Annotated in this window: 70 protein-coding genes, 2 rRNA genes, 1 pseudogene and 1 riboswitch (2 of these 74 only partly in view); of the genes and pseudogenes, 30 read left to right on the forward strand and 43 right to left on the reverse strand. The window is 61.9% G+C overall.

Going from position 1 to position 81,321, the window contains the following annotated elements; genetic code table 11:
- The 6 genes in view from lptD to EL255_RS17035 are tightly spaced (at most 50 nt apart) and all read left to right on the forward strand, a layout consistent with a single transcriptional unit that may run on beyond the window.
- Positions 1-254, forward strand: partial view of an LPS assembly protein LptD gene (gene lptD / locus EL255_RS17010; RefSeq protein WP_042654234.1) — the 3' end only. It extends 2,158 nt beyond the left edge of the window; only the last 254 of its 2,412 coding nucleotides appear in the window; its start codon lies beyond the left edge, outside the window; it ends in the stop codon at positions 252-254.
- 30 nt (positions 255-284) lie between these two features.
- Positions 285-1,577 (forward strand): peptidylprolyl isomerase SurA, encoded by a 1,293-nt coding sequence (gene surA, locus EL255_RS17015; RefSeq protein ID WP_042654235.1) that lies wholly within the window; start codon positions 285-287, stop codon positions 1,575-1,577.
- 50 nt (positions 1,578-1,627) lie between these two features.
- The gene (gene pdxA, locus EL255_RS17020) at positions 1,628-2,623 is read left to right on the forward strand and encodes a 4-hydroxythreonine-4-phosphate dehydrogenase PdxA (protein WP_042654326.1); all 996 of its coding nucleotides are present in this window, start codon (positions 1,628-1,630) and stop codon (positions 2,621-2,623) included.
- Positions 2,613-3,440, forward strand: coding sequence for a 16S rRNA (adenine(1518)-N(6)/adenine(1519)-N(6))-dimethyltransferase RsmA (gene rsmA / locus EL255_RS17025; protein WP_042654236.1), 828 nt, complete (start codon positions 2,613-2,615; stop codon positions 3,438-3,440). Before pdxA ends, rsmA begins: the two co-directional genes overlap by 11 nt.
- A gap of 4 nt (positions 3,441-3,444) precedes the next feature.
- Positions 3,445-3,807, forward strand: a complete 363-nt coding sequence (gene apaG, locus EL255_RS17030) for a Co2+/Mg2+ efflux protein ApaG (RefSeq protein ID WP_042654237.1) — start codon at positions 3,445-3,447, stop codon at positions 3,805-3,807.
- 6 nt (positions 3,808-3,813) lie between these two features.
- Positions 3,814-4,635, forward strand: coding sequence for a symmetrical bis(5'-nucleosyl)-tetraphosphatase (locus EL255_RS17035; protein WP_042654238.1), 822 nt, complete (start codon positions 3,814-3,816; stop codon positions 4,633-4,635).
- A 69-nt stretch (positions 4,636-4,704) separates the two neighbouring features.
- On the opposite strand, the gene EL255_RS17040 is transcribed toward EL255_RS17035, so the two are convergent.
- Together EL255_RS17040 and EL255_RS17045 are read right to left on the reverse strand one after the other, a co-directional pair.
- The gene (locus tag EL255_RS17040; RefSeq protein WP_042654239.1) at positions 4,705-5,190 is read right to left on the reverse strand and encodes a 2TM domain-containing protein; all 486 of its coding nucleotides are present in this window, start codon (positions 5,188-5,190) and stop codon (positions 4,705-4,707) included.
- A gap of 222 nt (positions 5,191-5,412) precedes the next feature.
- Positions 5,413-6,402, reverse strand: a complete 990-nt coding sequence (locus tag EL255_RS17045; protein ID WP_042654240.1) for a luciferase-like monooxygenase — start codon at positions 6,400-6,402, stop codon at positions 5,413-5,415.
- Positions 6,403-6,649: 247 nt separating this feature from the next.
- Between EL255_RS17045 and EL255_RS17050 the strand changes: the two genes are divergently transcribed.
- On the forward strand, positions 6,650-9,538 hold the full coding sequence (locus EL255_RS17050; RefSeq protein WP_042654241.1) for an HD domain-containing phosphohydrolase: 2,889 nt from the start codon (positions 6,650-6,652) through the stop codon (positions 9,536-9,538).
- 58 nt (positions 9,539-9,596) lie between these two features.
- Here the strand turns inward: EL255_RS17050 and EL255_RS17055 are convergent, their stop codons facing one another.
- From EL255_RS17055 to rplU, 4 genes are all read right to left on the reverse strand, one after another.
- On the reverse strand, positions 9,597-10,967 hold the full coding sequence (locus EL255_RS17055) for a YjiH family protein (RefSeq protein ID WP_042654242.1): 1,371 nt from the start codon (positions 10,965-10,967) through the stop codon (positions 9,597-9,599).
- A gap of 372 nt (positions 10,968-11,339) precedes the next feature.
- The gene (gene cgtA, locus EL255_RS17060; protein ID WP_042654243.1) at positions 11,340-12,545 is read right to left on the reverse strand and encodes an Obg family GTPase CgtA; all 1,206 of its coding nucleotides are present in this window, start codon (positions 12,543-12,545) and stop codon (positions 11,340-11,342) included.
- A gap of 189 nt (positions 12,546-12,734) precedes the next feature.
- Positions 12,735-12,992, reverse strand: coding sequence for a 50S ribosomal protein L27 (gene rpmA / locus EL255_RS17065; protein WP_042654244.1), 258 nt, complete (start codon positions 12,990-12,992; stop codon positions 12,735-12,737).
- A 19-nt stretch (positions 12,993-13,011) separates the two neighbouring features.
- A complete protein-coding gene (gene rplU / locus EL255_RS17070) occupies positions 13,012-13,323 on the reverse strand; it encodes a 50S ribosomal protein L21 (protein ID WP_033130528.1) in 312 nt (103 codons plus the stop codon).
- A gap of 242 nt (positions 13,324-13,565) precedes the next feature.
- On the opposite strand from rplU, the gene ispB reads away from it, so the two are divergent.
- Positions 13,566-14,537 (forward strand): octaprenyl diphosphate synthase, encoded by a 972-nt coding sequence (gene ispB / locus EL255_RS17075; protein WP_042654245.1) that lies wholly within the window; start codon positions 13,566-13,568, stop codon positions 14,535-14,537.
- 85 nt (positions 14,538-14,622) lie between these two features.
- Here the strand turns inward: ispB and EL255_RS17080 are convergent, their stop codons facing one another.
- From EL255_RS17080 to EL255_RS17125, 10 genes are all read right to left on the reverse strand, one after another.
- Positions 14,623-14,811: a DUF2065 domain-containing protein gene (locus EL255_RS17080; RefSeq protein ID WP_042654246.1), complete on the reverse strand. Its 189-nt coding sequence runs from the start codon at positions 14,809-14,811 to the stop codon at positions 14,623-14,625.
- A gap of 87 nt (positions 14,812-14,898) precedes the next feature.
- Positions 14,899-15,783, reverse strand: coding sequence for a protease modulator HflC (hflC, locus tag EL255_RS17085; RefSeq protein WP_042654247.1), 885 nt, complete (start codon positions 15,781-15,783; stop codon positions 14,899-14,901).
- A 3-nt stretch (positions 15,784-15,786) separates the two neighbouring features.
- Positions 15,787-16,938 carry an FtsH protease activity modulator HflK gene (gene hflK, locus EL255_RS17090; RefSeq protein WP_042654328.1) on the reverse strand — a complete coding sequence of 384 codons (1,152 nt, stop codon included), beginning with the start codon at positions 16,936-16,938 and terminating at the stop codon, positions 15,787-15,789.
- 91 nt (positions 16,939-17,029) lie between these two features.
- Positions 17,030-18,316: a ribosome rescue GTPase HflX gene (gene hflX, locus EL255_RS17095; RefSeq protein ID WP_042654248.1), complete on the reverse strand. Its 1,287-nt coding sequence runs from the start codon at positions 18,314-18,316 to the stop codon at positions 17,030-17,032.
- A 63-nt stretch (positions 18,317-18,379) separates the two neighbouring features.
- Positions 18,380-18,643 (reverse strand): RNA chaperone Hfq, encoded by a 264-nt coding sequence (gene hfq, locus EL255_RS17100; protein ID WP_033128769.1) that lies wholly within the window; start codon positions 18,641-18,643, stop codon positions 18,380-18,382.
- Between the two features lie 72 nt (positions 18,644-18,715).
- A complete protein-coding gene (gene miaA / locus EL255_RS17105) occupies positions 18,716-19,612 on the reverse strand; it encodes a tRNA (adenosine(37)-N6)-dimethylallyltransferase MiaA (protein ID WP_042654249.1) in 897 nt (298 codons plus the stop codon).
- Positions 19,613-19,730: 118 nt separating this feature from the next.
- The gene (gene mutL / locus EL255_RS17110; RefSeq protein WP_042654250.1) at positions 19,731-21,590 is read right to left on the reverse strand and encodes a DNA mismatch repair endonuclease MutL; all 1,860 of its coding nucleotides are present in this window, start codon (positions 21,588-21,590) and stop codon (positions 19,731-19,733) included.
- A gap of 139 nt (positions 21,591-21,729) precedes the next feature.
- A complete protein-coding gene (locus EL255_RS17115) occupies positions 21,730-23,232 on the reverse strand; it encodes an N-acetylmuramoyl-L-alanine amidase (RefSeq protein ID WP_232018955.1) in 1,503 nt (500 codons plus the stop codon).
- A 23-nt stretch (positions 23,233-23,255) separates the two neighbouring features.
- A complete protein-coding gene (tsaE, locus tag EL255_RS17120) occupies positions 23,256-23,729 on the reverse strand; it encodes a tRNA (adenosine(37)-N6)-threonylcarbamoyltransferase complex ATPase subunit type 1 TsaE (RefSeq protein ID WP_042654252.1) in 474 nt (157 codons plus the stop codon).
- A gap of 17 nt (positions 23,730-23,746) precedes the next feature.
- On the reverse strand, positions 23,747-25,249 hold the full coding sequence (locus tag EL255_RS17125) for a bifunctional ADP-dependent NAD(P)H-hydrate dehydratase/NAD(P)H-hydrate epimerase (protein ID WP_042654253.1): 1,503 nt from the start codon (positions 25,247-25,249) through the stop codon (positions 23,747-23,749).
- A gap of 132 nt (positions 25,250-25,381) precedes the next feature.
- Between EL255_RS17125 and queG the strand changes: the two genes are divergently transcribed.
- The 7 genes and pseudogenes from queG to EL255_RS21845 form a co-directional block, all read left to right on the forward strand.
- Positions 25,382-26,509, forward strand: coding sequence for a tRNA epoxyqueuosine(34) reductase QueG (gene queG / locus EL255_RS17130; RefSeq protein WP_042654254.1), 1,128 nt, complete (start codon positions 25,382-25,384; stop codon positions 26,507-26,509).
- Between the two features lie 84 nt (positions 26,510-26,593).
- Positions 26,594-27,334: a polyphosphate--glucose phosphotransferase gene (ppgK, locus tag EL255_RS17135; RefSeq protein WP_042654255.1), complete on the forward strand. Its 741-nt coding sequence runs from the start codon at positions 26,594-26,596 to the stop codon at positions 27,332-27,334.
- A 601-nt stretch (positions 27,335-27,935) separates the two neighbouring features.
- Positions 27,936-28,979 carry a methionine ABC transporter ATP-binding protein MetN gene (gene metN, locus EL255_RS17140; RefSeq protein ID WP_042654256.1) on the forward strand — a complete coding sequence of 348 codons (1,044 nt, stop codon included), beginning with the start codon at positions 27,936-27,938 and terminating at the stop codon, positions 28,977-28,979.
- Positions 28,960-29,613 (forward strand): methionine ABC transporter permease, encoded by a 654-nt coding sequence (locus EL255_RS17145; RefSeq protein ID WP_042654257.1) that lies wholly within the window; start codon positions 28,960-28,962, stop codon positions 29,611-29,613. Before metN ends, EL255_RS17145 begins: the two co-directional genes overlap by 20 nt.
- Before the next feature lie 26 nt (positions 29,614-29,639).
- Complete coding sequence (gene metQ, locus EL255_RS17150; protein ID WP_033128759.1) at positions 29,640-30,440, forward strand: methionine ABC transporter substrate-binding lipoprotein MetQ; 801 nt, start codon at positions 29,640-29,642, stop codon at positions 30,438-30,440.
- Positions 30,441-30,536: 96 nt separating this feature from the next.
- Positions 30,537-31,037 carry a transcription/translation regulatory transformer protein RfaH gene (gene rfaH, locus EL255_RS17155; RefSeq protein WP_042654258.1) on the forward strand — a complete coding sequence of 167 codons (501 nt, stop codon included), beginning with the start codon at positions 30,537-30,539 and terminating at the stop codon, positions 31,035-31,037.
- Positions 31,038-31,075: 38 nt separating this feature from the next.
- Positions 31,076-31,147: pseudogene (locus EL255_RS21845) on the forward strand (transcription/translation regulatory transformer protein RfaH); the annotation flags it as partial.
- 135 nt (positions 31,148-31,282) lie between these two features.
- Here EL255_RS21845 and EL255_RS17160 read toward each other — a convergent pair.
- The 6 genes from EL255_RS17160 to arcB form a co-directional block, all read right to left on the reverse strand.
- Positions 31,283-33,256 (reverse strand): HAMP domain-containing methyl-accepting chemotaxis protein, encoded by a 1,974-nt coding sequence (locus EL255_RS17160; RefSeq protein WP_042654260.1) that lies wholly within the window; start codon positions 33,254-33,256, stop codon positions 31,283-31,285.
- Between the two features lie 38 nt (positions 33,257-33,294).
- Positions 33,295-34,506 (reverse strand): EAL domain-containing response regulator, encoded by a 1,212-nt coding sequence (locus EL255_RS17165; RefSeq protein WP_042654261.1) that lies wholly within the window; start codon positions 34,504-34,506, stop codon positions 33,295-33,297.
- A complete protein-coding gene (locus EL255_RS17170; protein WP_042654262.1) occupies positions 34,499-38,764 on the reverse strand; it encodes an ATP-binding protein in 4,266 nt (1,421 codons plus the stop codon). Before EL255_RS17170 ends, EL255_RS17165 begins: the two co-directional genes overlap by 8 nt.
- 144 nt (positions 38,765-38,908) lie before the next feature.
- Positions 38,909-39,112 carry a hypothetical protein gene (locus EL255_RS17175; protein ID WP_084228378.1) on the reverse strand — a complete coding sequence of 68 codons (204 nt, stop codon included), beginning with the start codon at positions 39,110-39,112 and terminating at the stop codon, positions 38,909-38,911.
- A gap of 285 nt (positions 39,113-39,397) precedes the next feature.
- Positions 39,398-40,762: a dGTPase gene (gene dgt, locus EL255_RS17180; protein WP_042654264.1), complete on the reverse strand. Its 1,365-nt coding sequence runs from the start codon at positions 40,760-40,762 to the stop codon at positions 39,398-39,400.
- Positions 40,763-40,799: 37 nt separating this feature from the next.
- The gene (gene arcB / locus EL255_RS17185; RefSeq protein ID WP_042654265.1) at positions 40,800-43,112 is read right to left on the reverse strand and encodes an aerobic respiration two-component sensor histidine kinase ArcB; all 2,313 of its coding nucleotides are present in this window, start codon (positions 43,110-43,112) and stop codon (positions 40,800-40,802) included.
- Positions 43,113-43,313: 201 nt separating this feature from the next.
- On the opposite strand from arcB, the gene EL255_RS17190 reads away from it, so the two are divergent.
- On the forward strand, positions 43,314-44,312 hold the full coding sequence (locus EL255_RS17190) for a DUF2860 family protein (protein ID WP_042654266.1): 999 nt from the start codon (positions 43,314-43,316) through the stop codon (positions 44,310-44,312).
- 63 nt (positions 44,313-44,375) lie between these two features.
- Here EL255_RS17190 and EL255_RS17195 read toward each other — a convergent pair whose 3' ends face one another.
- The 4 genes from EL255_RS17195 to EL255_RS17210 form a co-directional block, all read right to left on the reverse strand.
- Positions 44,376-45,074 carry a DUF3334 family protein gene (locus EL255_RS17195; RefSeq protein WP_042654267.1) on the reverse strand — a complete coding sequence of 233 codons (699 nt, stop codon included), beginning with the start codon at positions 45,072-45,074 and terminating at the stop codon, positions 44,376-44,378.
- Between the two features lie 108 nt (positions 45,075-45,182).
- A complete protein-coding gene (locus EL255_RS17200; RefSeq protein WP_042654268.1) occupies positions 45,183-45,611 on the reverse strand; it encodes an HIT domain-containing protein in 429 nt (142 codons plus the stop codon).
- 71 nt (positions 45,612-45,682) lie between these two features.
- A complete protein-coding gene (locus EL255_RS17205) occupies positions 45,683-46,306 on the reverse strand; it encodes a DUF2057 domain-containing protein (protein WP_042654269.1) in 624 nt (207 codons plus the stop codon).
- A gap of 84 nt (positions 46,307-46,390) precedes the next feature.
- Complete coding sequence (locus EL255_RS17210) at positions 46,391-47,290, reverse strand: LysR family transcriptional regulator (protein ID WP_042654270.1); 900 nt, start codon at positions 47,288-47,290, stop codon at positions 46,391-46,393.
- A gap of 99 nt (positions 47,291-47,389) precedes the next feature.
- Here EL255_RS17210 and EL255_RS17215 point away from each other — a divergent pair, with 99 nt between their 5' ends.
- Complete coding sequence (locus tag EL255_RS17215; RefSeq protein ID WP_042654271.1) at positions 47,390-47,992, forward strand: short chain dehydrogenase; 603 nt, start codon at positions 47,390-47,392, stop codon at positions 47,990-47,992.
- Positions 47,993-48,131: 139 nt separating this feature from the next.
- Here the strand turns inward: EL255_RS17215 and EL255_RS17220 are convergent, their stop codons facing one another.
- The 3 genes from EL255_RS17220 to dapA form a co-directional block, all read right to left on the reverse strand.
- A complete protein-coding gene (locus EL255_RS17220; protein WP_042654272.1) occupies positions 48,132-49,235 on the reverse strand; it encodes a phosphoribosylaminoimidazolesuccinocarboxamide synthase in 1,104 nt (367 codons plus the stop codon).
- A 191-nt stretch (positions 49,236-49,426) separates the two neighbouring features.
- Complete coding sequence (gene bamC, locus EL255_RS17225; protein WP_126623398.1) at positions 49,427-50,554, reverse strand: NlpB/DapX family lipoprotein; 1,128 nt, start codon at positions 50,552-50,554, stop codon at positions 49,427-49,429.
- Complete coding sequence (dapA, locus tag EL255_RS17230) at positions 50,547-51,434, reverse strand: 4-hydroxy-tetrahydrodipicolinate synthase (RefSeq protein WP_042654274.1); 888 nt, start codon at positions 51,432-51,434, stop codon at positions 50,547-50,549. Before dapA ends, bamC begins: the two co-directional genes overlap by 8 nt.
- 201 nt (positions 51,435-51,635) lie before the next feature.
- On the opposite strand from dapA, the gene EL255_RS17235 reads away from it, so the two are divergent.
- From EL255_RS17235 to EL255_RS17245, 3 genes are all read left to right on the forward strand, one after another.
- The gene (locus EL255_RS17235; RefSeq protein WP_042654275.1) at positions 51,636-52,169 is read left to right on the forward strand and encodes a glycine cleavage system transcriptional repressor; all 534 of its coding nucleotides are present in this window, start codon (positions 51,636-51,638) and stop codon (positions 52,167-52,169) included.
- Between the two features lie 16 nt (positions 52,170-52,185).
- On the forward strand, positions 52,186-52,665 hold the full coding sequence (gene bcp, locus EL255_RS17240) for a thioredoxin-dependent thiol peroxidase (RefSeq protein ID WP_042654276.1): 480 nt from the start codon (positions 52,186-52,188) through the stop codon (positions 52,663-52,665).
- A gap of 379 nt (positions 52,666-53,044) precedes the next feature.
- Positions 53,045-53,545 (forward strand): YfbU family protein, encoded by a 501-nt coding sequence (locus EL255_RS17245; protein WP_033128739.1) that lies wholly within the window; start codon positions 53,045-53,047, stop codon positions 53,543-53,545.
- 52 nt (positions 53,546-53,597) lie between these two features.
- Here the strand turns inward: EL255_RS17245 and yfbV are convergent, their stop codons facing one another.
- Positions 53,598-54,038, reverse strand: a complete 441-nt coding sequence (gene yfbV / locus EL255_RS17250) for a terminus macrodomain insulation protein YfbV (protein ID WP_042654277.1) — start codon at positions 54,036-54,038, stop codon at positions 53,598-53,600.
- A gap of 302 nt (positions 54,039-54,340) precedes the next feature.
- Here yfbV and EL255_RS17255 point away from each other — a divergent pair, with 302 nt between their 5' ends.
- Positions 54,341-55,543, forward strand: a complete 1,203-nt coding sequence (locus EL255_RS17255; RefSeq protein WP_042654278.1) for an acetate kinase — start codon at positions 54,341-54,343, stop codon at positions 55,541-55,543.
- Between the two features lie 85 nt (positions 55,544-55,628).
- Entirely contained in the window at positions 55,629-57,779 is a 2,151-nt protein-coding gene (pta, locus tag EL255_RS17260; protein ID WP_197720959.1) for a phosphate acetyltransferase, read from the forward strand.
- A gap of 406 nt (positions 57,780-58,185) precedes the next feature.
- On the opposite strand, the gene ilvN is transcribed toward pta, so the two are convergent.
- The 6 genes from ilvN to EL255_RS17295 form a co-directional block, all read right to left on the reverse strand.
- Complete coding sequence (gene ilvN / locus EL255_RS17265; RefSeq protein ID WP_005311605.1) at positions 58,186-58,680, reverse strand: acetolactate synthase small subunit; 495 nt, start codon at positions 58,678-58,680, stop codon at positions 58,186-58,188.
- 79 nt (positions 58,681-58,759) lie between these two features.
- Positions 58,760-60,478 (reverse strand): acetolactate synthase 3 large subunit, encoded by a 1,719-nt coding sequence (locus EL255_RS17275; protein WP_042654280.1) that lies wholly within the window; start codon positions 60,476-60,478, stop codon positions 58,760-58,762.
- 389 nt (positions 60,479-60,867) lie between these two features.
- Positions 60,868-61,020: a hypothetical protein gene (locus EL255_RS17280; RefSeq protein ID WP_126623399.1), complete on the reverse strand. Its 153-nt coding sequence runs from the start codon at positions 61,018-61,020 to the stop codon at positions 60,868-60,870.
- A 35-nt stretch (positions 61,021-61,055) separates the two neighbouring features.
- Positions 61,056-62,165 carry an MJ1255/VC2487 family glycosyltransferase gene (locus EL255_RS17285; RefSeq protein WP_042654281.1) on the reverse strand — a complete coding sequence of 370 codons (1,110 nt, stop codon included), beginning with the start codon at positions 62,163-62,165 and terminating at the stop codon, positions 61,056-61,058.
- Positions 62,162-62,665 carry a phosphatase PAP2 family protein gene (locus tag EL255_RS17290; RefSeq protein ID WP_042654282.1) on the reverse strand — a complete coding sequence of 168 codons (504 nt, stop codon included), beginning with the start codon at positions 62,663-62,665 and terminating at the stop codon, positions 62,162-62,164. Before EL255_RS17290 ends, EL255_RS17285 begins: the two co-directional genes overlap by 4 nt.
- A 138-nt stretch (positions 62,666-62,803) precedes the next feature.
- On the reverse strand, positions 62,804-63,427 hold the full coding sequence (locus tag EL255_RS17295; protein WP_042654283.1) for a TetR/AcrR family transcriptional regulator: 624 nt from the start codon (positions 63,425-63,427) through the stop codon (positions 62,804-62,806).
- A gap of 406 nt (positions 63,428-63,833) precedes the next feature.
- Between EL255_RS17295 and leuA the strand changes: the two genes are divergently transcribed.
- The 5 genes from leuA to EL255_RS17320 all read left to right on the forward strand — a co-directional run bounded on the left by leuA (position 63,834) and on the right by EL255_RS17320 (position 69,675).
- Complete coding sequence (gene leuA / locus EL255_RS17300; protein ID WP_042654284.1) at positions 63,834-65,396, forward strand: 2-isopropylmalate synthase; 1,563 nt, start codon at positions 63,834-63,836, stop codon at positions 65,394-65,396.
- 114 nt (positions 65,397-65,510) lie between these two features.
- Positions 65,511-66,596 (forward strand): 3-isopropylmalate dehydrogenase, encoded by a 1,086-nt coding sequence (gene leuB, locus EL255_RS17305; RefSeq protein ID WP_042654285.1) that lies wholly within the window; start codon positions 65,511-65,513, stop codon positions 66,594-66,596.
- 31 nt (positions 66,597-66,627) lie between these two features.
- The gene (leuC, locus tag EL255_RS17310) at positions 66,628-68,025 is read left to right on the forward strand and encodes a 3-isopropylmalate dehydratase large subunit (protein WP_042654286.1); all 1,398 of its coding nucleotides are present in this window, start codon (positions 66,628-66,630) and stop codon (positions 68,023-68,025) included.
- A 13-nt stretch (positions 68,026-68,038) separates the two neighbouring features.
- Entirely contained in the window at positions 68,039-68,638 is a 600-nt protein-coding gene (gene leuD, locus EL255_RS17315) for a 3-isopropylmalate dehydratase small subunit (protein ID WP_042654287.1), read from the forward strand.
- A gap of 110 nt (positions 68,639-68,748) precedes the next feature.
- Positions 68,749-69,675, forward strand: a complete 927-nt coding sequence (locus EL255_RS17320) for a hypothetical protein (RefSeq protein WP_042654288.1) — start codon at positions 68,749-68,751, stop codon at positions 69,673-69,675.
- Here the strand turns inward: EL255_RS17320 and EL255_RS17325 are convergent.
- Positions 69,660-69,950 carry a PilZ domain-containing protein gene (locus EL255_RS17325; RefSeq protein ID WP_042654289.1) on the reverse strand — a complete coding sequence of 97 codons (291 nt, stop codon included), beginning with the start codon at positions 69,948-69,950 and terminating at the stop codon, positions 69,660-69,662. The two genes, EL255_RS17320 and EL255_RS17325, sit on opposite strands and share 16 nt — an antisense overlap.
- A gap of 88 nt (positions 69,951-70,038) precedes the next feature.
- Positions 70,039-70,129: riboswitch (TPP riboswitch) on the forward strand.
- A gap of 148 nt (positions 70,130-70,277) precedes the next feature.
- Between EL255_RS17325 and thiB the strand changes: the two genes are divergently transcribed.
- Genes thiB through thiQ form a run of 3 tightly spaced genes read left to right on the forward strand, consistent with a single transcriptional unit; the run spans position 70,278 to position 73,538 of the window.
- Positions 70,278-71,258: a thiamine ABC transporter substrate binding subunit gene (thiB, locus tag EL255_RS17330; RefSeq protein ID WP_042654290.1), complete on the forward strand. Its 981-nt coding sequence runs from the start codon at positions 70,278-70,280 to the stop codon at positions 71,256-71,258.
- Positions 71,234-72,856, forward strand: a complete 1,623-nt coding sequence (thiP, locus tag EL255_RS17335; protein WP_408608782.1) for a thiamine/thiamine pyrophosphate ABC transporter permease — start codon at positions 71,234-71,236, stop codon at positions 72,854-72,856. Before thiB ends, thiP begins: the two co-directional genes overlap by 25 nt.
- Positions 72,843-73,538 carry a thiamine ABC transporter ATP-binding protein gene (gene thiQ, locus EL255_RS17340; protein ID WP_042654329.1) on the forward strand — a complete coding sequence of 232 codons (696 nt, stop codon included), beginning with the start codon at positions 72,843-72,845 and terminating at the stop codon, positions 73,536-73,538. Before thiP ends, thiQ begins: the two co-directional genes overlap by 14 nt.
- A 66-nt stretch (positions 73,539-73,604) precedes the next feature.
- Here the strand turns inward: thiQ and EL255_RS17345 are convergent, their stop codons facing one another.
- From EL255_RS17345 to EL255_RS17370, 6 genes are all read right to left on the reverse strand, one after another.
- Positions 73,605-74,975 (reverse strand): PhoH family protein, encoded by a 1,371-nt coding sequence (locus EL255_RS17345; protein ID WP_042654292.1) that lies wholly within the window; start codon positions 74,973-74,975, stop codon positions 73,605-73,607.
- 221 nt (positions 74,976-75,196) lie between these two features.
- Positions 75,197-75,880: a TSCPD domain-containing protein gene (locus EL255_RS17350; protein ID WP_042654293.1), complete on the reverse strand. Its 684-nt coding sequence runs from the start codon at positions 75,878-75,880 to the stop codon at positions 75,197-75,199.
- Between the two features lie 9 nt (positions 75,881-75,889).
- Positions 75,890-78,037, reverse strand: coding sequence for an adenosylcobalamin-dependent ribonucleoside-diphosphate reductase (locus EL255_RS17355; RefSeq protein WP_042654294.1), 2,148 nt, complete (start codon positions 78,035-78,037; stop codon positions 75,890-75,892).
- A 212-nt stretch (positions 78,038-78,249) separates the two neighbouring features.
- A complete protein-coding gene (locus EL255_RS17360) occupies positions 78,250-78,699 on the reverse strand; it encodes an early set domain-containing protein (RefSeq protein WP_042654295.1) in 450 nt (149 codons plus the stop codon).
- A gap of 286 nt (positions 78,700-78,985) precedes the next feature.
- A 5S ribosomal RNA gene (gene rrf / locus EL255_RS17365) occupies positions 78,986-79,100 on the reverse strand.
- Between the two features lie 126 nt (positions 79,101-79,226).
- Positions 79,227-81,321 (reverse strand): 23S ribosomal RNA (locus EL255_RS17370); it runs 795 nt beyond the window's last position.

The raw sequence follows: 81,321 nt of genomic DNA on the forward strand, positions 1-81,321 counted from the left end.
ACGAACTCGATCAAGGGGTCAAAGTGGATCGCAAGGTGGGACTGAAATATGACTCCTGCTGCTGGAGCATCAACTTCAACATGGAGTGGGTCAACGATCCGGATAACGTCAGTTACAAGCCCAGCTCCGAGCGCAGCCTGGGTATTCAGTTTGAAATGAAAGGATTGGGTAGCGTGGGTACCGGCTCCAAGGGCACCTCCCTTGACACCGAAGCACTGCCTTACATTCGTCCGTTTAACCTGCGAGACCAATAACCGGTCTGGCAAACGCCTTGAGAGATGGATATGAAGAAGACGTTGATTTCCCTGCTGACGGCAGGCCTGTTTGGAGTCATGAGCCAGGGTGCCCTCGCCGCCCCCGAGCTGGTGGACAAGGTGCTTGCCGTGGTCAACAAGGACGTGGTGCTGGCCAGCCAGCAGGAAGCCCTAGTGCAGAAGGTGAAGGCCTCCGCTCAGGAGAGCGGCCAGTCCCTGCCCGATGACGCCACCCTGCGCAAGCAGGCGCTGGACCGCCTGATCCAGGAGAGCCTGCAGCTGCAACTGGCGGATCGCCAGGGCCTCAAGATCAGCGATACCCAGCTGGAGCAGGCGATCCAGAGCATCGCCGCCGACAACAAGATGAACCTGGATCAGCTGCGTGCCCAGCTGGCCCGGGAGGGGATCTCCTATGCCCAGTACCGGGAAGAGGTACGCCGCGAGATCCTGATGAACGAGGTGCGTCGCAGCCAGGTTCGCCGTCGCATCAACATCTCCGAGCAGGAGGTGAAGCAGGTGGTCGAGGCGCTGCACAAGCAGGGCCAGCAGCAGACCGAGTTCCATGTCGGCCATATTCAGGTCTCCCTGCCGGACAACCCGAACGCCGAGCAGCTCAATGCCGCCAAGAGCAAGATTGAGCGCATCCTGGCCGCCCTGAAAGAGGGGGCCGACTTCCGCAAGCTGGCCATCGCCGAGAGCAACGGTCCCAAGGCGCTGGAAGGGGGTGACTGGGGCTGGATGAGCCCGCAGGAGATGCCGACGCTCATGGCCGAGGCGGTACAGGGTGCCAGCAAGGGGGACATCGTCGGCCCGCTGCGCTCCGGTGCCGGCCTGCACATCATCAAGATCTTCGACACCAAGGGTCAGCAGCAGGTCATGATCTCCGAGGTGCGCGCCCGCCACATCCTGATCAAACCCTCCATCATCCTGAGTGAGGAGAAGGCCAAGAGCACCCTGGACGGCATACTGCACGACATCAAGAGCGGCAAGGCCAGCTTCGCCAGCATGGCAGAGAAATACTCCGAAGATCCGGGCTCTGCGGTGCAAGGCGGGGAACTCGGCTGGTCCGACCCCAACGTCTATGTGCCGGAGTTCCGCGACATGGTCAACCGTCTCCAGCCGGGTGAGCTGAGCGAGCCGTTCCGTACCAGCCACGGCTGGCACATAGTGCAGCTGGAAGAGCGTCGCAGCCAGGACGCCACCGGCAAGGCCCAGGAGCAGCGCGCCTATCAGCTCATCTTCAACCGCCGTTTCACCGAAGAGTCACAGGCCTGGCTGGATGAACTGCGCGACGAAGCCTACATCCAGATCGAACCCAATTAATGGGCGATGAGCAGATGAACAGCCAGCATCCAGATCGAGTCCAAAAGCAGATGAGCTGTCGTCGTCTCGCCATCACGCCGGGTGAACCGGCGGGCATAGGTCCGGATCTGGTGCTGCAGATAGCCCAGCGGGATTGGCCCCATCAGCTGGTGGTGATCGCCGATCCCGCCCTGCTGCTGGCGCGGGCCGCCCTGCTGGGGCTGCCCATAGTGCTGGAACCCTATGATGCCAGCGCCCCTGCCCACCCGCAGCGGGCCGGCACCCTGACCCTCTGCCCAGTCGAACTCGGCGCCCCCGTGGTGCCGGGTGAGCTGGATGAGGACAACGGCGCCTATGTGCTGGCCACCCTGCAACGGGCCTGTGACGGCAACCTGAGCGGCGAGTTTGCCGCCGTGGTGACCGGCCCGGTGCACAAGGGGATCATCAACCAGGCCGGCGTCTCGTTCAGCGGCCACACCGAATTCTTCGCCCAGCAGTCAGGCACCGCCGACGTGGTGATGCTGCTGGCGACAGAGGGGCTGCGGGTGGCGCTGGCGACCACCCATATCCCGCTCGCCTATGTGGCCGGGGCCATCACCGAGGACCGCCTCGGCAAGGTGATCCGCATCCTGGATGCGGATCTCAGGACCAAGTTTGGCATCCAGCAGCCCCGTATTTACGTCTGCGGCCTCAATCCCCATGCCGGGGAAGGGGGCCATCTCGGTCGGGAAGAGATCGAGGTGATCGAACCCGCCCTGGCCGGCTTGCGCCAGGAGGGGATCGATCTGGTCGGCCCGCTGCCGGCCGATACTCTGTTCCAGGACAAATACCTCAAGGATGCGGATGCGGTACTCGCCATGTACCACGACCAGGGGCTGCCCGTGCTCAAATACAAGGGCTTCGGCAGTTCGGTCAATATCACCCTTGGACTCCCATTCATCCGCACTTCGGTGGATCACGGCACCGCTCTGGATCTGGCAGGCAAAGGCCTGGCGGACTCGGGGAGCCTGATCACCGCGATTAACCACGCCATTCAGATGGTAGAGAAAAAAAGCTATGAGCAGTAAGGTGCAGAGCAACAAGGTGCACATGGGCCACACGGCCCGTAAGCGTTTCGGTCAGAACTTCTTGCACGACCGTTATGTGATCGATCAGATAGTGGCCGCCATCAACCCGCAACCGGGTCAGAACCTGGTGGAGATCGGGCCGGGTCTGGCCGCGCTGACCGAGCCGGTCGCGTCCCAGATGGACAAGATGACGGTGGTCGAGCTGGACCGGGATCTCGCCGCGCGCCTGCGCGAGCACCCCACCCTCAAAGACAAACTGACGGTGATCGAGGCCGATGCCATGCGCTTCGACTTCGGCACCCTGATGGGGGAAGGCAAGGGACCGCTGCGCATCTTCGGCAACCTGCCCTACAACATCTCCACCCCGCTGATCTTCCACCTGTGCGAGTTTGCCGACCGGGTCGCAGACATGCACTTCATGCTGCAAAAAGAAGTGGTATTGCGGATGTGTGCTGGCCCTGGCAGCAAGGCCTATGGCCGCCTGAGCGTCATGGTCCAGTACTACTGCCAGGTGATCCCGGTGCTGGAAGTGGGCCCTGGCGCCTTCAAGCCGGCCCCCAAGGTGGATTCGGCCGTGGTGCGACTGGTGCCCCACCAGAACCCGACCATAGTCGCGAAGGATCTGCGCTGCCTGAGCCGCGTCTGTACCGAGGGCTTCGGTCAGCGCCGCAAGACCATTCGCAACAGCTTCTCCAACTTCATCACCGACGCTCAGCTGACCGAGCTTGGCATCGATGGCAGCCTGCGCCCGGAGAATCTCTCCCTCGCGCAGTTTGTCATGATCGCCAACTGGCTGGCCGACCAGCAGCAGGCCTGATCCCATGCCATCGTCCCGGATAGTGATCCGTCCGCACCCCAGCTATGTGGCCGGTACCCAGGATCCCTACCATTTTCTCTATCTCATCGAGATAGAGAATCTGGGGCCGGGTACGGTGCAGCTGCTGCATCGGCGCTGGCTCATCACCGACGCCAATGGCAAGATGCTGGAAGTGGAAGGTCCCGGGGTCGTGGGCGAGCAGCCCTTCATCGCCCCCGGTGAGACCTTCAGCTATCAGAGTGGCGTTCCCCTCGCCACTCCGCTCGGCGTGATGGAGGGTAGCTATACCCTGCAAGACGAGTCGGGGCAGCAGTTCGAGGCCCCCATCTCCCCCTTCACGCTGGCCGTTCCCCACATAATTAACTGAGGTTTCATGGCGAACTGTTTCGTCGGTGATGTCCAGGGCTGTTACGACGATCTGCGCCGTCTGCTGGATCTTGCCGAATTCGACTCCGACAAGGACATGCTCTGGCTGTGCGGCGATCTGGTCGCCCGTGGCCCGGACTCTCTCAACACCCTGCGTTTCGTCAAGTCGCTGGGGCAGCGTGCCGTCACCGTGCTAGGCAACCATGACCTGCACCTGCTGGCGGTCGCCAACGGGGTCGCACCGCTCAAGAAGAAAGACAAGCTGCAGGCCCTGATGGAGGCCCCGGATCGGGACGATCTGCTGGAGTGGCTGCGCCAGCGCCCCCTGCTGGCGGAACACCCGGAGCTGCCCATCATGATGGTGCACGCCGGCCTCTCCCCCGCCTGGGACGCCCGCACCGCCCGCAACTGTGCCCGCGAGGTGGAGAGCCTGCTGCGCGGCGATCAATACCAGTGGCTGCTGCACAACATGTATGGCGATCAACCGGACAGCTGGCAGGATGATCTGGTGGGGGTAGAGCGTTACCGCTACATCATCAACAGCTTCACCCGCATGCGCTTCTGCTATTTCGACGGCCGGCTCGAGTTCAAGTGCAAGAAGGGCCCCACGGAGTCCACTCCGGGCCTGCGCCCCTGGTTCGAGCAGCGCGAGCACCATGTGGATGACCCCATACTGGTGTTCGGCCACTGGGCGGCACTGATGGGCGCGACCGGCAAGGCCGACATCAAGGCGCTGGATACCGGCTGCGTGTGGGGCAATAGCCTCACCCTGTGGCGCTACGAGGACGATGCCCTGATAGCGACCCCCTGCCCGACCCATGCCAGCTGAGCGGCGGTATCGATAATGCGACGGGCCCGGCATATTGCCGGGCCCGTTTTTTATGTGGTGCCTGTCAGATCACAGCTTGCGGCCCAGCCGTTTCTCGACCTGACGCCGCTCCCACTCCGGTCCGAACAGCTTGAACGGCTGGAACAGGTTGATGGCATGGGACATCAGACCCAGCCCCCAGCCCAGCATGGGCCACCAGGCCCAGATGTAATCCGGGTTGCTCAGGTAGTTGATGACGAAGAGCCCGCCGATCACCAGCACATAGCTGATGAGGTGGCCGTAGAAGCCTTTGAGCCCCTCGACGAACTTCATCGCCTCCCGCTCATCCCTGGCGACATGTACGCTCCCCTGACTGTCGATCTCATTTCCTTTCATCTCGCTCTCCTGCAGTTGAGTCACATCGAGCTCAAAGACGGAGGCCAGGGCCTTGAGGGATTCCAGTCCGGGTGGTTGCCCCTGTTCGATCCGCTGTATGGTGCGCACACTCAGACCAGACAGGGTAGCCAACTGCTCCTGGGACCAACCTCGCTGCAATCTCAATTTCCTGACTATCATCATCGGCTCCTCGTGGTTATGGACAGGGCCAGCATAGGGCCGAGCGGATGAAGGCAACACGACAAAGGCCTGACACCAACCTGACTTTCCTTAAGTATCAATGCATTAACAGCCAAACATCATCAGGGGCCTGATCGGTAGAGCGTCGCCCTGCCCTGTTGTAGCCGCCCCGGCAGGGCTAAGGGGTAGCTCGCTGCCGATGGTGCACCGAGCAACCAGGACTCACAGGCTTTGCATCAGCTCGGCCGCAATCTCGAACGAGCGCAGCCGCGCCTCATGATCGACGATGGGGCCGTTGAACATCAGCTCGTCAGCCCCGGTCTCGGCCAGCAGCGCCTGCAAGCCATGGCGTACTCTGTCTCGATCCCCCACCAGGGAGCGGGCCAGGGTTTGCTCCATCGCCATCAGTTCCCGGGGCGACCACTCCTCCCCCAGCTCCTGCACCGGCAGCGGCAACTTGCCCGCATCCCCCCGATAGAGCCGCAGGAACTGCTGCTGCACAGTAGTGAACAGGAAGCGGGCCTCCCGCTCGGTGTCGGCCGCCACCATGTTGATGCACACCACGGCATAGGGCCTGGGCCAGCGGGCGGAAGGCTGATACTGACTGCGGTAGAGCGCCAGCGCCTGCAGCAACAAGCCGGGCGCGAAGTGGGAGGCGAAACCGAACGGCAACCCCATGGCAGCCGCCAGCTGGGCGCTGTAGAGGCTGGAGCCCAGCAGCCAGATGGGCACCTCCAGCCCCTGACCAGGCACGGCCTGCACCGCGCCCGGCTGATCGCCGAAATAACGCATCAGCTCGCGCACATCGGCGGGAAAGTCATCCACCTCGCCGCTGCGTTGGCGACGCAGTGCCTGCATGGTGCGCTGATCGGTGCCGGGCGCTCGCCCCAGCCCCAGATCGATCCGATCCGGATAGAGCGAGGCCAGGGTGCCAAACTGCTCGGCGATCACCAGGGGCGAGTGATTCGGCAGCATGATGCCGCCGGAACCCAGCCGCAGGGTGCTGGTGCCGCCAGCCAGATGACCTATCAGCACCGAGGTGGCGGCACTGGCGATGCCCGGCATGTTGTGATGTTCCGCCAACCAGTAGCGGTGATAGCCCCACCGCTCGGCGTGTTGGGCCAGATCCAGCGAGCGGCGAAACGACTCGGCCGGTACAGACCCTTCGGGGACGGGCACCAGATCGAGGACGGAATAGGGGATGGCGGACATGGGACACTCCATTGCTTCACAATTCAATAACCTGGGGGCAATGTAGCATGAGATACCTGAATGGCACACTCGATACCCCATCATCCAGGGTGCCTCTGTGGCCACTAGGCCTGACCAATAAAGCCCCATAAGAAACTTTGTTGTGGCGTGCTAATAATCCCGGCCGGATAATTGTGCTTTTTGTCGCCCTGTGAGCACACTGAGAGGGAATCATCACGGCGATCGCCCGTGGGACAAGGATGCGTCCATGACAAAAGCTAGCCTCAGCCGTAGACCCTTTTACGTACACATCGCCACGCTCTTCATTCTGCTGTTCTCCGTGCTGGGGGGGGCCCTCATCCTGCTGCAGTTTCAACAGGGCATGCAGCAGGGGCTGGAACACGAGCGCCAGAGCTTCCTTCAGTATCGGGAGCAGCTGGCACTGGCCCTCAAGCTGAACCAGCGCCCGGCCCGCATGTCATTGAGCCTGCTGCGCAGCGGCCAGCTGGCCGCGATGACCAGCCTGGACGCTCGTCTCAGCTATCTGCCCCAGCTGGCCGAGGTGCTGGCCAACAGCGCCAGCTATGGCGCCATCTATGCCGGTTACGATGACGGTGACTTCTTCCTGGTGCGCAAGCTGACCAACAGAGCCAAGGCGCTGCTGGACAGCCCTCCCCCCGCCAGCCACCTGCTGGTGCAGAGCCTGAGTCAGGGCCAGGGAGAGTTCCTCTATTTCGACAAGCGGCTGCATCTGCTCGAGCGCCGGCCCATGCCGGACTACAGGTTCGATCCCCGCAGCCGTGACTGGTACAAGGAGGCGCGCTGGCGCACGGGCATCATAGTGACCCACCCCTATCTGTTCTTCACCACCAAGGAGCCGGGTATGACGCTGGCGGTGGAGAGCGACGATCGCCGGGCTGTGCTCGGGCTGGATGCTGGCGTGGAGGGGCTCTCCGCCCTCATCGGCGAGCTGCCCCTGCCCAGCCACTGCCAGCTGGTGCTGTTCGACGAATTAGGCACCCTGCTGGCGACCGATCCCAAGCGACTGCCCAGCTTCGAGCAACTGAGTCGGTTGCCCACGCTGTCGGTGCTCGAGCACCCCATCCTGACCCAGCTGCAACAACGGATAGTCACCCAGCCCACCCTGCTGCACGGGCCGACCGAGCTGACCCTGACCGCGGAGGATCGCAACGACTGGCTGGTCAACCTCTCCTCCTTGGATGAGGGCTCCCCCTTCTACATCGCCCTGCTGATGCCGGCGAACGTTCTCACCCAGCAGGCCCGCCACGAAGCCCTGGTCAATCTGACCTGGGCCCTGGCCGGCCTGCTGCTGCTGCTGCCCGTCATCTGGCTGGTGGCGCGGCGTACCGCGGCCCCCTTGCTGGCGCTGACCCGGGAGGCGGAGCGGATCCAGCACTTCGACTTTGGCGAGAGTGAGGGGCCCGACTCGGCGATCCGCGAGATCGACGATCTGGCCCGCACCATGTCCGGCATGCGGTTGACCCTCGGCAATTTCATGAACATGGGACGGGCGCTGGCGGCCGAGCGCCGCTTCGATTCCCTGCTCAATCGCATCTTGCACGAGACGGTCGCGGCCGCGCAGGCGGAAGGGGGCTGTCTCTACCTGGCACAGGACAAGCACATGACGGCGGTACAGGCCATCTGGCGGCAGCAACCCCTGGCCTGCGAGCAGGTGCACTGGCAGGAGGAGCTGCTCGGCGGCCTCTATCACACCGAGCGCCTCAGCCTGCCGCTCGATGAAGACCACTGGCAGCAATATCTGGCCGACTGGGGCCCCTTTCCGGGCCCCCGTCAGCTGCTGGCTGAGCCGCTGTACAACCATCGCCAGGAGCTGATCGGCTGTCTGCTGCTGATCCTGCCGAACTGCTCGTCACAGGAACTGGCGTCGCGCATCAGTCTGATCGAGGCGCTGGCGGGCATGTCCGCCTCCGCCATCGAGAACCAGCGCCTGCTGGAGGAGCAGAAACAGCTGCTGGAGGCCTTCATCGAGCTGATCGCGGGGGCCATCGATGCCAAGAGCCCCTATACCGGTGGCCACTGCCAGCGCGTCCCCGAGCTGACCCGCATGCTGACCGAGGCGGCCTGCGCCCAGCAGCAGGGCCCCTTCAGCGACTTCAGACTCAGCGAAGAGGAGTGGGAAGCCATCCATATCGCGAGCTGGCTGCACGACTGTGGCAAGGTCACCACGCCGGAGTTCGTGGTCGACAAGGCCACCAAGCTGGAGACCATCTACGATCGGATCCACGAGATCCGCACCCGCTTCGAGGTGCTCAAGCGCGATGCCTATATCGAGTCGCTGGCGTCCCGCCTGCCTGAGCAGGAGAGGATGGCGAGCCGGGAGGCAGTGGCACCGCTCTGGTCGATCCTGGATCAGGAGTTTGCCTTCGTCGCCGAGTGCAACCTGGGGGGGGAATGGATGGCGCCGGAGAAGCTGGCGCGGCTCGATGCCATCGCCAGTCGCAGCTGGTTGCGCACCCTAGATGACAGACTCGGCATCAGCCGGGAGGAGCTCAGGCGATATGAAAACGAACCGGCCCCGCCGCTGCCCTGCCGCGAGCCGCTGCTGGCCGACAAGCCCACCCACCTCATCCCTCGCCCCTCCCAGGATAATATTGCGGCGCACAACCCCTGGGGGTTCAAGGTCAAGGTCCCCACCTATCTCTACAACCGGGGTGAGCGCTACAACCTCGCCATCGGTCGCGGCACCCTCACCGAGGAGGAGCGCTACAAGATCAACGATCACATCATCCAGACCATCCGCATGCTGGAGCGGCTCCCCTTCCCCCATCATCTGCGCAAGGTACCGGAGATCGCCGGTGGTCATCATGAGCGGATGGATGGCAAGGGCTATCCCCGTCAGCTTCATGGGGCACAGATGAGCATCCCCGCCCGCATCATGGCCATCGCCGACATCTTCGAGGCGCTGACCGCCAGCGATCGCCCCTATAAGTCGGGCAAGACGGTGTCCCAGTCGCTGGCCATCATGCGGCACATGGCACAGGATCAACACATAGATCCCGCCCTGTTCACCCTGTTCGTCGACAGCGGCATCTGGCGGGACTATGCCGAGCGTTTCCTGGCACCGGAGCAGCTGGACGAGGTCAATAGCCAGAGCCTGCTGGTGGAGCCGGCCTAATCAGCGCCCATAAAAAACGGCCAACCGAGGTTGACCGTTTTGCCACGCAAGCGGGGGATTAGAACAGCAGATGCGCCACCCCGGCGATCACCGGCAGGGTGACCAGGGTGCGCAGCAGGAAGATGACGAACAACTCCCACAGCTTGACCGGGATCTTGCTGCCCAGCAGCAGGGCGCCCACTTCCGACATATAGATGAGCTGGGTGACCGACATGGCGGCGATCACGAAGCGGGTGATGTCGCTCTCTATGGTCGAGGCCAGCACCGCCGGGATGAACATGTCGGCAAAGCCGACCATGATGGTCTTGGAGGCCGCCTCGGCCTCTGGCAGTTGCAGCAGCTCCAGCAAGGGGACGAAGGGGGCCCCCAACCAGTTGAAGACCGGGGTATGCTCAGCCAGCATCAGGGCACAGGTCCCGATCGCCATCACCACCGGCAGCACGCCAAACACCATGTCCAGCGCATTCTTCACCCCTTCCCGCGCCACGGCGCCGAGATCCGTCATGCTGTCGGCCTTGGTCAGCGCGCGCTGATAGCCATAGCTCAGCACGCTGTGCTGCTGGGGAATCGCCTCCTGCTTGCGGCACAGGGGAGTGCCATCGCTATAGACATCTTTCTTCCAGGAGAGCGGGGGCAGGCGCGGCACCACGACGGCGGCCACCACGCCAGCCAGGCAGACGGTCAGGTAGAAGGGCACGAACATGTGCTCCAGCTTCACCTGGGAGATCACCACCAGACAGAAGGTGATGGAGACCGCAGAGAAGGTGGTGCCGATGACGGCGGCTTCACGCTGGGTGTAGAACTTGCCTTCATACTGCTTGCTGGTCAGCAGGATGCCGACGCTGCCGTCCCCCAGCCAGGAGGCGAAGCAATCTACCGCCGAGCGCCCCGGCAGGCGGAACACCGGGCGCATGATGCGGGTCATCATGGTGCCGACAAACTCCAGCAGGCCGAAGTCCAACAGCAGCGGCAACAACAGGCCGGCGAAGATAAACACCGAGAACAGCACCGGCAGCAGATCGTGCAGCACCAGGCCACCGGTCGCCCCGGAGCGCAGCACCTCGGGACCGGCCTCGAAGAAGGTCAGCAGCACGAAGACGCCGCCCAGCACCCGCACGCAGGCCCAGAAGGGAGAGACGTTGAACAGGCTGTTGAGGAAGGGGCGCCTCACCAGGATCGCCGGCTTGAACAGCCAGGTGACCAGGGTCATCAGCATGGTGGTGGTAATGATGCCACTGACCATGGCCACCAGATGATCGGCGAACACCGTCTGCACCAGCTTCGCCAGCACGGCGACGGGGATGGTGACATTGCCGTCATAGATGACGGGGGTCATAAACAGCAGGATCCCGATGAGTGACGGGACCAGGAACATCAGCACGTTGCGGCGGGTATGGATCGCCGGTGCCTGCAGGGTCTTTTCCAACATGATCTACAGCCTTAATGTTACTTTTCCTTCAGCCAGGCCGCCTGCATATTCATGCCATCGCCCGGCAAACGGGCGCAAGAATAACCCAAAAAAATGCACAAACAAGCTTTAAATGGATTATTTCAAGCATAAGTATTTTATCAGGCAAACCGTCCATAAGAACAACCCGAAACAGACATGCATATCAATTCAATTCAATTGGTTGGCATATTGTTTCATACAGGTTAAGTTCAGGTGCGCAGTATAATCAGTTGCGGTTGGCAGGCAATAAGTGGCATGAGAAATATATCTATAGAGTGATCCGGTCGATCCTCCCATAAAAAAACCGGCGCCTGTTGCCAGGCACCGGTTTCTCAGCGAAGCAGATGAAGATCAGTCGCGGACGTAGATGACTTCGACGCCGTCGTCGTCTTCATCGTCCAGATCGTCATCGTCTTCCAGGCCATCATCGAAGGCCATAGAGGCGGCCAGGGCGTCCGCCTCGGCCTGGGCCAGCTGGTTCTTGTGGTAGTCGTCCCACTTGAACTCGACCTTCTCGATGGCGGCCTTGGCGTCGGCTTCCAGCTGACGGGGCATGGTATCCAGCAGATCCAGGATGTCGTAGCACACCTTCTTGGTGCCTTCCTTGCTGATGGCGGTGATCTGGTAGACAGGACCTTCGTAGGCCAGCGCGGTCTTGACCCGCTCCATCACCTCGACCGCATCTTCTTCCAGGATCAGATCCATCTTGTTGAACACCAGCCAGCGCGGCTTGGCCGCGAGTTCCGGGCTGTATTTCTCCAGCTCGCGGACTATGGTGACGGCATTCTCGGCAGGATCCGAGTCATCGACCGGGCAGATATCCACCAGGTGGAGCAGCACACGGCAGCGTTCCAGGTGCTTCAGGAAGCGAATACCCAGACCGGCACCCTCGGCGGCACCCTCGATCAGACCCGGAATATCGGCGATCACGAAGGAGCGGGAGTTCTCACAACGCACTACACCCAGGTTGGGTACCAGGGTGGTGAAGGGGTAATCGGCCACTTTTGGACGGGCGGCAGACACGGCACGGATGAAGGTAGACTTGCCCGCGTTGGGCAGACCCAGCATGCCGACGTCGGCCAGCAGCAGCAGCTCCAGCTTCAGGGTGCGCACTTCACCCGGTGTACCGCTGCTCTTCTGATAGGGCGTACGGTTGACCGAGCTCTTGAAACGGGTGTTGCCGAGACCGTGGAAACCGCCCTTGGCGACCAGCAGCTTCTGGCCGTGATTGGTCAGATCCCCCAGCAGTTCACCGGTATCTTCATCACTGGCACGGGTACCGACCGGAACCTTAAGGACCCTGTCCTTGCCGCGACGACCGGTACAGTTGGAACCTCGACCATTCTCACCGCGCTCGGCGGCGTGGAAACGCTCGAAACGGTAGTCGATCAGGGTATTCAGGTTTTCGTCGGCAACCAGATAGACGTCACCGCCGTCACCACCGTCACCGCCATCCGGCCCACCGTTGGGAATGTACAATTCCCGACGAAAGCTCACACAACCGTTACCACCGTCACCGGCATCGACTCGAATCTGGACTTCATCAACAAACTTCATAGGTAACCGTCACCCTCAATTCGAAAAACCGATACGCAATTATAGTGGTACAGACCCCTGGGGGCGAGACGCATCTAGGCGATAAGGCCTGTCAACGCCGGCTCATCAGCGTGCCGTTTTTTCGTCAAACTCTTCAGAAAAACAAAAGCCCCGCCTGTTGGCGGGGCTTCGGATCCTTGCGGTCCGTAATTACTCAGCAACGATGCTAACGTACTTACGATTCAGCGGACCTTTAACTTCGAACAGGATCTTGCCAGTCGCTTTCGCGAACAGGGTGTGATCGGTGCCCAGACCAACGTTGGTGCCAGGGTGGAACTTGGTGCCACGCTGACGAACGATGATGCTGCCTGCCAGTACAGTTTCGCCACCGAAGCGCTTCACGCCGAGGCGTTTGGCTTCTGAGTCGCGACCGTTACGGGATGAACCGCCAGCTTTTTTATGTGCCATTTTTCAGATTCCTCTCGAATTAAGCGCTGATGCCAGTGATTTTGACTTCAGTGAACCACTGACGGTGGCCCGCTTGCTTGCGATGGTGCTTACGACGACGGAACTTGACGATAGTCACTTTCTCGCCACGGCCGTGAGCCACAACTTCAGCAATAACCTTGCCACCTTCAACGAAAGGAGCACCTACTTTAAAAGTGTCGCCTGCAGCAACCATCAGAACTTCGTTGAAGTCGATGGTAGCGCCAGTCTCAACGTTCAGCTTTTCCAGACGAACGATTTGACCTTCGGCCACACGGTGTTGTTTTCCGCCGCTTTGGAATACCGCGTACATTTGATTAACTCCGTAAAGGCGTGTCTTTTGCTCAAGGCCAGACACGCGCAAAAACCTATAACAATGGGCCGGCATTCTACGCAAATCGATTTGCTCAGGCAAGGCCAATTTCGCAAAAAGTTTATTTTGTGCGCATATCTGCCGCCGTGAATAAACGCTTAACTGTAACCCATTGTGAAATCGTGTAGAATCCCCGCCATTGCTAAAAACGCAGTAATTGCTGCCGTCACGTTACGAGACTTATGGACCAACAGACTATCCGTGCGCTCTGTGCCGCCGACATGACGGCGGTCAATGAACTGATCTTGGCGAGGCTTCAGTCCGATGTCAGCCTGATCAACCAGCTGGGTTTCTACATTGTCAGTGCAGGCGGGAAACGGATGCGCCCCATGCTGACGGTGATGGCCGCTCGCGCACTGGGGTACCAAGGTCAGGATCATCTCAAGCTCGCCGCCATCATCGAATTCATTCACACCTCTACCCTGCTGCACGACGACGTGGTCGATGAATCCGACCTGCGCCGCGGCCGGGAGACCGCCAATGCGCTGTTTGGCAATGCCGCCAGCGTACTGGTCGGCGACTACCTCTACAGCCGCTCCTTCCAGATGATGAGCGAGCTCTCCAACCTGAGGGTGATGGAGATCCTGTCGGATGCCACCAACACCATCGCCGAGGGGGAAGTGTTGCAGCTGATGAACTGCAACGATCCGGACACCACGGAACAGAGCTACATGACGGTCATCTACTGCAAGACCGCCAAGCTGTTCGAGGCGGCCACTCGTCTCGCCGCCGTGCTGACCCATCAGCCCGAGCCCGTCGAGCAGGCTATGACCGACTACGGCAAGTACCTGGGCACCGCCTTCCAGATCATCGATGACGTCATGGACTACTGCTCCCAGAGTGACGAGATGGGCAAGAACGTCGGCGACGATCTGGCCGAGGGCAAACCGACCCTGCCGCTGCTGCGCGCCATGGCGGTGGGCTCGCCCGAGGAGCGCCAACTCATCCGCGATGCCATCGAGCACCGCAATGGCATGGATCACCTTGACCGGATCCTGGCCATCCTGGACAGCACCGGCGCCCTCGAATACTCCCGCCAGCGCGCCCGGGAAGAGGCCGACAAGGCCATAGCCGCGCTTGCCATCCTGCCGGAGTCCGAGCACAAGCAGGCGCTGGCCACCCTGGCCCAGATGGCGGTGCAGCGCAGCGCCTGAGTCAGCGTTCAACAGCGAATGAAAAAAGAGGCCATCGGCCTCTTTTTTATGCGCTGCGCTTCGGCACAGCCTCCGTTTCTACGGCTCAATGCGCCAGCGCCCAGAGGATCACGCCCCCCGCCACCACCAGGCAGCCACCGATGCGGCGCAGTTGCTCCGGCGGCTGATCGCCGAGCAGGCGCAGCATCTGCTGCCAGGCCCTCGGCATCAGCAAGGGGCCCAGCCCTTCAAACAACAGCAGCAGCCCCAATCCCATCAGCATGGATGTCAGCATCCTCTCTCCTTGCACAAAAAAAGACCCGCTCGGCAGGTGGCTTGGCGCCATAATGCGAAAGGGCCTGAATGCTCAGGCCCTCTGGTCTTACTCTTTGGTGCCGTGAGGCGACTTGAGGTAGCGGAAAAACTCGCTGTCCGGCTTCAGGACCATCAGGTCGTTGCCACCGGCGAAGCTCTTGCGATAGGCCTCCATGCTACGCACGAAGCTGAAAAACTCGGGGTCTTTCTTGTAGCTGTCGGCATAGATCTTGGCGGCCTCGGCATCCCCTTCACCACGCAGCTGACGCGCATTACGCTCGGCGTCTGCAATCATGACGGTCACCTTGCGGTCGATGTCGGCACGCAGGATCTCGGCCTGCTCGCGGCCCTGGGAGCGATGCTCACGGGCAACGGCGGTCCGTTCGGCACGCATCCGCTGATAGATGGAGCTGGAGACTTCCACCGGCAGGTTGATCTGCTTGATCCGCACATCCACCACCTTGATACCGAGCTCGGAGGAGCGCGCCATCTTCATCAGGGCATCTTCCATCACGGTACTGCGCTCACCGGAGACGATGTCCTTGATGGTGCGGTTACCGATCTCGGAACGCAGACCGTTGTTGATCTTGCGCTTGAGCAGGTCTTCGGCCTGGATCTTGTTGCCACCACCTGTTGCCAGATAGTACTTGGAGAAGTCCTCGATCTTCCACTTCACGTAGGAGTCGATGATGAGGTCTTTCTTCTCCGAGGTGACGAAGCGATCCGCCTGACCTTCCAGAGTCTGGATGCGAGCATCCATCTTGCGAACCTGGTCAATCACCGGCACCTTGAAGTGCAGGCCCGGCTCGAAGAGGCGGGGCTCACCAGAGTCAACCCGCTTCACCTTGCCAAACTGCACGACTATCCCTTTCTGCCCTTCATCGACGATGAAGACGGAAGAGAAGCAGACCATGGCGGCCACAGCGATGACACCAATAGCTATTTTTTTCATCTATTAGTTTCTCCCTGTGCTGAAACGGTCACCGCCACGCAGCGGCGTCGGAGTGGAGTTAGCCCCTTCGTTGGACGGCTGGGCCGGCTCCACCGCAGGTGTGCCCGCCGGACGTGCCGGTTGCACGGCATTCGCCTTGCCAGACAGCTTGTCGAGCGGCAGGTAGATCATGCTGTTGTTGCCAGCAGGCATGTCGACCAGCACCTTGTTGGCTTGCTGATAGAGCTCTTCCATGGTTTCCAGGTAGATACGCTCGCGAGTCAGCTCGGGGGCAGACTGATACTGGGGCAGCAGCTCGTTGAAGCGAGCGACTTCACCCTTGGCCTTCAGCACGATCTGGGACTTGTAGCCTTCGGCTTCCTGTTCCAGACGCTTGACCGAGCCGCGGGCCTTTGGCTCCACTTCACGGGCATAGGCTTCCGCTTCACGAATGAAGCGCTGCTCATCTTCCTGGGCGGAGATGGCGTCATCGAAGGCGTCCTTCACTTCTTCTGGCGGACGAGCCGGCAGGAAGTTGACGTCGACGATCTGCAGACCCATCTGGTAGGGCTCGATGATGCCATCGATCACCTGCCAGGTCTCCTGACGGACTTTTTCCCGACCCGTGGTCAGGACGTCATCCATCTTGGTGTGACCCACCACGTAGCGCAGGGCGCTGTCGGTGGCCTGGCTCAGACTCTCGTCGGCATTGGTGACGCTGAACAGATACTGCTCCGGATCGACCACGCGATACTGCACGTCCATCTCGACCCGGACCACGTTCTCGTCCTGGGTCAACATGAAGCCGGAGGCCGGCAGGGAGCGTACAGACTCGACGTCCACCGGGATCACCCGATCGATGAAGGTCGGCTTCCAGCGCAGACCGGGATCCACGTTATGGGAATACTCCCCAAAGCGCAGTACCACCCCGCGTTCGGCTTCACGGATGGTGTAGAAGCCGCTGACGACCCACACCACCACGGCCACAACCAGTGCGATGGAGAGGCCAAACTTGCCTACATCACCACCACCCGATTTGCCACCACCGAACAGGCCACCGAACCGACGGCTCACCTTACGCAGCATTTCATCCAGATCAGGGGGTCCCTGATTCTTGCCGTTATTCCCCCAAGGGTCACGGTCTTTGCCGTTGTTTCCAGGCTCATTCCAAGCCATCAGCGTCTCCATTAATACATGCGGATGGATATCATCTCTACCGGGCCATCGATCGTTGACGAAGCCGCTAAGCCTTCATCTTCATCGACCATCAATGCCTGATAAAGCGTTGTAAACTCTCACCTTCTTGTTTCATGAGGCGGTTCCAGTCGGCCACTTGCAAGCGCACCTCCAGGACAAAATCCCCCTCCTCACTGAAACCTTCCTGCTCGATGCCTTTCAGCCGATAGAGCGCACTGCGCAATCTCGCGGCCGAGGGCGGCAACTGCAGGGTGTGATGGACCATGGATCCGGCCAGCAATTCGGTCAGGGCCGCGAACAGGTATTCGCTCCCCTCACCGGTCTGGGCCGACAGCCAGACCCGCAGTGGACGACCCTCGTCATCCCGCTCCAGGCCGGCCGGACGATCGGTCAGCTTGTCTATCTTGTTACAGATCATCAGCTGGGGACGGTCGTCCGCCTCGATCTCGGCCAAGACTGTCTGCACCGAATCGACATTCTCCTGCATCTGCTCATCGGCACAATCCACGACGTGCAGCAGCAGGTCCGCTTCGCGGGTCTCCTGCAGCGTCGCCTTGAAGGCCGCGACCAGATCATGGGGCAAGTGTCGAATAAATCCAACTGTATCCGCCAGGATCACATCACCCACATCCTGGATCACCAATTTACGCAGGGTGGGATCCAGAGTTGCGAACAATTGGTCGGCAGCATACACGCTGGCATCTGTAAGTTGGTTGAACAAAGTGGACTTTCCGGCGTTGGTATAGCCCACCAGAGAAACGGTTGGCACCTCGTTGCGGTTGCGGGCACGACGGCCCTGCTCACGCTGCTTCGCCACCTTGTCGAGTCGACGCAGAATTGCCTTGATGCGTTCCCGCAGCAGGCGTCGGTCGGTTTCAAGCTGAGTTTCACCCGGGCCGCGCAGACCGATCCCGCCCTTCTGACGTTCGAGGTGGGTCCAGCCTCGCACCAGGCGAGTAGAAAGATGACGTAATTGGGCCAGTTCAACCTGCAACTTGCCTTCGTGGGTACGGGCGCGCTGGGCGAAGATATCCAGGATCAGGCCGGTTCTGTCCACCACCCGGCACTGGAACAGACGCTCCAGGTTGCGCTCCTGGGCAGGGGTCAGGGCATGGTTGAAGATGACCACGTCGGCACCCAGCATCTGTACCTGGGACGCGATCTCTTCAGCCTTGCCGCTACCGACAAAAAATTTGGCACTGGGAGCGCTGCGGCTGGTAGTCACCACCCCCAGCGCATTCACCCCGGCCGAGCTCACCAGCATCTTGAGCTCTTCCAGATCCTCCCGCTCACCCTCATCGCTGAAGTTGACATGTACCAGAACGGCCTGTTCACCAGCTTCGTAACGGTCAAACAAGCGCTTGCTCCTTAACGGGTCTCATGATGAATCTGAGTTGGCGAGTCGGCTCGCCGCGGGATATCACGCCTCGGCTTCACCCTGTTCTTCACCGGCGGCGCCCGGGGCGGGCTGGTGATGGTTGACGGCGCGGGCCGGCACCACTGTGGAAATGGCGTGCTTGTAAACCATCTGGCTCACGGTGTTCTTCAGCAAAATGACAAACTGGTCAAACGATTCGATCTGACCCTGCAGTTTGATGCCGTTGACCAAATAAATAGAAACAGGAATCCGCTCACGGCGCAGCGCATTCAAAAACGGGTCTTGGAGAGATTGCCCCTTAGCCATCTTTCTTTTCCTTATAGTTTGTTGTTTTTAAACACCGGATATCAATATAACAACCTGATTATACAGGGAGTGTCAAGCCGCACCAGCACAGGCTAAGACCCTTGCCAGATTGCCAGACTCACCAGATTCCAACCAGGTCAGGTTGGGCCAACCGCGCAACCAGGTCATCTGACGCTTGGCCAATTGGCGGGTGGCAACAATGCCACGATAACGCATCTCATCATATCCCACTTCCCCTGCCAGGTAGTCCCACATTTGGCGGTAGCCAACGCAGCGAATTGCAGGCAGGTCGGGGGTGAGATCCCCCCGCTCAAACAGGCCGCGCACCTCTTGCTCGAAGCCGTTTTGCAGCATCAGATCGAAGCGTTGCTCGATACGTTGATGCAGCACGGCGCGATCGGAGGGCGCGATGGCAAACTGGTGCACCCGGTAGGGTAATCCTTCCCCCTGCACCTGGGTCAACTCGGTTAGCGTCTTGCCGCTGATGCGATAGACCTCCAGGGCCCGGCCTAGGCGCTGCGGGTCATTGGGGTGGATACGCGCCCCGGCGACCGGGTCGATGCGCACCAGCTCATCGTGCAGGGCCTGCCACCCGAGGCGAGCCGCCTCTTCTTCCAGCACGGCGCGGATGGCCGGGTCGGCAGGCGGCAGTGGTGAGAGCCCCTCCAGCAGCGCCTTGAAGTAGAGCATGGTGCCCCCCACCAGCAGCGGGATGCGGCCACGCCTGGCGATCTCGTCCATCTCGCGCAGGGCGTCGCGGCAGAAATCCGCCGCCGAATAACTCATGGCCGGATCCAGGATGTCGATCAGCCGATGGGGTGCCTGCGCCAGCTCGGCGGCACTCGGTTTGGCGGTGCCGATATCCATGCCGCGATAGATGAGCGCGGAATCCACGCTGATGATGTCGCAGGGCAGCGCCTGACACAGGGCGATGGCGAGATCCGTCTTGCCGGAGGCCGTCGGCCCCATCAGAAAAATTGCGTTCGGCAAGTCAGCCACGTTTAGGTTCCTCTAACACGTCTGCCCACAACAACAGGCACAGGGTGCGATAACTAGCCATTGTGTGAAGGCGTTGGCCCGTGGCGAATCAGACGCCATGGGCAAATTCCTCCAGCACGGTCGCCAACGACAGGGGGCGCACCATGCGAATGTCTGCCAGTTGGTCACTGAAATCGGTCACAAGTTCCGTCAGCAAACGACTGGCCGTTGAAAAATCATATATTTTTTCAGAGCTTATGCCCTGCTCTACCAGCCATTGGCATACTACCTCGGCCAGCTGGCTGCCATCACTGTCAGATCCGCTCTCGATTAACTGCAGCAATTCGGGTAAGAGCCTAACCAGATCGGTCTGGCGCAACAGCGCCGGCACCCGAGTCAGGATCATGGTGTCGCGCCCACCGCTTTTCAACTCCAGCCCGATGCGTTTGAGCAAACGTTCCTGCTCCTCCACCAGCGCAATCAGGTTTTTCGGCAACTTGAAGGAGACCGGCAGCAGCAAGGGTTGCGCCGCCAGCCCCTGGCCCCAGGCCTCCAGCAGCCAGTGGCGCAGCAGCACCCGCTCGGCCCGTACCAGGGAGAGCAGCGCCAGCTGGCCGTTGCGTTCCAGCAGCAGGTAGGCCTGCTCCACCAGGGTCAGAGCACGGCAACCCTGCGGCGACGGGCCAGCCGGGGCGCCGGCGGTCGGCGTCGCCACAGCCGCGTCACCCGCCATCGGCAGGGTGGTGAGCAGGGCGCCCATGCCACGCATCGCATCGCGGCCGGGGGGTTCGGGCGGCTGATAGCTGCCGGCGCGCGCCGCGCCCCCTTCCCGCACCTCCCGCGTAGGCACCGGGGCCCGATAGCTGTGCTCGGCACCGTACCACTCAGGGCGGGGAGCCTGGCCGGGGTACTCTATCTGCGGGCTGGCCGGCAGCTCGACCTGACTCTCGGCCAGCGGCTCGGCGGCCGGGGCCTCGCGGCGCAGGGCGGTGAACAGGGCCTGGAAGATGAAGTCGTGCACCAGGCGGGCCTGGTGGAAGCGCACCTCGTGCTTGGCCGGGTGGACGTTCACATCCACCTGGTGCGGATCCAGCTCGATGTAGAGCACATAGGCGGCGAAGCGGTCGGCCGGCAGCAGCTCGTCATAGGCCTGGCGGATGGCATGATTGATCAGCTTGTCGCGCATCATGCGGCCATTGACGTAGGTGTATTGCAGATCGTTCTGCGGCCTGGCCCCCGCCGGCAGCGCCAGCCAGCCCCGCAGGCGCACGTCGCTGTGCTCGCTCTCCACCGCCAGGGCGTGGTGCATGAAGGGGGTGCCACAGACGGCGGCGAGGCGGCGCTCCTGCTCCGCCACCGTGTTGGCGGACTTGTACTGGCGCACCACCTTGCCGTTGTGGCGCAGGATCAGGGTGCAGTCGAAGCGGGAGAGCGCGATGCGACGGATCAGCTCGTCGATGTGGGCGAACTCGGTCTTCTCGCTGCGCATGAACTTGCGCCGGGCCGGGGTGTTGAAGAAGAGATCCACCACCTCCACAGTCGTGCCCACCGGGTGGGCCGCCGGCTTGACGGTGACGCTCATCTCGCGCCCCTGCGCCTCGGCCTGCCAGGCTTCGGTCTGCTCCTGGGTGCGGGAGGTCAGGGTGAGACGGGAGACTGAGCTGATGGAGGCGAGCGCCTCCCCCCGAAAACCGAGGCTGTTGATCCCCTCGAGATCATCCAGGGTCGCCACCTTGGAGGTGGCGTGGCGGGAGAGCGCCAGCACCAGCTCGTCCTTGGGCACACCGCTGCCGTTGTCACGGATGCGGATGAGCTTGGCGCCGCCCTTGTCGATGTCGACCTCGATCCGGTCGGCGCCCGCATCCAGGCTGTTCTCCACCAGCTCCTTCACCACGGAGGAGGGCCGTTCCACCACCTCGCCTGCGGCAATCTGGTTGGCCAGGATCGGCGGCAAAATACGGATCGGCATCGTTTACTCCTGACGTTTCATCTTGCGGGATCCAGACGCCTTCACAACGAAGGCTGGCCGTTCCACCACCTCGCCGGTGGCAATCTGCTTGGCCAGAATGGGGGCCAAAATAGGGATCGCCATCGCTGGCTCCCGATTCTTATCCTTGGGGGATATAGATCACCTGCCCAATCTGGATGTCCCGCGACTTGAGTTTGTTGATCTCGACCAGCTTCGCCTGGCTCACTCCGTGCTTCTCGGCGAGACGGGAGAGGCTCTGGCCACGAGTGACCACGTGGCGGATCATCTTGGACTTGTCGTTGCTCTGCGCGCTGGTGACCGGCACGCTCGGCTCCTTGGACGCCACCGAATAGGGCTTGATCACCCCGGCGCCGGATCCGCCGCTGACGCTGCTGACCGGGGCGCCGCCATCATTGCTGCGGCTCGGCACCGTCGCCGGCATGCGGTTGGTCACCTGCTGCCGGGGCGCGGCCGCAACCACCGCCTTTTTCGCCGCCGGCTGACTGCTCCTGGCCACTTGCTGGCCCTTGCCGGTCATCATGGGGCCCTTGGTCGGGTGGCTGCGATAGTAGTTGCGGATCCCCTCAAAGATGGCGCGCGCCAGCTGATCCTGATAACTGGCGGTGGCCAGCAGCTTCTCTTCCCCATGGTTGGAGATGAAGCCGGTCTCCACCAGCACCGAGGGGATATCCGGCGCCTTGAGCACCGCCAGGCTGGCGTGCTCCGGCGCCTTCTTGTGCAGCCGGGCGACCTTGCCCATGGAGCGCAGGATCTGGCGGCTGACGTCATAACCCTCGGCCCTGGACTTGTCCATGGAGAGATCGAGGAAGGTCTGCGCCAGATAGGGGTTGGGGTCGGATTCGGCCAATACCTTGCCTACCCCGCCCAGCAGTTCGCCCTGTTTCTCCTGCTTCTCCAGCCAGCTGCCCATCTCGCGGTTGGCACGGTTGGTCGACAGCACCCAGACCGAGGCGCCGCGCGGCGTGGAGTTGTGGAAGCTGTCCGCATGCACCGACACCAGCAGATCGGCCTTGGCCTTGCGGGCGATCTCGGAGCGCTTGTTGAGGTCGACGAAGTAGTCACCACGGCGGGTCATCACGGCGCGCATGCCCGGCTCGCGATCGATCAGCGCCGCCAGCTTCTGCGACACCGCCAGGGTCACCCGTTTCTCGTAGGTGCGGCGCGGGCCTATGGAGCCTGGATCTTCCCCGCCATGGCCCGGATCGATGGCGATGACGATGGCCTTGCCCTGTCCGCCGACCGGCGCTGCCTGGGCCGTGGTGGCCCCCTTCTCTTCATAGGGCAAGTCGATCACCAGCCGGTGACCGTAGGGGCCCGCCGGCGCCAACGGGAACACCACCGGCTTGATGGTGGAGCTGAGATCCAGCACCAGACGCAGGCTGCCCTTCTCGAGGGGCGTGCTCTCGCGGATCTTGCGCACCAGCTCGCTCTTGTTCCCGATGCGAGTCAGATTGGCGGCGTTGCTCGCCCCTTTCAGGTCGATCACCAGGCGGCTCGGGCCGCTCAGGGTGAAGTAGTTGAAATTGGGGGCGCTGCTCATGTCGAGCACCACCCGGGTGTTATCCGGCGACGGCCAGACCCGCACACTCTTGAGCTGATTCGCCCAGGAGGGTAAGGCCATCAAGGAGAGGACAATAACAAGGATCAAGCGCACTGAGATGACAACCGTTCCAGAATGGCTTCGCCGATAGCAGTGCGGGCCGCTATCAGGGCCTCGCGCTGCTCGTGTACATACGTCAGGGTAATCTCCAGATCCGGGGATGGCAGCCAGCCCTCCCCTTTCTCCGGCCACTCGACCAGGCAGAGGGTATCGGCGCCGAAATAGTCCCGAATCCCCATGAACTCCAGCTCTTCCGGATCGGCAAGGCGATAGAGGTCGAAGTGGTAGACCTGCCAGCGGTCCAGCTCATAGGGTTCGACCAGGGTATAGGTTGGACTCTTAACCTTGCCTTGATGGCCGAGCCCCTGCACCCAACCGCGGGTCAGGGTGGTCTTGCCGGCCCCCAGAGAGCCGTGCAGGAATACCGTGGTCGCCTGCTGGCACGCCTGTGCCAAACGGCCACCCAGTGCCACTGTTGCTGCCTCATCCGGCAGTGTCATCATCAACGTTTTTGCCATGTTCTTCTTGTTACTTGTTACTGTGTCGGATTGACCAGACGGCGGATCCAGGGCAGCAGATCCGATGCCAGCATGCCCCTCTCCCCCTCGGCGGCAGCCAGATCGGCCGCCTCGCCGTGGATCACGGCCCCCAGCCGGGTTGCCATGCTGGCAGACCAGCCCTGTGCCAGGAGGGCGGCGATTATACCAGATAACAGGTCGCCCATGCCGCCACTGGCCATGCCGGGGTTGCCTTCATCGCAGAGGCTGATGCGCTGGCCATCGCAGATGAGCGAGCCCGCCCCCTTGAGCAGCACGACGCCGCCGTATCGCCGCTGCAGCCGCGCGACGGCGGCGAAGCGATCCGTCTCGATCTCGGCTATGGTGCAGCCCAGCAGGCGGGCCGCCTCCCCGGGGTGGGGCGTGAGCACCCAATTATCCTGATGACGGGGCCCCTGCGCCAGCCAATTCAATCCATCGGCGTCCAATACCAACGCCCCGTCGGCCCTGACCAGCCGCTCGTACTGGGCGCGTCCCCACTCATCCTGACCGAGCCCGGGCCCCACCACCTTCACCTCGGCCCAGTCCTCGTCGATGCCGGCTTGCCCGCTCATCAGCTCGGGCTGCACCTGGCTGACGGCGCCATGGCTCGGGTGCTGGCACAGCCGCACCAGACCGGCCCCCGCCCGCAGGCAGGCCAGCCCCGCCAGCAGTATGGCCCCCTGCATGCCCAGGTTGCCCCCCACCAGCAGGACCCTGCCGTTGCGGCCCTTGTGCGCCGAGCGAGGGCGCGGGGTCAGCAGGGACTTGAGGGCGGGGTAATCGATCCGCTCGGCGGCGGGAACAAGGTCGGCGTCCGGCGTCACCCCGAGGCTGTCGCAGTCGAGCTGGCCAACACCGTCCACCCCGTCGGCGGTCAGCATGCCCTGCTTGATGCCGATGAAGCTGAGGGTGCGAGTGGCACGCACCAGGGCGCCCATGGCGCGGCCGGTGTCGGCGTTGAGCCCGGAGGGCAGGTCCACCGCCAGTACGGGGGCATTCAAGCCATTGATTGTTGCGACGATCTTTGTCATGGAAGGGGAGAGGGGGATATGGACACCGGTGCCGAGCAGTGCATCTATCACCAGATCCGGTGGCGTCAGCGACGAGAGTTCGAGCTCGTCGACCAGCTGCACGCTGCCCCCAGCGCCTAGCCACTCATCGGCGGCCCGTCTGGCATCCCCTGTCAGCAGGCCGGGGGCCCGGGCGGCGATCACCAGAGGATCGAGGCCGATCCGTCTGGCGAGGCGCGCCAGCACATAGCCGTCGCCGCCATTGTTGCCGGGGCCAACGAAGATCCACCAGTTGCCGCACTGGGGCCAGTGGTGGCTGGCGTAGCAGAGCAGGGCCGCGCCGGCCCGCGTCATCAGCTCATAGGTGTCGCACCCTCCGCGCCGGGCCCAGCGCTGCTCCAGCGTGCGGATCTGTTCGGCCCGCCACAGCGGCTGTGCTAAACTGGTGCCTTCTTTCCCGCTGATAGCGTCCTCGATAACCTGTACCATGACGGCTCCCGACCTTCATCCTCTAGTGGCCCGGCTCCCCGCCCGGCGTATGACCCGGCATGACGATGCCCGGCCCTTGCCACATTATCGCCCATGGATGCAGACCCTCCGCCTGCAGGCAGATGAGGCAGCATGACGGCCACCGAACTCCAGCAACTGGCCCAAGATATCAAGCTCTGGGCACGCGAGCTAGGATTTGACCAGGTCGGCATCACCGACACGGATCTCGCCGTCGAGGAGCCCAGATTGCAGGCCTGGCTGGACGCCGGCTATCACGGCAGCATGGACTACATGGCCCGCCACGGCATGATGCGGGCCAGGCCCCATGAGCTGCTGCCCGGCACCCTGCGGGTGCTGTCGGTGCGGATGAACTATCTCCCCTTCGAGGCGGGCTTTGCCGCCACCCTGCGCGATCCCACCCTGGGCTACATCAGCCGCTATGCGCTCGGCCGCGACTACCACAAGGTGCTGCGCAACCGGCTCAAGCAGCTGGGGGAGCGCATCGAGCAACGCTGCGAGACGCTAGGCTGGCGTCCCTTCGTCGACTCGGCCCCGGTGCTGGAGCGCCCGCTGGCGGCCAAGGCGGGGCTCGGCTGGGTGGGCAAGCATTCGCTGCTGCTCAACGAAGCGGCCGGCTCCTTCTTCTTCCTCGGGGAGTTGCTGGTCGATCTGCCACTGCCGATGGACGCCCCGGTGGAGAAAGAGCAGTGCGGCAAGTGCGTGGCCTGCATCAACATCTGCCCCACCGGCGCCATCGTCGCGCCCTATGTGGTGGATGGCCGGCGCTGCATCTCCTACCTCACCATAGAGAGCGACGAGCCCATTCCGCTGGAGCTGCGCCCCCTGCTGGGCAACCGCATCTATGGCTGCGACGACTGCCAGCTGATCTGCCCCTGGAATCGCTATGCTGATGTGAGCCCGGAGCCCGACTTCAGCCCTCGCCCCAATCTGCACCGCCCGCCCCTGCTCGACCTCTGGCAGTGGTCGGAGGCCGAGTTCTTGAAGCACACCGAGGGCAGCCCCATCCGCCGCATCGGTTATCAACGCTGGCGCCGCAACCTGGCGGTGGCGCTTGGCAACGGCCCGGCCACCGCAGCGGTGAGCGACGCCCTGCAACAAGCGCTCGGCGCGGCCGAGCCCATGGTGGCCGAACATATCGAGTGGGCGCTGGCGACCCTGGCCCAACGCCAGCAGGATGACAGCAAAAAGACTCGCTTGTTGATCCGCTGCATCGAAAAAGGTCTGCCGGATCACGCCTAAGTGATCTGCCCCTTGCCGGATGCGGGTCATTTTTTCATGCTCTGCCGACGTTTGACCCTCGGCACACTAAAAAGGAACACTCTGATGCAGATGTTGGGAGTAGATATAGGGGGATCCGGGATCAAGGGCTGCCTGGTCGATACCGAGACGGGCATGCTCATCGGTGAACGTTACCGCCTGGCCACCCCGCAACCGGCTACCCCGGCCGCCATCGCCCACACCCTCAAGGCGCTGGTCGAACACTTCGAATGGAAGGGTCCCGTGGGTTGCGGCTTCCCCGCCATCATTCACAACGGTATCGCCAAGAGTGCCGCCAACATCGACAAGAGCTGGGTCGAGACCGATGCCGCCCACCTGTTTGCGGATGTGACCGGCCTGCCCTGCCACGTGCTCAACGATGCCGATGCGGCGGGTCTTGCCGAGATGCGCTTCGGCACCGGCCGGGATCGCAAGGGGGTCATCATCCTCATCACCGTCGGCACCGGCATCGGCACCGCCCTGTTCGTCAACGGCCAGCTGCTGCCGAACACCGAGCTGGGCCACCTGATGCTGGAAGGCATGATCGCCGAGCACTACTGCTCGGACGCCGTGCGCAAGCGCGAGGATCTCTCCTGGAGCCGCTGGGGCAAGCGTTTCAACAAGTATCTGGCCAGACTGGAGTTCCTGTTCTCCCCCGATCTTTTCATCCTGGGGGGCGGCAGCGCCGCCAAGCTCGACAAGTTCATCGACAGGATCGAGACCCGGGCCCCGCTGGTCGCCGCGGCCAGCCTCAATCAGGCCGGCATCATAGGGGCGGCACTCCATGCCGTGGAGCAAGGGGGCTGAGTCTACTTCCCCTTATAGTGATCCACTTCCTATAGATGACAGAGGCCCGGCATATGCCGGGCCTCTGTCATTGGGCGGCGGGCGATCAGCGGGGCGCAACCCCAAACCGGCCTGCTCAACCGTTCTCTCTGCTCCCGAGCCAGGATGCCGATGGCTCGCCACCCCTTCCCAAGGCCCCGCCCCTGCTGGCGTGACTGGTCATTTATTGTTCTTCATCAAGGGGATGGCTCAGAAAAGAGCAGGGGACAAGCTGCCAGTATCTATGCGACCTTAAGCACGGGTGATGAAGACGGGGAGATAGTCGGTTCTGGCGCTGGCTAACAAAACTGATATTTAAGCTGCATTAACCAGCTTATATTCGGAAATTTAACCAATAATCGAAATTCAATATCGCCACCTGCGAAATCACCACTTTCCATAGTCATCCGGTGGGAATCCTTAGCATTTTTTTAGACGTCTAGACGTAGAAACATGCGTTGACACAGCCATCCGGACATCTTAGCATCATCCTCCATGATGGCAGAGCAACCCAGTGAAACCTCTGCCCAATTCACCCGCCTGTAGCGCCCTGTGCTTTAAGGCTGTTAGCACGGAAGAATCCATGATTAAGTTGATCGGTCTCAACAAAGTCTACGGTAAAGGCAGTGACGCCGTGCACGCCCTGCGTGACGTGAGCCTGCATGTGCCACAAGGCAAGATTTTCGGGGTGATCGGCGCCTCCGGTGCCGGCAAGAGCACCCTTATTCGTTGCGTCAACCTGCTGGAGCGCCCCACCCAGGGCCAGGTCTTTGTCGATGGCCAGGATCTGGCGGCCCTGCCCGAGCGGGATCTGACCCAGGCCCGTCGTCAGATCGGCATGATTTTCCAACACTTCAACCTGCTCGCCTCCCGCACCGTGTTCGCCAACATCGCCTTCCCGCTGGAGCTGGCGGGCTGGAGCAAGGCGCAGATCCAGGCGAGGGTCGAGGAGCTGCTCGCCCTGGTCGGGCTGGAGGCCCGCGCCCACGCCTATCCATCCGAGCTGTCCGGTGGTCAGAAGCAGCGCGTCGCCATCGCCCGCGCCCTGGCGCCGGCCCCCAAGGTGCTGCTCTGTGACGAGGCCACCTCGGCGCTCGATCCCCAGACCACCCGCTCCATCCTGAGCCTGCTCAAGGAGATCAACCTCAAGCTGGGGCTCACCATCTTGCTCATCACCCACGAGATGGACGTGGTGAAGGGGATCTGCGACGAGGTGGCCATCATCAGCGACGGCAGCCTGATCGAGCAGGGCGAGGTGGCCTGGTTCTTCAGCAATGCCAAGACCCAGCTGGCCCGTGACTTCATCCACTCCACCATCCATCTGGAGGTACCGCAGGAGTATCAGGACAGGATGAGCCCCGAGCGGGTGGCCAACAGTTATCCGCTGGTCAAGCTCGGCTTCACCGGCAGCACGGTCGATTCGCCGCTGATTTCCGAGGTGAGCCGCCGTTTCAACATCGATATCAGCATCCTGAGTGCGGACATCGAGTACGCCGGCGGGGTCAAGTTCGGCTTCCTGCTGGCCGAGCTGTTCGGGGACGAGGCCCAGTGCGAGGCCACCCAGCAGTTCTTCATCGACAACCATATTCAGCTGGAGGTAATGGGCTATGTCCGAAGCAATGATTAATCTGCTGTTCACGGCCCTCGGCGACACCCTGATCATGGTGTTTGCCTCCGCCCTGTTTGGCTGCCTGCTCGGGCTGCCGCTCGGCGTGGCACTGCACGTGACCAAGGCCGGCCAGATCCTGGCCAACCCGCTGCTGAACAAGACGCTCGGCATCATAGTCAACGTCGGTCGCTCTGTGCCCTTCATCATACTGCTGGTCGCCATCATTCCGCTGACCCGGCTGATCGTCGGCACCAGCATCGGCACCATAGCCGCCATAGTGCCGCTGACCGTCGGTTGCATCCCCTTCATCGCCCGTCTGGTGGAAGGGGCGCTGATGGAGGTGCCGGATGGGCTGCTCGAGGCCGCCAAGGCCATGGGTGCCAAACCCTTGCAAATCATCGCCAAGGTGCTGCTGCCCGAGGCCCTGCCCGGGATCCTCAACAGCGTCATCATCACGCTCGTCACGCTCGTGAACTACTCCGCCATGGCCGGTGCCATCGGTGGTGGTGGTCTGGGGGATGTGGGTATTCGCTACGGTTACCAGCGCTTCGATCCAACCGTCATGCTGGTCACCGTGGTCATTCTGGTAGTGCTGGTTCAACTCATCCAGAGCGCGGGTGAGCGCCTGGTCAAACAATGTGATCATCGTTAATCGTCGATTTCTGACAGGAGGTTTTTATGAAATTGGGCATTAAATCCGCTGCGGCAGCGCTGCTGGCAACTCTGGTACTGGTCGGCTGCGGCCAGAAAGAAGAGAACAAGACCCTGAAGGTCGGCGCCATCGCCGGCCCCGAGACCGAGCTGGTCGAGACCGCGGCCAAGGTGGCCAAGGAGAAATACGGTCTGAACGTCGAGATCGTCACCTTCTCCGACTACGTCACCCCCAACGTGGCCCTGAACGATGGCAGCGTCGACGTCAACGCCTTCCAGCACAAACCCTATCTGGATGCGCAGATCCGTGATCGCGGCTTCAAACTGGTACCGGTTGGCAACACCTTCGTCTACCCGATCGCCGGTTACTCCAAGAAGATCAAGGCCCTGAGCGAGCTCAAGGACGGTGCCCAGATCGCGGTGCCAAACGATCCGACCAACCTGGGTCGCTCCCTGATCCTGCTGGAGAAGCAGGGCCTGCTGAAGCTGAAGGAAGGCGCCGGTCTGGAAGCGACGGTGCTGGACATCGCCAGCAACCCGCGCAACTTCAAGATCGTCGAGCTGGAAGCCGCTCAGCTGCCCCGCTCCCTGGAAGATGTTGATCTCTCCATCATCAACAACACCTTCGCCGGTCAGATTGGCCTGACCCCGACCGAGAACGGCCTGTTTGTCGAAGACAAGGAGTCCCCCTACGTCAACCTGATCGTCGCCCGTGAAAACAACAAGGACGAAGAGAAGGTCAAGCAGTTCGTCCAGTCCTTCCAGACCGACGAGGTCTACAAGAAAGGGACCGAACTGTTCAAGGGCGGTCTGGTAAAAGGTTGGTAATCACTCACTCTGCAAAAAAGGCCGCGCCAAGCGTGGCCTTTTTTTTTGCCCCCGTTATCATGGGCGTCAGCACGGTAACAAACACAAAACAGAACAATGAAAAAATGGTATCTGGCCTACTGCAAGCCTAAGGAAGAAGCCCGCGCCCGCGCCCATCTGGCAGCCCAGGGTGTCGAATCCTATTACCCCATGGTGGAAATCGAGAAGCTGCGCCGCGGCAAGCGGGTACCGGTGCGTGAGCCCATGTTTCCCAACTACCTGTTCATCCACGTGGATCTCGACGAGGTCTCGCCCATCACCCTGAAGTCGACCCGCGGCATCAGCCGCATCGTTCACTTCGGCAAGGAGTGGACGGATGTCAGCAGCCAGCTAATCTATCGGCTGATGAGCCGTGACGACAGCGATGAGGCCAGGGCCAGCTATGCTTGCCTGCCGACGCAGGGGGACAAGGTGCTTATCGAATCTGGCCCCCTTGCCGGGTTCGAGGCCATCTATCTGGAGCCGGATGGCGAGAAGCGGGCGATCCTGCTGGTCAGCCTGCTCAACCAGGAGACCAGTAGCAGCTTCGACAACCAGGCCTTCCGGCGCCTGGACTGACCCTACCCAGACGTCTGCGGCGAGAAGCGCCCCCATTCCTGCTGGTCAGCCTGCTCAATCAGGAGACCAGCAGCAGCTTCGACAACCAGGCCTTCCGGCGCCTGGACTGACGATAAGCCGAGCCTAGGATAACAGGGTGACACGGGCAGATCAGCCCGCTCCCTCAAGAGGCCGGCAGCAGCTTCGACAACCAAGCCTTTCGTCACCACTATCAAGCAAGAGGCGGGCATTTGCCCGCCTCTGCCTTATCCCAGCTCGAATCGGCTGATGACCGAGGTCAGGCGCCCCGTCTCCCGGCTCAGCCTGGCGACTATCTCCTCCCCCTGCTGACTGCGCTCACTGGATTGGCGGCTGAGCCCGGCGATCTCCTCGACAGTCCCGGCCACCTCCTGCGCCACCCGCGACTGCTGCTCGGTGGCGGTGGCGATGGCCCCCAGCTGACCGCAGAGATCCTGCACCAGCCGGGTCATGGTCTCCAGGGTCTCGGTCACCGACGCCACGGCGCCGTGCCCCTGCTCCACCAGCCGGGTGCCGCTGCCCACGGTGTCGGCGGTCTGCCGGGTCTGCTGCTGGATGCTGGCGATGGTCAGGTTGATCTCCGCCGTCGACTGGCTGGTGCGACTGGCGAGCTGGCGCACCTCGTCCGCCACCACGGCAAAACCACGGCCCTGCTCCCCGGCGCGCGCCGCCTCTATGGCCGCGTTGAGCGCCAGCAAGTTGGTCTGCTCGGCGAGGGTGGCGATGACCTCGGTGACACGCCCCACCTGTTCACTCTGGCGGCTCAGCTGCCCCATCGCCTGGTTGGCCTCGGCAATCATGGCGGCGATCTGCTGCATGGTGGTGGTCATGCGCGTTAGGGCATCGCCCCCCTGGCGGGCCTGTCGCTCGGTCTGGCGGGCCGCCTCGGCCGCCTCGGCAATGTTGCCCGCCACGTCCCGGGTGCTGGCCGACATCTGCTCTATGGCCGCGGCGACCGTATCGACCCGCTGATTCTGGCTCGCCAGATCCCCCACTATGATGTTGCTGGTACGCCCCACCTCGCCGCAGGCGCCTTCCACCTGCCCCACGGCCCCCTGGATCTCCCCCACCAGCTGACGCAGTTGGCCCGACATCCGGTTGATGGAGCCGGTCAAGCCACCCAGCTCGTCTCGCCGCAATACCGGCAGGGGCGCGGCCGGCAACCGGCCATCCGCCACCAGTCCGGCACGGGCCACCAGGCTGGCGATGTCCCGGGTCAGCCGGCGGCTGAACAGCAGGGCCACCAGGGTGCCGAGCGATATGGTGCTGAGGGTGGTCAGCAGCAGGCTGTGATGGATGGTCTGGCCGGCGGCGGCCATCTGACCGGCGATCTTGTCGACCTCAGCCCGGGTGTGGGTCACCTGGGACGCCAGCTGGCCGGCGAGCCTGTCCAGAGCCGGCTCGACGTCGGTGGCCATCAGGTGATTGGCCTGATCCCAGTCGGGCGCCTGCCGCCTGGCGATCACCTGGCCGACCAGCTCGGCGAAGGGTGCCGACATCTGCTCGAACAGGGCCCAGAGCCCCTGCTCGGCCTCGGTGAACTGGCCCTGCTGCTGTTTCAGCTCGGCCACCCGCTGCAGATGAAACTGGTAGTAATCCTGGTACTTGGCCTGATACTCCTTGTCCCCGGAGATGAGGAAATCCCGCAGGGCGGAGAGGGCGTTGGCGAGGCCGTTGTAGGCATCGCCCACCTGCTTGAGCAGCAGGCGCCTATCGCCGGGCAACTGCGCCTGTGGCGTCGCCACCTCTTCATTGGCGAAGGATTGCAGCTGATCGAGTGCCGCCTCGGCCAGGGGGCCCGCCTCCAGCAGCATCAGGCTATGGGCCGGCAGGTTCTCCTCGGTGTGAGCCAGGGCCCACACCTTCTCCTGCTTGCCCTTGAACGCCTTGAGGGCCCGGGTCAGGGCGGGGGTAAACGCCTGCCGCTCGATGGCCTGCCAGGCGCCGTCCCACTCCAGCTTGAGGCGCTGGGCCTGGGCCGGATCCTTGCCGAGGATGAGGTAGGCCCGCAGGGAGGAGACGGTGGCGATCAGCGCCTTCTGGCTCGCCTCATCCCGCTGCAGGGCAGGCAGGGCCTGCTCCAGCAAGGCCGACTGCGACTGCTGGATCCGGCCCAGCTGGTGGTACACCAGGGCGGAGGAGAGGATGATGAGCAGATTGATAAAACAAAAGCTAAACAACAACTTGCTTGAAATTTTCATGAACGTCCTTGTTCGACTGCGGGCATCCTGCCCCGGGTTCAGTTCTTGATCAGAGCGGGTAATCGATCCAGCCAGGAGCGATGCCACTCCAGCAACTCATCCCGCGGCATGGGGCGGGCGGAGAAGAAGCCCTGGCACTGATCGCAGCCCAGCCTGGCCAGCAACTGCCAGGTGGGCTCATCCTCGACCCCCTCGGCCACCGACTTGAGCCCCAGCTTGCGGGCCAGCTCGATGCTCGACTCTATGATGGCGAGCCGGGAGGGATCCTCATAGCAGCGATCGACGAAGGATCGATCCAGCTTCAGCTCGGTGAAGGGCAGCAGCGCCAACTGCTGCATGGAGGAGTAACCTGTGCCGAAGTCATCGATGGAGAGCCCGAAGCCGTGCATGCGCAGGCGCGTCAGCACCTCCAGCGACTTGCCGAGATCCTTGACGAAGGCGCTCTCGGTCACCTCCAGGGTGATGAGCTCGGGGTTGATGCTCCAACGCTGGCAATGATTGAGCAGGGTGTTGCAGAGATCCCCCTCGATCAGCGAGGTGGTGGAGAGGTTCATCGACAGGTTGAGGGAGAGCCCGGTCTGTTCCCACAGGTGTCCATCGCGCAGGGACTTGTTGATGATCACCTCGGTCAGCTGATCGATCAGTCCATGACGCTCCGCCAGAGGGATGAAGTGCACCGGTGAGACCAGGCCATACTCGGGGTGCTGCCAGCGGGCGAGCGCCTCCATACCGATCCACTGGCCGGTGCCGAAGCTGACCTTGGGCTGATACCAGGGCAACAGCTGATCCTGCTCCAGGGCGGCGCTGAGATCGTCTTGGGTCAGGCTGTGGCCGTCCTCCTCCTGGGTCCGCTCCTGCTGGGGCCGCCAGGCGCCGATCAGCCGCCTGATCTGCTGCGGGTCGGCGGGCTTGTCGATGCGCCCCAGCACCTGCAGGCCATAGGCCGTGCTCATGCGCAGCACGGCGTCGACCACATCGTCTTCCAGCGCACTGCACAGGATGACGCCGCCCCTGAAGCCTCCCAGCGAGAGCCGGCGCAGCAGGGCCATGCCGTCCATGCCGGGCATGCGCAGATCGCAAAACAGGATGTCGACTTGGTGGTGCTGACACAGCTCCAGCGCCGCCTCGCCATCCTGTGCCTCCAGCAGCTGGCCGTAGCCGAGCCTGCTGATCTGGTGCATCAGGGCCTTGCGCTGAAAGTTGTGATCCTCCACCACCATGATCACCAACTCATGCTGCTTGTTATTCATCGAGCCATAGTCCAATTTCGCATGCAATAGCATCCATCAATACCTGTACTGTCTGACTCAACTCATCGAGCCTGTCCAGCTGTTTCAATCTGGCCGCAGCCTCCAGCTGAGCCGCCTCCGTCGCCAGGGCCGTCTGCCCGACCATGCGGGCCGCCCCCTTGATGCGGTGTGCCGTCTCCACCAGCGCCTGGGTATCCTGACACGCCAGCGCTCGCACCATCTCCTCGCTATCCTGGCGATTGGAGTCCAGATACTCCTGCGCCATGCTGCGGGCCAGCGCCTCATCACCGAACAGGGAGATCCAGCTCAGCGCCTGCTCCTGGGTCGAAGCCTGAACGCGGGGCTGCGGCTCGCTCGGCGCACTGGCGACCGGCAACCAACGCTGCAGCATCTGGCGCAAGGTCTCCAGGCTGTAGGGTTTGAACAGCATATCGTTCATCCCCGCCGCCTGCATCTGCCGGCTGGCCTCCTCCGAGGTGTCGGCCGTGACGCCGATGATGGGGGCCGGATCCCCCGCCGCCCGCAGGGTCCTGGTCAGGCTGTAGCCATCCATCACCGGCATGTGGCAATCGGTCAGCAGCAGGGCGAAGCCCTGCCCCTGCCAGGCGCGCAGCGCCTTCTCGCCATCATCGACCAGCTCGGCATCGATGCCGAGAATGGCGAGCTGGCGGGCCAGCAGCGCACGGTTGATGGGATGATCATCGGCGACCAGGACACGGCCCTGCAACTTGTCTACCAGGAATTGCCCCGGCTGGGTGGCCCGCTCCCCCGCCAGTTGGCGGCAGGTTTCCAGCAGCAGGTCGGGATAGAGCGGCGACTGACCCAGCCGCCACCAGGCATCGCTGCCCATACGCCCGCGCAGCGCCTCCTGGGGGGAGAGCACTATGCCCTTGAGCGCGGATTGCTGCAAATGCTGCTGCCAGTCCGTGCCCAGCGCCCGCTCCAGCAGGCGCTCCTCCGCCAGCAGGCGACCGCTCAGCGGTTGCCGCCACTGATGTGGCTCCAGCCGATGCAGGCGGGCGCCCAGCTGTTCCATGGTCGCCCGCAGCGCGGCATCCTCCCCCAGCCACCACCAGTCCTGATCGACCAGCGGCGGGGCATCCCACTGACACTCGGTCAGCGGGATCTTGAAAGTCACGCAGGTCCCGGTGCCGGGCTTGCTCTCCAGCGCCAGGCTGCCCCCCATCTTGTGGATCAGCTGCTGGCAGATGGCGAGCCCGAGCCCGGTCCCGCCGAAGCGCCGGGTGATGTCGGATTCGACCTGCTTGAAGGGGGTGAACAGGTTCACCTGCTTGTCATCGGCGATGCCGATCCCGGTATCTCGCACGGCAAACAGCAGCTGGTTCGCCTGATAGCCGACCCGGATGGCGATCTCGCCCCACTCGGTAAATTTCACCGCGTTGTTGAGCAGGTTGGAGATCACCTGCCCCACCCGGATCGCGTCCATGCTGGCCTGATCCGGCACCTCGGCGGCCCACTCCAGCGTCACTTTGAGCCCCTTGCCATAGGCCAGGGTGGCGTGACCGCGGATGACATCGCAGATGACCGAGGTGAGTCGGCAGCCGTGGTAATGCAGCTGCAACTGGCCCGCCTCTATCTTGGAGAAGTCCAGGATATCGTTGACCAGATAGAGCAGGTTGTTGGTCGAGGTCGCGATGTTGCGCAGCATGTAGCGCTGATCGTCATTGAGATCGCTCATCTGCAGCAGCTCCAGCATGCCGTGCATGCCGGAGATGGGGGTGCGCAACTCGTGGCTCATGGTGGCGAGGAAGCGACTGCGCGCCTGCATCGCCTGCTCCGCCACCTCTCGGGCCTGGCGCAGCGCCAGTTCCTGGTGCTTCAGGCCAGTGATGTCCTGCACCACCCCGTTAAGGATGACGCCGTCGAGCCCCTCCTGATGCACGAAATGGCCCCGTATCTGCAGGTAGCAGGGGATTCCGTGACGCATGATATCCACCTCAAGATCGAGGGGTTGCATGGCTCTGGCATGGCGCTCAACGGTCGCAACGAAGTCATGCAGGGCGGGGCCTGTCAGCCCCAAAATGGTGCTGCCGACGACGCCGCTCTGCACCGGATCTGCGTCATAACCCACTATCTCCTTGAGCCCCTGGGAGGTATAGAGGAAGCGTCCGTTCCCCGGCCCCAACCAATGATACTGATAGACGATGCCAGGCATGCTGTCGGTGATCTGGGTGAGGCGGGTCTCCGCCTGGCGAGCCCGCGCCTCGGCCTCCTTGATCCGGGTCACATCGGTCAGCACCGTCAAAACCCCCAGCTGCTCACCGCTCTGCGCGCGATAGGGCTGCTTGGCATAGATGACGTGAAACGCGGTGCCATCATGGCGCCGGCTGTAGCCCGCCCCCTCCATCGCCTGACCGCTCAACCACACCTCCTGCTCCTCCCTCAGTACCTTCTCCCGCTCCTGGGACGGCAGGCTGTCCAGGTGGTAGAGACCGCCATCGTTTTGTTCGCGGATGAAGGCATCGCGATAGGTTCTATTGCACAGGGTGATGCGCATCTCTTTGTCACGCAGCACCACCATGTTGGGCAGCGAGTCGAGCAGGGTCTGCACGAAGGTGAGCTGTTCATTCAGTTGCTGCTCGGCCTGTCGGCGCTGCGCTATCTGGCGGCGCAGGGTCCGGTTCCAGCCCAGGAACAGCAGCACGCAGAGCAGGAAGATGCCCACTCCGAGGGAGGACCACAGCAGCACTGTCCTCGGGTTGATGCCCGTCTGTATGGTCAGTGCCAGCCACTTTCGCTCCAGCTCGTTCAACTCATACTGCTGGATGGAGAGCAGCACCTTGGTCAGGATCTGCTGCAACATGGGATCTTGCTGCTGGGTCGCCATGGCGATAGGAATTGTGAGCTGATGACCAGAGAAGACGACCTGGTAGCGATTGCTGTGGCCTTGTTGCAGTGACTGCCCCAGGGTGTTGACGGTGATCAGCACAAAGTCGGCACTGTGATTATCAAGCAGTGACAGCATCTGGGAATAACTGTCGGCGATGACCAGTTCGGCCCCCATCTTGGTCAATAACGTGGCGTCCACCGAACTGCCGACTATCCCGACTCGGCGCCCTTTCAGTGCCTTGAGGCTGGACAGTTCTGGCGTGCCTTGCCTGGCCACGATCACCCGGCTGAGCGAACCATAGTCTGGGGTAAATCGTGCAAGCTGCTGCCGCTCCATGGTCGGTGTCATGGCCGGGATGAAATCCAGCCTGCCCGCCTGAAAGGCATCCAGCGTATCGTGCCAGCTCGCCGTCGGCAGCACCTTGAACTGAAGGCCGGCGCGCTGGCTCATAATCTCGAGCAGATCGGACACATATCCCGGCTTGAGCCGACCACGGTCGTCTATCTCGCTCATGCCGGGCCAGTCAGGGAAAACGCCGAAGGTGATCACCGGGTGTTGTGCCAACCAGGCTTGCTCGTCTTGGTTGAACGCAACCTCCTGCCGACCTTCGATTAGCTCATAGCCCACGATGCCGCTCATCTCCAGAATGCGACGCCGCTCGATGGGCGAGATTTGCTGAAGCGCCAGATCCAGCAACCCCAACAGCGCCTCGTCGCCCGGTGCGACCGCCATGGCCAGCGAAGTATCTCTCATCCAGTCCACCGTGGTCAGCTTCATGCTCGACAACGCTTGCAAACGGGTCAACGCGGGCAGATCGCCCAGATAGGCATCCGCACGCCCCTCCTTGAGCATGAAGATGGCCTCATCCTGACTGTCAACTGTGACCAGATCCATGATTCCCAGTCGCAGCAACTCGTCGCAGGCACTGACGCCAAATCGGCACACCCAGCGTAGCCCCCGCGCCTTCTCCAGCGAGAGATCGTATTCCGAGCCGGTCAACAGGATGCCACGAGGCACGGCCATGAGTTCCGAGGTGAACTGCATCTGCAGTTGCCTGGTCTGACTCGGTGCCACACCGATCAGCATATCGACCTCGCCATTCAACAACGCCAGCTGAGCGTCGGCATTGTTGGGGTAGGTCTGGTAACGCAATGAAAGCCCCAATCTAACCGCTACTTGCGAGGCAAAGGCATCCAGCGGACCAGCAAAATTGCCTCGCCCATCGGTATAGACATAAGGGGGCCAGGCCACGGAGGGCATGCCAACCACCAGCTCGTTGTGCGAGGCGAGCCAGGTCTGCTGCGAGGGTGTCAACTTGTCACTATCCAGAGTGGTTTCAGCCGCAGCGACCAGACCCCAGCAGGCTAGCCAGCACAACAGAATGGAACGAACGCAACGATACAACATGGATGACTCCTGCACAGACCGGTGGGTGATCATAGAGTTTTTGGTTAAATGTGCGACTAAAAAATCAGGGCGGCACCGATCAGAAACGAGAATGGCAGGCCTAGGCCTGCCATTTGCACATCAGGGGGAGCGAGTCCCCCTCCATCAGGTTATTCGGTTCCCAAGGCGGAAGCCGGTTTGAAACTCCCGCACACGGACATGGGCCACCTGCACATCCTGCCCTTCCAGGCCGATGTCTTTCAACATGGCTGGCGAGAGATTCAGGTAGCTGACGCGACGCTCCAGTCGGGTGATCCGTTTCTGAACCAGGGATTCGACGGTGCGCAGCAGGACGAGTTCGATAGACATAATATTCTCCAGTTGAACTTGCGGTTCTCCCGGAGAGAGGACATCACCCTGCGGGATAACCGCGGGTGATGAAAAAGCAGGGGTTACCTGTTTCCTCCACGCGGTAAATAAAGAGCACGAGTCTTCGCGCTGCCAATGCAGCGATCGAACGCAACGTTAAACATGGAATGTTGCATAGTCGTCTCCTTACCGGGTGAAAGTTGTACAAGTTGCCACAGTCTAGAAAAACACCGAATTTTGTGCAATATCCATCCCACCCATATGGGTGGGATGGATATGGACCGCTCAGATCCCGGACAGCAGCCGGAACTCCTCCAGCGCATAGGTATCCGTCATGCCGCTGACGTAATCGAGCAGCAGCCGGACGCGGTAGTACCACTCCTGCTCGGCCCCGGATTCAAAGCGGGGATCGGCGGTCGCCACCGCCAGCCGGTATGCCTTGAGGTGGCGGGCCGACAGTCGGTGAAACAGCCGCCGGGCGAAGAAGAGCTCGCTGCCCCCCTTGCCCGCCAGCAAGCGCTCGAATTGCGCGGCCGGCAGCGCCAGCAGGCAGGCGTAAGTCGAGAGCACACCGCGCAGGGCGGCGTAGCCTTCCAACTCCAGCGCCTCCACCTCAGGGCGCATGAACACCTGCTCGCGGGCCACCTGCTTGAGGGTATCGAGCACCCGCGCCGCCGGCGCCTGACCGTGCAGCAAGGCCTGGGGATAGGCGCCGCTCAGGATGACGACATGCTCGCTCACATAGGTATCGGCCGCCAGGGTGACCAGATCCCGGGTGAGCTGCTGGCGAAAATGGGGGAAGAAGCCGCGGCCGGACGCCGCGGCCTGGGTCAGCAGGCCGGCCATGTAATCCCCCCCGTCGGCGCTGCGCAGCGCCTGCTGCAGCTCGCTCAGGCTGAGGATGTGCCGATCGACCGCATCCTCCAGATCGGCGATGCAGTAGGAGATGTCGTCCGCCGCCTCCATGATGTACACCAGCGGATGGCGGCAGCCAGGGGCCAGCCCCAGGTGCTGGCTCAGGGACTGGTAGAGCGGCTGCTCGCTGAAGAAGATGCCGCGCTTGCTGGCCCAGCCGTGGTGCTGGCCAAAGTGCTGACCGGGCTGCGGCTGCTGCGGGTACTTGCACAGGGCCGCTAGCTGGCCCAGGGTCAGGTTCAGTTCGTGCAGGCTGTGCACCAGCCGCAGGCTCTGGGCGTTGCCGTCGAACACCAGCAGATCCTGGCGCAGCTCGGCCCATTGCGGGCTCGGGAGCCGGTCATGGGCACTGGCGAACAGCGCATCCAGCTCCTGTGCCAGCCACTGGCTCATCACCTGCTCGCCGAAGTGACCGAACGGCGGGTTGCCGACATCGTGCAGCAGGCAGGACATCTCCACCAGATTGATGAAGGCCCCCTCACAGACAGTGCCGGCCGGCAGAGCGGCCAAGATGCGACGGCTGATCTGGCGGCCGGTCTCCTGCACCTCCAGCGAATGGGTGAGGCGGCTGCGCACCGAGGCCTTCACATCGAGCGGAAAGACCTGGGTCTTCTGTTGCAGGCGGCGCACCGGCGCGGCCTGCACTATGCGGGCGCGATCCTGTTCGGTCGCCTCCAGCAGGGGCTCCTCACCCCAGGGGTGAACCCGCAGTGACGGGATCAGGCGCTGATACATGGGCTGCGTCTCCTTAGCTGTGATGACAGGGGCCGACTCAGGAGAGCAGCCAGCGACGCAACCGGGCGATGTCACCCGGGTATTCACGGCGCAGCGTCTCGATCCAGTCTTCCACGTTCTCCCACCAGGCGGGGTGCTCCGGGCTCTGGATCAGCTGGGCCGTCTGTTGCAGGCGGCGCAGGCCGATGGAGCCGGCCGCCCCCTTGATCTTGTGCGCCTCCTCCACCACGCCGGCCTGATCCCTGGCGATCATGTTGGTGTCGAGCACCGCCATGTAGTCGGGCAGCATCTTCTCGAACAGGTCGACGCTGGAGAGCAGCACCGGCTTGCCGACCGTGCTGGCGTAATCGGTGAGGAAGGGTAGATCCAGCAGCTCATCCTGATTGCCCGCATCCTCCTGCTCATCGGCCTCGTCGTCGGCCAGATCCGCAAACAGGTGGCCAATCACCTCGCGCACCGCCTTGGATCCCAGAGGCTTGTTGATCACATCCTGCAGACCGCGATCCCGGTAGTACTGGCGATCGCCGGTGCTATTGGCGGTGAGTGCCACCATGGGCGGCAGGCTGTCGCCGTAGCGGGCCAGCAGCTGGGCCGCCACATCGAAGCCGGTCATGTCCGGCAGCTGGATATCGAGCAGGATGAGGTCGAAGTCATCGGGGTTGGCCATGGCCAGCGCCTGGGTCCCATCCCGCGCCACCTTGACCTGATGCCCCAGCTTGTTCAGTAGGGCGCAGGCCACGGTCACGTTCAGCTCCACATCCTCCACCAGCAGGATGTCGAGGGCCGGCAGCTCCTGCTCCGGCTCGGCGGCCAGGGATTCGACGCAGTCCACCTCGAGCTCGGCGGTGAAGCAGGAGCCCTCGCCGGGATCGCTGTCCACATAGAGCTCGCCGCCCATGGCCTGCACCAGCTGACGGGAGACCGCCAGACCGATGCCGGTGCCGGTGGCGTGCTTCTTGCCCTGCACCTGGTAGTACATGGCGAAGATCTTCTCCTGCTGGGCGCGCGGAATGCCGACCCCGGTGTCTTCCACCTCGAAGTGCAGCGCCAGCTTGCCCGGCACATCGGACGCGTGGGAGAGGCAACGCACCGTCACCCCGCCCTCGTCGGTAAACTTGACCGCATTGCCCACCAGGTTCCACAACACCTGGCGCAGGCGGGTGCCGTCGGCCATCACGAACTGCGGCATGTCCCCATCCCGGTCGAAGTGCAGGTAGAGCCCCTTCTGCTCCGCCTGGATGCGCGACAGCGTCTCCAGCTCGTCGAGGAAGGCGGGCAGGTCGATGCGGGTGGGAGCTATCTCCAGCCGGCGGCGATCGAGTTTGTCGAGATCGATGATGTCGTTGAAGATGTTGCCGAGCGTCACCGCACTCAGGTGAATGGTCTTGAGCTGCTGGTGCTGCTTGGCATCGAGCGGCGTATCCATCAGCATCCGGCTGAGCCCCACTATGCCGTTGAGGGGGGTGCGCAGCTCGTGGCTGATGGTGGAGATGAAGGTGGTCTTGTCGCGGCTCGCCTTCTCCAGCTTGTCCTGGTATTGCTTGCGCTCTGTGATGTCTCGGCCAAAGCCGAGCAGGCCGAGCCGCTTGCCGAAGCGGTCGAAGAAGGGCACCTTGCGCAGCTCGAAGTAGGCCTTGCGGCCATCCGGATACTCCAGCCACTGCTCGTAGGTGAGCGGCTCGTTGCTGGTGAAGACCTGCTTGTCGGTCTCCACCACCTTGCTGGCGATGTCCTGCTTGTAGACGTCGAACGGGGTCAGCCCGATGAGTTCGGCCTCGACCTTGCCGGTCAGCTCCTCCATGGCGCGGTTGCAGCCGGAGAACTGCTGCTCCTCGTTGCGGTAATAGACCAGATCGGGGGAGCAGTCGATGAAGGAGCGCAGCAGGGCGGTGCGCTCACCCAGGTGCAGCTGGGCCTTCTCGCGCTGGAACACCTCGTTCTCCAGATCCTCGATCGCCTGCTGACGCAGGGTCTCGGCCCTGTTGGTCTCGGCTATCTGGGCGTTGAGGCGACTGATGTTCTCCTGCAGCTGGCTGTTGAGCTCGAGATCCCGCTCGCGCATGTCCTGCAGCTTGCGCACCATGCGGGTCAGCCGCTGACGGGAGTCCTCCAGCTGATCCACCACGATGGAGAGGAAATAGACGGCCCAGGGGGTCACCAGCAGGCCGAAGAACACCGAGCGCACCAGGTCAACGATATCCACTGTGCCACGCAGAAACTGGGTCACGCCCATCTGGATCGTCACGGCCAGCACTATGATGCCCGCCGCCAGCAACATGCTGAAACGGACCAGCCCCAGCTTGGTCATCAGGTCGACGTAGTACTGCGCCCAGGATTTGATTTGCTTCATCTCGTTATTTTCTCCCCGCTATTGCGCAAACAGAATACCAGCACGGCGCACCGAACACTTGCCCGTCACCGCATAAATTATTGATTAACGTCACACTCCTGCTGGGGTAGCATGCCCACCTTGGCCAGTCAGCCCCAGTTCAGCAAAGGACGCTGACCCGGCCATGCGGTTCCCTCATTCGTCATTTCAGGAGTCCTACCGATGCGCAATCTCACCCTGCTGAGTCTCAGCCTGCTGGTCGCCAATGCCGCCCACGCCGATCTCGGTGCCATTCCCACGCAATCTGGCTGGTCCGGTTTCTTGTTGGGAGGGGTCAGTGCCATCAGCCGTGAATCCAATTTCTATGCCGGCGGGGACAGCAATGGCCACATCGACGGCCTCGGCTCCCCCAACCGCGAGAGCGAGCTGGCACCGCTCATCAACGCCGACATCCGCTACACCTTCGCCGATACCCGCACCCAGGTGTTCCTCGGCAACCTCATCCAGGATGCGCTGCGCTTCGACTTTACCCAGCAGCTCGGGATCCGTCAGGAGATGGGCGACAAGGGGATAGTGGCGGGCTCTGTGGTGTTCAACGCCATGCCGGTCGAGCTGTGGAACGATCCCTTCGCCGTCGGGGTGGATCGCAGCGCCACCGATGCCAAGTCGAAGGGCGTGCGGTTCGCCTGGGACAAGATCTGGGGCAGCAACTTCAATGGCAGCCTCACCACCCGGGAAATGGAGCTGGATGAGGAGCACAGCGGCCAGCAGTACGATCAGCGCAACGGCACCCACTATGCCCCCATGCTGGATCGCAACGGCAAGATCCATGACATGGAGCTCTCCTACCAGTGGCACTTCGGGGGTGGCCAGCTGCTGGAGCCCGCCATTCTCTACAAGCAGGCCGATCTCGATGGCAGTGCCGAGAGCTTCAAGAACCTGGGGATGCAGCTGACCTATGCCAAGCGCGGCCCCCAGTGGTCCGTCGTCGGCAACGCCTATGCCGGCAAGCGCGAGTATGACGAGGCGAATCCCCTGTTCGGCCAGCGCGCCGATGCCAAGGAGTTTGTGCTGGCCGGCACCTTCTTCTGGCACAACCTGATGGGGGTCAGGGATCTCTCCGCCACCGTCACGGCGGCCTACAACCAGGCCGATTCAGACATCGCCTTCTACGATACCCAGACCAGCATCCTCAGCGCCGGTCTGCTCTACAACTTCTAAGTCGAGTCGACCCGAATACAAGGAGGCCACCCCAGGGGTGGCCTCCTTGTATCTGCTTGGTCGTCAGAGACCGAGGGAGTTGAGCAGGTCGTCGTGATCGTTGGCGATAGGCGCCGCCACCGGGGCCGGCTTGGCCGCCGCCAGCTTGGTCTGGGCGATCAGGGCATCGGGGTCAATCTCCTCCTGATCCCTGCCCTCGTTGTGCAGCCGGATGAACTCGGTGCCGTCCATCGCCAGCTCCAGGTAGAAGATGTTGTTGCTGGCGGTGAAGAAGGTAACCCTGCGGGTCTCGGGATTGTCGAGGTTGGTATCCACGCTCAGCATCACCTGCTTGTTCAGGGCCAGCATCTTGGGCTGGTTCTGGGTGATGTGAGTCTGCAATTCGCGGCCCACCTTGCCGGTGAAGCTGCCGAGGATCTGGTTCATCAGCTCGCCCATGACGTTGCTCACCTCGTCCGAGGTGTGGGAGATGGCGAGATCCTCCTTGGAGAGCCCCATGCTGAGCATGTAGCTCTGGTAGAGCTCCATGGCCGCGGCGGCGGAGAAGTTGATCACCACCAGGCCGGAGAAACCGCCATCAAACAGCACGAAACAGCCGATATCCGGCTTGAGGCAAGTCTTGCTGATCCGCTGCACCATGCCGGAGAAGCGCACCTGGGTCTGGGTCGCCGCGCTCAATACGCCCGTGACCGAGTTGCACAGGCTCAGCAGCACATCCTCGGTGGTCAATACGGCGTCATCATCGGATCTTGTTAGTATCATGGAACCTTCCTGCTGATCGAAAATGGGCTAGTCGTTGTCGTCAGGCTAACAGATAGCCTGACCCCGGCCTGGAAACAGCGAGCCAGCTCTCACTTGATGCCATTGTCACTATTGAAGAGGGGTAAATCCGCTCAGGGTCGCCAGCCGGGCTCGCCAGTTATCGGCCGCAATCCGTAAATCTTGCGCCTCATATGCGACGGCAGGGTGCGCACCCCAGATGGGGCCGGGCCAGGCGGGGTCCGTACTGAAGCGAGCCACATGGTGCAGGTGCAGCTGGGGCACCATATTGCCAAGCGCCGCCACGTTGATCTTGTCCGGGTTCAGCGCCTGCTCCATCAGGGCGGCGACGGCGCAGGACTCCTGCATCAGCTGTTGCTGCTGCTCAGGGGCGAGGTGGTGGATCTCCCGCAACTGGGCGATGCGGGGCACCAGGATGAGCCAGGGGTACTGGCTGTCTCTGGCGAGAAGGACGCGGCAGAGCGGCAGATCCCCGAGCGACTGGGTATCCACCTGCAGGCGGGGATGCAATTCAAACATGAGAACCTCGTTGGTCAAGATGGGCAGGTCGCCAGGCGACTGTGCCCACGTTACTGCAACGAGGGGCAAACTTAAAGCTGGGGCACGGCCCAGCCGATGAAGCGCTTGCGCAGCGCCGGATCGGCCTGCAGGAAGAGTCGCTGCAACTGCCCCTCCAGCTCGCTGGCGGCCACCGGTACCGAGGTTCCCGCCGCCACCGTCGCTACCGTCGTCGCGCCGACAGTGTTCAGCGCCGCCTTGCCCCCGCCGCGGTTGTACTCCTCCAGCCTGGCGCGCCAATCCATGCCGATCTGCATGCCGTTGACCACCAGCTCATCCTGCTGCATGGCCAGTGGCTGGCCTCCCGCCTGCAGGCTCACCAGCGGCGCCTTGGCGTAGCGCTCCATCCCGCTCTCATCGCCGGGAACGGCCGCCTGCAAGCGTACCGACTGCCGGCTGGCGTCATAGCGGATCACCTGGGGCTCGGAGCGGATCTGGCGATCGTTGTCGCTGCTGTTGCGACTCGGGATCACCCCCTCATAGCGCACCAGCAACTGCTGTTGCCCGTCGGCCAGCACGGCATGCTGCTCGTCCTGCACCTTGCCGGCGCTCACCGCCAGGATCTGGAAATTCTCCGGTACCCTGACCTCGACCTCGGCCTGCGCCGCCCCGGCACACAACAGCATGACGCCGACCCAACCCTGATGACCCTTCATCCTCTGCCTCTCTCCATCGCTGTGATGAGCGCAGGGTAGCAGCCGGATATGACAGAAAAATAACGCTGGCTCAGCCGGTTGCACTCAGATCAGGTAGTGCGGCCGCTCGGCAAACCACTCGGCCAGCACCTGCTTGAACAGGCGGATCTTGCGCGGTACCCGCCGCTGCTGGGCATGCAGCACATGGAGCGGGTGCAGGCCGGTCTGCCACTCCCCCAGCACCGCCACCAGCTCCCCCCTGGCCAGGCTGGCCTCCACCAGCATCAGCGGGCACTTGGCATAGCCCATGCCGGCGCGGGCCAGCTGCAGCAGCGTGCTGTAGTGGTTGGCCCGCACCCGTCCCTGCACCGGGATCAGGGCCTCCTCCCCCTCCTTGCGAAAATGCCACTGCTCCCAGGCGGGGTTGCTTCCCTGCAGCAGACAGGTACGGCCGCTCAGCTCATAGGGGGTGGCCGGGATCCCCTCCCGCGCGAGCAGGGCCGGGCTGGCCACCACCACGTCTCTCAGCCGGCCGAGCGGCAGGGCCACCAGGTTGTCCGGCACATGGCTCATGGCACGCAGGGCGATGTCGTGCTCCCCCTGGCTCATGTCGACCATGGCGTTGGTGAAGTTGAGCTCGACCTGCACCCCGGGGCAGCGCTCGGCGAAGCGCGCCAGCAGCTCGCTCACCATGCGATCGCCGGTGCTGACCGGACAGGTGAAACGCAGGCGGCCGCCGTCTTCCTCGGTCAGGGCCTGGATGTCCTGCTCCGCCTGCTGGGCCAGCGCGAAGATCTGCCCCGCCTGCAGATAGAGGGTCTTGCCCGCCTCGGTCAGGCTGAGCCGGCGGGTGGTGCGCTGCAACAGCTGGGCGTTGAGGGAGGCCTCCAGCGCGCTGACGTGGCGGCTCAGCATCCCCTTGCTCACCCCCAACAGGTCGGCCGCGGCGGAGAAGCTGCCGCGTTTGACCACCTCATAGAAGCTGGCCAGGTGGGCGATATCCATCCATTCACTCCAATATGGAAACAATACGTTCATATTAAGCGCTTTTTCTTCTCTTTAGTCCTACTAGAATCCTGAATATCCCAATCAGGAGTGACCAAGATGAAAATCGTAATTGTGGGTGCCTCCGGCACCATCGGATCCGCCGTCAGTGAACTGCTCGCCAGGGACCATGAGGTCATCCGGGTCGGCCACCGCCAGGGGGATGCCAGGGTAGACATGACGGACAGCGCCTCCATCGCCGCCCTGTTCGCGGGGATAGGCCGGTTCGATGCCCTGCTGGTGGCCAGCGGCAGCGTCGCCTTCAACGCCTTCCCCGAGCTGACGGACGAGCAATGGCAAACGGGGCTGGAGAGCAAGCTGATGGGCCAGATCAGGCTGACCCGCGCCGCCATCCCGCACCTCAACGACCGGGGATCCATCACCCTGATCGGCGGCATCCTGAGCGAGGAGCCCATCAACTGGGGGGTCAGCGCCAGCACCATCAACGGCGCCATCGAACACTTCGTGCGGGCCGCGGCCTGCGAGCTGCCGCGGGGGCTGCGCATCAACGCGATAAGCCCGACCGTACTGGTCGAATCCATGGACAAGTATGCCGACTTCTTCCCGGGCTTCGAGCCGGTGCCCGCCGCCCGGGTGGCCCAGGCCTACAAGAAGTCGGTGCTGGGGGTGCAGAGCGGCCAGGTATTCAGAGTCAACGGCTGAGGCCGCCCTCTCTCACTGCCAACCGCCAATAAAAACGGGCCCGCGATGGGCCCGTCTGTTTATCCGGCGCTGTGCCCGGCTATGCCTTCTCGCCATCGGCAAACGTTTGTTTGTCGGCGACAAAAAAAGAGGGCAAGCCTCAGTCGATCAGACCGTACTGCTCGCGCAACACCTCGATGATCTCCTGCTTGGGATTGGCACTGCGCACCAGCGGCTGACCGATGATCTTCTCGGCGATCCCCACGTAGGTGTTGGAGATGTCCATCATCACCGCCGTCGGCAGCTTGTTGTCGCGCGCCAGGGCGAAGCGTTCCGGCATGCGGTGCTTGTTGAGCAGGATGTCCGGATCCGGGAAGTGGTTCAGCAGCCACTGGCGGAAGCCCTCTTTCGACTTCTCGACGATCTGGCCTTCGCGCAGGGCGGCGCCGTCCCAGATGCGGGAGCTGTCGGGGGTACCCACTTCATCCATGTAGATCAGCTTCTCGTTGCCGGCGGCGTCCTTGACGTAGCCAAACTCGAACTTGGTGTCGACGAAGATCTGATCGAGCGCGGTCAGCGCGTCGCTGATCACGTTGAAGCCTTCCTTGAGCAGCACTTCGTAGCGGTCGATGTCGGCCGGCTTGCTGAAGTTGAAGCCCTGGCAGTGGCGCTCGATGTCGGCGCGGGAGACGTTGACGTCATCGGCTTCCGGTACGCCATCCAGCCCCTTGAGCACACCCTTGGTGGACGGGGTGATGAGGATCTCCGGCAGCTTCTGATCCTTCTTCAGCCCTTCCGGCAGGCGGATGCCGCAGAACTCGCGCTCGCCATCCTTGTAGGCACGCCACATGGAGCCGGTGATGTACTGGCGGGCGATGGCTTCGATCATCACGGGACGGGCTTTCTGCACTATCCAGACGAAGGGGTGCGGGATATCCAGGATGTGGCTGTCGGCCAATCCCTTCTCCTTGAACAGCTTGAACCAATGGCTGGAGATGGCGTTGAGCGCCGCGCCCTTGCCCGGCACGCCGTTCAACCCGTCCACGCCCTGCCAGATGCAGTCGAAGGCCGAGATGCGGTCACTGATCACCATGATGGCGAGCGGCGCATCGGCCGGCACATCATAGCCTTTCTCTCTTATGAGCCGGGCACTGTCTGCCGGGGTCAACCAGTAGACGCTGCGCACTTTGCCGGAATGGACAGGTTTATCGGTACGGATCGGCAAATCGTCATTCACCGCCAATACTTGATCTGCAAGACTCATGGCTTTTAACACTTCCTGTTGTGGGACTGATAAAACAGGAGCTCCAGGCCCCTGTTTGTGGGGGTAAACATAACGAAGCGAGAGCACTACCCCCTTTATAAACTGGGGGATTCACTTAACAAACAAGAGTACTAGGCTCTCTGTTTGTAAGGAAATTCACATAACAAAACAGGGGCACCAGGCCCCTGTTTCTATTCTGCTTTTGCCGCAGCCTGATCGGCTTGGCCCTTGGCGAATGCCTCGGACAGGCTGATGTACATCTGGGAGATGACCCCGGATGCGACCGGCTTCTTGTCCTTGTCAAACAGGGTGATGGAGGTCTTTCCTCCGGCCATCTCGCCGAGCTGGAAGCGATACTTGTCTTCCTCCAGCTTGAACGGCTCGGCCCCCTTGGCCTGCCAGAACTCGGCACCCGGATCGTCATACTCGACGTCGATCCAGCCCAGGGACTGCTGGGTATCCTTGATGACGAAGCCGTAATTTGGCAGCACCTGATTGAGACGGCGCCACACCTGTTCGAAGGAACCATCGGCAATCCAGGCGCTCAGCTCGTTGTTGTCGAGGCCAAGCTCCATGCCCATGCCATCGTTGGACTTGTGCTGCTCGCGGGCCTTGAGCTGCTTGTCGTAGTAGAGGGAGAACTGGTTCAGGGCGCGGGTCGCGTAGCGCTGGGCATCGGCCGCGGTCAGCGCTGTGGTGGTCTCGCCGTCGTAGGTCTCTTCGTGCTCCAGCACCCGTACCGACATGTTGACGGCGTGGCGCTGGACATCGTTGTGCAGGGTGAACTGATAACGCTGACGAATGCGGAAGTCTTCGTCTTCCTCACCCCAGCCATCGAGCGCACCGGTGTTGTCGAACCAGCCGGTCTGCAACACGCCGCCCTGCTGATCCAGCTTCTCGGTGGTCACCTTGTGCTGGGCCAGGAAGTTCATCAGGAAGGACCAGGTGTCACGCTCCACGCTCTGGCTGGTGCTCAGGGCATAGAAGGCCAGGGTAGGCTCGCTGGCATTGGGTACGACCTGGCTGCCGGGGACCACGGTCAGCAGCTGGGCAGGAGGACGCACATCGACCTTGGCGCCGATGGCACCCTCGCGGCTGCTCTCGGGCAGGGCCGGAATGTCGAAATTGCTGTTAAAAGCGGGGGCACTCAACCCGGCGGGCACGAGGAAGGCACGACCTTCGAGGCGGTTCTCTTCGTACTCGAAGCCACGGTTGGCCATCTTGCGATCCTGGGGTGAGCTACAGGCTGCCAACACGGCAACGGTCGCAACACTCAGCACCAGGCGCACTGCATTTCCCTTTCCATTTGCTTTAAACACTCGCCATCAACTCCGCAGTCGTCAGTGCTCGGGTCATCGCTCGCTCGCCCTCGGGGGTGAGGTCGGTGAGCGGCAGACGCAAGGTCGCCGTCGCCATCAATCCCAGTCGGGCACAGGCCCACTTCACCGGGATGGGACTCGGTTCGCAGAACAGAGTCCGATGCAACGGCATCAATCGATTGTTGATATCATGAGCCAGACCGGCATTACCGGCCAGCGCAGCACGACACATGTCGGCCATCTGGGCCGCCGCAATATTGGTGGTGACTGAGATGACTCCGTCCCCCCCTTGCAGCATAAAATCACATCCACTGGCATCATCGCCACTATAAAGCGCAAAATCCGCTCCGCACAGCTCCCGCAGCAGCGGTGTCCGGTCGAGATCACCGGTGGCCTCTTTCAGGCCTATGATGCCGGGCACCCTGGCCAGCCTGGCCACGGTCTCCGGTTTGAGATCGCAGCAGGTGCGACCGGGCACATTATAGAGAATTTGAGGCAGACCACTAGCCTCGGCGATCGCACAATAGTGACGATAGAGGCCTTCCTGGGTGGGTTTGTTGTAATAAGGGGTCACCGAGAGGCCTGCCACCACGCCGGTTTGGGCGAAACGGCGGGAGAGTGCGATGGCATGGGCGGTGCTGTTGGAGCCACAACCGGCGATGACCGGGATACGCCCGGCGGCAAACTCGACGGTTTTTTCCACAACGCTGATGTGTTCCTGCTCGCTCAGGGTCACCGACTCCCCGGTGGTCCCCACAGCGACAATGGCACTGGTGCCGGCGTCGACATGATGATCGACCAGGGCGGCCAGACTGGCCCAATCGACTTCACCCGAGGCCAGCATGGGGGTAACGAGCGCAACAATACTACCGCGTAACATGGATTTTTCTCCCGATTTTCAGGGGCGTTATGGTAAAGCTGCCCCCTTTGAAAAACAAGGGAGGCGAGGGACAAGCCGTGTTACCATCCGCCACAAAACGCAGCAATGCAGGCGTGCAGGACATGGCCCCAAGCTTGGCCTCCATGCCCAGGAACAGAGCGCGCTGCAAACGCCTTCGCAATAATGGACGAGAGACGATTTATGACTCACTACCTGGTCGTAACGGCCATCGGCACGGATAGGCCTGGCATCGTCAATGAGGTTACCCGTCACGTCAGTGGCTGCGGTTGCAACATTGTCGACAGCCGTCTTGGCATCTTTGGTAACGAATTCACCTTCATCATGCTGTTGTCCGGTGACTGGAACAGCCTGATGCAACTCGAGATAAGTCTGCCCCTGCGCAGCCAGGAGTGGGATCTCATCACCATGATGAAGCGCACCGAGCGCCACCACTCCCTGCAGTACGACATCAGCGCCAGTGCCGAGGTCCTGATCCGGGATCAGCCCGGCATCGTCAGCCAGTGCACCCAGTTCTTCAGCGATCATGGTTGGGACATCCAGGCCATGCAGACCATTACCCTCGAGCAACAGCCGTTCAACCTGCTCAAGGCGAGCTTTCAGTTGAACCTGGCCAAGCAGGGAGAGTCTGGTGAATCCAAGGCGGCCTTCGCCGAATTCTGTCGTGAACTGGGCGCCGAATCGTTCGAGTTCCTCATCAATCACAAATACGCCTGACGGCTCAGGAGACCCCATGCAACCACTACAAGCTGGCACCCAGGCCCCCGACTTTTCTCTCTCCGATCAGGATGGCAATCAGGTTAGTTTGTCCTCCCTGCGCGGCAAGAAGGTGCTCATCTATTTCTACCCCAAGGCAATGACCCCAGGCTGCACCACCCAGGCCTGCGGCCTGCGTGACGTCAACGCCGAGCTGGCCGCTCTCAATGTGGTGGTACTCGGCATCAGCCCGGATCCGGCCAAGCGCCTGAAGAAATTCGAAGAGCGCGACAACCTGAACTTCCGCCTGCTGGCCGATGAAGATCATGCCGTGGCCGACGCCTTTGGCGTCTGGGGCCCGAAGAAGTTCATGGGCAAGGAGTACGACGGCATCCACCGGCTGAGCTTCCTCATCGACGAGGAGGGCAAGGTGGCCCACCGTTTCGACAAGTTCAAGACCAGCGATCACCATCAGGTGGTGCTCTCCCTTATCCAGGGCCAGTCAGCGGGCGCTTGAATCACCTCGCACCTGATAGAGAGAGGGCCTGCAGTTGCAGGCCCTCTTTGCTGATGCGCTTCGTCTTCAGAAACTATGGGGCACGCGGCTGCCTGCCCACTCCCACCTGCGAGCCCTGGGTCGCGGCGAGATCCTTATGATGGCTTGCACCTGATGGGTGCCTTGGTGGTAGATCATCTGGCATGGCCAAATGACGCTTACATTTTTGCCTCTCCACCACACAATACAAGTCGGCCAGGACACATTTAATTAACCAGGTCGCCAGCGGTTTGGATTTCCCCTCTCCCGTTTTTCTCGCCAACCTCCCCTACCAGATCAAAAAATTCATCTTAGATATGGGTTAACGTGGCTGCAGATTCATTTTCCAGTGAGACAGCCCATGAACATGAGCCACACCGAACGCCTGATCCTGAGCAATCAGTACGAGATCCTGGCCAAACTTAATCCGGAAAAAGCGCCGTTCTACCAGCGCGCCAGCACCATAGTCGAGCGCGGCTACTGCCTGCAGATCCTCGAGCTGGAGAAGAGCTTCGGTCACCTGGATCTCGCCACCTGCCAGGAGGTGCTGGACACCCTGGAGCTGCACCATGCGCTGGCCATCTCCTGGGGCAACCTGGACGCCGCCAGCCAGGCCGAGGTGAATGCCAGCCGACTGAGCTTTAACGGCTACAGCCGCAGCCAGGAGCGGGAACTGGCGGATTATGTCTGCTTCCTGCTGGAAGTGGACAAGCGCTTCCCCGAGCTGCCGTGCCCCTGCGACGAGCTCTCCAGCGACATCGCCATGCGCGACAAGTACCAGCGCATGCTGGCGGCCTGGCGTCAGTGCCCCCGTCAGTACAAGCTCTCCATCCAGGAGATCAGCAAGGTGCTGGCGGCCTGAACAGGCTAATGAAAAAGGCGCCCTTGGGCGCCTTTTTGGCCGTGCTATCGGCTCATTCGTAGAGGAAGGATTTATCCAGCTGCTTGAAGGCGGCATTGAGGGTATCGGCCAGCTCCTCATAACGGGGCCGCGCCACCAGCTGGCGGTGACCGCCCTGCTCGTTCATCTTGCCGTTGATCTCCCGGTACCAGCTGGCAAGGGAGGGAGGGAGCCGGGTGTCGGCGCGCTGGCCAAGCCAGTAGTAACCCTGCAGCGGCAGGCTGAGCAGAAACAGCACAGAGGCCATGACCGAAGGCCAATAATGCAGCTCGCCAAACTGGAACTGCAACATGACGCTGAACACGGCGAGCGCAGGGATGGTCTTGAGGGCAAACTCGGTGGCCTTGATCACCCGATTCTCGGGGAACAGGGAATTAAGCTCGGGACGGCGCGGCCAAAGAGTCATATAATGACGGCCTTGCTGTAACTTAGTTCCAAAAATGTTCATGCTCATGCTACCTCCGAGCTCTTTTTGAACGTATTAACGGCAAAACCTCGACAATATTTGAGGCTCAATAACAAAGGTTGAGGATGACTTTGTTATTTTTCAACAATCAGGTTATCCTTTGTACGCCTAATTTTTATGCCAACGGCCCGCCGTTGGCCTGTCAGGGACGTCTGGATTTCGGGTCTTGTATCACTATACAAGGGGCAAGCAACAGATTGCCAACCCTCATAAGGATAAGTTGATTGTTTTTGGACGCACCGCGTCCGGCGCATCCGCCAACCCAACCCAATCTGCGATAGGATTTATTCATGAGTAAGCTGGTTCTTGTTCTTAACTGTGGCAGCTCGTCCCTGAAGTTTGCTGTCATTGACGCAACCACCGGTGATGATCTGCTGTCCGGCCTGGCCGAGTGTTTCAACCTCGACGACGCCCGCATCAAGTGGAAACTGAATGGTGAGAAGGGTAGCGCCGATCTGGGTGCCGGTGCCGCTCACCAGGAAGCGCTGGACTTCATCGTCCACAAGATCCTGCCGCTCAACCCGGAGCTGTCCAAGAACCTGATCGCCGTCGGCCACCGTGTGGTTCACGGTGGTGAGCAATTCACTTCCTCCGTGCGGATCTGCAAAGACGTGATCGCCGGTATCGAAGCCGCCATTCCTTACGCTCCGCTGCACAACCCGGCGCACCTGATCGGTATCCGTGCCGCGCTGAAGGTGTTCCCTGAGTTGGCCGAGAAGAACGTCGCCGTGTTCGACACCGCGTTCCACCAGACCATGCCGGAAGAAGCCTTCCTGTACGCCCTGCCGTACAAGCTCTACAAAGAGAACGGCATCCGTCGCTACGGCGCCCACGGCACCAGCCACTACTACATCAGCCTGGAAGCCGCCAAGCAGCTGAACAAGCCGGTGTCCGAGCTGAACATCATCAACTGCCACCTGGGCAACGGCGGCTCCGTCTGCGCCATCAAGAATGGCCAGTCCGTCGATACCTCCATGGGTCTGACTCCGCTGGAAGGCCTGGTGATGGGTACCCGTTCCGGTGATCTGGATCCGGCCATCATCTTCTTCCTGCACGACAAGCTGGGCATGAGCGTGGCCGAGATCAACACCATGCTGACCAAAGAGTCCGGCCTGCAGGGTCTGACCGAAGTCACCTCCGACTGCCGTTTCGTTGAAGACAACTACGACAGCAAGGAAGAAGCCAAGCGCGCCATGGACGTGTACTGCTACCGCCTGGCCAAGTACATCGGCGCTTACGCCGCCGCCATGGACGGTCGTCTGGATGCCGTGGTCTTCACCGGTGGCATCGGCGAGAACTCCGCCCCGATCCGTGAAATCACCCTGAACAAGCTGGGCCTGCTGGGCTTTGACGTCGACCACGACGCCAACCTGGCCGCTCGCTTCGGCAAGGGTGGCGAGATCACCAAGGCTGGTTCCACCAAGGCCCTGGTTATCCCGACCAACGAAGAGTGGGTCATCGCCCACGACGCGCTGGAACTGGTCGGCGCATAATTTAGCTGTAGAGCAAGGCCGCCCCCGGGCGGCCTTTTCCTGATCCCAAAAAATGAACAAGGGGTAATAAGTGGCACGCACTATTATGCTCATCCCGGTCGGCACTGGTGTCGGCGTAACTTCCGTGAGTCTTGGCGTCGTTCGCGCCATGGAACGTCACGGTGTCAATGTCAGCTTCTTCAAACCGGTGGCTCAGCCGCGTCCGGGTGAAACCGGTACCGAGCGCTCCACCGCCGTGATCCGCGCCGCCGCCAACATCAATCCGCCCGAGCCGTTCGCCCTCTCCTACGCCGAGAACATGATCACCTCCAGCAACACCGATATCCTGCTGGAAGAGATCGTGGCTCGCTTCGAAGAGCACGTGAAGAGCAGCGGCGCCGAAGTGGTGGTGATCGAAGGTCTGGTCCCGACCGACAAGCAGCCGTTTGCCAACAAGCTGAACTACGACGTGGCCAAGGCGCTGGACGCCGACATGGTGTTCGTGACCCATCCGGGCAACGACTCCAGCCAGAAGCTCAAAGAGCGCATCGAGCTGGCCTGCTCCAACTTTGGTGGCGTCAGCAACCCGCGTATCGTGGGCTGCGTGATCAACAAGGTCGGCGCACCGGTTGACGAGCATGGCGTGACCCGCCCCGATCTGACCGAGATGTTCGAGGCCCATCACCACACCTCCGACTCCGCTCATAACCTGGAAGTGCTGCAGGTCTTCGGCAAGAGCCCGCTGCGCATCCTCGGTTGCATCCCCTGGAACACCCAGCTGATCGCCCCGCGCGCCAAGGATCTCGCCAAGCACCTGGCCGCCAAGATCCTGCACAAGGGTGAGCTGGACAGCCGTCGCCTGCAGACCGTGACCTTCTGCGCCCGCTCCATCCACAACATGATCGAGCACTTCCGTCCGGGCAGCCTGCTGGTGACCTCAGGCGATCGCTCCGACGTCATCGTCTCCGCCTGCCTGTCCGCCATGAACGGCGTCAAGCTGGGCGCCCTGCTGCTGACCGGTAACTATCATCCGGAGCCGCAAGTCATCGCCCTGTGCCAACAGGCCATGGCCACCGGCCTGCCGATCATGATCACCGGCACCAATACCTGGCAGACCGCCGTCAGCCTGCAGAACTTCAACGTCGACATCCCGGAAGATGACCGCGAGCGGATCGAACTGGTGCAGGACTATGTGGCTGGCCACATCGACAAGCACTGGATCGAGTCGCTCTCTGCCAAGTCCACCCGTTCCCGTCGTCTGAGCCCGCCGGCCTTCCGTTATCAGCTGACCGAGCTGGCCCGTCAGGCCAACAAGCGCGTCGTGCTGCCGGAAGGGGAAGAGCCGCGCACCATCAAGGCTGCCGCCATCTGTGCCGAGCGTGGCATTGCCCGTCCGGTGCTGCTGGGCAACCCGGAAGAGATCCGTCGCGTCGCCGAACAGCAGGGTGTGGTACTGACCGATCGCGTCGAGATCATCGACCCGCTGGAAGTGCGCGAGCGCTACGTGCCGCGTCTGGTCGAGCTGCGCAAGAACAAGGGCATGACCGAAGTGGTTGCCCGCGAACAGCTGGAAGACAACGTGGTGCTGGGCACCATGATGCTCGAGCGTGGCGAAGTGGACGGTCTGGTCTCCGGCGCCGTGCACACCACCGCCAACACCATCCGTCCGCCGATGCAGATCATCAAGACAGCCCCGGGTTCGTCGCTCATCTCCTCCATCTTCTTCATGCTGCTGCCTGATCAGGTGCTGGTATACGGTGACTGCGCCATCAACCCGGATCCGAGCGCCGAACAGCTGGCCGAGATCGCCATCCAGTCCGCCGACTCCGCTGCCGCCTTCGGCATCGAGCCGCGCGTCGCCATGATCTCCTACTCCACCGGTACCTCTGGCGCCGGCGCGGACGTAGAGAAAGTGCGTGAAGCGACCGAGCTGGCCAAGGCCAAGCGCCCGGATCTCATCATCGACGGCCCGCTGCAGTATGACGCGGCCATCATGGAGAACGTGGCCAAGTCCAAGGCACCGAACTCACCGGTTGCCGGTAAAGCGACTGTGTTCGTGTTCCCGGACCTGAACACCGGCAACACCACCTACAAGGCGGTACAGCGCTCCGCCGAGCTGGTCTCCATCGGCCCCATGCTGCAAGGCATGCGCAAGCCGGTCAACGACCTGTCCCGTGGCGCCCTGGTGGACGATATCGTCTACACCATCGCCCTGACCGGTATCCAGGCCGCCCAGGCCGAGGCAGCCGAAGCATAAGTTCGCTCTTTACTGACACTGCTAAAAAACCCGCCGAGAGGCGGGTTTTTTTATGGCTGGCGGGCGAGCTGTTGATCCGCAAGATCAAATCAGGATCCTGACCGGATCCCGAATCCTGGCACCAGCGCCTGCCTGGCAAGGGCGGGAGGATAAGCAACCACTCACTGCCGCCACAGGGGATTGGACACTTGCGATCCAGTCGGGATCAAATAGAAATACCCCTTTAAGATCAGCAAACTAACGCCAGACACACCGCTAATCTACAGAGTTTTCCACAGCTTTTGTGGATAGTTTCCCGATCATTTGAAAGAAAATGACAGACTCGCTCTGCCCCCTCCCCCCCATGACGCCCATGACAAAGGGGCTCCGAAGAGCCCCTTTGGGATGATGCAGCCAACCAGCGGTATCAGGGTCGCAGTGCCTTGTCGGCGCGGGAGATGCCGCAGACCCCTGAGCGCACCACCTCGATGATCTCGTTGGTCTGGGCCGCCGTCTTGATGAAGGCATCCAGCTTCTCACTCGTCCCGACGAGCTGCACCGTGTACTGCTCCGGGGTCACGTCGACGATCTGGCCACGGAAGATGTCCGCCAGCCGCTTCAGCTCGTCGCGGGCGCCACCGGCGGCGCGCGCCTTGACCAGGGCGATCTCCCGCTCGATGTGTTCACCCTCGCTGAGATCGCACACCTTGAGCACGTCCACCAGCTTGTGCAGTTGCTTCTGGATCTGCTCCAGCACCCGCTCGTCGCCCATGGTGACGATTGTCATGCGCGACAGGGTCGGATCCTCGGTGGGGGCCACCGTCAGGGTCTCGATGTTGTAGCCGCGTTGGGAGAAGAGGCCCACCACACGACTCAGGGCGCCGGATTCGTTCTCCAGCAATACCGAAATAATGTGTCGCATCAGATTTCCCCCGCCTTGCTCAGCCACATCTCATCGACGGCGTGATCCACCAGTACGACCGAAATAATATGTTCCATCGTCAGGTTCTCTCCGTCTTGCTCAGCCACATCTCGTCCATGGCACCAAACTTGATCTGCATCGGATAGACGTGCTCATCCGGGTCGACCGAGATATCCATGAACACCAGCCGATCCTTCAGGGCAAAGGCCCTCTCCATGGCGCTCTCGAGCTCCGCCGGATCGCTCACGGCGATGCCGACGTGGCCATAGGCTTCCGCCAGCTTGACGAAGTCCGGCAGTGACTCCATGTAGGAGTGGCTGTGGCGGCCGCCGTAGAACATCTTCTGCCACTGCTTGACCATGCCGAGGGCGCGGTTGTTGATGGAGATGATCTTGATGGGCACCCCGTATTGCAGACAGGTGGAGAGCTCCTGGATGTTCATCTGTACCGAGCCGTCACCGGTCACACAGCACACCACCGCATCCGGATTGGCGAACTGGGCGCCCATGGCGGCGGGAATGCCGAAGCCCATGGTGCCGAGGCCACCGGAGTTGATCCACTGGCGCGGCTTGGCGAAGGGGTAGTAGAGCGCGGCGAACATCTGGTGCTGACCCACGTCGGAGGCGACGAACGCCTCGCCCTTGGTCACCTTGTAGAGCGCCTCTATCACCTGCTGTGGCTTGATCAGGTTGGGATGGGTCTCGTAGGCCAGGCAGTTGCGGGAGCGCCACTGCGCTATCTGTTCCCACCACTCCGTCAGCGCCTGCTTGTCATTGTCGAAGCCGCACTCACGGATCACTTCCAGCATCTGCTCCAGCACGGTTTCCACCGAGCCGACGATGGGCACGTGGGCCTGCACCGTTTTGGAGATGGAGGTGGGATCTATGTCGATGTGGACTATGGTGGCATTGGGACAGAACTTGGCCACGTTGTTGGTGACGCGGTCGTCGAAACGAGCACCCACAGCGAAGATCAGGTCCGCGTTGTGCATGGTCTTGTTCGCTTCGAAGGTGCCGTGCATGCCGAGCATGCCGATGAACTGCGGATGGATGCCGGAGAAGGCCCCCAACCCCATCAGCGTGGTGGTCACCGGCAGGTTCAGCAGCTCGGCCAGCTTGGTCACCAGATGATCCGCATTGGCGTTGATGGCGCCACCGCCCACGTACATGACCGGGCGCTGGGCCTCGGTCAGCAACTTGGCGGCCCGCTTGATCTGGCCCTTGTGTCCGGCCTTGGTCGGATTGTAGGAGCGCAGCGAGACGGACTCGGGATACTGATAGGGGAACTTCTCTTTCGGGTTCTGCACGTCTTTGGGCAGATCCACCACCACAGGCCCCGGGCGGCCACTGGCGGCAATGTAGTAGGCCTTCTTGATGGCATCGGGGATGTCGCTGGCCTTCTTGCACAGGAAGCTGTGCTTCACCACAGGACGGGAGATGCCGATCATGTCGGTCTCCTGGAAGGCATCTTCCCCGATCATGCTGGTCGGCACCTGGCCGGACAGGATCACCAGGGGGATCGAGTCCATGTAAGCGGTGGCGATGCCGGTGATGCAGTTGGTGGCGCCGGGACCCGAGGTCACCAGCACAGTGCCCACCTTGCCGGTGGAGCGGGCGTAGCCGTCCGCCATGTGCACCGCGGCCTGCTCGTGCCGCACCAGGATGTGTTCCATCTTGCCGTTTTCGAAGAGAGCGTCATAGATGTCGAGCACTGAGCCACCAGGGTAGCCAAAGACGTGCTCCACTCCCTGATCTTCCAGCGCTCTAACTACCATCTGGGCGCCTGATAACATCTCCATGATAAAGCCCTCCAGGCTTTGCTCCGTTAAGCAAAAACTATCGACAGTCCGCTGCTTCCCGGCAGCGCCGATCCGTCTCTTGTTGTTGTCTGCATCCAGACCAGGCGAGTTCGGAGCCGTCGATAGTAGAAAAATAGGTTTTTTCCATCATTCACCCCAAAATCGGGTGAAAAACCAACTTAACCCGCCTGTGAACGCTTGTCCACGGCTTTGTCTGACCAGAACAGTCATAAATTTCAAACAGCTATTAACATTCAGTGACTTGGTCATCTGACCGAAAAGAAAGCGGGGGGGGATGGGAGGGAAACCAGCGGATCATGCTGCAAATTCAGGCCTAGACGGAAATAAATGGCCCACCCGCCGGGGTGGGCCCTCAATCAGCCTGGGACTCAATGGTCCTGTTCGGGCTCCACCAGCCAGATCTGCTGATCCGGATCCGTCTCCTCGCAGACCGAGATGCTGACCCCCATGTCCAGTAGTTCATGGAGTGTCAGATTGTCCGCCAGGGTCATGGTATCGCCGTTTTCATTGGTAAAGCGCATATTGTCCGTCCTCTCCTTGATGGGATCATTTCAGTCTAGTCAAAGGCGCTGAGTTGCGATAACCAGGGGCGCGTCAATGCCATGCGCCCCTCCAGCTCGCTGAGACGATCGCACACCTCCTCCGGGAAGAGGGTCCTGGCCCACAGGCGGCGGGACAACTGCTCGATCCCCTCCACCGCGCCGCCGGCCAGCCAGGCGGCCAGCTCGGCCGCCACGTCTGGATAGCGGATGGCCCCCGGCGCCGGCGCCTCCAGCCAGGCTCTGACCCCGTTGGCGTCCAGGGTCTCCATCAGCTGGGCCAGCCCCATCAGCTCCAGGGTCTTGCCATTGGTCAGTTGCTCGAACTGGCCACCGAGCGGCTTGACCAGCAGCTTCTTGCCGAGAGAGAGCGCCTCCGAGGCCAGCTCGAAACCGGCATTGGTGATGACCCCGCGGCAACCGGCCAAGATTTGCTTGAAGCCTTCTCGCGCCAGGGGCTCGAAGTGGATGTTGTGCCACTGGCTAGGGGTGCGGATGGCGGGGTGGAAGCAGACGAAGTGCTGCTGGTTGAAGCGCGACAGCAGGGCCGCAATCTGCTCGGTCTGTTCGAATGGCAGGTAGACCAGGATCTGCTGATTGTCCGGGGCCAGCGCTATGGGATCGATGATGGGGGGCAACAGCGGCTGACCGAAGTGAAACCAGTGCAGCCCCAACGACTGCCGGACCGGGGCGAAGCGGCGCATCAGCTGGCGGCTGAAGCCGCTCTCCCCCCAACGCGGAATGGACCAGTCGAAGCTGGCCTGATGGCTGATGGTCAGGCTCGGCTTTTGCCAGCGACGGGCGGCATGGGCGCTGAGTGGCTCGAAATCGCTGATCACCAGATCGTAATCGCGGCAGTCGAGGGCCCGCATGTCCTGCCAGAAACGCCAGGGGGAGAGCCCCTTGAGGGTACGCCAGCCCGAGATGCTCCCCTCGTGGCTGACGAAGCTGATGCCGGCAAAGGTGCGATAATGCCCAAACTCGCCCATCTCGAAGTAACCATCGGCCGGCCGGCCGCTGAACAGGTAATCGACCTCTATCCCCCTGGCTTTCAGCGCCTTGGCCAGGGTGCGGCTGCGACTGATGTGACCATTGCCGGTACCCTGCACGCCAAACAGTATCTTCATCCCTGACTCCCGCTCAATGCCCACAAGGCGCAGCCACCGCCGAGCAGGGCCCCGGCCACCAGATCGCTCAGATAGTGCACCCCGAGCAGCAGCCGCGACGCCCCCACCAACATGGCCCAGAGGAACAGCAGCGGGGCCCAGAGCGGGAAGCTGGCGGCCAGCACCGTTGCCATCAGGAAGGCGGCGGCGGTATGGCCGGACGGCAGGCTGTAGCGATCTGAGGGGGTGATGAAGACCGGCAACCCCACCGGCCGCTGGCGTTTCAGGGCATTCTTGAGCAGCAGATAGAGCGGTAGTTCGAGGGCGAAGGCCAGCACGGCGATCTGCACCGTCTCGCGCTGCGCTCCCCCCTGCCACCAGAGCAAGGCGGCCAGCACGGCATAGAGCGGGCCATCGCCGGTGTGGGAGATGGCCCGGCTGATCCTGGCCTGCGGGCGGTTGTAAGGATGGAGCAGGCAGAGACGGCACACCCGCAGGTCCCATTGCTGGATCTTGTTCATAGCCCCTCCTTCCCTGACGTCTCGATGCAGACTAGGGCGGTGGGGTGACACTTAGTTGAAGAACAGATAACAGATTTGTGAAAAGCGCGATGAAAAAAGGGCCAAGCGGCCCTTTTCTGGAGTGATCCGAGTGGAGACTCAGTTCACGGAGGCACGCAGCCCGCTTTCCATCAGTCGGCAGTTGTGATCCGCCAGCCGGCTCATGAAGCTCTCGTCCACGGTCAGGCCGAACACCTGCTCATAGAGATCCTTCATCACGAACGGCTGCCACATCATGCTGAGGAAGGAGATCTTCAGCATCTCGGGATCCAGGTTGTCACCGAGCTGACCGCTGGATCTCATGGATTCCAGCAGGGCATCGAACTGGGGCAGCTGACGCTCCAGCAGACGGTTCAGCACAAAATCCCGGCCCGGGCTCTTCTCAGTCGATAACGCACTGGAGATGGCGGAGGTCAACTCGCTGTTGGGGGCCATCACCTGATAGTAGGTATTGAGCAGATCGTTGAGGCTGCGATTGCTGCTCTCGTCATGCCAGGCCTGATCCAGCGGCTCGGCCACATCCCCCAGCACGGCCTTGTAGAGACCCTCTTTGCTGCCGAAGTAGTAGTGGATCATCGCCAGATTGGAGCCGGCCAGCTCGGCGATCTCGCGGGTCGTCACCTTGCTGTAGGGCGTATTGAGAAAACGCTCGCGCGCGGCGGCAAGCAGCTTGTCACGGATGTCGGAGCGTCCGACCGGACGACCTGGTCTGCGTTTTTCCATGGGATACCTCAGATAATTCAGCAATAGCTGATAAGTCGATCTGAATCGTGCGGGTGATCGAGTACAGCAGGAATAACCAGATGATCAGGCATGAACCGAATATGGGACAAGGAAATTTGCATTCCTTTACAATCCGATTAAATAACACAGCGGATTGAACCTGTCGGTTCGTGTTGACACAGCATAAAAATCTCGATATTGGTAGAAGCGTTATCGACTGGAAGGATTGAGTCATCATGCCTATTGCCGCCCCGCTACTACTGCTTTCCCTAATCGCGACTCGTCGCGCGGGATCTTTGTAGCCGGGCTATGGCATAGCCGGAATTTACAAAAACCCGTGCACCCCGCACGGGTTTTTTTATGCCATGCAGGGTGCCGGTACCGAACTTAGGAAGAGGGAAGTCACATGTCAGATCGGGTCATCATATTCGATACCACCTTGCGTGATGGTGAGCAGGCCCTGTCGGCCAGCTTGACGGTCAAGGAGAAGCTGCAGATCGCCCAGGCCCTCGAGCGGCTCGGGGTCGACGTCATGGAGGTGGGCTTCCCGGTCTCTTCCCCCGGTGATTTTCTCTCGGTGCAGACCATAGCCCGCCACATCAAGAACAGCCGGGTCTGCGCCCTGGCCCGTGCCCTGCCCAAGGACATAGATGCCGCCGGCGAAGCCTTGAAGGTCGCGGAAGCCTTCCGCATCCATACCTTTATCTCCACCTCCTCCATCCACGTGGAGAGCAAGCTCAAGAAGAGCTTCGAGGATGTGCTGGAGATGGGCATCAGCGCGGTCAAGCATGCTCGCCGTTACACCGACGACGTGGAGTTCTCCTGCGAGGATGCGGGCCGCACCCCCATCGATAACCTGTGCCGCATGGTCGAGGCCGCCATCAAGGCCGGCGCCCGCACCATCAACATCCCGGATACCGTCGGCTACACGGTACCGACCGAGTTCTCCGGCATCATCCAGACCCTGTTCAACCGGGTGCCGAACATCGATCAGGCCATCATCTCGGTGCACTGCCACGATGATCTCGGCCTGTCGGTGGCAAACTCCATCGGCGCCGTACAGATGGGGGCCCGCCAGATCGAGTGCACCATCAACGGCATCGGCGAGCGAGCGGGCAACTGCTCCCTGGAGGAGGTGGCGATGATCCTGAAGACCCGCGCCGACCTGCTCGGGGTCCACACCAACATCCGCCACAGCGAGATCCACCGCACCAGCACCCTGGTCAGTCAGCTGTGCAACATGCCGGTGCAGCCGAACAAGGCCATCGTCGGCGCCAATGCCTTCTCCCACAGCTCCGGCATCCATCAGGACGGCGTGCTCAAGGCCAAGAACACCTACGAGATCATCACCCCCGAGAGCATCGGCCTGACCCAGAACAGCCTCAACATGACCTCCCGCTCCGGCCGCCACGTGATCAAGCACCGCATGGAGAGCATGGGCTACCTCGAGAGCAGCTACGACCTCGACGACCTCTACGGCAAGTTCCTGACCCTGGCCGACAAGAAGGGCCAGGTGTTCGATTATGATCTCGAGGCGCTCGCCTTCTTCAGCCAGATCCACGAGGAGCCCGAGCACTTCAAGCTGGAGTACCTCGGCGTGCAGAGCGGCAGCTCGGTGCTCGCCACCGCCTCGGTCAAGCTGAAGGTGGGTCAAGATCTGATCTGCGAAGCGGCTACCGGCAACGGTCCTGTGGATGCGGTATACCAGTGCATCAATCGCATCACCGGCTACGAGATCCGCATCGACAAGTACGAGCTCAAAGGCAAGGGGGAAGGCAAGAACGCCCTCGGCCAGGTCGACATCGTCGCCGAATACAAGGGCCGCAAATTCCATGGCATGGGGCTGGCCACCGACATCATCGAATCCTCGGCCCAGGCCCTGGTCCATGTCATCAACAGCATCTGGCGCGCCGATCAGGTCGCCGAACAGATGGAACGCAATAACAGTATCAAATCGGAAACAGTCTGAGCGGATGGAGCTCAATAACGACATCAGGACAGAGACCGCCTGAACAGTGATCGGATCGCCGTATCGGGTCGCTGAGCAGATGGCGCTCAATAACAACATCAGGACGGAAACAGTATGAGCAGTTATCGGATCGCAGTATTGCCGGGTGACGGCATTGGCCCGGAAGTGATGGCCGAAGCCATCAAGGTGCTGGCCAAGGTACAGACCAAATTCGGCTTCTCCCTCGACTATGATCGCCACGACGTCGGCGGCATCGCCATCGACAACCATGGCACCCCGCTGCCACAAAGCACCATAGCCGGCTGCGAAGCGGCCGATGCCGTGCTGTTCGGCTCGGTCGGTGGCCCCAAGTGGGAGCACCTGCCGCCGAACGATCAGCCGGAGCGCGGCGCCCTGCTGCCCCTGCGTGCCCACTTCAAACTGTTCTGCAACCTGCGTCCGGCCCGCATCTACACCGGTCTCGAGCAGTTCTCGCCGCTGCGCGCCGACATCTCCGATCGCGGCTTTGACATCGCCTGCGTGCGCGAGCTGACCGGCGGCATCTACTTCGGCCAGCCCAAGGGGCGCGAGGGGGAAGGTGCCACCGAGAAGGCGTTCGACACCGAGGTGTATCACCGCTTCGAGATCGAGCGCATCGCCAAGATAGCGTTCGAATCAGCCCGGGTGCGCCGCAGCAAAGTGACCTCCATCGACAAGGCCAACGTGCTCGCCTCCTCCATCCTGTGGCGCGAGGTGGTGACCCAGGTTGCCAAGTCCTACCCGGATGTGGCGCTGAACCACATGTATATCGACAACGCCACCATGCAGCTCATCAAGGATCCGTCCCAGTTCGACGTGCTGCTCTGCTCCAACCTGTTCGGTGACATCCTCTCCGACGAGTGCGCCATGATCACCGGCTCCATGGGGCTACTGCCCTCCGCCAGCCTGAACGAATCAGGCTTCGGCCTGTTCGAACCGGCCGGTGGCTCGGCGCCGGACATCGCCGGCAAAGGCATCGCCAACCCCATAGCCCAGATCCTCTCCGCCGCCCTGATGCTGCGCTACAGTCTGGGCCAGGAAACCGCCGCCCAGGCCATCGAGCAGGCCGTGGCCCAAGCCCTGGCCGAGGGTTACTTCACCGCCGATCTGCACCAGGCAACGGCCCGTCACCCGGTGCAGAGCACCGCCGACATGGGCTCCCAGATCGCCGCGCGCATCTGATGGCAACGGTTTGAATAACAAGGAAAGAGCAATGTCCAAGACCCTCTATCAGAAAGTGTTCGACGCCCATGTGGTGCGTGAAGTGGCAGGCGAAACGCCGCTCATCTACATAGACCGCCACCTGGTACACGAAGTGACCAGCCCGCAGGCGTTCGACGGCCTGCGCGCCATGAACCGGCCGCTGCGGCGCCCGGATCTCACCTGGGCCACCATGGATCACAACGTCTCCACCACCACCAAGGACATCGCCGCCTCCGGCGAGATGGCCCGCATCCAGATGGAGACGCTCGCCGACAACTGCAAGGAGTTCGGCGTCCGGCTCTACGATCTGAACCACCAGTATCAGGGCATAGTCCACGTGATGGGGCCTGAGCTCGGCATCACCCTGCCCGGCACCACCATAGTCTGCGGCGACTCCCACACCGCCACCCACGGCGCCTTCGGCTCCCTGGCGTTCGGTATCGGCACCTCGGAGGTGGAGCACGTGATGGCCACCCAGACCCTGAAGCAGGGCCGGGCCAAGACCATGCGCATCAGCGTCAACGGCAAGCTGGCCGAGGGCATCAGCGCCAAGGACGTGGTGCTCGCCATCATAGGCAAGGTCGGTCACGCCGGCGGCACCGGTTACGTGGTGGAGTTCGCGGGGGACGCCATCGCGGGTCTCTCCATGGAAGGGCGCATGACGGTGTGCAACATGGCCATCGAGCTCGGCGCCAAGGCGGGCATGATAGCCCCCGACCAGACCACCATCGACTACATCCGCGGCAAGGTGTTCGCCCCCAAGGGTGAGGCGCTGGAGCAGGCCATCGCCTACTGGCAGGGACTGGGCAGCGATGCCGATGCCACATTCGATGCCGAGGTGGTGCTGGATGCCGCCGCCATCGCGCCCCAGGTGACCTGGGGCACCAACCCGGGCCAGGTGATCTCCGTCAATGAGCCCATTCCGGATCCAGACTCCTTCGCCGATCTGATGGAGCAGCAGTCCGCCCGCAAGGCGCTCGCCTACATGGATCTGCAGCCGGGTCAGAGGCTCAGCGACGTCACCATCGACAAGGTGTTCATCGGATCCTGTACCAACAGCCGCATCGAGGATCTGCGTGCCGCCGCCGCTATCGCCCGTGGCCGCAAGGTCGCCGCCGGAGTGCAGGCGCTGGTGGTGCCGGGCTCGGAGCAGGTCAAGGCCCAGGCCGAGGCCGAGGGTCTCGACAAGATCTTCATCGAGGCGGGCTTCGAGTGGCGTCTGCCCGGCTGCTCCATGTGTCTGGCCATGAACAACGACCGGCTGCAACCGGGGGAGCGCTGCGCCTCCACCAGCAACCGTAACTTCGAGGGGCGTCAGGGCCGTGCCGGCCGCACCCATCTGGTGAGCCCGGCCATGGCCGCCGCCGCCGCCGTCACCGGTCGTTTCGCCGACATTCGCGCACTGTAACGAGGAGAACAAGATGACAGGCTTCAAGCAACACAAAGGGATCGTCGTCCCCCTCGACAGCGCCAACGTCGACACCGACGCCATCATTCCCAAGCAGTTTCTGCAGAAGGTGAACCGCACCGGCTTTGGCAAGCATCTGTTCCACGACTGGCGCTTCCTGGATGACGCGGGCTTGCAAGCAAACCCCGAGTTCGTGCTGAACCAGCCGCGTTTTGCTAGTGCCAGCATACTGCTGGCCAGGGAGAACTTCGGCTGCGGCTCGAGCCGCGAGCACGCCCCCTGGGCGCTGGCGGATTACGGCTTCAAGACCCTGATAGCGCCTAGCTTCGCCGACATCTTCTACGGCAACGCCATCAACAACGGCCTGGTGCCGGTGCGCCTGCAAGAGCAAGAGGTGGAGGCGCTGTTCCAGCTGGTCGCGGCCACCCCTGGCCTGCAGATCGAGGTGGATCTGGAGGCCAACCAGGTGCGCGCCGGTGCGCTGTGTTTTAGCTTCGAGATCGACGAGTTCCGCCGCTACTGCCTGCTCAACGGGCTGGATGCCATCGGGCTGACCCTGCAACACGGGGCCGCCATCGACGCCTTCGAGGCCAGACAGCCGAGCTGGATCTGAGCCAGCTCGTTCAGATGCGGGCTTGCGCCGCCAGAAAACGGGTAGAATCAGCAGGGAGCCAAGGCTCCCTGTTTTCATGTCGGCGGGAGTAGAGGGTGAGCGAGGGAAGGATGAGGAGATACGGGGGCCTGGCGCTGCTCTGCGCCCTGCTGGCGCTGCCGGCGGGGGCCAGCCAGCGCTACTTCAACAACAGTGGCGGCCAGATCGACACCGGCTGGCAGGACAGCGAGGGCAAGAGCCAGCAAGTCAGCTACCAGCTGGCCCCCGGCACGCTGCCGCCGCTCATCGCCTATCGCCCGGACCGGATGCAGGAGGAGGTGTTGCAACGGCTGCTGCAGCAGGCCGTCATTGACTTCCCCGCCGTGCAGTTCTCCCTCTCCCGCCCCGATCTGCTGCTGAGCATCAAGAGTCGCAACGCCGAGCAGGCCAGGGCGGCCCGAGACTGGGTCGGGCCGGAGCGCAGCAAGCTGGAGGCGGAGTGGCTCAAGCAGCACTACTTCCAACCCTTTACCCCGCCCGATGGCCATCCCGCCATCAAGCAGGATCATGTGCGCATCGCCCTGGAGAGCCGGCAGGAGCTGGCGCCGCTGACCGAACTGCTGACACAAGAAGGCGCCACCGAGACGGAGGCGCGGCAGCTGACGGTGGCCCAGATGCTCGACTTCATCCAGGCCATTCCCTACCACCTGCTCGACAGCCCCTCAGGCCGGACCGGCAAGGGCTTCCTGAGCCCCCGTCAGGTGCTGGAGCAAAATCAGGGGGACTGTGACAGCAAGGTCACCCTGATGGCGGCCATGCTCGCCCAACGCTTTCCCGAGCTGCCCCAGGCCATGGTGTTCGTGCCGGGCCATACCCTGCTGGGGGTCGCCCTGCCAGCCAAGCCGGGGGATACGACCCTGGCCTGGGAGGGGCAGACCTATCTGTTGCTGGAGCCGACCGGGCCCGCCCAGCTGCCGATGGGCCAAATAGCATCGACCAGCAAGACGCTGGTCGATAGCAAGCAGTGGAAGGTGCAGCAGGTTCAGGTCAGAGACTGAAACTCCAGCGCCAGCAACAGCCCCTTCTCCTCCTCCAGCACCCGCACTATGCGGGCCTGGACCTCGAACGGTGGCAGCAGGTTGCTGCTGGTCGCCAGGCTGATGCGGATGAGTTGCTGCAGATCGAAGCCGTGTTCATTCACCTCAACGCCCATGCCGTTGGCACTGAGATCCCGGCAGATGCCCTCCAGCACCTGCTGATGCTGGAAGAGGGTGACCGGGGCATTGATGAGCATGCGCGCGAAGGCGCGTCTTTCCTTGGTGCTGGTGATCACTCGCATCTCCTGCTGTCGCGGCCCCCTGGGTCCCCGGGGCACAAGTTTGTGCTGGCCTCCCCCCGAGAACGTTAATACAATGCGATTCGTTGCTCAAACGGGGTGCGGTTTACCGCTGAGATTATACCCGTGAACCTGATCCAGATAATGCTGGCGGAGGAATTTGAGGCATGGCGCTCGTTTTTTGCGCTCTCATCCGCTGGCACCTGACCCATAGCAGAAGTGCCAGCGCTGAGATTCATGCGGCTGGCACCTCTGGACCCACAGGAAGTGCCGCCGATGCAATACCGGTTGCTGGCACCTCACCACTCACAGGGAGTGCCATTGATGAAACCCCTTCTGCTGGTTGCCGCCAGCCTGCTCTCGGCCCAAGCCTTCGCGGCCGACACCCTCACCGTCTACACCTACAGCTCCTTCGCCGCCGAATGGGGTCCTGGTCCCAAGATCAAGCAGGCGTTCGAGCAGGAGTGCGGCTGCACCCTCAATCTGGTGGCGCTGGAGGATGGCGTCGCCATCCTCAACCGGCTGCGGCTGGAGGGCAAGCACAGCAAGGCCGACCTGGTGCTGGGGCTGGACGATGCGCTGGTCAGCGAGGCCAAGCAGAGCGGGCTGTTCGCCCCCCATCACACGGACCTGGCCGCACTCAAGGTGCCGGGTGGCTGGCAGGATGACACCTTCGTCCCCTATGACTACGGCTACTTCGCCTTCGTCTACGACAAGGACAAACTCAAGCAGCCCCCCAAGAGCCTGAAAGAGCTGGTCGAGCGCCAGGACATCAAGGTGATCTATCAGGATCCGCGCACCTCCACCCCAGGTCAGGGGCTGATGCTGTGGATGAAGTCGGTCTACGGTGACCAGGCCACCGCCGCCTGGGCCCAGCTCGCCAAGAAGACGGTCACCGTCACCAAGGGCTGGTCCGAGGCCTATGGCATGTTCCTCGATGGTGAGGCCGACATGGTACTCTCCTACACCACCTCCCCCGCCTATCACCTCATCGCCGAGGGCAAGCCCCAGTATCGGGCCGCCGCCTTCGAGGAGGGGCACTACCGCCAGGTGGAGGTGGCCGCCAAGCTGGCAGGCGCCAAGCAAGACAAGCTGGCCGACCGCTTCCTGCAGTTCATGATAAGCCCCGCCTTCCAACAGGAGATCCCCGCCGGCAACTGGATGTATCCGGTGACGGAAGTTCCCCTGCCCAAGGGCTTCGAGCAGATGATCTCGGTAGCCAGGCCGCTGAGCTTTGCCAGTGATGAGGTGGCCGCCAACCGCAAGGGCTGGATCCGCGAGTGGCTGCAAGCCGTCACCCAGTGAGCCCCTCTCGTTCTCTCTGGTGGCTGCCGGGCAGCGCAGCCACCGCCCTCATCCTGCTGCTGTCGCTGGGCCCCCTCGCCGCCCTGCTGTGGCAGGCGGGGACTCTCCCCAGTACCTTGCTGGCCGACCCCTACCTGCGCCATGTGCTGGGCTTCAGCCTGGGGCAGGCGCTGCTCTCCACCCTGCTGAGCCTGGGGCTGGCCATTCCGGTCGCCCGCGCCCTGGCACGGCGCCGTTTCCCCGGCCGTCGCCTGCTGCTCAAGCTGTTTGGCCTCTCCCTGGTGCTGCCGGTCATCATCGCCATCTTCGGCATAGTCACGGTGCACGGCGGCCAGGGCTGGTTGCCACAGGGGCTGCGCAGCCTGGGGCTGGATCCCGGCAACTACCTGTACGGCCTGTTCGGCATCCTGCTGGCCCACGTGTTCTTCAACATGCCGCTGGCGGCGCGCCTCATCCTGCAGAGCATAGAGGGCATCCCCGAATCGAGCTGGCGCCTCGCCAGCCAGCTTGGCATGCGTTCCTCCCATATCTTCCGGCTGCTGGAGTGGCCGCTCATCCGCGGCATCTTGCCGGGGCTGGCCAGCCTCATCTTCATGCTCTGCTTCACCAGCTTCACCACAGTGCTGGCGCTCGGCGGCGGCCCCAAGTCCACCACCTTGGAGGTGGCCGTCTATCAGGCGCTGCGCTTTGACTTCGATCTCGCCACCGCGGGCGGCTTGGCGCTGGTGCAGCTGCTGCTGACCGCCGCCCTGCTGATGCTGCAACACCGGTTGCAGACCACCCCCTCCAGCCGGCTCAGCAATCGCCGTCCCTGCCTGCGACCGGACCGTCACCAGCCTGGCACCCGCTGGCTGGACGGTGCCGCCCTGCTGCTCGGGCTCGCCATCTTCCTGCCGCCGCTGCTGGCCATCCTGATCGCGGGCCTCAACCCCGGCCTGCTGACGGCCCTGCGCTCACCCCAGCTGTGGCAGGCGGGCGGCCAGTCGCTGGCCATAGCGCTGGCGGCGGGGCTGCTGGCCACCCTGCTCGGCGCCGCCCTGCTGCTCACCAGCCGTCACCTGCGGGTGCGCGCCCGCAAGCGGCGAGCCGCCGCCCTGTGGGAAGCCAGCGGCTCCATGATCCTGATGATCCCGGCGGTGGTACTCTCCACTGGCCTCTTCATCATGTTCATGCCCTTTACTGATGTCTTTGCCCTCGGCCCCTGGCTGGTGGTGCTGGTCAATGCCCTGATGGCGCTGCCCTATGTGCTGCGTACCCTCAGCGCCCCCATGCAGCTGGTGGTGCGCCAGTACGACAGGCTGGCCGACAGCCTGGGGGTGCGCGGCCTGCATCGGCTGCGGCTGGTGGAGTGGCCCTTGCTGCGCCGCCCGCTGGCGCTGGCCATGGCACTCTCCATGATATTGTCCCTGGGAGATCTCGGTGCCATCGCCATGTTTGGCAGCCAGGCGCTTACCACCCTGCCCTGGCTGCTCTATCAACAGCTCGGCAGCTACCGGCTGACCGATGCGGCGGCCACCGCCCTGCTGCTGCTCATTCTGTGTTTCTCCCTGTTCTGGCTGGTAGAGCGGGGGCTTGGAGGAAAAAATGCTGAACATTGATGCCCTGGCGACCAGCTACCCGGATTGGCGGGTGACCTTCAGCGCCACCCTGCCCAGGGGGGAGATCACCGCGCTGATCGGCCCGAGCGGCGCCGGCAAGTCCACCCTGCTCGGCATGATCGCCGGTTTCGTGCCGGTAGAGTCCGGTCGCCTCAGCTTCGATGGCGTCGATCTGCTGCCGCTCGGCCCCGCCGAGCGCCCGGTCACCACCCTGTTTCAGGATCACAACCTGTTCCTGCACCTGTCGGTGTTCGACAACATCGCCATCGGCCTGCACCCTGGTCTGCGCCTGAGCCAGGCCCAGCGCGAGCAGGTGAAACAGGCCGCAGAGCGGGTGGGCCTTGGCGAGATGCTGGCGCGGCTGCCGGAGCAGCTCTCCGGCGGCCAGCAGCAGCGGGTGGGGCTGGCCCGCGCCCTGGTGCGCGGCAAGCCGTTGCTGCTGCTGGATGAACCCTTCTCGGCCCTGGATCCGGCCCTGCGCCGGGAGATGCTGGCGGAGGTGGCCAGGCTCGCCTGCGAGCAGGGCATCACTGTGCTGATGGTCTCCCACAATCCGGAGGATGCCCAGCTCATCGCCGATCAGGTGCTGTTCGTCGACGAGGGGCGCATCGCCCTGCAGGGCACCCCGGATATCCTGCAAAACAGCGATCACCCGGGACTGCTGCGTTACCTTGGTCAATAGCAGCCGACGGGAACAAAAAAGGGAGGCCGATTGGCCTCCCTTTTTATATGAAGATCTTCAGTTGGATCAGAGATTTTCCTCGGCGAAGGAGGCGAGCTTGCTGCGCACCACCCCGTTCAGGAAGATGTTGGCACTGCCATCGAAATCCTTGAACCGCTCGACTATATAGGTCAGACCCGAGGTCACCGGGCTCAGATAATTGGAGTCAATCTGGGCCAGGTTGCCGGAGCAGACGATCTTGGTGCCCTCGCCACAACGGGTGATGATGGTCTTGATCTGGGACGCGGTCAGGTTCTGGCACTCGTCCAGCAGCACGAAGGTGTTCTGGATGCTGCGCCCGCGCATGAAGTTGACCGACTTGAACTGGATGTTGGCCTTCTCCATGATGTAGCTGAGGGAGCCGCTCATGTTCTCGTCCTGCTTGTGCAGCACCTCCAGGGTGTCGGTCACCGCCGCCAGCCAGGGCATCATCTTCTCCTCCTCGGTGCCGGGCAGGAAGCCGATGCTCTCGGCGATCTCAGGGGTGTTGCGGGTGACGATCACCTTCTCGTAGATCCCCTTCTCGATCACCAGCTCCAGCGCCGCCGCCATGGCCAGCAAGGTCTTGCCGCAGCCCGCCGGGCCGGTCAGGATCACCAGATCGATGTGCGGATCGAGCAAGGCGTCGAGCGCCATGCCCTGATAGATGTTCTTGGGATGCACGCCCCAGGCCTTGCGCGACATCAACCGCTCACGGCCCAGATCCTTGAGGCGGATCTTATGACCATCGTTGCTCAATACCCTGGCGGCGAAGAAGTTCTCCTCGTCCAGCAGGTACTGATTGACGTGCACCCCCTCCAGCAGTTTCGAGTCGATCACGTGGACGGTGTCGCGACCATGGGTCTCGCTGTCGCACTCGCCGACCCGCTCCCAGAAGCTGCCCGGCACCACCTGGAAGCCCTTGGCCAGCAGCCGGATATCGTCGATCAGCTGGTCGCTGCGATAGTCTTCCACATGCGCCAGACCGGCCCCCTTGGCCTTGAGGCGCATGTTGATGTCCTTGGTCACCAGCACCACCTGGCGTTTCATCTCGTGCTTTTGCAGATAAAGGGCCGCGTTGATGATGCGGTTGTCGGCCTCCTTGTCGGTGAACACCTCGGCATCCTGGGGCAGATGGTGATCACTGAAGATGGAGATATGACCGCTCGCCTCACCCGCCAGCGCCACCCCTTGCACTATCTGCTCAGGGTTGGCGTCACGGAACACGTCTTCCAGCGCACGGATGGCGACCCGCGCATCACGGCTGACGTCTTTCTGACGATCCTTGATGTTGTCGAGCTCTTCCAGCACCGTCATGGGGATGAGCACGTCGTGCTCTTTGAAGGAGTAGATGGCGAGGGGTTCGTGAAGCAGAACGTTGGTATCCAGGATAAACAGCTTTCGGTCCGTATTGTCCATAAGCATCCTCCTTGGCACTGAAGGTGCCACGTGTGTGAATCTCAGATGTCATTGAAACCACACGGTCGTGACAGTTTTATTACCCCTCACGCTACGCCCGATTTTACCAGCGTGCAACAAATCCCTTTGGCTCCCGCCACCGACTGAACAGAAAACACTCAATAGAAAAGACCGGCCCATAGGCCGGTCTTTTCGCACTGCTTATCGGCTAACCGCGCCTGTTAGCCACACTTCGAATCGCCGCAGTTGAGGCAGGTCATGCAGCCATCCTTGAGCACCAGCGCCTTGCTGTGGCACTTGTAGCAGAGCGCCGCATTGGCCGGGAAGCCGCTGCCGGCCTGCTGCTCCTGGCTGTGTTGCTCGGCTTGCAACTCGGCCTGCTTCTCGGCCAGGAACGCCTGCTGGTGTTCATCCAGCCCGACCGGCTTGAGCATGCCGATCTCGGTGAGGTGAGTCTCGATCACGTTGCCAATTTCGGCGATCAGGGAGGGAACATACTTGCCCTTGTTCCAGTAACCGCCCTTGGGATCGAACACGGATCTCAGCTCCTCCACCAGGAAGGTGACATCCCCGCCCTTGCGGAACACCGCCGAGATGATGCGGGTCAGCGCCACTATCCATTGATAGTGCTCCAGGCTCTTGGAGTTGATGAAGATCTCGAACGGGCGGCGCGTCTCGTGGACGGTGCCCTCGTTGAGAATGATGTCGTTGATGGTGATGAACAGCGAGTGTTCGGAGACATGCTCCGGCGTCTTCAGCTTATAGGTGGTGCCCATCAAGCGCTCCGGGCGCAGCACAGTCTCATGCATGTGCACCACGTCATCCTGGGGAGCCAGCGCTTCCTGCGGCTCATCCTTGGTACGCACCTTGTAGGCGACGATTTTCTTGTCGATCTTCTTGACCATAATCTGTTCTCAGAATTTACCGTAATAGCCTTCTTTCAAGGCGTCATAGAGGTTGGCGGCGGTGTGCAGCTCGCCATCGTATTCAATCTCTTCGTTGCCCCTGACCGTGATGACGGAGCCATCCTCCAGGGTGAACTCGTACTGAGTGTTCTCCAGATCCTTCTCCTTCACCAGCACCCCCTGGAAGGCCTCAGGGTTGAAGCGGAAGGTGGTACAACCCTTCAACCCCGAGTCCGAGGCATACATGTAGATGTCCTTGAACTGCTCGAACGGGAAGTCGGTCGGCACATTGGCGGTCTTGGAGATGGAGGAGTCGATCCAGCGCTGGGCCGCCGCCTGAATGTCCACGTGCTGGGCCGGGCTGATGTCGTCGGCGGTGATGAAGTAATCCGGCAGGCGGGTCCCTTCCTCTTCACCATGGGGCATGGCAGCCCGGTTGATCAGCTCGCGATAGGCCAGCAGCTCGAAGGAGTAGACATCCACACTCTCCTTGCTCTTCTTGCCCGGCTTGATGACGTTGCGACTGTAGTGGTGGGCGAAGCTCGGCTCTATGCCGTTGCTGGCGTTATTGGCCAGCGACAAGGAGATGGTACCGGTCGGTGCTATGCTGCTGTGATGGGTAAAACGTCCTCCCACCTCGGCCAGCTCGGCCACCAGGACGGGATCCACCTCGGCCACCTGCTGCATGTAGCGGCTGTAGCGCGCGTGCAGCACCTTGCCCTTGAGCCTGTCGCCGACCTTGATACCATCGGCCGCCATCTCCGGACGCAGGCGCAACATCTTGCCGGTCACCTCGAACTCCTGCTCCATGATGGGCGCCGGGCCCTTCTCTTTCGCCAGACGCAGAGACTCCTGCCAGCCGGTCATGGCCAGCTCCTGAGAAACCTGCTCGGTGAAGGCGGCGGAGGTGGCTGAGCCGTACTTTATCTGCAGCATGGTGAGGGTCGAGCCAAGACCGAGGAAGCCCATGCCGTGACGACGCTTGGCTGTGATCTCCTCGCGCTGCTTGGGCAAGGGCAGCTGGTTGATCTCCACCACGTTGTCCAGCATGCGGGTGAAGATGGCCACCACCTTGCGAAACGCCTGCCAGTCGAAGGTGGCCCGCTCGGTGAAGGGCTCGCGCACAAACTTGGTCAGGTTGACCGAGCCCAGCAGGCAGGCGCCATAGGGGGGCAAGGGCTGCTCGCCACAGGGGTTGGTGGCACGGATCTCTTCGCAGAACCAGTTGTTGTTCATCTGATTGACCTTGTCGATCAGGATGAAACCGGGCTCCGCATAGTCGTAGGTGGAGGTCATGATGACGTTCCACAGCTTGCGCGCCGGCAGGGTCTTGTAGACCTTGCAGGCCACCTGGCCCAGCGCGTTGATGACCACCCCTTCCTTGTTGGGCCAGTCGGCCCAGAACACCACGTCGGGATCATCCAGCGCTATGCCGTCCTGCTCCACCTCTTTGGCCGTGTAGGGGAAGATCAACTGCCAGGGGGCATCCTCCTTCACCGCCTTGACGAAGTCTTCGGTGATGAGCAGGGAGAGGTTGAACTGACGCAGACGGCCATCTTCCCGCTTGGCCTGGATGAATTCGATCACATCGGGGTGACGGATATCCATGGTGCCCATCTGGGCGCCGCGCCGCCCACCGGCCGACGAGACGGTGAAACACATCTTGTCGTAGATATCCATGAAGGAGAGCGGGCCCGAGGTATAGGCTCCGGCGCCGGAGACGAAGGCGCCACGCGGGCGCAGGGTCGAGAAGTCGTAGCCGATGCCGCAACCCGCCTTCAGGGTCAGCCCCGCCTCGTGCACCTTGCCGAGAATGTCATCCATCGAATCCTCGATGGTGCCGGAGACAGTACAGTTGATGGTCGAGGTAGCGGGTTTGTGCTCGAAGGCCCCCGCGTTGGAGGTGATCCGGCCCGCCGGGATGGCGCCATTGCGCAGCGCCCACAGGAAAGACTCATACCAGGCATCAGGCTCGCGCTCTTGCTCGGCCAGGGCACGGGCGACCCGCTGGTAGGTCTCGTCAATGGAGCCATCGATGGGGGCCCCATCCTTGCTCTTGAGACGATACTTGCTGTCCCAGATCTCGAGGGAGGTTTCCTGCATGGGGATGAGGCCGGTGCCGAGTTCGGTCTCTAGCACGGGGTTGGATTTAGCCATTTTCAAGCCACCTTATGTGAATGCAACGACGTCATGATATGGGTTAAAAACACAACCAATAGATAAATAACGACATATAGATACTATATATAGTATAACCCATCTCATGAGGGCGCCGATTCTAATCCTAAAAAAACGCCCCGACCAGCAGATTTCTGGGTCGGGGCGTTTAACCGATTCATTTCCTGAAGGATTTAGCGATCAGGGCAGACTCAGGGCTTCTTGACGTAAACGCTTGGCGTCTCACCGGCCATATTCAGATAGAACTCGTAGACCCCATCCACCTCAGGTGAGAACTTCATGTCCTCATACTTGGAGCAGGGATTGACCGGTACGGCCTCACCGCCCAGCACAGCGACGCCGTCACTCGGGCTCTTGTGGCCGAAGTTGGTGCCACAGCTCCAGCCCGAGTCAGCGAACTTGAACTTGTAGGGCGCCCACTCTTTCTTGAGTGTGCCTTTGGCCATGTACAGCTTGTCGGCGACCTTGACCACCTTGCTCTCATCGGTCGCCATCCAGTCATTCATCTCCCCGCGCAGGTAGATGGACTTGCCACCGAAGTCGCTGTTATCCGCCCCTTGCTCCGCACCACCACTGGATGCACAACCACCTAATACCAGGGTTCCCGCCGCCAGTATCATCGTTACTGTTCTCTTGAACATCAGTCCATTCCTCAAATTATTGTGATTCCTTGGCCCATCGATCCTAGGCAGACGAATTAAAGCAGAGCGGACCCGGCAAGAAAGGTAGAGGCATCACATTCTGTACTTTTTATATCCAGCACGCGGAATAAACGAATAAATATTGAGCTGTGAATGAGGAAATAAGGGAGCAAGAGGCCGGTCGAGATGAACAATAAAGAGAGGCTTGGAATAAAGCTGCGATCAAATACAGGAATTCAGGCAATAAAAAAGCCCGCTCGATTGAGCGGGCTTCTTCAAATTGGGTGCCTGGCAGTGTCCTACTCTCGCATGGCGAATGCCACACTACCATCGGCGCTACCGCGTTTCACTTCTGAGTTCGGCATGGGATCAGGTGGTTCCACGGCGCTATGGCCGCCAGGCAAAAACTTCAATCTCGGAAAGCTGACGTGAATAACGACTTGGCCTTAATGGCTCGTCACTATCACTGAATTAAGTAAGTAGTTCATGCACTTGCTACAAGGCCCAGAACACTTCTTGGGTGTTGTATGGTTAAGCCTCACGGGTAATTAGTATGGGTTAGCTCAACACGTCGCCGCGCTTACACACCCCACCTATCAACGTTGTGGTCTCCAACGGCCCTTTAGGACCCTCAAGGGGTCAGGGATGACTCATCTCAGGGCTCGCTTCCCGCTTAGATGCTTTCAGCGGTTATCGATTCCGAACTTAGCTACCGGGCAGTGCCACTGGCGTGACAACCCGAACACCAGAGGTTCGTTCACTCCGGTCCTCTCGTACTAGGAGCAACTCCCTTCAATCATCCAACGCCCACGGCAGATAGGGACCGAACTGTCTCACGACGTTCTGAACCCAGCTCGCGTACCACTTTAAATGGCGAACAGCCATACCCTTGGGACCGACTTCAGCCCCAGGATGTGATGAGCCGACATCGAGGTGCCAAACACCGCCGTCGATATGAACTCTTGGGCGGTATCAGCCTGTTATCCCCGGAGTACCTTTTATCCGTTGAGCGATGGCCCTTCCATTCAGAACCACCGGATCACTATGACCTACTTTCGTACCTGCTCGACCTGTCCGTCTCGCAGTTAAGCTGGCTTATGCCATTGCACTAACCTCCTGATGTCCGACCAGGATTAGCCAACCTTCGTGCTCCTCCGTTACTCTTTGGGAGGAGACCGCCCCAGTCAAACTACCCACCAGGCACTGTCCGCGAGCCCGATTCAGGGCCCTGCGTTAGAACATCAAACATACAAGGGTGGTATTTCAAGGACGGCTCCAGCGCAACTGGCGTCACGCCTTCAAAGCCTCCCACCTATCCTACACATGTAGGTTCAATGTTCAGTGCCAAGCTGTAGTAAAGGTTCACGGGGTCTTTCCGTCTAGCCGCGGGTACACCGCATCTTCACGGCGAATTCGATTTCACTGAGTCTCGGGTGGAGACAGCATGGCCATGGTTACACCATTCGTGCAGGTCGGAACTTACCCGACAAGGAATTTCGCTACCTTAGGACCGTTATAGTTACGGCCGCCGTTTACCGGGGCTTCGATCAAGAGCTTCGCTTGCGCTAACCCCATCAATTAACCTTCCGGCACCGGGCAGGTGTCACACCCTATACGTCCACTTTCGTGTTTGCAGAGTGCTGTGTTTTTGATAAACAGTCCCAGCCATCTGGTCACTGCGACTCCCAACTGCTCCATCCGCAAGGGACTTCACTGTCAAGAGCGAACCTTCTCCCGAAGTTACGGTTCTATTTTGCCTAGTTCCTTCACCCGAGTTCTCTCAAGCGCCTTGGTATTCTCTACCCGACCACCTGTGTCGGTTTGGGGTACGATGACTTGTAATCTGAAGCTTAGAGGCTTTTCCTGGAAGCATGGCATCAATGGCTTCACCACCGTAGTGGCTTCGTCTCGTGTCTCAGCGTTGCATCTCCGGATTTGCCTAGAGATACCGCCTACGCACTTTCACCAGGACAACCGTCGCCTGGCCCACCTAGCCTTCTCCGTCCCCCCATCGCAATTACAAGTCGTGCAGGAATATTAACCTGCTTCCCATCGATTACGCCTTTCGGCCTCACCTTAGGGGTCGACTCACCCTGCCCCGATTAACGTTGGACAGGAACCCTTGGTCTTCCGGCGAGGAGGCTTTTCACCCCCTTTATCGTTACTTACGTCAGCATTCGCACTTCTGATATCTCCAGCATACCTCTCGATACACCTTCGCAGACTTACAGAACGCTCCCCTACCACTCACACATAAGTGTGAATCCGCGGCTTCGGTGCCTGGTTTGAGCCCCGTTACATCTTCCGCGCAGGCCGACTCGACTAGTGAGCTATTACGCTTTCTTTAAATGATGGCTGCTTCTAAGCCAACATCCTAGCTGTCTGAGCCTTCCCACATCGTTTCCCACTTAACCAGAACTTTGGGACCTTAGCCGGCGGTCTGGGTTGTTTCCCTCTTCACGACGGACGTTAGCACCCGCCGTGTGTCTCCCGGATATTACTTACTGGTATTCGGAGTTTGCATGGAGTTGGTAAGTCGGGATGACCCCCTAGTCCAAACAGTGCTCTACCCCCAGTAGTATTCGTCCGAGGCGCTACCTAAATAGCTTTCGGGGAGAACCA

This window comes from Aeromonas encheleia (genome assembly GCF_900637545.1).
GTDB classification, from domain to species: domain Bacteria; phylum Pseudomonadota; class Gammaproteobacteria; order Enterobacterales; family Aeromonadaceae; genus Aeromonas; species Aeromonas encheleia.

Bases quoted from the DNA above. Each gene is read 5' to 3' on its own strand.
- surA (WP_042654235.1), top strand. From the start codon at position 285: ATGAAGAAGACGTTGATTTCCCTGCTGACGGCAGGCCTGTTTGGAGTC.
- pdxA (WP_042654326.1), top strand. From the start codon at position 1,628: ATGAGCTGTCGTCGTCTCGCCATCACGCCGGGTGAACCGGCGGGCATA.
- rsmA (WP_042654236.1), top strand. From the start codon at position 2,613: ATGAGCAGTAAGGTGCAGAGCAACAAGGTGCACATGGGCCACACGGCC.
- apaG (WP_042654237.1), top strand. From the start codon at position 3,445: ATGCCATCGTCCCGGATAGTGATCCGTCCGCACCCCAGCTATGTGGCC.
- EL255_RS17035 (WP_042654238.1), top strand. From the start codon at position 3,814: ATGGCGAACTGTTTCGTCGGTGATGTCCAGGGCTGTTACGACGATCTG.
- EL255_RS17040 (WP_042654239.1), bottom strand. From the start codon at position 5,190: ATGATAGTCAGGAAATTGAGATTGCAGCGAGGTTGGTCCCAGGAGCAG.
- EL255_RS17045 (WP_042654240.1), bottom strand. From the start codon at position 6,402: ATGTCCGCCATCCCCTATTCCGTCCTCGATCTGGTGCCCGTCCCCGAA.
- EL255_RS17050 (WP_042654241.1), top strand. From the start codon at position 6,650: ATGACAAAAGCTAGCCTCAGCCGTAGACCCTTTTACGTACACATCGCC.
- EL255_RS17055 (WP_042654242.1), bottom strand. From the start codon at position 10,967: ATGTTGGAAAAGACCCTGCAGGCACCGGCGATCCATACCCGCCGCAAC.
- cgtA (WP_042654243.1), bottom strand. From the start codon at position 12,545: ATGAAGTTTGTTGATGAAGTCCAGATTCGAGTCGATGCCGGTGACGGT.
- rpmA (WP_042654244.1), bottom strand. From the start codon at position 12,992: ATGGCACATAAAAAAGCTGGCGGTTCATCCCGTAACGGTCGCGACTCA.
- rplU (WP_033130528.1), bottom strand. From the start codon at position 13,323: ATGTACGCGGTATTCCAAAGCGGCGGAAAACAACACCGTGTGGCCGAA.
- ispB (WP_042654245.1), top strand. From the start codon at position 13,566: ATGGACCAACAGACTATCCGTGCGCTCTGTGCCGCCGACATGACGGCG.
- EL255_RS17080 (WP_042654246.1), bottom strand. From the start codon at position 14,811: ATGCTGACATCCATGCTGATGGGATTGGGGCTGCTGCTGTTGTTTGAA.
- hflC (WP_042654247.1), bottom strand. From the start codon at position 15,783: ATGAAAAAAATAGCTATTGGTGTCATCGCTGTGGCCGCCATGGTCTGC.
- hflK (WP_042654328.1), bottom strand. From the start codon at position 16,938: ATGGCTTGGAATGAGCCTGGAAACAACGGCAAAGACCGTGACCCTTGG.
- hfq (WP_033128769.1), bottom strand. From the start codon at position 18,643: ATGGCTAAGGGGCAATCTCTCCAAGACCCGTTTTTGAATGCGCTGCGC.
- miaA (WP_042654249.1), bottom strand. From the start codon at position 19,612: ATGGGGCCGACGGCCTCCGGCAAGACGGATCTCGCCATCGCCCTGTGT.
- mutL (WP_042654250.1), bottom strand. From the start codon at position 21,590: ATGCCGATCCGTATTTTGCCGCCGATCCTGGCCAACCAGATTGCCGCA.
- EL255_RS17115 (WP_232018955.1), bottom strand. From the start codon at position 23,232: ATGGCCTTACCCTCCTGGGCGAATCAGCTCAAGAGTGTGCGGGTCTGG.
- tsaE (WP_042654252.1), bottom strand. From the start codon at position 23,729: ATGGCAAAAACGTTGATGATGACACTGCCGGATGAGGCAGCAACAGTG.
- EL255_RS17125 (WP_042654253.1), bottom strand. From the start codon at position 25,249: ATGGTACAGGTTATCGAGGACGCTATCAGCGGGAAAGAAGGCACCAGT.
- queG (WP_042654254.1), top strand. From the start codon at position 25,382: ATGACGGCCACCGAACTCCAGCAACTGGCCCAAGATATCAAGCTCTGG.
- ppgK (WP_042654255.1), top strand. From the start codon at position 26,594: ATGCAGATGTTGGGAGTAGATATAGGGGGATCCGGGATCAAGGGCTGC.
- metN (WP_042654256.1), top strand. From the start codon at position 27,936: ATGATTAAGTTGATCGGTCTCAACAAAGTCTACGGTAAAGGCAGTGAC.
- EL255_RS17145 (WP_042654257.1), top strand. From the start codon at position 28,960: ATGTCCGAAGCAATGATTAATCTGCTGTTCACGGCCCTCGGCGACACC.
- metQ (WP_033128759.1), top strand. From the start codon at position 29,640: ATGAAATTGGGCATTAAATCCGCTGCGGCAGCGCTGCTGGCAACTCTG.
- rfaH (WP_042654258.1), top strand. From the start codon at position 30,537: ATGAAAAAATGGTATCTGGCCTACTGCAAGCCTAAGGAAGAAGCCCGC.
- EL255_RS17160 (WP_042654260.1), bottom strand. From the start codon at position 33,256: ATGAAAATTTCAAGCAAGTTGTTGTTTAGCTTTTGTTTTATCAATCTG.
- EL255_RS17165 (WP_042654261.1), bottom strand. From the start codon at position 34,506: ATGAATAACAAGCAGCATGAGTTGGTGATCATGGTGGTGGAGGATCAC.
- EL255_RS17170 (WP_042654262.1), bottom strand. From the start codon at position 38,764: ATGTTGTATCGTTGCGTTCGTTCCATTCTGTTGTGCTGGCTAGCCTGC.
- EL255_RS17175 (WP_084228378.1), bottom strand. From the start codon at position 39,112: ATGTCTATCGAACTCGTCCTGCTGCGCACCGTCGAATCCCTGGTTCAG.
- dgt (WP_042654264.1), bottom strand. From the start codon at position 40,762: ATGTATCAGCGCCTGATCCCGTCACTGCGGGTTCACCCCTGGGGTGAG.
- arcB (WP_042654265.1), bottom strand. From the start codon at position 43,112: ATGAAGCAAATCAAATCCTGGGCGCAGTACTACGTCGACCTGATGACC.
- EL255_RS17190 (WP_042654266.1), top strand. From the start codon at position 43,314: ATGCGCAATCTCACCCTGCTGAGTCTCAGCCTGCTGGTCGCCAATGCC.
- EL255_RS17195 (WP_042654267.1), bottom strand. From the start codon at position 45,074: ATGATACTAACAAGATCCGATGATGACGCCGTATTGACCACCGAGGAT.
- EL255_RS17200 (WP_042654268.1), bottom strand. From the start codon at position 45,611: ATGTTTGAATTGCATCCCCGCCTGCAGGTGGATACCCAGTCGCTCGGG.
- EL255_RS17205 (WP_042654269.1), bottom strand. From the start codon at position 46,306: ATGAAGGGTCATCAGGGTTGGGTCGGCGTCATGCTGTTGTGTGCCGGG.
- EL255_RS17210 (WP_042654270.1), bottom strand. From the start codon at position 47,290: ATGGATATCGCCCACCTGGCCAGCTTCTATGAGGTGGTCAAACGCGGC.
- EL255_RS17215 (WP_042654271.1), top strand. From the start codon at position 47,390: ATGAAAATCGTAATTGTGGGTGCCTCCGGCACCATCGGATCCGCCGTC.
- EL255_RS17220 (WP_042654272.1), bottom strand. From the start codon at position 49,235: ATGAGTCTTGCAGATCAAGTATTGGCGGTGAATGACGATTTGCCGATC.
- dapA (WP_042654274.1), bottom strand. From the start codon at position 51,434: ATGTTACGCGGTAGTATTGTTGCGCTCGTTACCCCCATGCTGGCCTCG.
- EL255_RS17235 (WP_042654275.1), top strand. From the start codon at position 51,636: ATGACTCACTACCTGGTCGTAACGGCCATCGGCACGGATAGGCCTGGC.
- bcp (WP_042654276.1), top strand. From the start codon at position 52,186: ATGCAACCACTACAAGCTGGCACCCAGGCCCCCGACTTTTCTCTCTCC.
- EL255_RS17245 (WP_033128739.1), top strand. From the start codon at position 53,045: ATGAACATGAGCCACACCGAACGCCTGATCCTGAGCAATCAGTACGAG.
- yfbV (WP_042654277.1), bottom strand. From the start codon at position 54,038: ATGAGCATGAACATTTTTGGAACTAAGTTACAGCAAGGCCGTCATTAT.
- EL255_RS17255 (WP_042654278.1), top strand. From the start codon at position 54,341: ATGAGTAAGCTGGTTCTTGTTCTTAACTGTGGCAGCTCGTCCCTGAAG.
- pta (WP_197720959.1), top strand. From the start codon at position 55,629: ATGCTCATCCCGGTCGGCACTGGTGTCGGCGTAACTTCCGTGAGTCTT.
- ilvN (WP_005311605.1), bottom strand. From the start codon at position 58,680: ATGCGACACATTATTTCGGTATTGCTGGAGAACGAATCCGGCGCCCTG.
- EL255_RS17275 (WP_042654280.1), bottom strand. From the start codon at position 60,478: ATGGAGATGTTATCAGGCGCCCAGATGGTAGTTAGAGCGCTGGAAGAT.
- EL255_RS17280 (WP_126623399.1), bottom strand. From the start codon at position 61,020: ATGCGCTTTACCAATGAAAACGGCGATACCATGACCCTGGCGGACAAT.
- EL255_RS17285 (WP_042654281.1), bottom strand. From the start codon at position 62,165: ATGAAGATACTGTTTGGCGTGCAGGGTACCGGCAATGGTCACATCAGT.
- EL255_RS17290 (WP_042654282.1), bottom strand. From the start codon at position 62,665: ATGAACAAGATCCAGCAATGGGACCTGCGGGTGTGCCGTCTCTGCCTG.
- EL255_RS17295 (WP_042654283.1), bottom strand. From the start codon at position 63,427: ATGGAAAAACGCAGACCAGGTCGTCCGGTCGGACGCTCCGACATCCGT.
- leuA (WP_042654284.1), top strand. From the start codon at position 63,834: ATGTCAGATCGGGTCATCATATTCGATACCACCTTGCGTGATGGTGAG.
- leuB (WP_042654285.1), top strand. From the start codon at position 65,511: ATGAGCAGTTATCGGATCGCAGTATTGCCGGGTGACGGCATTGGCCCG.
- leuC (WP_042654286.1), top strand. From the start codon at position 66,628: ATGTCCAAGACCCTCTATCAGAAAGTGTTCGACGCCCATGTGGTGCGT.
- leuD (WP_042654287.1), top strand. From the start codon at position 68,039: ATGACAGGCTTCAAGCAACACAAAGGGATCGTCGTCCCCCTCGACAGC.
- EL255_RS17320 (WP_042654288.1), top strand. From the start codon at position 68,749: ATGAGGAGATACGGGGGCCTGGCGCTGCTCTGCGCCCTGCTGGCGCTG.
- thiB (WP_042654290.1), top strand. From the start codon at position 70,278: ATGAAACCCCTTCTGCTGGTTGCCGCCAGCCTGCTCTCGGCCCAAGCC.
- thiQ (WP_042654329.1), top strand. From the start codon at position 72,843: ATGCTGAACATTGATGCCCTGGCGACCAGCTACCCGGATTGGCGGGTG.
- EL255_RS17345 (WP_042654292.1), bottom strand. From the start codon at position 74,975: ATGGACAATACGGACCGAAAGCTGTTTATCCTGGATACCAACGTTCTG.
- EL255_RS17350 (WP_042654293.1), bottom strand. From the start codon at position 75,880: ATGGTCAAGAAGATCGACAAGAAAATCGTCGCCTACAAGGTGCGTACC.
- EL255_RS17355 (WP_042654294.1), bottom strand. From the start codon at position 78,037: ATGGCTAAATCCAACCCCGTGCTAGAGACCGAACTCGGCACCGGCCTC.
- EL255_RS17360 (WP_042654295.1), bottom strand. From the start codon at position 78,699: ATGTTCAAGAGAACAGTAACGATGATACTGGCGGCGGGAACCCTGGTA.